Annotated in this window: 108 protein-coding genes and 5 tRNA genes (2 of these 113 running past the window's edge); 52 read left to right on the plus strand and 61 right to left on the minus strand. The window is 36.0% G+C overall.

The features are described from left to right. The 3 genes from lon to SKM54_RS05700 all read right to left on the minus strand — a co-directional run. On the minus strand, positions 1-1453 hold the 5' portion of the coding sequence (lon, locus tag SKM54_RS05690; protein WP_321094652.1) for an endopeptidase La. The gene continues 974 nt to the left of window position 1, outside the view; the window shows 1453 of its 2427 coding nt (coding positions 1-1453); the start codon lies at positions 1451-1453; its stop codon lies off the left edge, out of view. A 145-nt stretch (positions 1454-1598) separates the two neighbouring features. Further along, on the minus strand, positions 1599-2174 hold the full coding sequence (locus tag SKM54_RS05695; protein ID WP_321094654.1) for a 5-formyltetrahydrofolate cyclo-ligase: 576 nt from the start codon (positions 2172-2174) through the stop codon (positions 1599-1601). Between the two features lie 113 nt (positions 2175-2287). Beyond that, entirely contained in the window at positions 2288-2665 is a 378-nt protein-coding gene (locus SKM54_RS05700; RefSeq protein ID WP_321094656.1) for a MerR family transcriptional regulator, read from the minus strand. Between the two features lie 83 nt (positions 2666-2748). Here SKM54_RS05700 and SKM54_RS05705 point away from each other — a divergent pair, with 83 nt between their 5' ends. Further along, positions 2749-5421 carry a heavy metal translocating P-type ATPase gene (locus SKM54_RS05705; RefSeq protein ID WP_321094658.1) on the plus strand — a complete coding sequence of 891 codons (2673 nt, stop codon included), beginning with the start codon at positions 2749-2751 and terminating at the stop codon, positions 5419-5421. Between the two features lie 196 nt (positions 5422-5617). Further along, the gene (locus tag SKM54_RS05710) at positions 5618-5740 is read left to right on the plus strand and encodes a hypothetical protein (protein WP_321094660.1); all 123 of its coding nucleotides are present in this window, start codon (positions 5618-5620) and stop codon (positions 5738-5740) included. A 149-nt stretch (positions 5741-5889) separates the two neighbouring features. Here the strand turns inward: SKM54_RS05710 and SKM54_RS05715 are convergent. Continuing rightward, positions 5890-5975 (minus strand) — tRNA-Leu (locus tag SKM54_RS05715). A gap of 12 nt (positions 5976-5987) precedes the next feature. Next, a tRNA-Cys gene (locus SKM54_RS05720) sits at positions 5988-6061 on the minus strand. A gap of 153 nt (positions 6062-6214) precedes the next feature. Between SKM54_RS05720 and folD the strand changes: the two genes are divergently transcribed. Then, positions 6215-7063 (plus strand): bifunctional methylenetetrahydrofolate dehydrogenase/methenyltetrahydrofolate cyclohydrolase FolD, encoded by an 849-nt coding sequence (gene folD / locus SKM54_RS05725; RefSeq protein ID WP_321094662.1) that lies wholly within the window; start codon positions 6215-6217, stop codon positions 7061-7063. Positions 7064-7174: 111 nt separating this feature from the next. Continuing rightward, a complete protein-coding gene (locus SKM54_RS05730) occupies positions 7175-7843 on the plus strand; it encodes a class I SAM-dependent methyltransferase (RefSeq protein ID WP_321094664.1) in 669 nt (222 codons plus the stop codon). A 60-nt stretch (positions 7844-7903) separates the two neighbouring features. Here the strand turns inward: SKM54_RS05730 and SKM54_RS05735 are convergent, their stop codons facing one another. The 4 genes from SKM54_RS05735 to SKM54_RS05750 all read right to left on the minus strand — a co-directional run bounded on the left by SKM54_RS05735 (position 7904) and on the right by SKM54_RS05750 (position 12583). Next, positions 7904-8329, minus strand: coding sequence for a hypothetical protein (locus SKM54_RS05735; protein ID WP_321087965.1), 426 nt, complete (start codon positions 8327-8329; stop codon positions 7904-7906). Positions 8330-8483: 154 nt separating this feature from the next. Further along, the gene (locus SKM54_RS05740) at positions 8484-9806 is read right to left on the minus strand and encodes an MFS transporter (RefSeq protein ID WP_321094668.1); all 1323 of its coding nucleotides are present in this window, start codon (positions 9804-9806) and stop codon (positions 8484-8486) included. A 420-nt stretch (positions 9807-10226) separates the two neighbouring features. Further along, positions 10227-10655, minus strand: a complete 429-nt coding sequence (locus SKM54_RS05745; protein ID WP_321089143.1) for a hypothetical protein — start codon at positions 10653-10655, stop codon at positions 10227-10229. A gap of 95 nt (positions 10656-10750) precedes the next feature. Then, entirely contained in the window at positions 10751-12583 is a 1833-nt protein-coding gene (locus tag SKM54_RS05750; RefSeq protein ID WP_154773323.1) for a phosphoenolpyruvate carboxykinase (GTP), read from the minus strand. Positions 12584-13476: 893 nt separating this feature from the next. Here SKM54_RS05750 and SKM54_RS05755 point away from each other — a divergent pair. Then, a complete protein-coding gene (locus SKM54_RS05755) occupies positions 13477-13767 on the plus strand; it encodes a co-chaperone GroES (protein WP_154773322.1) in 291 nt (96 codons plus the stop codon). 67 nt (positions 13768-13834) lie between these two features. Continuing rightward, complete coding sequence (groL, locus tag SKM54_RS05760) at positions 13835-15469, plus strand: chaperonin GroEL (protein ID WP_321094671.1); 1635 nt, start codon at positions 13835-13837, stop codon at positions 15467-15469. Between the two features lie 74 nt (positions 15470-15543). Here the strand turns inward: groL and SKM54_RS05765 are convergent, their stop codons facing one another. Then, positions 15544-16686: a glycerophosphodiester phosphodiesterase gene (locus SKM54_RS05765; RefSeq protein WP_321094673.1), complete on the minus strand. Its 1143-nt coding sequence runs from the start codon at positions 16684-16686 to the stop codon at positions 15544-15546. Positions 16687-16815: 129 nt separating this feature from the next. Next, positions 16816-17190, minus strand: a complete 375-nt coding sequence (locus SKM54_RS05770; RefSeq protein ID WP_154773319.1) for a diacylglycerol kinase — start codon at positions 17188-17190, stop codon at positions 16816-16818. Positions 17191-17516: 326 nt separating this feature from the next. Between SKM54_RS05770 and SKM54_RS05775 the strand changes: the two genes are divergently transcribed. The 3 genes from SKM54_RS05775 (at position 17517) to SKM54_RS05785 (ending at position 22907) form a co-directional block, all read left to right on the plus strand. Continuing rightward, positions 17517-20615, plus strand: coding sequence for a multidrug efflux RND transporter permease subunit (locus SKM54_RS05775; protein WP_321094675.1), 3099 nt, complete (start codon positions 17517-17519; stop codon positions 20613-20615). A gap of 293 nt (positions 20616-20908) precedes the next feature. Next, on the plus strand, positions 20909-22246 hold the full coding sequence (gene mgtE, locus SKM54_RS05780) for a magnesium transporter (RefSeq protein WP_321087961.1): 1338 nt from the start codon (positions 20909-20911) through the stop codon (positions 22244-22246). A 79-nt stretch (positions 22247-22325) separates the two neighbouring features. After that, positions 22326-22907, plus strand: coding sequence for a DUF4112 domain-containing protein (locus tag SKM54_RS05785; protein ID WP_321094677.1), 582 nt, complete (start codon positions 22326-22328; stop codon positions 22905-22907). 66 nt (positions 22908-22973) lie between these two features. Here the strand turns inward: SKM54_RS05785 and htpX are convergent, their stop codons facing one another. Both htpX and SKM54_RS05795 read right to left on the minus strand, forming a co-directional pair. Continuing rightward, positions 22974-23879: a protease HtpX gene (htpX, locus tag SKM54_RS05790; protein WP_154773315.1), complete on the minus strand. Its 906-nt coding sequence runs from the start codon at positions 23877-23879 to the stop codon at positions 22974-22976. Between the two features lie 146 nt (positions 23880-24025). After that, a complete protein-coding gene (locus SKM54_RS05795; protein WP_321094811.1) occupies positions 24026-24859 on the minus strand; it encodes a lytic transglycosylase domain-containing protein in 834 nt (277 codons plus the stop codon). Between the two features lie 495 nt (positions 24860-25354). On the opposite strand from SKM54_RS05795, the gene ttcA reads away from it, so the two are divergent. After that, complete coding sequence (ttcA, locus tag SKM54_RS05800) at positions 25355-26278, plus strand: tRNA 2-thiocytidine(32) synthetase TtcA (protein WP_154773314.1); 924 nt, start codon at positions 25355-25357, stop codon at positions 26276-26278. A gap of 217 nt (positions 26279-26495) precedes the next feature. Continuing rightward, positions 26496-26879: an SCP2 sterol-binding domain-containing protein gene (locus SKM54_RS05805; RefSeq protein WP_154773313.1), complete on the plus strand. Its 384-nt coding sequence runs from the start codon at positions 26496-26498 to the stop codon at positions 26877-26879. A 76-nt stretch (positions 26880-26955) separates the two neighbouring features. Here the strand turns inward: SKM54_RS05805 and SKM54_RS05810 are convergent, their stop codons facing one another. The 5 genes from SKM54_RS05810 to SKM54_RS05830 all read right to left on the minus strand — a co-directional run bounded on the left by SKM54_RS05810 (position 26956) and on the right by SKM54_RS05830 (position 32095). Beyond that, positions 26956-28071 (minus strand): MltF family protein, encoded by a 1116-nt coding sequence (locus SKM54_RS05810; RefSeq protein ID WP_154773312.1) that lies wholly within the window; start codon positions 28069-28071, stop codon positions 26956-26958. A gap of 778 nt (positions 28072-28849) precedes the next feature. Next, a complete protein-coding gene (gene greB, locus SKM54_RS05815) occupies positions 28850-29323 on the minus strand; it encodes a transcription elongation factor GreB (protein WP_321094679.1) in 474 nt (157 codons plus the stop codon). Positions 29324-29623: 300 nt separating this feature from the next. After that, positions 29624-30430, minus strand: coding sequence for an indole-3-glycerol phosphate synthase TrpC (trpC, locus tag SKM54_RS05820; protein WP_321094681.1), 807 nt, complete (start codon positions 30428-30430; stop codon positions 29624-29626). 18 nt (positions 30431-30448) lie between these two features. After that, the gene (gene trpD / locus SKM54_RS05825) at positions 30449-31495 is read right to left on the minus strand and encodes an anthranilate phosphoribosyltransferase (protein WP_321094683.1); all 1047 of its coding nucleotides are present in this window, start codon (positions 31493-31495) and stop codon (positions 30449-30451) included. 15 nt (positions 31496-31510) lie between these two features. Beyond that, a complete protein-coding gene (locus SKM54_RS05830) occupies positions 31511-32095 on the minus strand; it encodes an anthranilate synthase component II (RefSeq protein ID WP_154773308.1) in 585 nt (194 codons plus the stop codon). A gap of 808 nt (positions 32096-32903) precedes the next feature. On the opposite strand from SKM54_RS05830, the gene glnA reads away from it, so the two are divergent. From glnA to SKM54_RS05855, 5 genes are all read left to right on the plus strand, one after another. Further along, a complete protein-coding gene (gene glnA / locus SKM54_RS05835) occupies positions 32904-34319 on the plus strand; it encodes a type I glutamate--ammonia ligase (RefSeq protein WP_171501358.1) in 1416 nt (471 codons plus the stop codon). A 97-nt stretch (positions 34320-34416) separates the two neighbouring features. Next, the gene (locus tag SKM54_RS05840) at positions 34417-34695 is read left to right on the plus strand and encodes a hypothetical protein (RefSeq protein WP_321087956.1); all 279 of its coding nucleotides are present in this window, start codon (positions 34417-34419) and stop codon (positions 34693-34695) included. Between the two features lie 77 nt (positions 34696-34772). Next, entirely contained in the window at positions 34773-35264 is a 492-nt protein-coding gene (locus SKM54_RS05845; protein WP_321087955.1) for a chorismate--pyruvate lyase family protein, read from the plus strand. Between the two features lie 9 nt (positions 35265-35273). Further along, positions 35274-36152: a 4-hydroxybenzoate octaprenyltransferase gene (gene ubiA, locus SKM54_RS05850; RefSeq protein ID WP_321087954.1), complete on the plus strand. Its 879-nt coding sequence runs from the start codon at positions 35274-35276 to the stop codon at positions 36150-36152. Between the two features lie 109 nt (positions 36153-36261). Continuing rightward, positions 36262-36489, plus strand: coding sequence for a hypothetical protein (locus SKM54_RS05855; RefSeq protein WP_321087953.1), 228 nt, complete (start codon positions 36262-36264; stop codon positions 36487-36489). A 54-nt stretch (positions 36490-36543) separates the two neighbouring features. Here SKM54_RS05855 and SKM54_RS05860 read toward each other — a convergent pair whose 3' ends face one another. The 8 genes from SKM54_RS05860 to SKM54_RS05895 all read right to left on the minus strand — a co-directional run bounded on the left by SKM54_RS05860 (position 36544) and on the right by SKM54_RS05895 (position 40038). Then, positions 36544-36996: a DUF2726 domain-containing protein gene (locus tag SKM54_RS05860; RefSeq protein WP_321089136.1), complete on the minus strand. Its 453-nt coding sequence runs from the start codon at positions 36994-36996 to the stop codon at positions 36544-36546. 56 nt (positions 36997-37052) lie between these two features. Continuing rightward, a tRNA-Asn gene (locus tag SKM54_RS05865) sits at positions 37053-37128 on the minus strand. Between the two features lie 210 nt (positions 37129-37338). Then, positions 37339-37566, minus strand: coding sequence for a hypothetical protein (locus SKM54_RS05870; protein WP_321094685.1), 228 nt, complete (start codon positions 37564-37566; stop codon positions 37339-37341). A 163-nt stretch (positions 37567-37729) separates the two neighbouring features. Further along, the gene (locus SKM54_RS05875) at positions 37730-37918 is read right to left on the minus strand and encodes a hypothetical protein (RefSeq protein WP_321089135.1); all 189 of its coding nucleotides are present in this window, start codon (positions 37916-37918) and stop codon (positions 37730-37732) included. 259 nt (positions 37919-38177) lie between these two features. Further along, positions 38178-38253, minus strand: a tRNA-Asn gene (locus tag SKM54_RS05880). A 5-nt stretch (positions 38254-38258) separates the two neighbouring features. Then, a tRNA-Asn gene (locus SKM54_RS05885) sits at positions 38259-38334 on the minus strand. A gap of 157 nt (positions 38335-38491) precedes the next feature. Next, positions 38492-39118: a superoxide dismutase gene (locus tag SKM54_RS05890; protein WP_321087949.1), complete on the minus strand. Its 627-nt coding sequence runs from the start codon at positions 39116-39118 to the stop codon at positions 38492-38494. 161 nt (positions 39119-39279) lie between these two features. Next, a complete protein-coding gene (locus SKM54_RS05895; RefSeq protein WP_321094687.1) occupies positions 39280-40038 on the minus strand; it encodes a Nif3-like dinuclear metal center hexameric protein in 759 nt (252 codons plus the stop codon). Positions 40039-40206: 168 nt separating this feature from the next. Here SKM54_RS05895 and SKM54_RS05900 point away from each other — a divergent pair, with 168 nt between their 5' ends. Further along, on the plus strand, positions 40207-41391 hold the full coding sequence (locus SKM54_RS05900; RefSeq protein WP_321094689.1) for a S1C family serine protease: 1185 nt from the start codon (positions 40207-40209) through the stop codon (positions 41389-41391). 94 nt (positions 41392-41485) lie between these two features. Continuing rightward, positions 41486-42181, plus strand: coding sequence for an aspartate/glutamate racemase family protein (locus tag SKM54_RS05905; RefSeq protein WP_321094691.1), 696 nt, complete (start codon positions 41486-41488; stop codon positions 42179-42181). A 47-nt stretch (positions 42182-42228) separates the two neighbouring features. Here the strand turns inward: SKM54_RS05905 and SKM54_RS05910 are convergent, their stop codons facing one another. Together SKM54_RS05910 and radA are read right to left on the minus strand one after the other, a co-directional pair. Then, positions 42229-43239 carry a Tim44 domain-containing protein gene (locus SKM54_RS05910; RefSeq protein WP_321089131.1) on the minus strand — a complete coding sequence of 337 codons (1011 nt, stop codon included), beginning with the start codon at positions 43237-43239 and terminating at the stop codon, positions 42229-42231. Positions 43240-43358: 119 nt separating this feature from the next. Next, a complete protein-coding gene (gene radA, locus SKM54_RS05915) occupies positions 43359-44744 on the minus strand; it encodes a DNA repair protein RadA (protein ID WP_321087944.1) in 1386 nt (461 codons plus the stop codon). A 187-nt stretch (positions 44745-44931) separates the two neighbouring features. Here radA and SKM54_RS05920 point away from each other — a divergent pair, with 187 nt between their 5' ends. Further along, positions 44932-45348: a hypothetical protein gene (locus SKM54_RS05920; protein WP_321087943.1), complete on the plus strand. Its 417-nt coding sequence runs from the start codon at positions 44932-44934 to the stop codon at positions 45346-45348. Between the two features lie 69 nt (positions 45349-45417). Here the strand turns inward: SKM54_RS05920 and SKM54_RS05925 are convergent, their stop codons facing one another. Continuing rightward, entirely contained in the window at positions 45418-46776 is a 1359-nt protein-coding gene (locus tag SKM54_RS05925) for an alanine/glycine:cation symporter family protein (protein WP_321094693.1), read from the minus strand. A 319-nt stretch (positions 46777-47095) separates the two neighbouring features. Here SKM54_RS05925 and SKM54_RS05930 point away from each other — a divergent pair, with 319 nt between their 5' ends. The 6 genes from SKM54_RS05930 (at position 47096) to SKM54_RS05955 (ending at position 52618) form a co-directional block, all read left to right on the plus strand. Next, a complete protein-coding gene (locus tag SKM54_RS05930) occupies positions 47096-48502 on the plus strand; it encodes an amino acid permease (protein ID WP_321087941.1) in 1407 nt (468 codons plus the stop codon). A gap of 131 nt (positions 48503-48633) precedes the next feature. Continuing rightward, positions 48634-48861 (plus strand): LPS translocon maturation chaperone LptM, encoded by a 228-nt coding sequence (lptM, locus tag SKM54_RS05935; RefSeq protein ID WP_321087940.1) that lies wholly within the window; start codon positions 48634-48636, stop codon positions 48859-48861. Between the two features lie 24 nt (positions 48862-48885). Next, positions 48886-50130 carry a diaminopimelate decarboxylase gene (gene lysA, locus SKM54_RS05940; protein WP_321087939.1) on the plus strand — a complete coding sequence of 415 codons (1245 nt, stop codon included), beginning with the start codon at positions 48886-48888 and terminating at the stop codon, positions 50128-50130. 13 nt (positions 50131-50143) lie between these two features. After that, positions 50144-50989: a diaminopimelate epimerase gene (gene dapF / locus SKM54_RS05945; protein ID WP_321087938.1), complete on the plus strand. Its 846-nt coding sequence runs from the start codon at positions 50144-50146 to the stop codon at positions 50987-50989. Between the two features lie 121 nt (positions 50990-51110). Further along, positions 51111-52031, plus strand: a complete 921-nt coding sequence (gene xerA, locus SKM54_RS05950) for a site-specific tyrosine recombinase/integron integrase (RefSeq protein ID WP_321094695.1) — start codon at positions 51111-51113, stop codon at positions 52029-52031. Positions 52032-52246: 215 nt separating this feature from the next. Then, complete coding sequence (locus SKM54_RS05955; RefSeq protein ID WP_321094697.1) at positions 52247-52618, plus strand: hypothetical protein; 372 nt, start codon at positions 52247-52249, stop codon at positions 52616-52618. 69 nt (positions 52619-52687) lie between these two features. Here SKM54_RS05955 and SKM54_RS05960 read toward each other — a convergent pair whose 3' ends face one another. Further along, entirely contained in the window at positions 52688-53182 is a 495-nt protein-coding gene (locus tag SKM54_RS05960; protein WP_154772720.1) for an Lrp/AsnC family transcriptional regulator, read from the minus strand. Positions 53183-53295: 113 nt separating this feature from the next. On the opposite strand from SKM54_RS05960, the gene SKM54_RS05965 reads away from it, so the two are divergent. The 7 genes from SKM54_RS05965 (at position 53296) to SKM54_RS05995 (ending at position 62237) form a co-directional block, all read left to right on the plus strand. After that, positions 53296-53901: a LysE family translocator gene (locus SKM54_RS05965; protein ID WP_321094700.1), complete on the plus strand. Its 606-nt coding sequence runs from the start codon at positions 53296-53298 to the stop codon at positions 53899-53901. 504 nt (positions 53902-54405) lie between these two features. Beyond that, positions 54406-55158, plus strand: coding sequence for an electron transfer flavoprotein subunit beta/FixA family protein (locus SKM54_RS05970; protein WP_154772722.1), 753 nt, complete (start codon positions 54406-54408; stop codon positions 55156-55158). An 18-nt stretch (positions 55159-55176) separates the two neighbouring features. Continuing rightward, positions 55177-56109 carry an FAD-binding protein gene (locus SKM54_RS05975; RefSeq protein WP_321094702.1) on the plus strand — a complete coding sequence of 311 codons (933 nt, stop codon included), beginning with the start codon at positions 55177-55179 and terminating at the stop codon, positions 56107-56109. 527 nt (positions 56110-56636) lie between these two features. After that, positions 56637-57107 carry a hypothetical protein gene (locus SKM54_RS05980; protein WP_321089124.1) on the plus strand — a complete coding sequence of 157 codons (471 nt, stop codon included), beginning with the start codon at positions 56637-56639 and terminating at the stop codon, positions 57105-57107. Positions 57108-57413: 306 nt separating this feature from the next. Then, positions 57414-60380, plus strand: coding sequence for a DNA gyrase subunit A (gene gyrA, locus SKM54_RS05985; protein WP_321089123.1), 2967 nt, complete (start codon positions 57414-57416; stop codon positions 60378-60380). 81 nt (positions 60381-60461) lie between these two features. Further along, complete coding sequence (locus tag SKM54_RS05990) at positions 60462-60902, plus strand: DUF3887 domain-containing protein (protein WP_321089263.1); 441 nt, start codon at positions 60462-60464, stop codon at positions 60900-60902. A gap of 306 nt (positions 60903-61208) precedes the next feature. Then, positions 61209-62237, plus strand: coding sequence for a hypothetical protein (locus SKM54_RS05995; RefSeq protein ID WP_321094704.1), 1029 nt, complete (start codon positions 61209-61211; stop codon positions 62235-62237). A 207-nt stretch (positions 62238-62444) separates the two neighbouring features. On the opposite strand, the gene SKM54_RS06000 is transcribed toward SKM54_RS05995, so the two are convergent. Both SKM54_RS06000 and gltP read right to left on the minus strand, forming a co-directional pair. Beyond that, on the minus strand, positions 62445-62828 hold the full coding sequence (locus SKM54_RS06000; RefSeq protein WP_321089121.1) for a hypothetical protein: 384 nt from the start codon (positions 62826-62828) through the stop codon (positions 62445-62447). Between the two features lie 172 nt (positions 62829-63000). After that, positions 63001-64290 carry a glutamate/aspartate:proton symporter GltP gene (gltP, locus tag SKM54_RS06005; protein WP_154772726.1) on the minus strand — a complete coding sequence of 430 codons (1290 nt, stop codon included), beginning with the start codon at positions 64288-64290 and terminating at the stop codon, positions 63001-63003. Between the two features lie 863 nt (positions 64291-65153). Here gltP and SKM54_RS06010 point away from each other — a divergent pair. Then, positions 65154-66455: a dicarboxylate/amino acid:cation symporter gene (locus SKM54_RS06010; RefSeq protein ID WP_321089120.1), complete on the plus strand. Its 1302-nt coding sequence runs from the start codon at positions 65154-65156 to the stop codon at positions 66453-66455. 142 nt (positions 66456-66597) lie between these two features. Here SKM54_RS06010 and SKM54_RS06015 read toward each other — a convergent pair whose 3' ends face one another. Next, a complete protein-coding gene (locus SKM54_RS06015) occupies positions 66598-67479 on the minus strand; it encodes a LysR substrate-binding domain-containing protein (RefSeq protein ID WP_154772728.1) in 882 nt (293 codons plus the stop codon). Positions 67480-67628: 149 nt separating this feature from the next. On the opposite strand from SKM54_RS06015, the gene SKM54_RS06020 reads away from it, so the two are divergent. Together SKM54_RS06020 and serC are read left to right on the plus strand one after the other, a co-directional pair. Further along, positions 67629-69044: an aspartate ammonia-lyase gene (locus SKM54_RS06020; RefSeq protein WP_321087996.1), complete on the plus strand. Its 1416-nt coding sequence runs from the start codon at positions 67629-67631 to the stop codon at positions 69042-69044. A gap of 193 nt (positions 69045-69237) precedes the next feature. Further along, positions 69238-70317, plus strand: coding sequence for a 3-phosphoserine/phosphohydroxythreonine transaminase (gene serC, locus SKM54_RS06025; RefSeq protein ID WP_321094707.1), 1080 nt, complete (start codon positions 69238-69240; stop codon positions 70315-70317). Between the two features lie 646 nt (positions 70318-70963). Here serC and SKM54_RS06030 read toward each other — a convergent pair. Beyond that, on the minus strand, positions 70964-71893 hold the full coding sequence (locus SKM54_RS06030; protein WP_154772731.1) for a hypothetical protein: 930 nt from the start codon (positions 71891-71893) through the stop codon (positions 70964-70966). Positions 71894-72142: 249 nt separating this feature from the next. Here SKM54_RS06030 and SKM54_RS06035 point away from each other — a divergent pair, with 249 nt between their 5' ends. Both SKM54_RS06035 and SKM54_RS06040 read left to right on the plus strand, forming a co-directional pair. Beyond that, complete coding sequence (locus SKM54_RS06035) at positions 72143-72610, plus strand: YaiI/YqxD family protein (RefSeq protein WP_321087998.1); 468 nt, start codon at positions 72143-72145, stop codon at positions 72608-72610. Between the two features lie 9 nt (positions 72611-72619). After that, positions 72620-73528 carry a DMT family transporter gene (locus SKM54_RS06040; RefSeq protein ID WP_171501274.1) on the plus strand — a complete coding sequence of 303 codons (909 nt, stop codon included), beginning with the start codon at positions 72620-72622 and terminating at the stop codon, positions 73526-73528. A gap of 1 nt (position 73529) precedes the next feature. Here SKM54_RS06040 and SKM54_RS06045 read toward each other — a convergent pair whose 3' ends face one another. Further along, entirely contained in the window at positions 73530-74102 is a 573-nt protein-coding gene (locus SKM54_RS06045) for a PilZ domain-containing protein (RefSeq protein WP_154772733.1), read from the minus strand. Positions 74103-74125: 23 nt separating this feature from the next. Between SKM54_RS06045 and SKM54_RS06050 the strand changes: the two genes are divergently transcribed. The 3 genes from SKM54_RS06050 to SKM54_RS06060 all read left to right on the plus strand — a co-directional run bounded on the left by SKM54_RS06050 (position 74126) and on the right by SKM54_RS06060 (position 78545). Beyond that, complete coding sequence (locus SKM54_RS06050; protein ID WP_154772734.1) at positions 74126-75361, plus strand: lipoprotein-releasing ABC transporter permease subunit; 1236 nt, start codon at positions 74126-74128, stop codon at positions 75359-75361. Next, complete coding sequence (locus SKM54_RS06055) at positions 75354-76037, plus strand: ABC transporter ATP-binding protein (RefSeq protein WP_154772735.1); 684 nt, start codon at positions 75354-75356, stop codon at positions 76035-76037. The genes SKM54_RS06050 and SKM54_RS06055 overlap by 8 nt, the downstream gene beginning before the upstream one ends. 84 nt (positions 76038-76121) lie before the next feature. Next, positions 76122-78545: a DNA internalization-related competence protein ComEC/Rec2 gene (locus SKM54_RS06060; RefSeq protein WP_321094710.1), complete on the plus strand. Its 2424-nt coding sequence runs from the start codon at positions 76122-76124 to the stop codon at positions 78543-78545. On the opposite strand, the gene SKM54_RS06065 is transcribed toward SKM54_RS06060, so the two are convergent. Next, complete coding sequence (locus tag SKM54_RS06065; RefSeq protein ID WP_154772737.1) at positions 78535-79476, minus strand: lysophospholipid acyltransferase family protein; 942 nt, start codon at positions 79474-79476, stop codon at positions 78535-78537. The two genes, SKM54_RS06060 and SKM54_RS06065, sit on opposite strands and share 11 nt — an antisense overlap. A 135-nt stretch (positions 79477-79611) precedes the next feature. Here SKM54_RS06065 and sppA point away from each other — a divergent pair, with 135 nt between their 5' ends. Together sppA and SKM54_RS06075 are read left to right on the plus strand one after the other, a co-directional pair. Next, positions 79612-80625, plus strand: a complete 1014-nt coding sequence (gene sppA, locus SKM54_RS06070) for a signal peptide peptidase SppA (protein ID WP_154772738.1) — start codon at positions 79612-79614, stop codon at positions 80623-80625. After that, positions 80622-81422 (plus strand): alpha/beta fold hydrolase, encoded by an 801-nt coding sequence (locus SKM54_RS06075; RefSeq protein ID WP_321088002.1) that lies wholly within the window; start codon positions 80622-80624, stop codon positions 81420-81422. The genes sppA and SKM54_RS06075 overlap by 4 nt, the downstream gene beginning before the upstream one ends. Positions 81423-81474: 52 nt before the next feature. Here SKM54_RS06075 and purN read toward each other — a convergent pair whose 3' ends face one another. Next, positions 81475-82104, minus strand: coding sequence for a phosphoribosylglycinamide formyltransferase (gene purN, locus SKM54_RS06080; protein WP_154772740.1), 630 nt, complete (start codon positions 82102-82104; stop codon positions 81475-81477). A 10-nt stretch (positions 82105-82114) separates the two neighbouring features. Further along, positions 82115-83185 (minus strand): phosphoribosylformylglycinamidine cyclo-ligase, encoded by a 1071-nt coding sequence (gene purM, locus SKM54_RS06085; RefSeq protein WP_154772741.1) that lies wholly within the window; start codon positions 83183-83185, stop codon positions 82115-82117. A 136-nt stretch (positions 83186-83321) separates the two neighbouring features. Here purM and cxpE point away from each other — a divergent pair, with 136 nt between their 5' ends. Together cxpE and hda are read left to right on the plus strand one after the other, a co-directional pair. Next, complete coding sequence (gene cxpE, locus SKM54_RS06090; protein ID WP_154772742.1) at positions 83322-84542, plus strand: chloramphenicol efflux transporter CxpE; 1221 nt, start codon at positions 83322-83324, stop codon at positions 84540-84542. A gap of 15 nt (positions 84543-84557) precedes the next feature. Further along, positions 84558-85265: a DnaA regulatory inactivator Hda gene (gene hda, locus SKM54_RS06095; protein ID WP_321088005.1), complete on the plus strand. Its 708-nt coding sequence runs from the start codon at positions 84558-84560 to the stop codon at positions 85263-85265. 81 nt (positions 85266-85346) lie between these two features. Here hda and SKM54_RS06100 read toward each other — a convergent pair whose 3' ends face one another. From SKM54_RS06100 to SKM54_RS06120, 5 genes are all read right to left on the minus strand, one after another. Further along, positions 85347-85751: a DUF3106 domain-containing protein gene (locus tag SKM54_RS06100; RefSeq protein WP_321094712.1), complete on the minus strand. Its 405-nt coding sequence runs from the start codon at positions 85749-85751 to the stop codon at positions 85347-85349. Continuing rightward, entirely contained in the window at positions 85741-86061 is a 321-nt protein-coding gene (locus tag SKM54_RS06105; protein WP_321088007.1) for a hypothetical protein, read from the minus strand. The genes SKM54_RS06100 and SKM54_RS06105 overlap by 11 nt, the downstream gene beginning before the upstream one ends. After that, positions 86058-86672: an RNA polymerase sigma factor gene (locus SKM54_RS06110; RefSeq protein WP_321088056.1), complete on the minus strand. Its 615-nt coding sequence runs from the start codon at positions 86670-86672 to the stop codon at positions 86058-86060. The genes SKM54_RS06105 and SKM54_RS06110 overlap by 4 nt, the downstream gene beginning before the upstream one ends. A 163-nt stretch (positions 86673-86835) precedes the next feature. Then, positions 86836-87612 carry a TrmH family RNA methyltransferase gene (locus SKM54_RS06115; protein WP_154772746.1) on the minus strand — a complete coding sequence of 259 codons (777 nt, stop codon included), beginning with the start codon at positions 87610-87612 and terminating at the stop codon, positions 86836-86838. A 61-nt stretch (positions 87613-87673) separates the two neighbouring features. Continuing rightward, the gene (locus SKM54_RS06120; protein WP_154772747.1) at positions 87674-88648 is read right to left on the minus strand and encodes a class 1 fructose-bisphosphatase; all 975 of its coding nucleotides are present in this window, start codon (positions 88646-88648) and stop codon (positions 87674-87676) included. A 181-nt stretch (positions 88649-88829) separates the two neighbouring features. Here SKM54_RS06120 and SKM54_RS06125 point away from each other — a divergent pair, with 181 nt between their 5' ends. Further along, the gene (locus SKM54_RS06125; RefSeq protein ID WP_154772748.1) at positions 88830-89012 is read left to right on the plus strand and encodes an NF038105 family protein; all 183 of its coding nucleotides are present in this window, start codon (positions 88830-88832) and stop codon (positions 89010-89012) included. 86 nt (positions 89013-89098) lie between these two features. Here SKM54_RS06125 and pal read toward each other — a convergent pair whose 3' ends face one another. From pal to SKM54_RS06160, 7 genes are all read right to left on the minus strand, one after another. Continuing rightward, positions 89099-89668: a peptidoglycan-associated lipoprotein Pal gene (gene pal / locus SKM54_RS06130; protein ID WP_154772749.1), complete on the minus strand. Its 570-nt coding sequence runs from the start codon at positions 89666-89668 to the stop codon at positions 89099-89101. A 40-nt stretch (positions 89669-89708) separates the two neighbouring features. Beyond that, positions 89709-90992 carry a Tol-Pal system beta propeller repeat protein TolB gene (gene tolB / locus SKM54_RS06135; RefSeq protein WP_321088057.1) on the minus strand — a complete coding sequence of 428 codons (1284 nt, stop codon included), beginning with the start codon at positions 90990-90992 and terminating at the stop codon, positions 89709-89711. Between the two features lie 200 nt (positions 90993-91192). Then, positions 91193-92317: a cell envelope integrity protein TolA gene (tolA, locus tag SKM54_RS06140; RefSeq protein ID WP_321094714.1), complete on the minus strand. Its 1125-nt coding sequence runs from the start codon at positions 92315-92317 to the stop codon at positions 91193-91195. 3 nt (positions 92318-92320) lie between these two features. Next, complete coding sequence (gene tolR, locus SKM54_RS06145) at positions 92321-92773, minus strand: protein TolR (RefSeq protein WP_154772752.1); 453 nt, start codon at positions 92771-92773, stop codon at positions 92321-92323. Continuing rightward, a complete protein-coding gene (tolQ, locus tag SKM54_RS06150; protein WP_154772753.1) occupies positions 92773-93471 on the minus strand; it encodes a protein TolQ in 699 nt (232 codons plus the stop codon). Before tolQ ends, tolR begins: the two co-directional genes overlap by 1 nt. Before the next feature lie 26 nt (positions 93472-93497). After that, positions 93498-93905 (minus strand): tol-pal system-associated acyl-CoA thioesterase, encoded by a 408-nt coding sequence (ybgC, locus tag SKM54_RS06155; RefSeq protein ID WP_154772754.1) that lies wholly within the window; start codon positions 93903-93905, stop codon positions 93498-93500. Positions 93906-94305: 400 nt separating this feature from the next. Beyond that, positions 94306-94692: a hypothetical protein gene (locus SKM54_RS06160; RefSeq protein ID WP_321094716.1), complete on the minus strand. Its 387-nt coding sequence runs from the start codon at positions 94690-94692 to the stop codon at positions 94306-94308. A 292-nt stretch (positions 94693-94984) separates the two neighbouring features. Between SKM54_RS06160 and SKM54_RS06165 the strand changes: the two genes are divergently transcribed. Next, positions 94985-95617 (plus strand): hypothetical protein, encoded by a 633-nt coding sequence (locus SKM54_RS06165; RefSeq protein ID WP_321094718.1) that lies wholly within the window; start codon positions 94985-94987, stop codon positions 95615-95617. 12 nt (positions 95618-95629) lie between these two features. Here the strand turns inward: SKM54_RS06165 and ruvB are convergent, their stop codons facing one another. The 3 genes from ruvB to SKM54_RS06180 form a co-directional block, all read right to left on the minus strand. Further along, positions 95630-96637: a Holliday junction branch migration DNA helicase RuvB gene (gene ruvB / locus SKM54_RS06170; RefSeq protein WP_321094720.1), complete on the minus strand. Its 1008-nt coding sequence runs from the start codon at positions 96635-96637 to the stop codon at positions 95630-95632. A 28-nt stretch (positions 96638-96665) separates the two neighbouring features. Beyond that, positions 96666-97268, minus strand: coding sequence for a Holliday junction branch migration protein RuvA (gene ruvA, locus SKM54_RS06175; RefSeq protein ID WP_321094722.1), 603 nt, complete (start codon positions 97266-97268; stop codon positions 96666-96668). Positions 97269-97392: 124 nt separating this feature from the next. After that, positions 97393-98733: a deoxyguanosinetriphosphate triphosphohydrolase gene (locus tag SKM54_RS06180; RefSeq protein WP_321094724.1), complete on the minus strand. Its 1341-nt coding sequence runs from the start codon at positions 98731-98733 to the stop codon at positions 97393-97395. Positions 98734-98921: 188 nt separating this feature from the next. Between SKM54_RS06180 and SKM54_RS06185 the strand changes: the two genes are divergently transcribed. From SKM54_RS06185 to SKM54_RS06195, 3 genes are all read left to right on the plus strand, one after another. Next, positions 98922-99944 carry a M20/M25/M40 family metallo-hydrolase gene (locus SKM54_RS06185; protein ID WP_321094726.1) on the plus strand — a complete coding sequence of 341 codons (1023 nt, stop codon included), beginning with the start codon at positions 98922-98924 and terminating at the stop codon, positions 99942-99944. 313 nt (positions 99945-100257) lie between these two features. Further along, positions 100258-104094: a phosphoribosylformylglycinamidine synthase gene (gene purL / locus SKM54_RS06190; RefSeq protein WP_321094728.1), complete on the plus strand. Its 3837-nt coding sequence runs from the start codon at positions 100258-100260 to the stop codon at positions 104092-104094. A 220-nt stretch (positions 104095-104314) separates the two neighbouring features. Beyond that, positions 104315-104443 (plus strand): KGW motif small protein, encoded by a 129-nt coding sequence (locus SKM54_RS06195; RefSeq protein ID WP_266095563.1) that lies wholly within the window; start codon positions 104315-104317, stop codon positions 104441-104443. A 103-nt stretch (positions 104444-104546) separates the two neighbouring features. On the opposite strand, the gene SKM54_RS06200 is transcribed toward SKM54_RS06195, so the two are convergent. Then, entirely contained in the window at positions 104547-106289 is a 1743-nt protein-coding gene (locus SKM54_RS06200) for an FAD-dependent oxidoreductase (RefSeq protein WP_154772761.1), read from the minus strand. A gap of 153 nt (positions 106290-106442) precedes the next feature. Here SKM54_RS06200 and SKM54_RS06205 point away from each other — a divergent pair, with 153 nt between their 5' ends. Next, positions 106443-107321 carry a LysR family transcriptional regulator gene (locus SKM54_RS06205; RefSeq protein ID WP_154772762.1) on the plus strand — a complete coding sequence of 293 codons (879 nt, stop codon included), beginning with the start codon at positions 106443-106445 and terminating at the stop codon, positions 107319-107321. A 20-nt stretch (positions 107322-107341) separates the two neighbouring features. Beyond that, positions 107342-107656: an NGG1p interacting factor NIF3 gene (locus tag SKM54_RS06210; protein WP_321094813.1), complete on the plus strand. Its 315-nt coding sequence runs from the start codon at positions 107342-107344 to the stop codon at positions 107654-107656. Positions 107657-107658: 2 nt separating this feature from the next. On the opposite strand, the gene SKM54_RS06215 is transcribed toward SKM54_RS06210, so the two are convergent. The 6 genes from SKM54_RS06215 to SKM54_RS06240 all read right to left on the minus strand — a co-directional run bounded on the left by SKM54_RS06215 (position 107659) and on the right by SKM54_RS06240 (position 113825). Next, positions 107659-108705, minus strand: coding sequence for an AbrB family transcriptional regulator (locus SKM54_RS06215; protein ID WP_321094730.1), 1047 nt, complete (start codon positions 108703-108705; stop codon positions 107659-107661). A 67-nt stretch (positions 108706-108772) separates the two neighbouring features. Next, positions 108773-110275 (minus strand): tripartite tricarboxylate transporter permease, encoded by a 1503-nt coding sequence (locus tag SKM54_RS06220; protein ID WP_321089104.1) that lies wholly within the window; start codon positions 110273-110275, stop codon positions 108773-108775. A gap of 11 nt (positions 110276-110286) precedes the next feature. After that, positions 110287-110739 (minus strand): tripartite tricarboxylate transporter TctB family protein, encoded by a 453-nt coding sequence (locus SKM54_RS06225; protein WP_154772765.1) that lies wholly within the window; start codon positions 110737-110739, stop codon positions 110287-110289. Between the two features lie 81 nt (positions 110740-110820). Beyond that, the gene (locus SKM54_RS06230; protein ID WP_407060908.1) at positions 110821-111819 is read right to left on the minus strand and encodes a Bug family tripartite tricarboxylate transporter substrate binding protein; all 999 of its coding nucleotides are present in this window, start codon (positions 111817-111819) and stop codon (positions 110821-110823) included. 389 nt (positions 111820-112208) lie between these two features. Next, positions 112209-112961, minus strand: a complete 753-nt coding sequence (locus SKM54_RS06235; protein WP_321094732.1) for a nitroreductase family protein — start codon at positions 112959-112961, stop codon at positions 112209-112211. Between the two features lie 63 nt (positions 112962-113024). Beyond that, positions 113025-113825 (minus strand): enoyl-CoA hydratase, encoded by an 801-nt coding sequence (locus SKM54_RS06240; RefSeq protein WP_321094734.1) that lies wholly within the window; start codon positions 113823-113825, stop codon positions 113025-113027. A gap of 101 nt (positions 113826-113926) precedes the next feature. Between SKM54_RS06240 and SKM54_RS06245 the strand changes: the two genes are divergently transcribed. Continuing rightward, positions 113927-114499: a nicotinate-nicotinamide nucleotide adenylyltransferase gene (locus SKM54_RS06245; protein WP_321094736.1), complete on the plus strand. Its 573-nt coding sequence runs from the start codon at positions 113927-113929 to the stop codon at positions 114497-114499. Positions 114500-114541: 42 nt separating this feature from the next. Here SKM54_RS06245 and SKM54_RS06250 read toward each other — a convergent pair whose 3' ends face one another. Further along, positions 114542-115343, minus strand: the 3' portion of a protein-coding gene (locus tag SKM54_RS06250) for a LysR family transcriptional regulator ArgP (RefSeq protein WP_154773609.1). Its footprint extends 95 nt past the window's final position; only the last 802 of its 897 coding nucleotides appear in the window; the start codon falls outside the window, past its right edge; the stop codon is at positions 114542-114544.

Raw genomic sequence — 115343 nt, forward strand, 5'->3', positions numbered from 1 at the left:
TTGCAGTACAAATGAACATCACTTCAGATAAGTCTAAATCAAGATCTAAATAGTGATCGTTAAACTTAGAGTTTTGTGATGGATCAAGTACTTCAAGCAGAGCAGAAGCAGGGTCGCCACGGTAGTCTTGCGCCATCTTGTCAATTTCATCGAGTAAGAACAATGGGTTCTTCACGCCTACTTTTGTTAAAGACTGCACAATTTTACCCGGCATCGCACCAATATAAGTACGACGGTGACCACGAATTTCAGCTTCGTCACGTACGCCACCAAGCGCCATACGAACAAACTCACGACCTGTTGCTTTTGCTACAGATTCACCAAGCGAAGTTTTACCCACACCCGGAGGACCAACTAAGCAAAGAATAGGACCACGAAGTTTTTTCACGCGTGATTGAACAGCAAGATATTCAACAATACGTTCTTTAACTTCATCTAAACCATAGTGGTCTGTATCTAAAATATCTTGAGCTTTTGCTAAGTTGATGCTGACTTTGCTCGCTTTATTCCAAGGCGTATCTAAAATTGCCTCAATATAGTTACGAACAACTGCCGCTTCACTTGAAGCAGGTTGCATTGCTTTAAGCTTACGGAATTCAGCTTCAGCTTTTTTACGTACATGTTCAGGTAAATCTGCTTCAGCTAAACGACGTTCAATTTCTGCAACATCATCTTCAGCACCGCCATTAATATCGGAAAGTTCACGCTGAATGACCTTCATTTTTTCATTTAAGAAGTATTCGCGTTGATTCTTTTCCATTTGACGTTTTACAGAGTCATGCAATGTTTGCTCAATCTGTTGTTCTTCAGATTGTTGTAGCAAATAAGTCATGAGTTCTTGTAAATGTGCTTCGAATTCATCGTGTTCTAAGAACTTTTGCTTTACATCAATATTCAAAGGAACGCGTGTTGCAACAAAGAAGAGTAACTGAAGTAAATCTTCAATTTTATTTGCTGCCGCAATAAGTTCACGTGCATTACGTAATTTTGCCTCTGCATATTGCGCAAATAAAGCACGTAATTCTTCAACACGATTAGATTGAGTTGCTGCATCCACAGAAACAGTCATATCGCTTAAGCTGTGTTCTGCTGTGAGGTGATCATCGTTGTCGATAATTTTCACGAGTTTAGAACGATGTAAACCTTCAATTAATACTTTTATGCAGTTTTCATCGTTTTCATGATTCACAACTTGGACAATCTTCGCGACAGTACCGTATTGATATAGATTTTCGTGATCAATTTCTTCTGTAAGAGAATCTCTTTGTGCAACAACAAATACTAAGTTGTCATTGTTACGAGCGACATCAACAGCCTTGATCGATTTTTCACGACCTACAAATAAGGCAATTTGCATGTGAGGGTAAACGACCACGTCACGTAACGCTAAAAGCGGTAACACGCTAGGAACCTGAGGTTCTAAGGTTTCTTCATTCATAATATTTTCAGACATGGGCACTCCTAATGAGTAACAACGGTGTTGCCATGTTTTTATAGTGATGGGTATTTAAAAAATTACAAGGGTAATGCTTAATAAAATGTCTAAAAAATGACTAAATATGTGATTTTTAAGTGATAGCTATAGTTTAAATGGTGATTTAGCGTTTAAAACGATGCAATTTACTTGGTGTAAGTAGGGCATCTAAAGGTTGATCCCATGTTTGACGTTCAAGTTGTATATTTAGAAATTGGAAATCATGTGCTAAACCTAAACGATACGGCTTGCGAGGCGAGTTTGCTAAAGTGCGATCATAAAATCCACCTCCCATTCCTATACGCGTTCCAAACTCATCACAAGCCAATAAAGGCATAACGAGTAAGTCTAATTTAGCCACATGAAAACCACGACTTTTTCGAGGTTCTTGCATACCTAAAATATGGTTGGCAAAACGTTTACTTCTATATTGATGTTGTGAAATTTCAACCCAAACGAGTTTTTGACTCATATTGCAAACGACAGGTAAATAAACTTGTTTGCCATGTGTGAATGCCATTTCAATGATTTTTTTTGTTCTTATTTCACCAAATGCATCTAAATAAATACCAATGTGTTGAGCAGTTTGATATTGATCAAGACGACGTAATTGATTCAAAGCGCGAGTTTCAGCTTGTGCTTGTTGATATGAAGAAAGGCTTCTACGTTGCTTACGAATTTGGCGTCTTAATGTCTGCATGATATTGAAAAATTAGAACAACATTTGAATAGGATTGTACTGCTTGAAGGCTAAAATAAACTAGGTTTATTTGTGATGAATCATTTGCCGTTTTAAAATTAATTTTAGATTATTTATTGCTTCAGTTCTTTAAGAATAGGGCAGCAATTTTCATCTGTAGATTTGCATTCATCTACCCAAGAACTCAGGCGTTTTTTTAAGGCTTTTAATTCTTTAATGCGTAAATCAATTTTTTCTAAACGTTGCTCAATCACTTTTCGAACTTGATCTCGATCATCTATCTGTAATTTTAATAATTCGTGAATTTCACTCAGTTGTAATCCTGCATCTTTACCTTTTTGAATAAAGCTTAGGGTTTCAACATCTTGATTAGAATAAAAGCGATAATTTCCTTGCTGTTCGGGAATGCGCATTAAGCCAATACGTTGATAATAACGAATGGTTTCAACAGATGAATTGGTCATTTTAGCGAGTTTGCCAATGGTAAACATATATTGTCTCCTAAAATACTTGACTCTGTACCTAGGTACAGACTTTATCCTAGTATAAACATAAAAATGTAAGAGTGTCTAAGATGGAACAAGCTAAAAAATCTGCATGTTGTTCTCAGTTTAAAGCAAAGCTAGAACTTGTAACGACAGATCCGATTTGCGGTATGACGGTTGCAGAAGATTCTGAGCGATATTTCGATTTTGAAGCGAAACGCTATCTATTTTGCTGTGATGGATGTAAAACAAAATTTGCAGAAAACCCAGAAAAGTATTTGGCTAAAACGGATGTATCACCCGTAAAATCTTCATGCTGTGGTTCTAAAAAAGCAGAAGCTGTTCCTGAAAAAAAATCATGTTGTGGAACTCAACCAAAAACTGAGGTTGTTGAAGAAGTCACCACAAAATGTTGTGGTTCAAAACATAAAGCACCCGTTATTGAAGCTAAAAAATCGAGTTGTTGTGGTGGCTCAAAACCAAGTGCAGATGCAAATACAGAAATAGATTTGGTTTGTGGAATGTCTGTAGATACATCGACAGATTTAAAAACAGATTATCAAAATAAAACGTATTACTTCTGCAACCCATCTTGTGTAGATAAGTTTAAAGCCGATCCTGAATTTTATTTAATTCCTTTTGATGAGCGACCTGTGCCTGAAGGTGCTGCGGACATGGACTTTACTTGCCCAATGGACCCTGAAATTGTGCAAAAAGGTCCGGGAACTTGCCCTATTTGTGGTATGGCTTTAGAACCTATGCAACCCACGTTGGACGATGGTCCAAACCCTGAATTGGTCGATTTTAGTAATCGATTCTGGAAAACCTTACCATTAACTTTATTGGTATTTGTTTTGGCAATGGGTTCGCATGTTCATGCCATGATTCCTCAGCATATTCAGCCGTGGATTGAGCTTGTGCTTTCACTTCCTGTGGTGCTTTGGGCAGGTAAACCAATTTTAGAACGTTGCATTTCATCTTACAAAACACGTAATTTGAATATGTGGAGCTTAATTGGTGTGGGTGTAATTGCTGCCTTTGCATATAGTATTGTTGCAACCATTTTCCCTGCGCTTATACCAATGGAAGCAAAGACAGGTCATGGCGTTGCTGTGTATTTTGAAGCGGCTTGTATGATTGTTTCATTAAGCTTACTTGGTCAAATTATGGAATTAAAAGCACGTGCAAAAACCGCCGATGCTTTAAAATCATTGCTTCGTTTACAAGCCAATACTGCAACATTGGTACAAAATGGCGAACTTATTGAAGTTGATATTTCAATGGTGAAGCAGGGGGGCATTCTACAAATCGCATCGGGTGAGCAAGTGCCACTTGATGGTTTGGTTGTAGATGGAAAAACCTATGTAGATGAGTCGATGATGACCGGTGAGCCTGTTCCTGTGAAAAAGGAATTGGGTGATCAGGTGATTGGTGGAACGGTGAATCAGCAAGGGAGTATTCGTATAGAGGTTGCTGCTGTTGGTGCAAATACAACGCTAGCTAAAATGATTCAAACAGTTGCAGATGCGCAGCGTTCAAAAGCACCTTTACAACGTTTAGCCGATGTTGTTGCAAAATATTTTGTAGTGACTGTATTGGCAATTAGCGTACTTACATTTATTGCATGGATGGTTTTTGGAAAAGCACAATTTGATTTAGCTTTAATGTGTGCCGTAGCTGTTTTAATTATTGCTTGTCCTTGTGCTTTAGGCTTGGCAACACCAATGTCTGTTATGGCAACAACAGGTCGTGCAGCGCAAAAAGGTGTTTTATTTAAAGATGCTGAAGCCATTGAAGCCTTAAGTAAAGTCACAACTTTGGTGATTGATAAAACAGGAACATTGACCGAAGGCAAGCCAAGTCTGAAAGAAATTAAGTTATTGGTACCCGAGTTAGATCAGCAACAAATAGAAACTTGGATTGCTTCAATTGAGCAATTCTCAACGCATCCAATTGCACATACATTATCTAAAATTGTGCCAACATCATCTTATGTCAATGTTCAAAATTATGAAGATGTTGCGGGCTTTGGCGTAAAGGGTGAGATTGATGGTTTTGCAGTTTATATTGGTAGCCAAAAGCTCATTGAGCAACTAGGTTTAAAAATTTCAGCAGACTTGCAAAACGAACTTGATGTTTTACGTGAACAAGGGCAGGTCATTAGTTTCTTAGCAACAGATTCTACTTTGTTGGCGTACATTTCTATTCATGATGCTTTAAAACACAATGCTTATCAGGTGATTCGTCAACTTATTGCCGATGGTGTTGAAGTGGTGATGGCAACAGGTGACCATGAAAAGAATGCGCAGATTGTGGCAAATGAGCTTGGAATTCAGCAAGTTTATGGAAACTGTACGCCGCAAGAGAAACTCGACATTGTGAAGCAATTACAAGCGCAAGGTCGTATTGTGGTAATGGCGGGTGATGGTATTAATGATGCGCCTGCATTGGCTCAAGCGCATATTGGTATTGCAATGGGGAATGGTACAGACATCGCGAAACAAACAGCACAAATTACTTTGGTAAAAGGTGATATTCGTGGTGTTGCAGATGCAATTCACATGGCAAAACTGGGTGTGAAAAATATGAAGCAAAACCTTGCTTTCTCATTCGTATATAACGGATTAGGTGTTCCTGTGGCTGCGGGTGTATTTTTTCCATTAACAGGTTTGCTATTAACACCAATGTTTGCAGCGGTTGCCATGTCTTTAAGTTCATTATCGGTTGTAATTAATGCTTTAAGATTGCAAAAATCTGAATAGGTTGTATCGCAAGAATAAAAAGCCCGAAATCTATTCGGGCTTTTTATTGGTTATTTAATCTAAAAAACAAATCATAATAATGAGAACAATCTGTTTTAACTATTTTATGTTGTTTAGTATATTTATCACACAAATTAAGACCACCTTATATTTTAAGGAGGTGGTTTATCTCCCTAAACTAATTTGGATGAATGTTATGACTAAAGTAATTGCGATTGCTGCTTTTTCGATATTGGTATCTGCGTGTTCGTATAATCCTGTGCAATACGAGCAACAACGTATGTATGACAATGCATTGCATAACAAACAAAATGGTTAATTCCATTTGTTAAATGAAGAAAGCCAAGTGTTTTGCACTTGGCTTATTTTTTGCGTTTAGATATTTTTATTATTTTTATAAATTTCAGGCATAAAAAAACCAGCATATAGCTGGAAATTTTATTGCACCATTTTTCTGTAGTAGAAGAATGGTGCCCGAGGCCAGACTCGAACTGGCACGCTTTGTGGGCGGGGGATTTTAAATCCCCTGTGTCTACCGATTTCACCACTCGGGCATTTTAACAAGATGGAGGCGGAGGTCGGAATCGAACCGGCGTACACGGAGTTGCAGTCCGCTGCATGACCACTCTGCCACCCCGCCATGTCTTGTTGATGCGTATATTAGCAAGCTCTGAAAAAAAAACAATAGCATAGGTGTGCTGTATGTGCAGAAAAACATCATATTGGCAAAAATAATTAAAATAATGATGTAGAATGTGCAAAATTGATTCATATCAACACTTGGAGATGTGCCGTGGCATTAGTTTTAGATGGCCGTGCATTAGCAAAGCAAATTGAAGCTGACTTGTTAACTCGCGTAGAAGCGCTGAAAGAGAAAACAGGTCGTACCCCAATTTTGGCGACTATTTTAGTAGGTGACGATGGTGCATCTGCGACTTATGTTCGTATGAAAGGAAATGCTTGCCGTCGCGTAGGCATGGATTCTTTGAAAGTTGAACTTTCAAAAGAAACTACGACTGAACAATTGCTTGCTGAAATTGAAAAATTAAATGCAAATCCAGATGTTCACGGTATTTTGTTACAACATCCTGTACCTGCTCAAATTGATGAGCGTGCATGTTTTGATGCTATTTCTCTTGCAAAAGACGTAGATGGTGTAACTTGCCTTGGTTATGGCCGTATGGCAATGGGTGAAGCTGCTTATGGTTCTGCTACACCTGCAGGCATCATGACTATTCTTAAAGAAAACAACATTGAAATTGCAGGTAAACATGCGGTTGTTGTTGGTCGTTCTGCTATTTTGGGTAAACCAATGGCTGCAATGTTACTTGAAGCGAATGCGACAGTAACAATTTGTCATTCACGTACTCAAGATTTAGCAAGCTTTGTAAAACAAGCAGACATTATTGTTGGTGCTGTAGGTAAAGCTGAATTGATTCAAAAAGATTGGATTAAGCAAGGTGCAGTTGTTGTTGATGCTGGCTTCCATCCACGTGATGGCGGTGGTGTAGGCGACATCCAATTAGTTGGTATCGAAGAAATTGCTTCTGCTTATACACCTGTTCCAGGTGGTGTTGGTCCAATGACAATTACAACGTTAATTCGTCAAACGGTTGAAGCTGCTGAAAAAGCACTTGGTTAATTAAATCTTCCCTGACCCTCCTTTGAAAAAGGAGGGGATTCTAGGTTCCCCTCTTTTTTAAAGAGGGGTTGGGGGAGATTATTTGAAAATAGACGAATTAAAAGAATTTAAATGAGCGACACTTTTCAACTTACTCAAACTCCTAAACATCTCCTACAAGCCTTACATGATGTGATTCCACATTGTGAACTTCAAGTACAGCAACTTCCTGAAACCCCAATATCTCTTTGGCTCATTCCGCCTGTTTTTCCTACAGATAAGTTAGATGATGAAGTCATTCGTCGCATTTGGAATGACACGCCGTATTGGATTTTTTGTTGGGCATCTGGTTTAGCAATGGCACAATGGTTGTTGGCTGAACCACATCATGTGAAAGATAAAGTGGTTTTAGACTTTGGTGCAGGGTCAGGTGTAGTTGCAATTGCAGCAAAAATGGCAGGTGCAAAACGTGTGATTTGTTGTGATATAGATCAAGTCAGTTTAGATGCTTGTCGTGCCAATGCGGAGTTAAATGGTGTAGAACTTGAATATTTGGAAGACCTATATAAAGCAGAACAAGTCGATATTTTACTTGCTGCAGATGTACTTTATGATCAGTGTAACCGTTTCTTTTTAGATGAATTTTTAAAGTTTTCAGATGAAGTTTGGGTGGCAGATAGTCGTGTAAAAAACTTTAGCCATCCGAAATATAAGAAATTAGATGAGCGAAGTGCTACAACTTGGCCCGATTTAGACGAATCGCCTGAATTTAGAAATGTAAGCTTTTATAAAACTTTGTAATTCATAGTTTTAAGATATAAAAAAAGGACATGTGTAATGTCCTTTTTTTATGTATCAAAATTAAGAACAAGTATAACGAACAACACGAAGTGTAGATGGGCGAGCTTCTAAAGCTTGACGAGTTGCATAGTCTTGGTCGCTATATAAACCTTGAGTGTTAGATAAGCCAACACTTGTACGGCTTTGACCAATTTGACGACCAAATTCAACATCTTGTTGTGGGTTCGCAATTTCATTAACGCTTAAAATGCTAAGTTTATAAGTCTTAGATGTGCCTAAAACTTTTTGGCAAGCACGTTGAAGCTTAGTTTCATCTAATTGTTGGTTTTGGCGACCTGCAAGCGTATAAGCCATTGTTGCAGTATCAGCAGTTTGAGATTCAATTTGATAGCCCACATTGCCATTAAATTGGCGTGGTGTACTTTGACAAGCAGCAAGACCTAAAACAAGAAAACCTAATCCTAAAAGTTTATAAGTGTTATTCATCTTCAAAGTTCCAAACATTTTTATATAATTGAGTATGCCATAAGGAAAGTGATTTCTCGATGAAAGTTTTTATTTTATTTATCTTGTGAATAATGATTAAAAAACAAAGCAAGCCCTAATTAACGGCTTGCTTCATATCAAAGATAACAGGGTTCTAGTTGTCTGTAATCATTGAATGCTTCTTTGTGTCTTTCATGAATATATAGGTAATTAAAGAAAGACCAATCATGAATGTAATGTAGTAGAAGAAATAGTGTTCATAGCCTGCATTTTTAAAGCTAAGAGCGACTAATTCTGCTGTACCACCAAATAATGTATTGGCAATTGCATAAGGCAAAGCAACACCTAATGCACGAATATGAGCAGGGAATAATTCGGCTTTTACAACCGCATTAATCGCTGTGTAGCCAGAAACAATAATCATGCCACTCATACAGAGCATAAATGCAGTCATTGCATTGTTGGTTGCACCAATATGGTTGAAAATAGGAATAGTGAAAACAACACCTAAAACACCAAAGGCAATCATAATTGGTTTACGACCAGTTTTATCTGAAAGTGCGCCAATTGCAGGTTGAATAAGCATAAAAATAAAGATGGCCGCTGTGGTAATTTCTGTAGCGGTTGTCTTTTCAAAACCTGATGTATTTACAAGATATTTTTGCAAATAAGTGGTAAATGTATTGAATGCTAAAGTACCGCCTGCTGTAAGCATAATTACGGTAAATGCAGCTTTTGGATGTTTGGTAAAAAGCTCGATAAATCCTGATTTAGGGCCACCTTCTTTTGCCATTTTTTGAGCTTGTTTAGATGATTCACTTTCAACAAGACCGCGACGAATCCAAAAAACAACAATCGCTAAAATAGCGCCAATAAAGAAAGGAATACGCCATCCCCAGTCGCCAAGTGCTTGTTCGGACATGGTACGTTGTAATACGAGGAGTGTACAAAGTGCTAAAAGTTGACCTGATATAAGCGTTACATATTGGAAACTTGAGAAAAATCCACGATGATTTTTACCTGCCATTTCACTTAAGTATGTTGCGCTTGAGCCATATTCACCACCTACGCTTAAACCTTGTAATAAACGTGCAAATAACAGCATTGCAGGAGCGAACATGCCTATTGTTTCGTAGGTTGGTGTGCAGGCAATAATTAAAGAGCCCACACACATTAATGAAACAGATAAAGATAAACCTGCCTTACGGCCGTGACGATCGGCATAAACTCCCATAATCCAAGCGCCAATTGGGCGCATAAGGAAACCAAGTGCAAAAACTGCAGCAGCTTGGAGAAGTTTTACTGTGCTATCGCCTTCAGGGAAAAATTTGGGTGCAAAATATAAAGTAAATGCGGCATAAACATACCAGTCATACCATTCAACTAAGTTGCCTGCTGAACCACCAATGATAGATTTAACACGTGTTTTACGATCGATTGTAGGCTGTTCTACTTGAACCTGAGCTTCATTGCTCATATTTTTCTCCGTTTAAAATGGAGTCTTTATTTTTGTGCTAAGGGGCGAGTGATGTTTACACTGCCATAGTTTAAATAAATAACTTCAAATATATTGGTAGTATTATTGAAAAAATCATCATGTGATTATTCAAATAAATAGAATAATTTTTAATTATTTAAGTGTAAAGTTGCTGAATATTTAAACATAAGGTTTTGAGAGGTATGTGTTGGTGGTTTTTAGTGCGATTTCAATTAAATAAGTGAGAAAATGGTGCAAAAAATTATAATGTAGATTTATGTTTCTTTATGATGATATGAATCAGTAAGTTAAATTGATTAAAACTCCTTCTTTAAATTTTATAACTGTTATTTATTGGTGCACCATTTATCGGAATTATTTTATAAAAAATAAAAAAGGTCGCTTACGCGACCTTTCTATTTAAATTAATTGACCATTTAGCTTATTGCAATCTACTGGTGAGTTAAATTTAACAGCTGTACCTGTAATTACAGGGCGTACAACGCGCCAAGGCCAGAAACCAAAACGTTGGCTACCGTTGTAATTAATAACAGCATCCGCTTTATAGCGGTGTGCAATTTTTGAAATTGTTGGATAAAGATCGACAACAGATCCGTATGTGCCTTTACCCGCTTTAATACGTCTAATTACTTTGTAATCTGTGCTTTCAGGTGTTCCTTTAATTAAACAAATTTTATTTGATTCAGTTGTGGGAGTTGGAATTTCCGCTGTATTTGTACTTGGGGTAGTGGCTTGAGTTGGTGTAACTGTTGTCGTTAATTCTGCATATGCAGATGTTGCAATAAAAAGGCTAGTGAAACTAGCAATAAGTATTTTTTGTGTATTCATTAGATATTTAACCCCTTTGTAAACATAGTAAAAAATAAAGTGAATATTGGGTTAATAAAAAGGCCGCTTACGCGACCTTTTTATTTAATTTTTTATTAAGCAGATTTCTTAACAGCTTCTAAAAGTTCGTTTTGACGAGCTTTTAATGCAGCCGGAAGACGTTCGCCTAATTTGTCGAACAATTCTGTGTGGCTTTCAAGTTCTTTGATCCATTGATCTTTGTCTTGAGAAGTAACAAGGTCAAACTGTTCTTTAGTGAAGTCTGAACCAGTCCAGTTTAGTTGTTCGTAAGTTGGAACATAACCAATTGGAGTTTCAACTGCAGAAGCACGACCTTCACAACGGTCAATGATCCACTCAAGAACACGCATGTTTTGACCAAAACCAGGCCATACGAAGTTGCCTTCAGCATCACGACGGAACCAGTTTACGTTGTAGATACCAGGAAGTTTGTTACCAGCAGCTTCAGCTTTAGCAGCAACTTGCTCGCCCATTTCTAACCAATGAGAGAAGTAGTCAGCCATGTTGTAACCAGCAAATGGAAGCATCGCAAATGGATCGCGACGAACAACACCTTGTTGACCAACAGCAGCAGCAGTTGTTTCAGAACCCATAGTTGCAGCTTTATAAACGCCATCAACCCAATCAGTTGCTTCAGAAATTAGAGGCACTGTGTCTGCACGACGACCACCAAAGATGAAGGCAGAGATTGGAACACCTGCTGGATTTTCCCAGTCAGCGTCAATAGACGGGCATTGACCAGCAGCAACTGTGAAGCGAGCATTTGGATGCGCAGCTTTTTCTTCGCCAGTGTGTGGTTGACCTTTCCAGTTTGTAAGGTTAGCAGGCGCTTCTTTAGTAAGACCTTCCCACCAAACTTCACCGTTGTCAGTAACAGCAACGTTTGTATAGATAACATCTTTATGAAGAGTAGCCATACAGTTCGGGTTAGTCTTAGTATTTGTACCAGGAGCTACACCGAAGAAACCAGCTTCAGGGTTAATTGCGTATAAGCGACCATCTTCACCTGGTTTGATCCAAGCAATATCGTCACCTACAGTTTCAATTTTCCAACCTTCGTAACCTGCTGGTGGAATTAACATAGCGAAGTTTGTTTTACCACAAGCAGAAGGGAATGCAGCTGCGATGTAGTGTTTTTCGCCTTTAGGGTTTGTCACGCCAAGAATTAGCATGTGTTCAGCTAACCAACCTTGTTGACGACCCATGTAAGATGCAATACGTAAAGCTAGGCATTTTTTACCAAGCAATGCGTTACCGCCGTAACCAGAACCGTAAGACCAGATTTCACGTGTTTCTGGGTAATGAACAATCCATTTTTCAGGGTTGCAAGGCCATGCAACGTCTTTCTCGCCTTCAGCAAGTGGAGCACCTACAGTGTGTACGCAAGGAACGTATTCACCATCAGTACCTAAAACGTCATAAACAGCTTTACCCATACGTGCCATTTTAGACATGCTAACTGCTACATAAGGAGAGTCAGTTAATTCAATACCGATATGAGCAATATGAGAACCTAAAGGACCCATAGAGAAAGGAACAACGTACAATGTACGACCTTTCATAGAACCATCAAATAAACCGTTTAAGCGAGTACGCATTTCAGCAGGCGCTTCCCAGTTATTTGTAGCACCAGCATCTTCTTTGTTTTCTGAACAAATATAAGTACGACCTTCAACACGAGCAACGTCAGAAGGATCTGAATTAGCAAGGTAAGAACCAGGATGTTTTTCTTGGCTAAGCTCTTGCATAGTGCCGTTAGCGATCATCAAGTCGATATAACGTTGATATTCTTCAGGGCTACCGTCACACCATTCAATTTTCGCTGGTTTCGTTAATTTTGCAATTTCTTCTACCCAAGCAATAAGCTTAGGGTGACGAACGAATTCTGGTGCGTTCACTTGGGTCATGATGAGGCCTATCTCAAATGTGTACAAGCTGTACAAGTATAAATCGATGTAATGGGGTACATTACAAAGATGAAGTATAAAAAGTGGCGTTATTAAAGCATAAAATGACAAAAAAAATAAGACTTAAGCATAGGGCGATATTAGAAGGGGTGTTGTGTTGATTTTTAAAATTATCCATAAAAAACAATATGTTAATTTAAGATAAATAAAATTAAAATTTATTTCCCACTTTAATGTGTGGTATTTATTTTAATTATAGTTATTAAAATCAGTTACTTACGTGGGTGATTTTTTGACATTTTGTTATTGATTTAATAAATGGTCGTAATTCCAAATCCGCATAAAGGGTGGGTTGGTTAATATCTAAACTACTAAAATCACAATAAATTATAAAGACATCCAAAATTTATGTTAATCGCTTATAAAAACATAACTATTTTTTATAGATATTTCTACGTAATGTACGTAAATGAAAGGGATTTTAAATATTTTTTCAAGAAATATTAATATGATTTGAGTTGAAAAAAGTTATCCATTAACTGATGTATTATTGAGGGTAAATTATTCTTCAGAATAACCTTTTATTATTTAGGGTTTAACGCTTACATATACTGTTTGATATATAAGTTAAATGTACAAATGGCTCTAATTCTGAATTATCTTCATTAGCTTTTATTTTTGGATTTAACTCAATAAAACGTTAAAAAATTGCTAAAAAATCATTTTGGATAAAAAAAATACAAAAAAACCTATTTTTTTTAGCATTAGCCCTTGAAGCGATTTTTTCCATCCCCACAACAGAGTCATCGAAAATGATTTAATTTGATGGTGACCTAAGGAATAACAAAGTCATCATCTTTTACCAAAAAAGACTAAGTCTGATGGAGTTTACTATGAGCAATATTCGTCCTTTACATGACAACGTTGTTATTCGCCGTGTTGAAAAGGAAACAAAAACTGCTGGTGGTCTTATTTTAAGTACTTCAGCAGCTGAGCAACCAGCACAAGGTGAAATCATTGCAGTTGGCAATGGTAAAGTAACTGATAATGGCGTTCGCGCTTTAGATGTTAAAGTAGGCGACAATGTATTGTTTGGTACTTATGCTGGTACAAAAGTAAAAGTTGACGGTGAAGAGCTTCTTATTATGAAAGAGTCTGACATTTTAGCGGTATTAGAAGGTTAATCCTTTAACCCAGTGTCAAATTTTTTAATCAGATTTTGTAAAAATTTAAAAAAATTAGGAGTTAGTTATGTCAGCTAAAGACGTAAAATTTGGTGATTCAGCTCGTGCAAAAATGATTGCAGGCGTGAACGTTCTTGCAGATGCAGTAAAAGTTACTTTAGGCCCTAAAGGTCGTAACGTTGTTATTGACCGTTCTTTCGGTGCACCGCACATCACTAAAGATGGTGTTACTGTTGCAAAAGAAATTGCGTTAAAAGACAAATTTGAAAACATGGGTGCTCAACTTGTTCGCGAAGTTTCTTCAAAAACAAATGACATCGCTGGTGACGGTACAACAACTGCTACAGTTTTGGCTCAAGCAATTTTAAACGAAGGTATCAAGTCTGTTACTGCGGGTATGAACCCAATGGATTTGAAACGCGGTATCGATCTTGCTGTTAAAGCTGTTGTTGCTGAAATTAAAAACACAGCAAAACCTGCTTCTGACTCTAAAGCAATTGAGCAAGTTGGTTCTATCTCTGCAAACTCGGACACTACTGTTGGTAAACTTATTGCTCAAGCAATGGAAAAAGTAGGTAAAGAAGGCGTTATTACTGTAGAAGAAGGTTCTGGCTTTGAAGACTCTCTAGATGTTGTAGAGGGTATGCAGTTTGACCGTGGTTACATCAGCCCGTACTTTGCAAACAAACAAGAAACTTTAACTGCTGAACTTGAAAATCCATTCATTCTTCTTGTTGATAAAAAAATCAGCAATATTCGTGAATTGATTGCAGTTTTAGAAGCTGTTGCTAAAACAGGTAAACCACTTCTTATTATTGCTGAAGATGTTGAAGGCGAAGCGCTTGCAACTCTTGTTGTAAACAACATGCGTGGCATTATTAAAGTATGTGCGGTTAAAGCGCCTGGCTTTGGTGACCGTCGTAAAGCAATGCTTCAAGATATCGCTATTTTAACTGGCGCTACTGTAGTTTCTGAAGAAATTGGTATGTCTTTAGATCAAACTACGCTTGAACACTTAGGTACTGCGCATAAAGTAACTGTTTCTAAAGAAAACACAGTGATTGTTGATGGTGCTGGTGTTGCAGAACAAATCGCTGAGCGTGTAACTCAAATTCGTGCTCAAATTGAAGAATCTACGTCAGAATATGACAAAGAAAAACTTCAAGAACGTGTTGCTAAATTGGCAGGCGGTGTTGCTGTAATCAAAATTGGTGCTGCAACTGAAGTAGAAATGAAAGAGAAGAAAGACCGTGTAGATGACGCTCTTCACGCAACTCGCGCTGCGGTTGAAGAAGGTGTTGTTGCAGGTGGTGGTGTTGCGTTAGTTCGTGCAGCAGCTTCTCTTGAAGGTGTTACTGGTGCAAATGATGACCAAAATGTTGGTATTAACATTTTACGTCGTGCAATTGAAGCGCCACTTCGTCAAATCGTATCTAACTCAGGTGACGAGCCATCTGTAGTAATTAATGCTGTGAAGAACGGTGAAGGTAACTTCGGTTATAACGCTGCAACTTCTGAATATGGCGATATGTTAGAAATGGGTATTCTTGACCCTGCTAAAGTAACGCGTTCAGCACTTGAACATGCTGCATCTGTTGCAGGCTTAATGTTGACTACAGAATGTATGATTACAGACATTCCAGAAGACAAACCTGCTATGCCTGATATGGGCGGCATGGGTGGTATGGGCGGCATGATGTAATTCATCAACCGATCATAAGATCCAAAAAATCCCTGCTTATAGCAGGGATTTTTTATTGCTTGAAAATAATTTTACTAGCGAGGTTGTTTTAAATATTGAGTTGCAGCTTTACGACCTAAACCAGGATCATCGGTAAATACACCATCTACACCCGCATTAAAGAATATTTGATATTCAGCCATAGCACCTTGAATACATCGTTCATTCGTATTTTTATTGCAATCTAATGTATCAATTAAAAACTTATTTTCAGGTCGTAAACTATAAGGATGAATTTTTAAACCCTGTACATGAACATCTTGAACAAAATGCGTAACTTCACCTGCATTATTTACAATATAGTTTTTACTTGGGCCAATACCTTGGGCATAAGTTGCCACATTTTTTAAACCTTCTGTTGTTGCTAAATCGCCATAGGTTTTGTGAATGCCTTGAGCAATAAAGTCGGCAGGAGATTCGTCAACATCACTATAAAGTTGAATAAGTTGAGCATGCTTTAATACTGGTTTTTGTTGTAACTTATCATGTATATACTTTAGATTGCTTACTTCAAAAGATTGTAAATAAATTGGTGCGATATCACGTGTAAATTCATGCGCAGATAAGATTTTAAGCAAGCGATCTTCTAATGGGAGATTAATATTTTGAAAGTAAGTTGGGTGCTTTGTTTCAATATATAAACCGACTAATTTTCCTGTTTTTTCATAATGCTTTTGCGCTAAAGCAATAATTTCTTCTAGAGTTGGAATTTCGAATTGATCGTTAAATTTAGCATTATCTGGACGTACATCAGGAATTCGTTCGCGTGCTTTTAATTGTTTAAGTTCGCTTAAATTAAAGTCTTCAGTAAACCAACCTGTATGACTTTCTCCATCAATTATCTTCGTTGTTTTACGATCTTTAAACTGTGAAAGTTCACTCACATTGGTGGTGGTTGTAATGTCATTTTCATGGCGAGCAACCAAATAACCATCTTTGGTTGGAACTAAGTCTGGTTCAATAAAATCTGCACCATCATCTATGGCTTTTTGATAAGACGCCAAAGTATGTTCAGGGCGTAATGCACTCGCTCCACGATGTCCGATAATAATTAGTTTGGGTTCTTGATATTCTTGTTGTGATTGAACCAAAGGTTGTGCTTTTTGTTCCGATTTTGGAAGTTGGCTACAAGCGGTGAGTGACGCAAGGCTTAAAAGTGTGATTAATGTTTTTTGCATGATTCGTAGGCATCTTTAATATTACGATGCGCAGAAGTATTATTGTCACAATTGACATCTACATGACAACTTACAAAAACATACGCAAAAGAAAAGGGCAGAATTTTGCCCTTTAATATTTATAGATAATTACTTGAATAAAATAATTGCCCAACTTACAAAAATAATGGCTAAAGAAACAAATTGTGCAGCGCTTCCCATATCTTTTGCATCTTTAGAAAGTTCATGTTTATCTAAAGAAATTCGGTCTACAACAGCTTCAATTGCAGAATTAAATAGCTCTACAATAATTGAAAGTAAACAGACAGTTATCATAATTGCTTGTTCGGCAGCACTAACATTTAAAAAAAATGTGGTTGGTACTAAAATAATATTAATTAAAATAATTTGTCTAAAAGCAGCTTCTTTTTTGAAAGCAGATTTAAAACCATCTACAGAATATTGTGCTGCGTTAAAAACTCGCTTCACACCAGTTTTTCCTTTAAAAGGAGAATTTTGATTCATAATTTAAAAAATCCAATACTTTCAGGCACAATAATACACAAGCCTTAATAAATTATTAATTACTTTATATAAAATGGCGTTTATTTCTAATAAATATTTTTTAGCTTTAACATGAAAAAATATAAGAGTTTATAGATATTTGTAAAAATAAGAGGCAAGGAACAAAAGCTCTACATAGTTTCTACACAATTCAAAAATTAAGATTTTTTTCTGTAATCTATTCTTGTGTTTTATGTGTCATGCGTAGAATATCGCAACCCAAATTTTAACGTTAATGTCACCTATTCGTGGTGAAATTAGCTCCAAATCGGAAGTGTAAAAAGACAATGATGTCTAAGTATTTTATTGAGCGTCCAATTTTTGCTGGTGTCTTGGCTATTTTTGTCATGGCTTTGGGTATTTTTTCAATTTTAAATTTACCCGTAGAAAGATATCCAGATATTGCACCGCCAAAAATTTCAATAAATACAAGTTATTCAGGCGCAGATGCTGAAACTGTAGAAGAAAGTGTTACTCAAATTTTAGAAGAACAAATTAAAGGTTTAGATCATCTTTTATATTTCAGTTCTAATAGTGATTCGACAGGCAGAAGTCGTATTCAAATTAGCTTTGAAAATGGAACAGACCCAGACACAGCGCAAGTTCAAGTTCAAAATGCCATTAATAGTGCTTTAAGCCGTTTACCTGAAGATGTTCAACGACAAGGCGTAAATGTTGTAAAGTCTTTGGGCGATACACATATGGTTATTGGCTTGTATGATGAATCTAAAAAAAGCAGCAACATTGCATTATCTGATTATTTACAAACACATTTAGAGTCTGAAATTGCGCGTGTGGAAGGCGTTGGCGAAGTTGATGTATTCGGCTCCCAATTTGCCATGCGCATTTGGTTAAATCCAAATAAATTAAAAGATTACAAACTTATTCCAAGTGATATTCAAAAAGCTGTTGAAGCACAAAATACACAAGTTGCAGCAGGCGGTGTAGGTGAATTACCTGTAGCGCAAGAGCAATATTTAAATGCAAAAGTCACTTCAGGTACACGTTTAAAAACAGTAGAAGAATTTAACAATATTATTATTAAAGCCACGCAAGATGGCAGTTATGTTTATTTAAAAGATGTTGCACGTGTTGAAATTGGCGCAGAAAATTATCAGTCATATAATACCATTAATGGTTTTCCATCCGCAGGGATGGCGGTTTCATTAGCTTCAGGTGCAAATGCGATTGAAACATCAAAACTGATTGATGAAGCGGTTGCCAATATTTCTAAGAAATTACCTGATGGTTATAAGTTGGTTTATCCAAGAGATAACACGCCTTTTGTTCAAGAATCGATTAAAGAAGTTGTAAAAACACTCTTTGAAGCTATTTTATTGGTTATTGTTGTTATTTTCCTATTTTTGCAAAATTGGCGCGCAACGCTTATTCCAACCATAACTGTTCCTGTTGTTGTATTAGGAACAATGGCGGTTTTATTTGCCGCGGGAATGAGCGTAAATACACTTACTTTATTTGCATTAGTTTTAGCCATTGGCTTACTTGTAGATGATGCAATTGTGGTAGTAGAAAACGTTGAGCGCTTAATGCATGAAAAAGGTTTAAGTGCGAAACAAGCATCAATAGAATCTATGCAAGAAATTAGTGGTGCTTTAGTGGGTATTACACTGGTTTTAACTGCTGTCTTTATTCCAATGGCATTTTTTGGTGGCTCAACAGGCGTTATTTATCGTCAGTTTTCTATTACGCTTGTAACAGCAATGGCAATTTCTTTAGCTGTTGCATTGGTGCTTACACCTGCATTATGCGCACTTATTTTGAAGCCGAATCATCAACCGTATAAGTGGGCAAATCGCTTCAATAATTTTCTTGAAAAGCTTAAAACAAAGTACATTTCTCTATCATTTAAAACCTTAGAAAATCGTTTAATTACGCTTGTTGTCGCTTTTGCTTTAGTCCTTGCTTTTGCATTATTTTATCGTGTATTGCCTACGAGTTTCTTACCCAATGAAGATCAGGGTGCACTTATGTTACAAGTGGCACTACAAGATAATGCGCCAATGTCGAAAACCATTGAAATGGGTGAAAATGTACGTCGCTACTTTTTAGAACATGAAACAGCCAATGTAGATTTAGTGATGCTACGTTATGGTAGAAGCCGTGGTGGAACGGGGCAGAACTTAGCGCAAGGTTTTGTAAAATTAAAACATTGGGATGAGCGAAGCGGTCAAGTAAATAGCGCAAATGCGGTAAAAGATCGTGCAATGAAATATTTTAAAGACAATAAAAATGCCACAGTTATGGTGATGATGCCGCCTGTTGTAAACGGTTTGGGTGATACCAATGGCGTTAATCTTTGGCTTCGAGATATTGAAGGTGAAGGACGTACAGCTTTACATGAAAAGTTTAAGCAAATGAAAGAAGAGGCAAAAGCCTATACAACATTTGAAAATTTAGAGCAAAAAGCGGTACCCGATCGAGCAAAACTTGTTGTTCAAATTAATCAAAAAGCAGCAATGGCAGCAGGATTATCTCCAGCAGATATTAACAGTACTTTATCTGCAGCTTTGGGTGGGAAGTATATTAATGACTTTATTGATCGTGGACGTATTAAAAAAGTCATGATGCAAAGTGATTCATTATATAGATCTAAACCTGATGATTTACAATTTTGGTCGGTACGAAATAACCAAAATGAAATGGTGCCATTTACAAGCTTCTCAGAAGTAAGTTGGTCGGGTGGCCCTGAAATTGTGAACCGTTTTAATGGTTACTCTGCACTTGAGCTAGAAGCAGACAAAGCTGCAAGTGTTAGTTCTGGTCAAGCCATGCAAGATTTACAAAAACTTGTAGATAAACAGTCTGGTGTAGATTTGGCTTGGAGTGGTATGTCTTATGAAGAGAAAAAATCGAGCAATCAAGCCTTATTACTTTATTTAGTTTCAATTGGCTTTATCTTCTTATGTTTAGCTGCTTTATATGAAAGCTGGTCTATTCCTGCTGCCGTAATGACAGCCATTCCATTAGGTATTGGCGGTAATATTTTATTTAGTTATTTTGCTGGCTTTCCAAACGATATTTATTTCCAAATTGCCTTATTAACCACCATTGGTTTGTCCTGTAAAAATGCCATTTTGATTGTCGAGTTTGCATCAATGGCACAACAACAAGGTAAATCTGCTGTTGATGCTGCATTGAGTGCAGCAGGTTTACGTTTACGTCCAATTCTTATGACATCTTTAGCATTTGGTGCAGGGATTTTGCCATTGGTTTTTGCATTTGGCGCAGGTGCTGCAAGTCGTCAGGAAATTGGTATAAGTGTTTTAGGTGGCGTTATATTTGGTACAGTACTTGTACTTATATTTATTCCATTTATGTACGTATTCATACGAAGTATTTTTATGAAAAAGCAAGAACAGAACTGAAGTAAAAACTTAACTCAAATTTAGATGTCTAGCTTTGGGCATCTAAATTTCAATTACTTGAATTGTAGACTTTTTGTTGCAAAAGTTGAGTAATACATCACTTATTTGTAGTATTTGCACGCCGTATAAACGGTATATAGAGGATTACGTTCTTAAATGGACAGGCATTGTTGTCACTTAACTTATTTTTCAACACATTATATTCATCTCATACAGGATGAAGGTTTTCGGTTGGCAATGAATTAATTTGCCATGTTGCCTTTGTTGCTGCGTGAGAGCAATGAGGGGCTTACATGAGCTATAACAACTTTTTGTATCTAATTAATGATGCACTTAAAAACAATCATATTGAACTTGCACTTGAGTCATTAAAAACATTCCGCGCTGCCGATCTTGCAGACATTATTGCTCAACTTCCTATCGAAACTCGTCAGACTTTAGTTCTGAACTTGCCAGATCGCTCATACGTATTTTCTTATTTATCTCCTGAAATTCAAGTTGAACTTGCTAAGGTTTTACCACGTCAAGTTTTAGCAGATATTATTGGAGAAATGTCTTCAGATAAGCGTGCAGATGTATTTAAACGTTTAGATGAACATCAGCAAAATGCATTGCTTCCTGCTTTAGCTCAAGCAGAACGAGAAGATATTCGTTTGCTTTCTTCTTATATGGAAGGTACGGCAGGCGCAATTATGAGCTCTGAATATGCAACCTTACTTCCAAATATGAGCGTTGCAGATGCAATTAAAATGTTACGTTCAGAAGCTCCTGACACAGAAACGATTTATTTTGCTTATGTTTTAGATGAAGCACGTAAATTGCTTGGGGTAATTTCATTAAAGCAACTTATTTTGGCGCAAGAAGATCAAAATATTAATGAGTTGATGGTTACCAATGTTCTATCTGCAAAAGTAGATGCAGACCAAGATGATGTTGCTAAAACCATTGCACGTTATGATTTATTAGCACTGCCAATTGTAGATGAACAAGGCATTATGGTGGGTATTGTTACTCATGATGATGCGATGGATGTTGCACGTGAAGAAGCAACTGAAGATTTCTTAAAAGTTGGTGCGGTAAATGCAACATCTAAGTTAAGTTTGAAATCTACACCTATTTTACATCTTTATAAAAACCGTGTTTTTTGGCTTGTCTTTTTAGTATTTGGAAGCTTACTTTCAGGTATTGGAATTGCACATTTTGAAGATATTATTGCGCAAAATATTGTGTTGGTATTCTTCTTACCATTACTAGTGGGCAGTGGCGGTAACGCAGGCTCACAATCATCTACTTTAATGGTTCGAGCTTTGGCAACTGGCGATGTTCAGTTTAAAGATTGGTTTTCTTTATTGGGTCGTGAAAGTTTGGTTGCACTGTGTTTGGGTATAACAATGGCAGTAGCTGTTTCATTTTTAGGTTTTTACCGTGGAGATGAATATGTTGCTTTAGTGCTTGCTATTAGTATGATTGGTATTGTTTTACTAGGTTGCTTAATTGGTATGAGCTTGCCATTTATATTAAATAAATTTGGTTTTGATCCAGCTAGTGCATCTGCGCCATTAGTCACTTCTATTTGTGATGCGACAGGCGTGCTTGTGTATTTATCTATTGCATCGGTTATTTTGTTTTAAGTTACTGTAATATTGCTACAAAATTTAGATGAATATCGTATATGCTCAAGTGTGTACATTGCTTCAATACAAGGTTGATATGCAAAAACAAAAAAAATTAAGTCAGCAAGAAGTTATTCAGCTTGAACGTGATTTGGCTAAATATGCAAATATGATGGATTCGGTTGTGCGTATTCCATTTACAAAGCAGGGTATAGGTGCAGATGCTGCCTTAGGCACAATTCCAATTGCAGGTGATGCAGCAGGTTTTGTGCTGACCTGTTATGCTATTTATAAGGCAAAGCAAATTGGTGTGCCTCAGCACAAATTAACGCCTGTGATGAAAATTGCAGTAATGGATGCTGTTGTAGGTTTAATTCCAATCGCAGGTACAATTTTCGATATTTTTATTCGTCCTAGCAGAAAGGCTTTAGATGTTGTTCATGAGCATATTCGTGTCGAATATCAGGTCGAATCGGATCATCATGTTGTTCATCCTTTTTTACATGAAAATTTAGAAAAGAAACAACGCAATTCTGCATTTTGGCGAAATCCTATTGTTGCGTGGTTATGGCTGCATATTCCAGATATTTTAGGCTTATTGTTTCTTGCTGTATTTTTCTATGCATTATGGATAGGTGGTAGCTTGGCTATTCAATGGCTACAGAATTTATCTACATAAGTTATTCGAAGCATTAAAAAAGCCTCCAATTGGAGGCTTTTTTAATGCTTAATTTAATTGTTTAAATTAAGGCACATTTAATTGTTGTAAAGCAGCAACACGCTGTTCAATAGATGGGTGAGTTTGGAAGAGGGCAGCTAAGCTGAAACCTTCTTCTTTACCTGCCGAAATAGCGAAAGCTTTCATTTCTTTTGGCATAGCATCTGGCATTTCAGATTCTGCTTGTAAACGTAATAAAGCAGAAATCATTGCTTGTTTACCTGCAAGGCGAGCACCAGCTTCATCTGCACGGTATTCACGTTGACGAGAGAACCACATAACAATAGAAGACGCTAAAATACCAAATACAATATCAAGTACGATGGTAATTGCAAAATAGCCTAAGCCTGGAGCTTCACCATCTTGACGACCGAAAACATTACGGTCAATAAAATCACCAACTACACGCGCAAAGAACATAACAAATGCGTTCACTACACCTTGAATAAGAGCAAGTGTCACCATGTCACCATTGGCAACGTGACCAATTTCGTGAGCAAGTACAGCACGTAGTTCATCTTTGTTCATGCGCTCAAGTAAACCTGTAGAAACAGCAACAAGAGAATCGTTTTTGTTCCAACCAGTTGCGAAGGCATTCGATTGATAAGATGGGAAAATACCAACTTCAGGCATGTTAATACCAGCACGTTGCGACAATTGAGCAACTTCTTGTAATAACCATGCTTCTGCTTGGTTGCGAGGGGCATTAGGATCAATTAGCTCGGTACCCGTGGTTTTTTTCGCCATCCATTTAGACATGAACAATGAAATTAAAGAACCAACCATACCAAAGACAAAACAGATCACTAAAAGGTTGCCTAGATTTAAGCCACCCGCGCCATGGTAACTACCGACACCGAAGAGTGACAAAATAATGCCAGCTACAACCAGTACCGCGAGGTTGGTAAGCAAGAACAAACCAATCCGCATCATTGAGAGAATCCTCTTAAAAATAAATTAGGTAAGATTTAGAACAGAAAATCTATTCTTAAATATGCGGTGTCTATAGCAAAAATTCAAGAATAAAATATAAATATATTAAAAATAATAGCTTATTCAGTTAAGACTGAATTACAAGATTAATGTGCTACGGCATTGGCGTAGGTAAATGTTCCATCGCTTAATTGAATGATTTGTCTTTGTTGTTTAGCAGATGCTTGTGACAAACCTAAATTAGAAGATGATTGAGAACTACTTTGACCTGATTGTGCTGAAATTTCAGCAGATGGATGTATAGATGCAGATGAACCTGCAGAAAGTGCCACGCCATTTGAATATAAATTTTGATAGCGACTATTTACGCGACGAACATAATCCTGAGTTTCGCGAAAAGGTGGAATACCACCATATTTACTTACGTTACCTTCACCTGCGTTGTAGCCTGCAAGTGCTAAAGATTGATCACCATTAAATCTTTTTAACAACCAAGCTAAATATTTTGCACCAGCCATAATATTTTGCTGAGGATCATAGGCATTTGAAACATTAAAGCGTCGCGCTGTTGCAGGCATAAGCTGCATAAGACCTTGTGCGCCAACAGGGGAACGAGCATTTACATTAAAGCCAGACTCTGTGTGCATCACTGCTTTAATTAAACCTTCAGATACACCGTGTGTAGATGAAGCTTGTTTAATGATATGGTCAAAAGCATCTTTATTCTTATTAAAACTTGGTCTTACAGATGCTTCGGTAGCACCCCAATTGGAATAACGATGAATATTGCTATCTGGGTAATAGGTGATTTTGACACGCTGCAAAGATCTATCTGAACTTTTTTTATTGGTAAGAAGAGTACTACCTTGGCTATCTTTATACATATAGACTTGACCGGCATGCGTAGACAATGCCATTAAAGAAATAGCAGTAGTAGACCCCATTAGAAAAAGTGAAACAAATCTTAAATTTTTAATCATTAGCAGTATGAACATTTTTATACAGCAACATTAATGCAATCAAGTTTAACAAATAAAAATATAAATAGAAGCACTAAAGTCGTTTTTTTGGATTACTTATTTGCAAAAATCAAGTCACTTTGTTGATTCAGTAATCAAAAAAAATATTTATTTTTTTTTAATGAGCATTGCTTGACACGTTTAAGTCATTGATATTTAATATTATTTAAATTGATCAAAAAACAACCAATTTAAATAAAAGCCTTAACTTCAGGGTGCATAACCTTGTCAAGTAGTTTTAAATCCACAAAGTTATCCACAGCTTTTGTGGACAACTGTGGAAAAGTCCAAAACATAAGCATCTTGCATAAAAAGTGAACGCTAACGTTCAAAGTTACAAATTTTTGAAGACATTTTTATGACAAAAGCAATAATTTTTTTATTACATTCTTTTGGTGCGATTTGGCACTATTTCCGCTAAAATTGCGCAGTATTTTTATTATGGTTAATCTGTCTATGTTCTCACCAGTTGAGTCCGAACAAGGATTTAATTTCAAACCTGAATTGCCAACAAGTTCGGCATATTATCGTTTGTTGAAAAAACTTCGCCGTCAAGTCGGTCATGCTATTCGTGATTTTAAAATGATCGAAGAAGGTGACAAAGTCATGGTGTGTATTTCTGGTGGTAAAGACAGTTATACCTTGTTAGATATATTGTTGCAGTTTAAACGTATTGCACCAATTAATTTTGATGTGGTTGCTGTAAACCTAGATCAAAAACAGCCAGGCTTTCCTGAAGATGTTTTGCCACGTTATTTAGAAGAAAATAATATTCCTTATTATATTCTTGAAAAAGACACGTACAGCATTACGAAACGTTTAACACCTGAAGGTAAAACGTATTGTGCTGTGTGCTCTCGTTTACGTCGTGGTTCGCTTTATGGATTTGCACAAGAGATTGGTGCAACTAAAGTGGCGTTGGGTCACCACCGCGATGATATTCTGGCGACATTCTTCTTAAACTTATTCCATGGTGGTAGCTTAAAAGCGATGCCGCCAAAACTGTTGTCATCGGACAAAAAGAATATTTTGATTCGTCCTTTGGCTTATGTTGAAGAAAAAGACATTATCAAATATGCAGAAATGCGTAAGTTCCCAATTATTCCGTGTAACTTATGTGGTTCTCAAGAAAACTTACAACGCGCAATTTTAAATGACATGTTACGCACTTGGGATAAAGAATATCCAAAACGTTTGCATAGTATTTTTGGTGCATTGCAAAACGTATCTCCTTCACAACTTGCTGACCGTGATTTGTTTGACTTTGAGAAGCTAGATTCAGAACGTGAATTTGACTTCAAAGAAAGCTGTTCTACTGAAGGTGAAGAAGAAGGCAGTAAGCGTATTAATATGGTGAACTTAGGTTTTGCCGCAGAGTAATCGCTATTTAGACACTATTTCTACGGAAATAGTGTCTATTCCCAAATATAGATTTATAAATAATAAGAACTAAAACATCAAAAATTGAACGCTTCGTGCATATTTTCTTATACTTATTTCAAAATTACATGCTATAACAAGCGACAAGCAAAAAATTGCTTCACAACTATGTTGTCTGGATAGACAACAAGATGAATAAATAAATTGAGGAAAGATCATGCCTGCTTTTTTAACTGATGATTGGTTTTCAACTGTAGAAACGCTTACTGCACAAGCTGGTAATTTAAATTTGCCACCTGCACTTGCAAATCTTGCAATTAATTTAGTGGTTGCTGATGCTTCAGGTAATACTGAATTGTCTTTGGATGGTGGGGCAATTAAAAAAGGTCTATCTTCAAATGCGAAAACAACATTGAATATGGATGGTGAAACTTTACGTAAAGTTTTTCTAGAATTTGATATGGCTGCTGCTATGCAAGCATTCATGACAGGTAAAATAAAAGTTCAAGGCGATATGTCACAATTGATGGCATTACAAACTGCAAGACCTAGCCAAGAACAAAAAGACTTATTCAAGAAAGTTTTAGAACAAACTTCTTAATAATGCTTTGCATAAAAAAAAGCTTACCCATTGGTAAGCTTTTTTTATTTTCAAAATACGGATATCTAAACTAAGTTTAGATATTTACAAGTTGAGGCGTTGTTTTAATATGCTCAAGATAAGCTCGAATACGTGTTACATATTGCACCGCTTGTCTATATTGACCATTACTTGCTTTGTTACGGTCTAAGTAAGCATAGAAATTCACCCAGTTATTTGGGTTTTTCCCTTGAGCTTTAATACGTTTTTGAATCTGGTTAACAGTACCAGGTCCCATATTGTAAGCTGCTAATGCATACCAGTTGCGATCTGGGAAAGGTATGTCATCATAACGGCTTAACATTAAGTCGTAGTACTTCGCACCACCTTGAATACTTTGAGTGGCATTACTACGGTCATTTACACCCATAGCTTTTGCAGTGCTGTTGGTTAGCATCATTAAACCACGAACACCTGTGGGAGAAACAGAGGTTGGTTTTAAATAAGATTCTTGATAACCAATAGCAGCAAGTAAATGCCAGTCTAAATCGTATTGCTGAGCAGTCTTTTTGAAACTAGCCTTATATATAGGCATACGTTTACTAAGATCGCTCTGGATATCATCCCAAAATTCTTCTTTAACGACATTGCGGTTATAAAAAGAAGCAAGTTGGTTTAAAGAGCCATTTTGTTTGCTTTTACAAATAAAGCCACTTGCTGCTTGAGTAAGTGGATCATCTGCGTGTTTAAACACCCAATTTAATTCAGTGTTTAAACCATTTTTTTCTAAACTGTTCAAATCGCCACATGTTGCGGGAAGTGAAGTCAGTTTTTTAGTTTCAATGGTTTGAGTGTTTGCTGTGGTCATTGCAAAATTTGCTTTACCAGTGGCAACCATTTTTAAAGCAGTAGCATTGTCGTCTACTGTTTTAAACTCTAATTGTACGTTTAGGTTATTTGCATAGTTACGGACTAAATCGTAGCCGAAACCGTGAAAATAATCGCCATCTTCAAATACTGCAGATGGATTAGCAACAGAAACAACAGTTAATTTATTTTGATTAACAACGTTGTCAAATTGATATGTTGCTTTACTTGCATTAATTGCGTGAAATGGAAAAATAAGGCTAGTTAATGCAAGTGCTTTTAAAGAGAGAGAGAGTTTATTAGAGTTAAGGCAAAGCCTCGACCCAGGTGTTGAACTACTGTGCATGTTGTCTCCGCTACAAGTAATTTATGCCCAAAAAGTAAAGCTAAAAAAAGCTTCCATCTTTTTAAAGTTTGATAAATTCAATAAGGGGTTGGGCAGTCATGACGTCATTCAAAATGACATGGGATTAATGGATAAAATGTAGAAAAACTACATTGTTTAAAAAGCGAGCTAATGTAAAAGTTGATCGAATAATAAAGATGTAAAATTAATATGTCAAATTTTGTGCATAAATATTTTTTTAAAGTGGTTGTAATGTATTGAAATTAATAGATATATTTTTTAGTAATTTTGCATTTTATGAATTTCATTATAAAAACTGTATATTTAATGCTATAAAAGTGTAATAACTTTACGAGGAAATCATGAAATCAAACTTAATGAGCTTTATAGGGAAACGGTTCGCATACTGCTAAATTAAAGGGTTCATCAGATAAAGTTAAGTTTTAAATTTCCTAAAAACGTAATGGAATATTGGGTTTGCATATTCATAATTTTTAGCCAAATTTTAAGCAATTGAGTAAAATATAGTGGATAAATGATGTCCAATTCTGTTGATTTAGGAAATGAAAAAATAATTCAATTTAGTGAGCAAATGGTCAAAGATTTGATATAAATTTTAAGATAAAAATGTAGACCTATGTAATGCTTTGGAATTGATGAAAATGATGAATTTTACGATATAGATGAAGCATAATAGTTCATGTTTTTCTAAGGAAGAGAAACAATAAAATGAATGCTTTCATATCTTATGATTTTTTCTTATGTGTTTTTCATCAAATTAAATACAATATGTAATATCAGTTATATACCAAATATTTTCACCTTTAGGTGTATGTATTTTAATTTCATCATCTACAGACTTACCTAAACAGGCTTTTGCGATTGGTGATTGCAGAGAAATATAATCTTTACGACCATAGATTTCTTCGTCTCCTACGATTCGAAACTTGATGGTTTCGCTATCATCATTCTCTAATTCAACCCATGCTCCAAAATATGCTTTTCCATCTTGTTCAGGGCTATATTCTACTTTATGTGCAACTTCAAAAAGTTTAGTTAAGTATCTAATTCTGCGGTCAATTTCGCGTAGCTTTCTTTTATTATAGTGGTAGTCAGCGTTTTCAGATCTATCGCCGAGACTGGCTGCCCATGACACAATTTTAGTAATTTCTGGGCGCTCTTTACGTACTAAATCATTCAATTCATCTTGTAAGCGTTGGTAGCCTTCAGCAGTTAGCAATTTACGATTCAAGAGAAATACTCCAAAGAATTCTGCAATAAATTTGATGTTAAAATTTAAAAGTGAAATTATAAATTAGGTTATTTATTCACTAAAATGATTGTGTTTTATAACATATTCATGACTATTCAAATAACGATTTATACTAATAGTGCAATTTCATGACATATATATTAGGTAATAGATAAGCGACTTTTGACGATAGTAACTCTACTAATTTTGATTATATTTATAAAAGTTAATAATTTTTCTATGCATTGTGATTTTGTATTTGAGAACTCAGGATGCGAGCACCCTGAGTTTTTTTATGACTTATATAGTTGTTGGAACGCCAAATAGTTCTTTAAATGCATGATCAGGACGAGGTTGCTTCATGAAGCTTTCACCAACTAAAAATGCATGAATGTCATTCTCTTGCATCATGGCAACATCAGCAGGCGTTGCAATACCACTTTCAGTAACCAATAAACGAGATGGTTCAAGTAATGCTTTTAAGCGTAAAGATGTATTTAAATCGACATCAAAAGTTTTAAGGTTACGGTTATTCACACCTAATAAACAACGATCTGAAAGGCGTAAAGCACGTTCTAGCTCTTTTTCATCATGTACTTCTACAAGCACATCTAAATTATGCTCAAATGCAGTTTTAGACATTTCCTCAAGTTGCTGATCAGACAAACAAGCAACAATAAGTAAAATACAATCTGCATGTAATGCACGTGCTTCAATGACACCGTAAGGATCTATTAAAAAGTCTTTACGGAGTGCAGGAAGGGCACAATTGTTACGTGCAATTAGAATGTTTTCATCTGCACCTTGGAAAAAATCGACATCAGTTAAAACAGATAAACATGCAGCGCCTGCATCTTCATATTGTTGTGCAATTTCCGCAGGATTAAAGTTTTCACGAATAATCCCTTTAGATGGTGATGCTTTTTTAATTTCAGCAATGACAGCTGGGCGTTTGCCTAATAAAGATTGCGCAAAACCACGAACAGGTGATGCACCTGAAGCGAGTTCTTCGACATCTTTATAGCTACGTTGTTTTAAACGAATAGCAAATTCTTCTTTTTTACGATCGACAATTTTACCTAAGATCGTATTTGCAATATCAACCATGACAATATTCCTTAAATCTTAAGCTTCGTACTGTTTTAATGTTTTTGTGAATTCAGAAAGCACATCCATTTTTTCTAAAGCTTGTCCGCCATAAATAATGTCATGGGCAAGGGCAACACCTTGCTTATATGTACTTGTTAAACCAGAAACATAAATACCTGCACCTGCATTAAGTGCAATCATGTTGGCAGCTTTGTCACCAATGTCAGATTTCTTTTTACCTAATGCATTTTTAATAAGCGCTAAGCTTTCAGCAGGACTATCAATGGTTAAGCCAACCAATGTTTGAGATTCGATATCGACATCTTCAGGTTGAATCATCCATTCATTAATTTCGCCATTTTTTAACTCTGCAACATAAGTTGCTGAAGCTAAACTAATTTCGTCTAAACCATCTTTAGAGTGAACAACCATCACGTGTTCAGCACCAAGTTGTTTTAAAACTTCAGCCATTGGGCGACATAATTCATTTGAAAAAACGCCAATCACAAAGCGTTTTACACCAGCCGGATTCGTAAGCGGGCCAAGTAAATTAAATAAGGTACGAATGCCTAATTCTTTACGTGGCGCAGCAGCATATTTCATGGCTTTGTGATGATTTGGAGCAAATAAGAAACCTACGCCAATATCACGAATGCAACGTTCAGTTTGTTGCATATTCAGTTCTAAGCTAATACCTGCTTGTTCTAACAAGTCTGAAGAACCAGATTTTCCTGAAACACCACGACCACCATGTTTTGCAATTGTTGCGCCAGCGGCAGCAATAACAAATGCGGATGCTGTAGATACGTTAAAGATGTTTTGACCATCTCCACCTGTACCTACAATGTCTACTAAATAAGGTGTATCACTTACATCAATTTTTGTTGCAAATTCACGCATAACACGTGCAGCTGCCGTCATTTCATCAATGCTTTCGCCCTTTAAGCGTAAGCCCATCATGAGTGCGCCAATTTGTGCGTCTGTTGCTTCACCCGACATAATGCTACGCATTACATCTTCCATTTGTTCTTGAGTTAAGTGAATGTTTTTCGTGATGTTGTTTAAAGCTTGTTGAATATTCATATTTCTAAATACGCTCTATGCATAAATTTCTAAGAAGTTTTTAAAGATTTGGTGACCATGCTCACTCAAAATAGATTCGGGGTGGAACTGCACGCCTTCTACAGGCAATGTCTTATGTTTAACACCCATGATTTCTTCCATTGAGCCATCTGTTTCATTGGTCCAGCAGGTTACTTCTAAGCATTCAGGCAAAGTCGCTTGATCAATGACCAAAGAGTGATAGCGAGTTGCTGAAAATGGAGAAGGCAAGTTGCTGAAAATGCCTTTGTCGCTGTGGTACATGTCAGATAAACGACCATGCATAACACGTTTTGCACGAACGACATCTCCACCAAAAGCTTGCCCAATACTTTGATGTCCTAAACACACACCAAGAATAGGAATTTTTCCTGCAAAATGTTGAATTGCGGGAATAGAAATACCTGCTTCAGATGGTGAGCAAGGACCAGGACCAATCACTAAATACTTTGGTTGCCATCGCTCAATATCTTCCAATGTCACGGCATCATTACGTACTACTTTCACTTCTTGATTTAACTCGCCAAAGTATTGGACGATGTTATAAGTAAAAGAGTCATAGTTGTCGATCATTAAAAGCATGAGCTAACCTATTGAAATATATGCAAGTATTGCATTTTAATTGTTTGGATTGATATTCATTTTTCAACATGAAAAGTCATTAATATTTTCACATGTTGTTGATATTCATCGGTTCAAAATGAATTGCGAATCATCATAACAAAAAATATTCATTTTCGGCTCAACTATTTATATGATAATGATTGTTATGACTTATGAGTTGTACTGCATAAGCACTTTATCTTCATAAAAATATTGTGAAATATAATGTGCTATTTAAGTGTGAAATGATCAACTTATATGTTGATTATTTTGTCGAATGAAATCTATTTCTTACTGTGTTTATTCGCTTTTAATGTATATGCATATTTTTAATTTTTCTCGCTAGAAACATTCTATATTATTAAAAACATGTATGAAAACTAAGATTTAAAAACGATGAACCAAAATGATGCATCTACATATTTAACCAAATGTTTAATCTTAGTAAATGATTAATAAGATTTTAAAATATACCTGAATAATTTTTATGATAAATATCTTTAAAATTGGAAAATAATCGTCATTTATTATTAAATTAAATCAATCGGTGCACTAAATTAGTGCTATCGGAAAATCTTTTTCAACAAATGTGATGAAGAGTGTTTGAATATGGTGCATTTCCTTTTTCAAACAGTATAATAGCGTCTAAGCCAAGCCCATATTGCATGTTTTCTGATAAGGAATTCGGTATTCTGGTATTGGTTTTAAAAGTTGGTATGGTACTTGCTTAATACTAACCAACTACTAACACGCACTTCACAAGTGCAACAAAAAACATCGGAGCAAAATGAGCATGGCGAACAAGGTCCTTCAACTCATCCAAGAAAGTGGCGCAAAATGGGTCGATTTTCGCTTTACTGATACTAAGGGTAAAGAGCAACACGTAACTTACCCAGCAGATACAATTGACGAAGATACATTTGAAGACGGTAAAATGTTTGACGGCTCTTCAATTGCTGGTTGGAAAGGTATCGAAGCTTCAGACATGATTTTACGCCCAGACGCGGAAACATGTTTCTTAGACCCATTCTTCGCAGAACCAACTGTCGTTGTAACTTGTGACGTAATTGAGCCTTCAACAGGTCAAGGTTATGACCGTGACCCACGTTCGATTGCTCGCCGTGCAGAAGAATACTTAAAGTCTACTGGTATTGGTGATACAGCATTCTTTGGTCCAGAACCAGAATTCTTCGTATTTGACGAAGTTAAATGGGATATCGATATGTCTGGCGCTCGCCATACATTAATCGCTGAAGAAGCTGCTTGGTCTACAAACAAAGACTACGAAGGCGGTAACTCTGGTCACCGTCCACGTGTTAAAGGCGGTTACTTCCCAGTTCCTCCTGTAGATTCTTCACATGACATGCGTGCTGACATGTGTCAAAAAATTGAAGACATCATGGGTCCTGGTCGTGTAGAAGTACATCACCACGAAGTTGCATCTTGCCAATTAGAAATTGGTGTGAGCTTCAACACTATGGTTCGTAAAGCAGACGAAGTACAACAGTTTAAATATGCTGTTTGGAACGTTGCTCATCAATATGCTAAAACAGCTACGTTTATGCCTAAACCAATGGTTGGTGATAACGGTTCTGGTATGCACGTTCACATGTCTATCTCTAAAGATGGCAAGAACTTGTTTGCTGGTGATGAATATGCAGGCCTTTCTGAAATGGCGTTGTACTTCATTGGCGGTATTATCAAACATGCTCGTTCATTGAATGCATTAACTAACCCTTCTACAAACTCGTACAAGCGTTTAGTTCCGCATTTCGAAGCACCAATTATGCTTGCTTACTCAGCACGTAACCGTTCTGCTTCTATTCGTATTCCTTACGTTTCTAGCCCTAAAGGCAAACGTATTGAAGCGCGTTTCCCAGATCCAATGATGAACCCGTACTTAGGTTTCGCTGCATTGTTAATGGCTGGCCTTGACGGTATTCAAAACAAGATTCACCCAGGTGAAGCTGCTGACAAAAACTTGTACGATCTTCCTCCTGAAGAAGAAGCGAAAATCCCTACAGTTGCTCACAGCTTAGATATGGCTCTTGAAGCTCTTGAAGCGGATCATGATTACCTACTTAAAGGTGGCGTATTCTCTAAAGAAATGCTAGATGCTTATATCGAGCTTAAAACTGAAGAAGTTCGTCGTTTGAACACGACAACTCACCCAGTTGAATTTGATATGTACTACAGCTTGTAATTCTTTTTAGAATTTCACTGTAAAAAACCCGCACGAGTTGCGGGTTTTTTTGTATCTTGGGTTAATATAATGAAAAGATTATTGAACTAAAGTCATTATGGCGAAACCACGTAAAAAGCATACGAGTTTTTTTCCTTGGATAGATCCGCAAGATCAGGAAAAAGGTTTTAAGCTAAATTTTTCAGAAGTTACTTATTTGGAAATCGGACGAACGATTGAAGGATATAAACACGCGCAGTTTATTGCGCTTCGTCATCCTGAATTGGCTTTAGAATTTGATTATCCTGAAGAGTTTTATTTAAGTGCAGAAGGCTTGATTTTAATTAAAAATGCACAAGGTAAATTTCAGGTTATTGCTAAAACAGAAGCAAGCTAAATACATTATTTAAGATAAAAATATCTTGAAATGTGTTGTATTGGATTAAATAGAATATTTTGAAGAGCTGCGAATATATGCGTAATAAGCGAGAACTTGAACTTAAAGATAAAAGAATTTCGCCTGAATTACGTCATTGGTTATATGCATCAGGTTCACTGACTCAACAGCTTACAGAGTTGGGGAAAGGACAATTTAAAGTACAACCAACGAAAGAGTATTTTCAGCGATTAAAACGTGAAGATGCGATGTGGATGAAATCTCCAATACATCATACGTCTTGGGTTCGTGAAACTTTATTATATGGTTCTGAAGCTGAAGCTTGGGTAAAAGCAAAAAGCATATTTCCGATTCTAAGTTTGCAGGGTAAAGCACGATTATTTCAACATATTGGAACAAAACCAATTGGTAAGTTTTTATTTGATCGAACCAACCCTAGCTGTGAAAGACGTGTAATTTTATTAGATGAAGGATGGACACGCCAAAGTTGCTATACTTGGCATGGTTGTAAATTTATAGTTCAAGAAACGTTTTTACCTGCCTTTGAGCAGTTTATTCAGCAAGGTTAAAGGATATATATGTCTGTTGCACAGCAGATCACATGGCGTGAGCGTTTAGAAGCTTATTATTATTTGTGCCGTTTTGATAAGCCAATTGGTACAGAGTTGGTGTTTTGGCCAACCATGTGGGCGCTTTGGATTGCAAATAAAGGTATGCCTGAAATTGGAATTTTAATTCCAATGATTTTAGGGACTATTTTTATGCGTGCAGCAGGTTGTGCAATTAATGACTTTGCAGACCGAAAGGTAGATGGTGCGGTAGAACGCACGAAAAATCGACCACTTGCAACAGGAGTTATTAGCGCAAAAGAAGCTATTTATGTGTTTCTATTTCTAGTTGCTGCAAGTGCATGTATGTTGTTCTTTTTACCAATAGAAACGTTCTACTGTTCATTTGGTGCATTGTTTTTAGCGTTTATTTATCCATTTATGAAGCGCTATACACATTTACCACAAGTATTTTTAGGTGCTGCTTTTTCATGGTCTATTCCTATGGCATATACCGCTGTAGGGGCTGAATTAGGTTTAACTTGTTGGTTACTTTATTTTGGTAATTTGGCTTGGACAGTGGCTTATGACACGCAGTACGCCATTACAGACCGTGAATACGATTTAAAAATTGGTGTGAAATCTACCGCAATTTTATTTGGTAAGTACGACATTGAAATTATTTCACTGCTACAGTTACTCAGTATTGTTTTAATTGGTACAGCGTTATATATCGAAAACTTACTTATTCCATTTGGTGTAATCGCATTATTATGCGTTGCTGCCGATTTTATTTATCAATGGACGAAAACGAAAGATAGAGATCCACAATTGTGTTTTTGGGCATTTAGACACAATAGATGGGTAGGGTTAATCATTTTTATTGGTATTGTTTTCGCTTTACAATAAGCAGCGCATTTTTAAATAAAAGCATTCTAAAAAGGATGCTTTTTTATTGAATGATATTTTGTTTCAAGTATATTGAATAACCTTTTGTTCCTTGCATACTGGATTTTAAATGACGCAATCTACAAAGAAGCCACTTTCTAAAAAGACAATATTTTTAGCAAGCTTAGGATTAATTATTCCTTTGTTTTTGGTGGGTATGGCATTTCTTGCGGTAAATGGTGATGCAAAGAATCAGGAAAAGTATAAACAGCAACGTGAAGAAATTATGCAAAAAGTGAAAGAAAGAGAAGCGCGAGAGCGTGCTGCTTCTGAAGCTTTAGCAAAGGCTGATCAATAGTTTTATGAAATTTTAAAAGCGACTTAAAGGTCGCTTTTTTGTATCTATAAAAGATTAAGAGTGATTTAAGATATCGCGTCTTAAGCTTTGTGGGCTTGGAATATTGGTATAGCGATAAACTTGATAACCTGCTTGTAAAAGCATAGCGTCACGTTCAGCATCTTCTTGTTCTTTGCCTATATGTGTTGGATCATCCAGTTCAATAATTGCAATGACTTGCAACTTCTTATCTAAAATAACAAAGTCGGTGACTTTACGATTGAACTTAGCGCGAACTTTCATATCGTTATGCGTAATTAAAGCACTAAATGCAACTTGTGCAAGTATGTGATACTCAGGAAAGCTTTGGTTAAGACGAGTAAACATCTTACTTTCAAAACTTGTAATTACAGGACGGGGGTAATATTTTTGAGTTGGTCGCACATAGCGCTGAACAACAAGGATGAATAAAGCCAAAGAGGCAATACATCCTATAAGAAAGAAAGTAAATTGAATTGATTCAAACACGGCAGGATCTTTAAGCAATAAAAAACCCACTTCGTAATGAGTGGGTTTTTAGAATTTGGCTCTCCAACCTGGGCTCGAACCAGGGACCTGCGGATTAACAGTCCGTCGCTCTACCGACTGAGCTATTGGAGAATCTGAAACGAATTCTATGTGGCAAATGCTATAAGGTCAAGCAAGAATTAGAAAAAACATGCTGTTTTTCAATTGAATGTTTTAAAAATAGGCACATTATGGAGATATGTGTGACTTCTTATTTGAGTAGGCGCTAAATACGACGAATAATTCGTACTTTTGTTTGGGTAATTAGAGAGGCATCTAATCGCTGATATGTTAAATTGGTTTCTATGATCCCCATCTTTTAAACTCATTAGCTATAAAATCATAAGCATCACTTTCTTGTTTTGAAGAAAATATTAGTTCTGGTTTATCCCTTTCGGTGTAATAAACACACCAATCAGTTTTTTGTTTTAAAATACTAAAACATTCTGATTTCTTAATTTCATCAAAAGAGTAACAGCTATGATGAATTCCTAGATGTTCTAGTAATTTAATAAGTTCATTTCTAGTCATTAGAATACGCTGAATTATTTAATTTGCCTAAAATTAACATAATACATGTTAGACGAAATGCTTTTTTATTTTTGTATAAATCATGACTTTATTGTGTATTAAAAATCAAAGCATTTCTGATAGGACTTTCTTTATTGTCCATGTTTCATATATCTGAAAAATTTTAGCTCGATTTAATAGCTTGAATATAATATTCACGTGGTTTGGATGGATTTACTTTTCTACATTCATTAATGAGTTTTACCATGTCTTGCTGGTTTAAATTGGCTGTTAGTTTTTTCTGAATAGAAGTTAGTAGCGTTTTATGTTCCGTTTTTAAATCGCGAGTACATTGGTACAGACGTTCATACATGAGGGCAGAGGCCTGCTTATTATTTTCAGTTCTCTGCGAGCATTGAAAAACTGCAAAAATAACCGTAATTACAATAGCCCAAAAAATAAGAGACTTTAACCAAGGTGTGTCCATAATTTTTAATCATTCATTTTATTGATTATTTTTAAGATAGCGAAAAAGCAAGAAATGAACAATATATAGAACTGTTATTAGAAAAGTACCTAAATATATAGATATAAAAAAGCCCAAGTCATAATGCTTGGGCTTTTTAGAATCTTGGCTCTTCCACCTGGGCTCGAACCAGGGACCTGCGGATTAACAGTCCGTCGCTCTACCGACTGAGCTATGGAAGAATAGATGGCTCTCCAACCTGGGCTCGAACCAGGGACCTGCGGATTAACAGTCCGTCGCTCTACCGACTGAGCTATTGGAGAATCTGATGCGCATTTTAGGGATGAAAAGAGTAGTCGTCAATAAAATTATTTAAAGAAAGCGTGTGTTTGCTTTATAAGTATTCGTTTATTGCTTAAAAAATAAAAAATCACCCGAAAAGGGTGATTTTTTAGACTAAAAATAAGAAATCTTTAAATCTTATTTTTCAACGCCAGCAGCAAGACCTGCATATTTAGCGTTTGCATAATCCCAGTTTACAAGGCTTTCTAAGAAAGTTTTGATGTAAACAGGACGTGCGTTACGGAAATCGATGTAGTAAGCATGTTCCCAAACGTCAATTGTTAATACAGCAACTTTACCATGAGCCATTGGTGTATCAGCATTTGAAGTTTTAAGAATAGAAAGCTTGCCGTTTACTTCGTCAGCAACTAACCAAGCCCAACCTGAACCGAATTGAGTTGTTGCAGCAGCAGCAAATTCTTCAGCAAATTTTTCGTAAGAACCGAAAGCTTCGTCAATTTTAGCAGCTAAAGCGCCAGTTGCAGCACCACCGCCATTTTTAGCCATACAGTTCCAGTAGAACGTGTGGTTCCAAACTTGTGCAGCATTGTTGAAAATACCTGCTTTAGAAGCATCGCCAGCAGAAGCAGTGATGATTTCTTCTAAAGATTTACCTTCAAGGTCAGTACCTTTAATTAAGTTGTTTAAGTTAACAACATAAGTATTGTGGTGTTTGTCATGATGGAATTCTAAAGTTTCTTTGCTGATATGAGGAGCAAGATCTTCGTAACCATATGGTAATGCTGGTAAAGTAATCGTAGTCATTTTTCAATTCCTTGCATTTTGCTGGGTTTTGACAGTTAGTGGTCTTATTGTAATAGATTCTTAGCTAAAATTGCGCATTGAGTGCTAATAACAATAGAGAATAAAGCATAAATATATTCGAATAAGGGTAGCTTATTGTAAAAATATTTGATGCTTTTTTATCAAATAGGATTATTCAGTTCGAAATAACTGTATTCGATATTAAATTGATTTGAAATTGCTTTTCCTAAGCGCTGAACACCGTATCTTTCTGTAGCGTGATGTCCACAAGCATAGTAATGAACATTCAATTCTTTAGCTTCATAGAAAGTACGTTCGCTTACTTCGCCAGAAATAAAAGCATCACAGCCTTGTTCATATGCTTTCGTAATATAGTCTTGCGCTGCACCTGTACAAAAACCAACTTTTTGGATGGTGTTTTTCTCAGCATTTAGATGAATTGTGTCAAACCCTAAACGCTCAGTTAAATATTTTTTAAAGCCTTCAGGTGTCATAGCTTGTTTTAAATAGCCAATATTTCCAATGGGATGGCGCTCACTTTCATCTAAAGCTTCAATGTTTTCTAGTTCAAGAATTTCTGCAATAGCAGCATTATTTCCTAAAGTGGGATGTGAGTCTAAAGGCAGGTGATAGCCAACTAAAGAAATATCATTTTTAATTAAACTGCGAATACGTTTACCGCGCATTCCTGTAATTGGGTAGGCTTCGCCTTTCCAAAAATAGCCATGATGCACTAAAAGTAAATCTGCATTTTGTGCAATAGCTGCATCAATAGCATCTTGCGAAGCGGTTACTGCACATAAAATTTTAGTCACTTCTTGAGTGCCTTCAATTTGAAGACCATTTGGCGCGTAATCTTTAAATTCCGAAGATTTTAATGTGCTATTACACCAATCAATAATGTCATTCAGCTTTGCCATAAATTTATAAAGCCTTAAAAAATATAACGATCAACATACAGTTTAAATTGTAACTAAAGCAAGACAAAACTATTGGGCTTTTTTATGTATCTAATTGTGTTTCGCTTTACAATAGTGCATAAATTACTTTAGTCATCAACGAATTAAAATATTTAAGAGGACAAAATCGTGCGCCGTACATTGACTTGGTTACCGTGGGTGTTACTTATTATTGTCATTTTTGGCTTTTTAGGCTGGCAGTTCATGCAGAAGCCAAAAGCACCTATCGCTTCAGATGGGGTAAAAATGCCAGCAGAAAAAGTAGAACCACTGATTAACACAACACGTACTGGTGGTGTGGTTTCATATAGTGAGGCAGTGAAAGTTGCTGCACCTGCGGTTGTTAATATTTTTACAACGCAAAAAGTGAAGCAAATGAATCATCCTTTACTAGATGATCCTGCATTTCGCGAATTTTTTGGCAATGAATTACCCGATCAGCTTAAACAAGGTCCAAACGAAAATAGTTTAGGTTCTGGCGTTATTGTTCGTAAAGATGGATATATTTTAACGAACAATCATGTGATTTCTCAGGCAGATCAAATTGTTGTTGCATTGCATGATGGTCGTCGCGCTGTTGCAGAAGTAATAGGTACAGATCCAGATACAGATTTAGCAGTCATTAAAATTGCATTAGATGATTTACCTGTATTGCCATTCAAATTAAGTGGTAATGAAGTAGGCGATGTTGTTCTAGCTATTGGTAATCCATTTGGTGTTGGACAAACAGTCACTCAAGGGATTGTGTCTGCAACAGGTCGTTCAGATTTAGGTATTAATACCTATGAAGATTTTATTCAAACCGATGCTGCAATTAACCCAGGTAATTCGGGTGGTGCTTTAATTGATGTTGCAGGTAATTTAATTGGTGTAAATACTGCAATTTTCTCGCAATCTGGTGGTTCTATGGGAATTGGTTTTGCCATTCCTGCCAAAATTTGTCAGCAAGTTTTAAATTCAATTTTAAAAGATGGTCGTGTTGTTCGTGGATGGTTGGGTATTAGTTTATTACCGTCTAAGCAAGATGATATTTTAGTCCCTGAACAAAATGGTGTTGTGGTTGCCGATGTTTTAAGAGGTGGACCAGCAGAAAAAGCAGGATTGAAACGTGGTGATATTATTATGAGTGTAAATGGTGAGGCTATTTCTACACCAGCACAGTTAATTAATTATGTTGCACTTCAAGCACCATCAAGCATGGTTTCTGTGGTTGTTAACCGTGGCGATGAGAGCCTAACTTTATCTGTTGTTATTGGTGAGCGTAAATCTCAAAGTACTAAAGATAAACAGTTTATACCACTGCCTAAACAGTAAATATCATGTAAATTAAATCTTATAAAATTTAAAAAGCTCCTAAAAAGGGGCTTTTTTATTACAAATATATTTATTAAGTAGAGGGTGAAAAAGAATGAAAAAAATTGGATTGATTGGTGGGATGAGTTGGGAATCATCAGATTTGTATTATCAAAAAATTAATAAATTGGTCAATGAAAAAATGGGTGGTTTAAATTCGGCACATCTCATTTTGTATAGTGTAAATTTTCAAGAAATAGAGCACATGCAATCACAAGGTCGTTGGAATGACGCAGCTATTTATTTAAAAGAAATTGCTCAAAAGCTTGAGTTAATAGGTGTTGATGCGATTGCTTTATGTACCAATACAATGCATTTAGTTGCCCCTGAAATATCAAATCATATTTCTATTCCATTTTTTCACATAGCTGATGCTGTTGCAGATGAAATAAATCTAGCGAATAAAAAGAAAGTTTTGTTGTTAGGTACAAAATTTACAATGCAAAAAGACTTCTATAAAAATAAGTTAAATTTGAAAGGTATTGAGGTTGTTGTTCCGAATATGAATCAACAAGAAATAGTGCATTCTATTATTTATAATGAGTTATGTTTAGGTAAAATATTAGAAAAGTCTAAACAAGACTACATTTCAATTATTAATGATGCCATTGCAGATGGCGTGCAGGGTGTTGTTTTAGGATGTACGGAAATAGGCATGCTATTGTCTAATGAGGATGTTTCTATCCAAATTTTTGATTCAACTGAAATTCATGTGAATAAATTGGTTGATTTTATTGTGAATGATGAATAAAAAAGCGAGCTCTAGGCTCGCTTTTTTTGATCTATTTATAAATAGACTTAGCTTTCTTGTTGAATACCAGCAACTAACCATTCTTGGCTTGAACCAGCAGGTTTAACAAAGTGCCAAACTTCAGCAAATGGTTGTGGCAAGCTGTTTAAGTCTTCGCTTACAGTACCTGTAAAACGAACGCTTACAACATATTGACCATTTTCTGTTGCTGAATCTGCAACCATTGCATTTAAGTTAGAAAACTCAGCAACATCTTGATCTTGGTTCGCCATAATATCGTTATACATAGACTGGTAAAGATCAGGCGTTAAGTAACGCTGAATTTCTGCAATATTACTAGCCGTATTCATAGATTGAATATGATTAAAACGCTGACGAGCAACACGTAAGAACGTTGCAGGTTCAGAACCATCAGGTAATTGGTTGCCACTATTTGTATACGCAGCACCAAAAGGAGCATTGTTTACAGGAGCAGAACCAAATGGTGCATTATTTGTTGGCGCAGAACCACCTACATTTTGACCAAAAATATTGCTGTTGTCGTTTGATGGACGACCTGCAGTTGGTGCTTGACCAAACGGTGCATTATTTGCACCGCTATTTGGCGCATACGGGTTGTTAGCTGCTAATTTTTTTTTTGCGCCCATCTTACGGAAAACGAAGAAGGCAGCAGCTGCAGCAAGTAAGATCCAAATCCAACTTGGAATACCACCTTTTTCCTCTTCTTGTTGAGGAGCTACTTGAGCTTCTGACGCGGCAGGTGCTTTATCATCTGCTAAAGCATTTGCAGCAACTGCGCCAATAGCAGCACCAGCAACACCAGCCGCAACCATGCCACCAACACCTGGGCCTGATTTAGCAGGAGCAGTCGCTGGAGCAGCAGGCTGTTGAGCAGGAGTCGCTTGACGAGGTTGTTGGTAAGACTGAGAAGGAGCTGCTTGACGACTCATGCCATGACTTTTACCGCCACCTGCACGTTTTGCTTCTGCTGCTAAAGGTGCTACCAATAATGCTGCTGTTAAAAAACCAGCAATCAAACCACGCTGTCGAACTTCCATTAAAGTTTCCTAATAAAATAATAAGTAATACGTTTGTATTTATGCAGTCATTTTAGAAGTTTTTCAACAACTAATAATGAATATTTTTTAGATTGATTGTAATTTAATCAATATGGGTTTTACTCATCGTTTAAATTAATGGCTTCAGTGAGTGCTTCATGTAAACGTGCAACTGCAATAATTTGAACACCTGGAATTGGTTTCTGTGGTGCATTGCCTCTTGGTAAAATAATATATTTGAAACCATGTTTTACCGCTTCTTTTAAGCGTTCTTGACCGTTTGGAACAGGGCGAATTTCTCCAGATAATCCAACCTCACCAAATACAGCAAGCTGTTGTGGTAAGGCTTTGCCGCGTAAACTTGAAGCACATGCTAAAAGAACAGCTAAGTCAGAACCAGTTTCGGTAATTTTTAAACCACCTACAACGTTTACATAAACATCTTGTCCTGATGTTTGTACACCGCCATGTCTATGCATAACGGCAAGTAGCATATTTAAACGGTTTTGTTCTAAACCAAGTGCAACACGTCTTGGCTGACCGTGAGCATCATCAACTAAAGCTTGTACTTCAACTAAAAGTGGACGAGTTCCTTCACGGCTAATCATGACAATAGAGCCGGGAATTGCTTCATCATAACGACTTAAGAAAATTGCAGATGGATTCGCAACTTCTTTTAAGCCTTTATCTGTCATGCCAAAAACGCCAAGTTCATTGACTGCACCAAAACGGTTTTTTACGGCACGAATCATACGGTAGCGGGAGTCTGACTGACCTTCAAAATATAAAACACAATCGACCATGTGTTCTAAAACACGAGGGCCGGCAAGAGAACCTTCTTTGGTTACATGACCGACAATAAATAATGCTGTTCCGCTATTTTTAGCAAAGCGCGTTAAAATTGCCGCAGATTCGCGAATTTGCGATACGCCACCGGGAGCAGATTGCAAAGTTTCTGTATATAAAGTTTGAATAGAATCTAGAATGGCAACAGAAGGGCGTTCATGTGCTAGAACATCACAAATACGTTCAACACAAGTTTCAGCCATCACACGAAGTTTATCTGTAGGTAGGTCTAAACGATTTGCACGTAAAGCTACTTGAGATAATGATTCTTCACCTGTTACATAAAGCGCAGAATTTTTTGCCGCAGCCATATGAGTTGCGGTTTGTAAAAGAATGGTCGATTTACCAATACCAGGGTCACCACCAATTAAAACAACAGAACCTGTAACTAAGCCACCACCCAACACACGGTCAAACTCGCCAATACCGGTCGCTAAACGTGATTCATGTGAAACTGTAATTTGATTTAATGTTGTAACATTTGCGGCTTGTCCTGCATAACCGCCACCCATTTTAGATTGAGCACGGTGAGTAACAGCGGGTGCAATACTGACTTCAGTTAAGCAATTCCATTCGCCGCAATCTGAACATTGACCTGCCCATTTTGGATGGTCTGTACCACATTGCTCACAACGATAAACACTTTTTGCTTTTGCCATAATGATGATGAAATTATTGTTCGAAATTATTGAACAGCATAGCGGTGAACGTAGATTAAAACCAAGTCTTTCGTATGAAAAAATATCGATTTGCGGCAAGCTTTGGCGTTTAAACAAAATTGATCTGACATTAAGTGCTCACCACGTTCTATAATATGTGCCTCATTATTTTGAAATGGAATACATCATGCCGCAATTGTTGCAACATATTGATGCGATCGCACGCGAAAAGAACCGTGATGTACTTTTTGTACATTTTGAAGATTATGAAGAGAATGAACAAAACCCAGATTCAAATCGTCAAGATGTATTGAGCTGGTTAGAGCAAAATAACATTCCTTATGAAAAATGTATGGGACTTGAAGAAGAAGGCTCAATCGATAGCTATTGGGGCGATATTTATATTGATGTGCCATTTGATTTAGAGAATGAGCAATATCAAATTCTGAGCGATTACTTGGAAGATGAAGAAGGCGTAATGAAAATTGAAGGTGTCTATTTCTTTGTTTTATATTTAGAAACAGCCATTGAACTTCAAGCTGAACGTGTCATGAATACAGATACAGATTTTGAAGATGATACTTGGAATGGTACGCCATCTTAAAATAGAAGTTGATATAAAAGAAAAGCCACCCGAAGGTGGCTTTTTTAATATTTAGATTCGCTTTTAAACTTAATACAATTCGCCTGATTTGCGTTTTGCAATAAAGTCTTTCGATTCTTTGGCAATAATGCCTGAAAGTAGTAATAATGCGATACAGTTTGGTGCAGCCATTAAGCCGTTGAATGTATCTGCAAATAGCCATACAAGGTCAAGCGTTGCTACACATCCTACAAATACAGAAGCAATGTAGATAAGACGGTAAATTAATACATACTTTTCACCTAATAGGTAAGTACAGCATTTTTCGCCGTAGTAGCTCCAGCCTAAAATAGTTGAGTATGCGAAGAAAATAATACCGAAAGTCACAACCCAACCACCAACACCAGGAAGTAGTTGATCGAATGCTTTAATGGTAAGTACAGCACCTGTTTCACCACCAAATGAATTTCCAGCCATGATATAGCCCATTACAAGCACGATACCTGTAATAGAACATACGATAATTGTATCGATGAAAGTACCTGTCATAGACACTAAGCCTTGACGAGCAGCGTGGTCAGTTTTTGCAGCAGCAGCGGCAATAGGTGCAGAACCCATACCTGCTTCATTTGAGAATACACCACGTGCAACACCGTAACGAATTGCAGCACCAATCGCACCACCAACGGCAGCTTCACCTGTAAATGCATATGTGAAAATCATTTTAAGTGCAGGCGCAACTAACTCTAGATTATTGAAAATAATAACCAAACCACCAGCTACATAACCAATTGCCATAACAGGAACAATGACAGAAGATGCTTTAGAAATGGTTTTAATACCACCTAAAATAACCAAGGCAGAGAAAGCAGTAATTACGACACCTGTTATCCAAGTTTCAATACCCATACTGTTTTCAACAGCAAGTGCTACAGTGTTTGATTGAACAGAGCTACCAATACCAAATGAAGCTAAGGTACCAAATAAGGCAAATAAAACAGCAAGCCATTTCCACTTTGAACCAAGGCCACGCTCGATGTAATACATCGGACCACCGTTCATTTCGCCTTTTTCATTTTTATGACGATATTTAACAGCGAGAACACCTTCGCCGTATTTTGTTGCCATACCAAATAATGCAGTCATCCACATCCAGAAAACAGCACCAGGACCACCTAAAACACAAGCTGTTGCTACACCTGCAATATTACCTGTACCAATGGTTGCAGATAGCGCAGTCATGAGTGATGCAAATTGTGAAATATCACCTGAATCTTTTTTATCTGGATGTTTCCCAAAAACTTGTTTAAATGCTAAAGGCAACATTCTAAATTGCCAAAAAAGTAGTCGGAAGGTTAAAAATATACCAGTACCTACAATGAGTACCAACATATATGGTCCCCAGACTAGACCACTTAGTGTTTCCATAAACGATTGTAAATTTTGCATATATATTATTCTCATCCTGATTATTCGTTATTTAATTAAAGCAATCACTATGCCAATTTATTATTTATTTAATGCACATATAAAGTAGCTTGAATAACTTTATATATGTTTAGTTTTTACATAGATATACGAATATTACAAGAGGGCGTGCACTTTAAAAAATAAAATATAGTTGTACTAATCACAAAAAAATTCAGATAAGTAAAATAAATCAATAAAGACTATAAATAGGGAAAAACAGATCATAAGTTAATTTCTTTTGCTTTATTCAAAATTTAAGTTAATTTAATCTTGCTATACATTGAAGGTGAATTAAAAAATGACAGAGCAAAAAATAAATTCGCCTGCCGTAGGAGACGGCGATTTAAAAAGAAGTTTATCTAATCGACATTTACAGTTGATTGCGATTGGTGGAGCCATAGGAACAGGGCTTTTCATGGGCTCAGGGAAAACAATAAGTTTAGCTGGACCATCTATTTTATTTATTTATATGATTATTGGTTTCATGGTTTTTCTTGTAATGCGTGCATTAGGAGAATTGCTACTTTCAAACCTTAATTACAAATCATTTATCGACTTTTCAACTGATTTAATTGGCCCTTGGGCTGGTTATTTTGTAGGTTGGACGTATTGGTTATGCTGGATCACGATTGGTATCGCAGATTTGTCAGCCATTATTTATTATTTACAATTCTTTAATGGGGGCGTCTCATTCTCACCTTTAGAAGGTGTGTTAATTAGCGTCGCTTCGATTTTATTTATTACTTGTCTGAATTTAGCAACAGTAAAACTATTTGGTGAAATGGAGTTCTGGTTTGCAATGGTGAAAATCGTTGCGATTATTGTCCTTATTGCTGTTGGTGGATGGATGATCTTCACAGGATTTACATCTACAGCAGGTGAGGTTGCTTCATTTGGACACTTGTGGAGTCATGGCGGGATGTTCCCAACAGGCTTTACTGGATTCTTAGCAGGCTTCCAAATTGCCATATTTGCCTTTGTGGGTGTAGAGCTTGTAGGTACAACAGCTGCTGAAACTAAAGACCCTGAAAAGAATTTACCAAAAGCAGTTAATTCTATTCCAATCCGTATCATTATTTTCTATGTTTTGGCATTGGTTATTGTAATGTCTGTAACGCCGTGGAATAAAATTGATCCGTCAATTAGTCCATTTGTAAACTTATTCAGCCAAGCAGGTATTGCTGCTGCTGCCATTATTATGAATTTTGTTGTTCTTTCATCAGTAATGTCATCTATGAACAGTGGTGTTTTCTCTACAAGCCGTATGTTGTTTGGTTTGTCTCGTGAAAATCAGGCACCAGATGCATTGGGTAAATTGAATAAACGTGCTGTTCCTGCAAATGCTTTATATTTCTCTACAGTATGTTTGTTATTGGGTGCAGCGCTTCAATACTTTGTTCCTAATACAGTTTTGGCATTTACCTTAGCAACCACATTATCAACAATTCTATTTATTTGTGTATGGTTGATGATTATTTGGAGCTATGTGGTTTATTACAGAACACGTCCTGAACTTCATGCAAAATCGACATTTAAATTGCCTGGTGGCTTGTTCACTTGTGCGGTAGTTGTGGTGTTCTTTATTGGTACGATAGGAATACTTGCACTTGAAGAAGATACGCGTAAAGCATTAATGGTGAGTCCAATTTGGTTCATTATTTTAATTATTGGATATTTCGGTTTCTATAAACCTCGAAATAAATAAAATTAAATGTTCAAAAACGTCAGCACTTCGCTGGCGTTTTTTTATTTCTAAAGATAATCTCTTACGTTTAATGCTTTGGTCATCGACATGATCACGGTATACTTTATCAAAATTAATGGATAGGTGGTCAGATGCGTTTAGTCATTTGCGGCATCGGTGTTTTAGTGACAAGTTTCGTGCTAACAGGTTGTGGTCAATCGGGCCCATTACAGTTAGCCAAAGATCAAAATTATGATAAACGTGCAAAATATTTAATTTATTCAGATTCTGAATTGAAAGAACAGAAAAAAGAACAAGTTGAAGTACCTGTACAGCAACAGTTTGCTGCACCATCAAATTCTGATACACAAACACCTTAACTCAACCAACGCAAGGATACATTCATGAGTTTCACCCGCATTAATGGGGTATTGCACGCAGAGCAATGTTCATTACAATCGTTAGCGCAGCAATTTGGTACACCGCTCTATGTTTATTCAAAAGCAACTTTTGAAAAACATTTTTTAGACATGGATCGTGCGTTTAGTTTTATTGATCATCAAATCTGCTTTGCAGTTAAATCAAACTCAAATATTGCGGTATTGAATGTATTAGCCAAGCTTGGTGCAGGTTTCGATATTGTGACTGGTGGCGAGCTTGCGCGTGTTTTAAAAGCGGGTGGTGATGCATCTAAAATTGTATTTTCTGGTTTAGGTAAATCGGAAGCAGACATTAAAAAAGCACTAGAAGTTGGTATTGCTTGTTTTAATGTGGAATCTTATGCAGAACTTGATCGCATTCAAAAGGTTGCTGCTGAATTAGGTAAAAAAGCACCGATTTCATTACGTGTGAATCCAGACGTAGATGCAAAAACACATCCTTATATTTCTACAGGATTAAAAGAAAATAAATTTGGTATTCCATCTGATACAGTATTTGAAACATACAAATATGCAGCATCTTTAGCTAACTTAGATGTTGTTGGTATCGACTGCCATATTGGTTCTCAATTGACTGAAACTCAACCCTTTGTAGATGCTTTAGATCGTGTAATTGTAATGATCGATAAGCTTAAAGAAATGGGAATTGAGCTTAAACACATCGATATTGGTGGTGGTTTAGGTGTGACGTATAAAGATGAAACTCCGCCAACAGTTCAAGAATATGCCAACGCACTTAAACCAGCTTTAGAAAAGTTAGGCTTAAAAGTATATATGGAACCTGGTCGTAGTATTTCTGCAAATGCAGGTGTGCTACTAACTAAAGTGGATTTATTGAAGCCAACGAATCATCGTAACTTTGCCATTATTGATGCTGCAATGAATGACTTAATTCGTCCTGCTTTGTATGAAGCTTGGATGGATATTCAAGAAGTTACACCACGTACAGACGTTGAAGCCAAAGAGTGGGATGTTGTAGGTGCAATTTGTGAAACTGGCGATTTCTTAGGTAAAGAGCGTAAGCTTGCACTGCAAGAAAATGATGTTCTTGCAGTTTTAGGTGCAGGCGCATACGGTTTTGTAATGAGTTCGAACTATAACAGTCGTGGACGTGCAGCAGAAATTATGGTGAGTGGTGATCAAGCTTACGTAATTCGTGAACGTGAAACAATTGAATCATTATGGGAAAATGAACGTTTATTGCCTTAAGGAGTAATTCTAAATGTTATTAGAATTCACTAAAATGCATGGCTTAGGCAATGATTTTATGGTGATTGACCTCATTAGCCAAAAAGCATTTTTAGATACGGTGACTATTCAGCGTTTAGCAGATCGTCATTTTGGTATTGGTTTCGATCAACTATTAATTGTTGAACCACCAGATGTACCAAATGCAGATTTTAAATATCGTATTTTTAATGCAGATGGTTCTGAAGTTGAGCAATGTGGTAATGGTGTACGTTGTTTTGCTCGTTTTGTGCATGAGCGAAAATTAACAACAAAAACCAAAATCAAAGTTCAAACGAAAGCAGGCATTGTTGAGCCTGAACTTGGTCTAAATGGCTGGGTTCGTGTGAACATGGGTTACCCAAAATTCTTACCGCAAGAAATTCCATTTTTTGCAGATGAACCTGAAAATCTTTATGACATAGATTTGCTCAATAATGAAAAATTGACCATTGATGTTGTAAATATGGGAAATCCACATGCGGTAACAGTTGTTCCGAATGTGTTAACTGCTGATGTAGCTAATATTGGACCACAAGTTGAATCTCATGAGCGTTTTCCACAGCGTGTAAATGCGGGTTTCATGCAAATCATTGATGAAAAACATGCACGTTTACGTGTGTTTGAACGTGGTGTAGGTGAAACACTTGCTTGTGGTACAGGTGCATGTGCTGCTGCTGTTTCAGGCATGCGCCGTGGTCTGTTAGCAAGTTCAGTTGAAATTGAATTAGCAGGTGGTAAGCTCTTAATTGAATGGAAAGAAGGCGATGTTGTTTGGATGACAGGTCCAACAGCAACTGTTTTTGAAGGGCGTATAGATTTACGTTATTTCCAACCTTAATTAAAAGTATTAAAAAGCCCTGATTTTTCGGGGCTTTTTTATATGAAATAAAAATGAACTGGATATAAATTTGTTACACTCACTTTTTATATTAAATTAGTTTGAAATGGAGGATGTTTAGATGCAACAACAAGCTATGCAACTACTCTCCATGTGGTTAAAAGAACGAGAAATTCAAAATCAATCTAAACATACATTGCAAGCATATTTTCGAGATGTATCTGACTTTTTAAATTATTGTGAAAATCAAAAATTAGAATTAAATAATATAGAAACAACAGATTTACGTAGTTACTTGGCAAATAAAGTTGAACGACATCAATTAAGTTCAAGTAGTTTGCAACGCATGCTTTCATCTATTCGACAATTTATGAAATGGGCAGAGCAAGGGCAATATTTAGCTTTTAATGTAACGGATGATTTTCAGCTCAAGCGTCAGCCAAGACCTTTGCCAGGTATGATTGATATTGAAACGATTAATCAAATTTTAGATCAGCCAGAACCTGAGTCTGAAGTTCAAAAGCAATTATGGATTCGAGATAAAGCGATTTTAGAGTTGTTGTATTCGAGCGGTTTGCGCTTGGCGGAAGTTCAGGGTTTAACTATTCGAGATGTCGATTTTAATCGTCAATTGCTTAGAATTACAGGTAAAGGTAATAAAACTCGCGTTGTTCCATTTGGTGAAAAAGCGAAAAATGCAGTAATGCAATGGTTGCAATTGTATCCATCTTGGCATGGGGATTTTGTACCTGAAGCCAATATATTTATTACGCAAAAGGGACATCCTTTAGGTGCAAGACAAATTGAAAATCGTGTGAAATTCCAAGCGCAAAGGGCGGGTGTAAATGTAGATTTGCATCCGCATTTATTAAGACATTGTTTTGCAAGTCATATGTTGTCAAATAGTGGGGATTTACGTGCTGTACAAGAAATGCTTGGACATAGTAATTTAACCACAACACAAATTTATACGCATGTCGATTTTGACCATTTGGCGCATGTTTACGATCAAGCACATCCTAGAGCACAAGCTAAAAAATAGTAACAAATAAACAGATTTTGTCGGTGCTATTTAAATAAAAGTAATGTTATTGTAAAAGTCAGAAAAGATGGCTTTTTGAACTAACGTAGAATAAAAAGAAGTCAATTTTTAAGGTATAAAGGTATTAGTGAAAGTGGTTGCATAAAACATGACTATAGTTTTTTCGTTCCACTGGATGTATTGATAAATAATTGTTTTTAAAACAAGGTATAAAAATGATTTCAGACGTTCAAGAAAAGTATGATCAATTATCACCAGCGCAAAAAGAAATTTTTGCTGGTTATGGCTTACGTCAAGTGAAGCATTTTGTTGAAATTAGCTTGCCTAAAATTGAGGCTGCATTACCTGAGGGCGCACAGGTTCAAGGAATTAATGCTGAAGGAAAAGTCCAAGCAATTAATCCAGTTACAAAGCAAACATATTTGTGGATTTCAGACCTAAATTGGCAAGAACGTCCCATTGCAACAGAAAACATTGATTTAAAAGAAGATGCGATTGCAGTTTGGGAAATTTTTGGTTTAGAACAATATGAACTTATCGATTTAAGTCATGTGCATCGTGATTTTTTAGAGTCGGTTACAGCGTAATTCAATCTATTTAATAAAAAAGCATAGTTCAAACTATGCTTTTTTTGTTTTGATGATCATTCATTTTCTTTAAAGGTCATTAAGTGGTAGCTCTGTACTTTGTTTAATAATTTGACTTGGTAAATCAGTTTTTACACTAGTGATGCCATTCTTTTTGGTTAAATGCGTCGATTGAAATTTGCGGTAACTTTCTAAGTCGGGAACAATGACTTTTAGCATTGCATCGCACTCACCTAAAATAATATAGCATTCCATCACCTGAGGAAGTTCTTTCATTGCCTCAATAAAGGTATCAATGGTTTCAGCATCTTGTGCAACCAACCAAATGCGAGAAAATAAAATGAGTTTAAAACCAATTTTATGTTGATCGACAATTGTGGTGTAACCCTGAATTACGCCTGCTTCCTCTAATAACTTTACTCTGCGCAAACATGAAGATGGTGATAAACCAATTTCACGAGATAAATCATTATTTTGGATACGACCATTTTTTTGTAGTTCAGAGATGATACTTTTATCGATTCGATCAAGCTTTACTGAAATAGACTTAGATATAATCTTCATAAATTAGAATATAATTCGAAAAATAATATTAATTATAGAATATTTGAAATCCTATTTTAAAGCTTTTCACAGATACTATTTCAACTTTCAGACGCTTGATAAAGGGAAAGGATATGTCTGTATTTGCATTGTTTGCCTTAACGGTAATTCCACTTATTTTCACACCAGGACCAGATATGCTTTTTATCCTGTCACAAGTGATGGGTAAGAATGCAAAAGCGGGCATGATGGCAACTGTAGGTGTATGTTCAGGTTATTTGGTACACTCGATTTTAGTTGCTTTAGGTATTGCAGCCATCATTGTTTCATTTCCTATTTTGTTCGAAACGATTCGTTGGTTAGGTATCGCTTATCTTCTTTATTTATCTGCGAATTTACTTAAATCTGTATTTAGCACCAAGAAACTAAAAATTGAGCAAAAAAGTACATCGACCCCAATTAAGAAAGGTTTTTTCACTGCGCTTTTAAACCCCAAAGGCATGCTTATTTATTTTGCAATTTTACCGCAATTTATAGATAAGTCCGGGAATACAGTGAGCCAAGGTTTAATTTTATCTTTAATTTTTATTACGTTGATATTTGTTGTGTATTGCGCTTTAAGTGTTATTTTCGCCAAAATTACGCAAAAAACTCAAATAGATGAACGTAAACAAAAAATAATTGATGGAACTTCTGGTGGATTATTGGCAGCCGCGGCAACATGGCTCATTATTAATTAAGCCGAAGAAACAGAAATAGTATAAAAGCACATCAATCATGATGTGCTTTTTTTGTTTGGTCGCAGAATAATGAAGTTATGCAAGCGAACAAAACTGGAAGATATTCTTTTTAGTTAGAAAAATAGGATGCTCAATATAAATAAATGAGTCTAAAAATGTTGATTTGCTTTTTCTGCCAAAGCTTTAGTTTTAAAAGATATTAAATGAGATGTATTTTGTGGCTTAAATGAATCAATAGTTTTGATGATGTAAATCAGATAAAAAAATAATATAAATCAATGGTTAAAAAATAACTAAATTTATTATTTTTCATTTAAAAATATCATCAAAATAAAAGTGTGAACGCATCGTTCAAGGATTTTTACGCATTTTTACAGGTCTTTATTGAATTGTGACTTGACCGAAATGCCATACGCATTGCAAGATAGGACACCTAAAAAATTTAAGTGAAGAGTTGTAAAATTCTTCTCAACATTTACATTTGCTAAAACAGCCGAGGATTACATGAAGGCTCTTGTTGCTGTAAAACGTGTGGTTGATGCCAACGTTAAAGTTCGCGTTAAACCAGATAATAGTGGGGTTGACCTTACTAACGTTAAAATGTCAATTAACCCATTCTGTGAAATCGCAGTGGAAGAAGCGGTTCGTTTAAAAGAAAAAGGAACTGTTTCAGAAATCGTTGTTGTTTCTATTGGTCCTAAAGAAGCTCAAGAACAAATCCGTTCGGCAATGGCACTTGGTGCTGACCGCGGTATCTTAGTTGAAGCTGATGACAGTCAACTCGGTGCTCTTGAAGTTGCTAAAATTCTTAAAGGCGTTGTAGACGCTGAACAACCTCAATTGGTTCTTCTTGGTAAGCAAGCAATTGATGATGACTCTAACCAAGTAGGTCAAATGCTTGGTGCACTTCTTGGTGCAGGTCAAGGTACATTCGCTTCAGAAGTTAAAGTTGAAGGCGACAAAGTACAAGTTACTCGTGAAATTGACGGTGGTTTACAAACTGTTGAACTTGCGCTTCCAGCAATTATCACAACTGACTTACGTTTGAATGAGCCACGTTATGCAGCTCTTCCAAACATTATGAAAGCGCGTAAAAAACCGCTTGAAACTAAGTCACCTGCTGATTTTGGCGTTACAGCTACAACTAAACTTAAAACAGTTAAAGTTGAAGCTCCTGCTGAACGTAAAGCTGGCGTACAAGTGAAATCTGTAGATGAGCTTGTTGAAAAACTTAAAAACGAAGCGAAAGTGATCTAATACAGAAGGATAAAAATCATGAGTATTTTAGTTATCGCTGAGCACGACAACAAAGCACTTAATGGTGCAACTTTAAACGTTGTTGCTGCTGCGCAAAAAATTGGTGGTGATATCACTGTATTAGTTGCTGGTTCTGGCGCTCAAGCAGTTGCTGAACAAGCAGCGAAAGTTGCTGGTGTAAGCAAAGTTTTACTTGCTGATGATGCTGCTTATGCAAACCAATTGGCCGAAAACGTAGCTAAATTAGTAGCTGAATTAGGCAAAGGTTATACACATATCCTTGCTGCCTCTACAACAACAGGCAAAAACGTACTTCCACGTGCGGCTGCGCTTCTTGATGTAAGCATGATTACTGATGTAATTGCTGTTGATGGTGCTAAAACTTTTAAACGCCCAATTTATGCAGGTAACGCAATTGCAACTGTAGAATCTGGTGAAGAAATTGTGGTTGCAACTGTTCGCGGTACCGCATTCGATCCTGTTGCTACTGAAGGTGGTGCAGCTAGCGTTGAAGCGGCTACTTCACAAGGCGACGCAGGTATTTCTAAGTTCATTAACGAAGAAATTGTTAAATCAGAACGTCCTGAATTAACAGCTGCTCGTATTGTTGTGTCTGGTGGTCGTGGTGTAGGTTCAGGTGAGAACTATCACGCTGTACTTGATCCATTAGCAGATAAGCTTGGTGCTGCTCAAGGCGCTTCACGTGCTGCGGTAGATGCAGGCTTTGTACCAAACGATATGCAAGTTGGTCAAACAGGTAAAATCGTTGCTCCTGACTTGTACATCGCTGTTGGTATTTCAGGTGCAATTCAGCACTTGGCAGGTATGAAAGAGTCTAAAGTAATCGTTGCGATTAACAAAGACGAAGAAGCGCCAATTAACTCAGTAGCTGATTACTGGTTAGTAGGCGACTTGAATACTGTTGTTCCTGAATTGGTTTCTAAAATCTAATTCTTGAATAATGTATAAAAAAGCACTCATTTTTGAGTGCTTTTTTTGTTGTGAAAATAAAATTGCGACATAAATTTTTATCGTATTTATTGGGGGGAAACGAATAAATAAATACATCTCATAATTTAAATTTTCTTATTATTCTTTAATTTAAATAAATAGTTAAGTCGATTTATTTGTTGAGTCACTAGAATCTAATTCTAATTGGTTTTTATTTCCTTAGGGTTATTTTTTATTTAAATTATTGATTTTAAAAGAGTAATACTTTTAACTCTTATTGATTTTAAAACAAACAATACAAATATGTTACAATTACTTAAATTCTTTTATATCACTTATTACAAATGTCTGTAAATTTACTCCGCGTTATTGGTATCTCTTTATTATTAATATTTATATATATAGGTATTTCTCTCCATACTGCTTTTACGGCGCCTTTGGTTGTTACAGAATATCTATTTAGTGAACAAGGGGCGTATGAAGTATTTAGCCCTTTATTGTGGTTTGTATTGGCGTTTCTTTGTCTTGTGAAGCTTAAGTTGCAATTTAGTACGCGGATATTGACAGCACTTGCTGCGCTTATGCTTGGTTTGCGCGAAATGGATTTGCATAAAAGCTTGTTTGAAATGAGCTTCATTAAAACCAACTTCTATAAAAGCCCTGATATTGCATTAACAGATAAATTACTAGGTTTTACACTGTTAATGGTGATGATTTATGTTCTTGTGGCTTTAGCGAAACGTTTTTATAAGGTTTTACGTAACATTAAACAAGATTTAGATATTTCATATGTTTACGTTGTATTTACGATAGGTATTGCGGCTTTAAGTAAGGTATTAGACCGTATGACATCTCAGTTAAACGAATTGTTTGATATTCAGTTAATTCGTTCTACACAGGTTGCCATTATGACTGCGGAAGAGTCTTTTGAGATGTTATTGCCAGTTTTACTTATTGTGGCTGTATTGAGTTATAGAAACTTTAAATTCGAAAAATAATTAAAAAATGTGATAAAAACATGCGCAAATTTGGCGCATGTTTTTTTATCTAGATTACAAATTTTTGAACTTACTCACGGAAAAAAATAACTAAGTGAAAAATACAAAATATTGTATAAAAAACATCTAAATATTTAAGAAAATTGATAAGATAAATTGGTGTCAGAACACACAAAAAAAGAGTGTCTATGCTATAATATATAGCTATGTTTTTATTTTTTAGTTGGTCTGTTTTAGGCTAACTTTTTACTGATTTGACGATATATAAATGCGGGCAGAATTCTGCTTGTATAACAAGGAGTATGCATGAGCGTATCGGAAATTAGACCGATTGCCATTGAGGATGAACTTAAAAGCTCATATCTCGATTATGCAATGAGCGTGATTGTTTCACGTGCTTTGCCTGATGTACGAGATGGTTTAAAACCAGTTCATCGTCGTGTGCTTTTCGCAATGCACGAATTGGGCAACGACTACAACAAAGCGTACAAAAAGTCTGCTCGTGTGGTGGGTGACGTAATCGGTAAATATCACCCGCATGGTGATTCTGCTGTATACGAAACAATTGTTCGTATGGCACAAGATTTTAGTTTACGTTATCAATTGGTTGATGGTCAGGGTAACTTCGGTTCTGTCGATGGTGACAGTGCAGCAGCAATGCGTTATACCGAAGTTCGTATGCGTAAACTTACCCATGAACTTTTAGCAGATCTTGAAAAAGATACTGTTGAATGGGAAGACAACTACGACGGTTCTGAGCGTATTCCTCAAGTAATGCCAACACGTGTACCTAACTTACTCATCAATGGGGTAACAGGTATTGCAGTTGGTATGGCAACGAATATGGCACCGCATAACATGACTGAAGTTGTGAATGCGTGTTTAGCTTATGCCAATAATCCAAATATTAGCATTGAAGGATTGATGGAACACATTTCTGGTCCAGATTTCCCTACAGGCGGCATTATTTATGGTAAATCGGGCATTATAGATGCTTACCGTACAGGTAAAGGTCGTCTACATATCCGTGGCAAATACCATTTTGAAGAAGATCAAAAAACAGGTCGTACCACGATTGTGTTTACTGAAATCCCTTATCAAGTAAACAAAGCAAAAACCATTGAGCGTATTGCTGAATTGGTTAAAGAGAAAAAACTTGAAGGTATTTCAGAGCTTCGTGATGAGTCAGATAAAGATGGTATGCGAATTGCCATTGACTTAAAACGTGGCGAAAATGCTGAAGTGATTGTGAACAACTTGTTCCAAAACACTCAGTTAGAAAATTCATTCAGCATTAACATGGTTTGCCTAGATAATGGTCAACCTAAGTTGATGAATCTGAAAGATATCATTGCTGCTTTTATTCGTCATCGTCAAGAAGTGGTAACACGTCGTACGATGTTTGAATTACGTAAAGCACGTGAGCGTGGTCATATCTTAGAAGGTTTGACTGTTGCTTTAGCAAATATTGATGAAATTATTGAAACCATCAAAACATCTGCAAACCCTCAAGAAGCGCGTGAGCGTTTACAAGCGGGTGAGTGGGCTGGTGGTGGTGTTGTTGCGCTACTTGAAAAAGCAGGCTCAATTTCAATTCGTCCTGACGAAATTGAAGGTGAAGATCCGAGTCGTCCATTTGGTTTAGCGGGCAATGTATACCGTTTATCACCAGCGCAAGTTAATGCGATTATGGAACTTCGTTTGCATCGTTTAACAGGTCTTGAACAAGACAAGTTACATGCAGAATATAGCGAAATTCTTGCAACAATTGCTGAATTAACTGCAATTTTGAATGACTTCAATTTATTGATGGATGTTATTCGTGAAGAATTAGCACTTATTCTTCAGCAATATGGTGATGCACGTAAGACAGCAATTGTAGAATCACGTATCGACTTCTCTCGTGAAGATTTGATTCCTGAAGAGCAAATGGTGCTTACAGTTTCTAAGACGGGTTATGCAAAAACTCAACCATTGTCTGACTATGCCGCACAGCGTCGTGGTGGTCGTGGTAAGTCTGCAACGTCAATGAAAGAAGATGATTACATTCAACATCTGATTGTGACATCTAACCATGCAACGGTTCTTTGCTTTACCAACGTAGGTAAAGTGTACCGTCTGAAAGTGTATGATGTGCCGCAAGCATCTCGTGGTTCAAAAGGTCGCCCAATGGTGAACTTATTACCACTGGATGAAAATGAGACAATTACAGCAATTTTACCTGTAGTTGATGCACCGAAAAAATTCAAAGAACGTTTGGCAGATTTCAAAGCATTTGTGAAAGCGAATGCTGCAACGCTACAAACAAATGAAGTGATTAATAGTCATTATACAGAGCTTGAAGCAGCCTTAACTGAGTCTGAAGATGGTGCTGATGATATTTCTGATGCATTACGCATTCAGTTGAAACAGCTTGGTTTGGAGTTATCTACAACCGATCTTGACGATGAAATTGTTAATGACTTTGCTCAGCAAGCTGAAGCTGTACGTAAAAACTTCTATGTATTTATGGCAACAGCATCGGGCACAATTAAACGTGTTGAATTAGAACAATTTAGTAATGTTCGTTCTAATGGTTTACGTGCAATTGAGCTGAAAGAAGAAGATACCTTAATTGGTGTTGCAATTACCGATGGCGAACAGCAAATTATGTTGTTCTCGAACGAAGGTAAAGCAATTCGCTTTGCTGAAACAGATGTACGTTCTATGGGACGTTCTGCAAAAGGTGTACGTGGTATGCGCGTAACATTTGCAGCATCTGTTGTAGAAGATGATGTTGAAACAGATGTAGATTCAGATGATGAAGATACAGATTCAGCATTCATTAGCCGTATTGTTTCATTGGTTGTTGTTCCAGAAACTGGTGAAGTACTTTGTGCTTGTGCAAATGGTTATGGTAAACGTACGCCAGTAGGCGACTTCCCAACCAAAAAACGTGGCGGTAAAGGTGTTATTGCAATTAAGACATCTGAACGTAATGGTGAATTGGTTGGTGCAGTTTCAATTGATGAAAGCAAAGAGTTAATGCTTATTTCAGATGGTGGTACATTAGTACGTACACGTGCATCTGAAGTTGCAACAACGGGTCGTAATGCTCAAGGTGTTCGCTTAATTCGTCTTGGAAATGAAGAAATTCTTGTTGGTGTGGTTTCTGTAGAAGCTGTAGAAGAAGATGACTTTATTGAAGATGTTGAAGGCGAAACTTCAGAAGTTGAAACAACAAATGTAAATGAAGCTGAAATCGAAACTGATGTAAATCCATCAGAAGATTAAGTTTTATTGTGTAAAAAAGGACGCTTAGGCGTCCTTTTTTTATATACTTAGCAATAGTAAATTCAATGAAAAGTGTAAATGATGAAAGTAAAAATATTGCTTTTGAGTAGTCTGTTTGCTTTAGCAGGTTGTGACAAGCTTGGTCAAAAGGCAATGGATGCTATTCCTAACCCGAGTCCTGCACAGGAACAGGTTGCAGTAGATGCTTATAATGATTTACGAGATAAAAAATTTGATGAGTTTCTGACGTATTTGGAACCTGAATTACAAGCAGAGTTTAATAAAGATACGAAAACTTTACGTAAATTTTCTTATGTTTTGCCAAAGTCTGAGCTTAAGCATAAGAAAATTGTGTCTAAGAAAATTGAAAAATCTACAGATAAGCCAAGTTTATATACGGTCACTTATGAATATAGTTATGATAAAAACTTGGTTCAGTATGATGTAAGTTTTGATAAGCCAAATGGCAGTACGAAAATTCGTAAATTGAACGTTGCTGTATTTGGTGAATCTACCAACTAATAATGAAATATGGTTTGTAAAAAAGGACGCTGAAGCGTCCTTTTTTGTTATTCATACTTGGCATGATGCTCTGATGGTTTTTTAAGGATTTATAAATAATTTTGAGAAATATTAATTGCTTGATGACCGTGAAATGTGAAAAATCATTAAAAAATCTAGAAATAAAGTATCTAGATTTTTTGTACGCAATAACATTTTAATTTGAAAGGAAAAATTAATAGAATTTCGTATAACGTGTATTATGTTAATTTTAGAAACAATTAACAGTTTAATTGAGCCAAACCACTTTCATCTAAGGTTTTTTTAATGAATGATTCCTATGAGATTCCTGCTGAAGAAATTCCTCTAGCAGAATCCTTATTTATTACAAGTCATCTAAGTCCTTATCATTATAGATGGTGGAAAGGTCTCACTAAAAATGGTTTCAAAAAAGTTATTAAAAATGAGAGTAGAGAGGCTTTTAAAGTAAATGTAAAAGCTCATCACACTTCATTTGCAGGGAAGCCACTCTCTCAACGATCGTCTGAGTTATTTGATGATATCGTTGATAATCCAGAAAAGTTAAAAATAGATTCTCAATTTCTTCAAGCACTTAAATCACTAAAACTATACCCAAATGATATTTTTCCTGAATGGAATCAGCATGTTGAGATATATAATGTTTTAGAAAAAAATAATTTCCCTCGAAGTAATGCAATTGAAATGTACCTTTTTCTAAAAGATAGTTTTTTTATTGGAGATTATAAAAACTTAATGAGCTTAGATTTACTGATGCACAGAGACTTCAATATATTTCTAATTTTATTTCACCTTGATTCTTTAATCTTTAATGACAATTTTTTCAGTGTATCCCTTTATAAATACTTACTTCTTGGAAAAATAAAAGGGAAAAGGAAATCATCTAGTCATCTATTTTGGAATTTAGTAAAGGTGATCGCATGTATGGAATCGAATAAACAGAAACTTACATCTTTTGATCTGTCTAAAAAAGTTCCAAAAGATGAAGATAGCTTTGCTTTGATAGATGAACCACAGGTTGAGCGTATCAAATATGAAGTAAGACAACTAAAAGAACAGAAAAGGTTTGTTTTCTTATTAAGCGATTTTTATCAAATGGTAGGTGTAGAAAATCTGCATGAAGACACTAATTGTTTTAATGGTTTTTCATTAACAGGTTTATGGCTTATCTATTTATACGTTCCTATTTTGATAAGACCTGGTTCCAACATATTGAAACTTTCAGAAAATGAGATAAATATGATATTTTCTGCTTTTAATAATAAAAATAAATCAGAAAGCACTAATTTTTGGCCTTCTGATTTATTCCATCATTAATGACTATTATTTGCTACGAGGTGGATTGTTTCCACGACCACCACCTGAAGGATTACCCGTAGTACTTGGAGCATTTGTTGGCTTTGACATAGCAATTTCCTTTTTTGACTGTGTTTAGGTAGCACTATTATTGAAGAAGATTGTTATAAGATATATGCGAAAAAACCAAAATCTGTATATATTTTAACCTTATTAACATAATGGCGATTATACGAAATTCTTAAGCTGCTGATATTGTAATAAGTCAATTGGCAGTGCCATTGTATGTACAGTTAAAGTGTCATCTAGCTCCTTCCATTTTTCCAAAAAGTAGCATCCATCTAGTACATACACTGTAGAAGATGACACAAAAAATTCTTCGATTTTCAGACTCTCAGTATTTTCAATTGTTTTAATTGAATAGATATCGAATTGATTTTTATTATTTAAAATAAAGGTAAATAAATTATTATTAATTTCGATAGTTTTTTCAATTTCCTCAAATCCAGATTCTAGATAAACGCTGAGATAAAAATTATTAGAATATTGAATGATTCTAAAATTTGTCTGAAGATTCGACAGATGAAAAATCTCTAGGTAATTTTGTTCCAAGTAAAACCTTCCTAAATTAGTTCTATCATATTAAATCTTCTAGTCATTATTTAACATAAAATCTCTTATACGAATTATTTTTTCGTAACAATCAAACTTAATATGTGACAATCAATTTAAGAAAATAATAAAAAAAGGATGCCTAAACATCCTTTTTTTATTACACAAAGAATTATTTGCTGTTTAACTCAAGCTCATATTCTTTACGTTTATCTTGGTCAAATACGCCTTCCCATTTACTAATTACAAGTACTGCCAAAGCATTACCAATAACGTTCAACGCAGTACGCGCCATATCTAAAATACGGTCAATACCAGCAATGAAAGCAAGACCTTCAAGTGGAATACCTACGCTACCTAAAGTTGCCAATAACACAACAAAAGAAACACCAGGAACACCTGCAATACCCTTAGAAGTAATCATTAAAGTTAAAACAAGGGTAATTTCTTGAGTTAATGTTAAATCAATACCATAGAGCTGAGCAATAAAGATTGCCGCAATACTTTGATATAAAGTTGAACCATCGAGGTTAAATGAATAACCAAGCGGAATTACGAAACTTGTAACTGGTTTTGGCGCACCATAAGCTTCCATTTTTTCCATAATACGTGGTAAAACGGTTTCAGAGCTTGCAGTTGAATAAGCAAGAATCAATTCATCTTTAAGAATTCTGATAATCGTCCAAATGCTGAAGCCACAAATTTTAGCCACAACACCTAAAACAGCAAAAATAAAGAAGAAGATTGCGCCATAAACAAGCAGTGCAAGTTTTAACAATGGAAGTAATGATGAGAAACCAAAGTTAGCAACAGTTGCAGCAATTAGACCAAATACACCAATAGGTGCAAACTTCATGATCATGTGAACAACTTTAAACATTGTTTCAGAAACAGCGTTTAATACATTAAGTAATGGTTGTTTAACTTCTCGATCAAGTGCACCTAAACCAATACCAAACATTACCGAGAAGAAAATAATCGGAAGCATTTGACCGCTAGTTAAAGCAGCAAAGAAGTTTGATGGAATCACTGAAAGAATGGTTTGAATTAAACCATGATGTGCTTCGCTAACTTGATGTGTTGTTTCTGCATATTTAGAAATGTCGACCTGTGTTAGTGAAGACATATCAATACCAGCACCAGGCTGGAATACGTTTGCAGCAACAAGACCAACAACAATTGCAATTGTTGTAATAATTTCAAAATATAAAATTGTTTTGAAACCAAGCTTACCAAGACTCTGACCGTGACTATTTGCAATACCTAGAATTAACATAGATACAACAAGTGGAACAACGATCATTTTAATGAGCGTAATGAAAATTGAACCCAAAGGATTCAAGAAATTCGTTACTAAATCATCGCGATATTCAGGAGAATAATGTAGGAAAGAGCCTACCAATACACCAACAATAAGGGCAATTACGATTTGCCAAGCAAGGCTAATCTTAATTCTTTTCATACTCAGCTCTGAAAATATAGATTAGGTAAAAGAATTCCGTAGCAAATTCACATCATGATTTCTTATAAAATAAGAAGATATTATGTGAAATATGTAAGCGAATTCGGATGGGGTGTATTTTTGCAGTTAATCTAACAAATAGGCTGTTGTTTTTAGTAAACCGCTGATCGTTTGGTTAATTATTTAACAGTTTAAGTTGATAATTCGATTATTCTTTTAATCTTAATAAGTTTATTAAATTAATTTTCGTATGAATCAGCAACTATTGATTACAAACGGATATGCTTTTCAGGCGATTTATTTGAAATAGAAATTTTGAAAGGCGAAGTTAATTTATTTAGAAGCGCACATATAATACGAGTAAAGCTCGGTAAATGGTTTGTATTTTTATTTGATTTATAGCGGTAAATATCAAAAAAATTTAAATGTAATAAATTACGTTTTTGTAAATTGATGAAAATCGTATTTTGGTTGATGCTGTAAATATGCAAAAGGGAAGTTGTAAAAAGTTTCACTGGTAAAACAATATAAGGTATTGAATATTTAAATTATTTTATAAATTTAATAAGAAGAATGTATGAGATAGATTAGTAAAAATTAATAAAATGAGGAGTAAATTGGTTATTCAATTCATAAGAATAATACTAAAAACATGCATTTTTTGCATGGTGCAATAAAATTTTGCATTATCCTTTCCTTCAAAAAAAAGTGAAACTTGCCACAGTTAATTACTGGATCAATAAATTTTCACCTAGCTTCATAGAATGAAGCTTACTTAAATTGATCAACATGGAAAGTCATCAATGCCTTGTTATTAAGGCTATCAACTTAATACAAAAAAGATTGAAGAAGGAACTATTTTAATGAACCAAAAAAAATTGCTCAAATATATCTTGATCGCAATGATTTCAGGAATTCTGATTGGTTGGATCTTTCACAGTATTTTGTCACCTGAGCAAATATCAAAAATTGCAGGCTACTTAAAAATTATTACAGATGTATTTTTAAGATTAATTAAAATGATTATTGCTCCGTTGGTATTTGCAACAATTGTTTCTGGCTTAATATCAATGGGTAAATCATCTTCTTTAGGATCGATTACACTAAAGGCGATGAGTTGGTTTATTGGAGCATCATTTATTTCACTACTGCTTGGAATGGGGTTAGCAAATTATTTCCAACCAGGTACAGGTATGAATTTAAGTATTCCGCAAGAAGCTGTAAATGTTGGAGTAAGTGCAAGTAGCCTAAGCTTAGAAACTTTCATTACGCATATTTTCCCGCGTAGTTTTGCAGAAGCGATGGCAAATAATGAAATATTACAAATTCTAGTATTTTCAATTTTCTTTGGTTCAGCATTAGCATTTGTTCAACACAGCAGTGGTTCTACAGTAATTGGTCGAATTATTGATGAGCTTTGTAAAGTTATGTTCCGTATTACTGATTATGTAATGGCTTTAGCACCTATTGCTGTATTTGCAGCAATTGCTTCAGCTATTACTGTTCAAGGACCTAAACTCATCCTCGATTACAGTATTTTTATCGGACAATTCTATGTTGGCTTACTAATTCTTTGGACAATTTTAATCACTATTGGTTATGTATTTTTGAAAAAAGATGTTTTTAGATTGATGGGCGTGGTAAAAGAGCCAACAATGCTGGCATTTGCAACAGCAAGTAGTGAATCTGCATATCCAAAAACAATGGAAGCTTTAGATAAGTTTGGCGTGCCAAAGCGTATTACTAGTTTTGTTCTTCCTTTAGGGTATTCATTCAATCTTGATGGTTCGATGATGTATATGGCATTTGCTGTATTATTTATTGCACAAGCCTATAATATTGATTTGAGTTTTGCTCAACAAACATTGATATTGTTGACATTAATGATTACGAGTAAAGGAATTGCTGGTGTTTCTCGTGCATCTATTGTGGTGATTGCCTCAACGCTTGCGATGTTTAAACTTCCAGAAGCGGGTATTTTATTACTTCTTGCTGTAGACCAATTCTTAGATATGGGAAGAACTGCAACAAATGTGATTGGAAATAGTATCGCTACTGCTGTTATTGCGCGTACAGAAGGTAATAAACATGATCTTCCAGAGGAAGAGGTTATTGCTGTAGAAGATAAACTCATACCTATCAATCGATTGGCAGATAATAATTAAATTTTAAGCGTTTAAAATAAAGATTAATGGTATAGCTCATTCTATGGGTTATGCCATTATTATCTTATGCTGTGTTATTTTTATAATGAATTCTAATTTAATAATTAATTGTATGATTTTATTTAAATTGATATTTGCTATTTTATTTTGTTAGTTCATTCCAAATGTAATTAATCTTGTTTGTAAATATCATTTTTCGTCTAATAATGTATACATCTTGAAATATATTATATTTTTCACAATCAACTATTTTTAATTTATTTTCAATAATCTCTTTTTCGACCAAAAGTTTAGGTAGCCATGAAATCCCTAAACCTTGCAAAACTAATTCTTTTAAATCACTCGCATTATCTGTTTCATATAAAACTCTATAATCTAAAACATTTTCAATGACTTCATCTACACAACTTCTTAAATATGCTTGTTTACTGTAAGCTAATAATGGAAATGATTTTTCAAGTGAGTATTTAGGCGTACCATCATCGTTTAATGCAGTTATTGGTAATATTTCCATTTCAAAAATCTTCTGGAATAAGAATAAAGAAGGATCAAGTAGTTGTAGGTTTTTCTGACTAGAGTAGCCAATTAAAAAATCGCATGAGCCATCATTCAGTAAGCGCATACCTTGCTTAAGATTTACTGCAATAATTTCTAGTTTTAGATCTTCCATGTTGGTGGAGAGTTCATGGATAAACCGAGGAAAAAATTGCGTAATTAATGAATGAGATACACAAAATTTTACCGTTAGCTCATTGTTTTTTACACTTTTTTCCAAATAATTTATTGTTGTATTTAGTTGATTTTTAATATTTTTTGATGATGCGAGCAAAACTTGACCAGCTTCAGTAAAGTCAATGTTTTTACTATGACGTTTTAGAATTTGAAAACCAAGTGTACTTTCAATATTTTGAATTCTACGTGTAAATGCAGATTGGGTAACGTGGCGTATTGCTGCTGCTTGAGAAATAGATTTTTCTTGTTCAAGAGCAAGTAAATCTTCGATCCATCGAATTTCTAGTGTCATAAAAAACCCTTAATACATACTTTTAAGCATATACATTTTCAAATTATAATCCTATTATGCAAAAAATGCATACATGAATATTTTTTTACATTAGAGAAAATGAATAATACATTTTAATATAAGTTTAATATAAATTAGAGTTTATTTAAATGAATATTAAGATTAATACACGTACAGAAAAAGATTTATTAGGTAATAAAGAAATTCCAGATAATTTTTATTATGGTATTCAAACGTTTCGAGCTGTAGAAAACTTTAATCTTAGTAATAATAAATTAAATCAATTTCCTATTTTTATTAATGCACTTGCAATGGTTAAATCAGCATGCGCGCAAGCTAATTTTAAACTTAATCATCTTGATGAAAATAAAAATAATGCAATTCAATATGCTTGTCAGCAAATTCTTGATTATAAATATCATGATCAGTTTCCGATAGATATGATTCAGGGCGGGGCTGGAACATCAACAAATATGAATATTAATGAAGTTCTAGCTAATATTGGTTTAGAGCATTTAGGATATGCAAAAGGAGATTATCAATATTTACATCCAAATAATGATGTAAATATGTCTCAATCTACAAATGATGTTTATCCTACTGCTATTAAAATTGGTTTAATTACAGCAATTGATCAATTAAATACGCCATTTGAAAATTTGATTCAGAGTTTTAAACGCAAATCTGAAGAGTTTTCTAATATTCTAAAAATGGGGCGTACCCAATTGCAAGATGCCGTACCAATGACTTTGGGGCAAGAGTTTGGTGCTTTTGCAACAACATTACAAAATGATTTGAATAAGCTTAATCAAATTATGCCAGATGCTTTAAGTGTGGTGAATTTGGGTGGAACAGCAATTGGAACTGGTATTAATACAGAAGTTAAATATCGTGAGCTTGCAATTGCATCATTATCTGAAATTATGCAACGAAATATTAGTAGCGCACCCGACTTAATTGAAGCTACTTCAGATATGGGTGATTTCGTTTTATTGTCTAGTTTGTTAAAACGTACCGCGACTAAATTATCAAAAATTGCCAATGACTTACGTTTACTTTCTAGTGGACCGCGTACAGGTATAAATGAAATTTATTTAGAACCACGTCAACCAGGTAGCTCAATTATGCCTGGTAAAGTGAATCCTGTGATTCCTGAAGCTATGAATCTTGCATGTTATCAAATTATTGCGAATGATTTAGCCATAACATTAGCAGCAGAAGCAGGGCAGTTACAGTTAAATGCGATGGAGCCTTTAATTGCTTTTAAATTGTATGAATCAATTGATTTACTTGGTAAAGCGATGAAAATGTTCCAACATAAGTGTATCGAAACTATACGTGCAAATGCTGAACATTGTCAGGAAAATGTTGATAATTCGATTGGGATTATTACAGCACTCAATCCATATTTGGGTTACGAAACGACAACACGCATTGCCAAACTGGCAAATGAAACAGGTCAAAGTGTTTTAGCTTTGATCAAAGCTGAAAATCTATTGTCAGATCAAATATTAGCGGATGTTATGGCTGTAAATAATATGGTTAAACCGAAACAATCTGTTTAATTATTTATCTTTACTACCGTAAGTTGCTTTTATGTTTTATAAACACAATAAAGTGATCAAAGCATTTTGATTGAAATTTCGATTGTAAATATCCGGTAGGATTGAAATTTCTTCAGCTTTAACTACTGCACATATAGTCTAGATGTGGTTAAATGCCATCATTTTATTGTGTTTCACTCTGAAAGGAAAAATCATGCGCGCGTACAACTTCTGTGCTGGTCCTGCTGCATTACCTACTGCTGTTCTAGAAAAAGCTCAAGCGGAAATGCTTGATTGGCAAGGTAAAGGTCTTTCGATCATGGAAATGAGCCATCGTAGTAAAGACTATGTTGCGGTTGCTGAAAAAGCAGAAGCAGATCTACGTAAACTCATGAATATTCCTGAGAACTATAAAGTATTGTTCTTACAAGGTGGTGCATCGCTACAGTTTTCTGCAATTCCATTAAATCTTTTAGGGAAAAATAATAAAGCAGATTACATTCATACAGGTATTTGGTCTGAAAAGGCATTGAAAGAAGCGCAGCGTTATGGCGATATCAATGTTATTGAAGCAGGCACAACAATTGACGGTAAACTTGCAATTACAGATCAAAGCACGTGGAACTTATCTGTAGATGCAGCTTATGTTCATTATGCTGAGAATGAAACAATTGGTGGTATCCAATTTGCAAATATTCCTGAAACAGATAAGCCTTTAGTTGCAGATTTATCTTCAAGTATTTTGTCTGCACCAATTGATGTAACAAAGTTTGGTTTAATTTATGCGGGTGCTCAAAAAAATATTGGGCCAGCAGGTTTAACACTTGTTATTGTTCGTGAAGATTTACTTGATCAAGCAAAACCTGAAATTCCAAGTATTTTGAAATATAGCGATCAAGCAAAAAATGATTCAATGGTGAATACACCATCTACTTATGCATGGTATTTATCTGGCTTAGTATTTGAATGGTTGTTAGAGCAGGGCGGTGTGGAAGCAATTCATAAAGCGAATATGGCGAAAGCTGAATTGCTTTATGGTTACATTGATGCAAGCGATTTCTATGCGAACCCAATTGCTAAAGCAAACCGTTCAATTATGAATGTTCCATTTACTTTGGCTAAACCAGAATTGGAAAAACAATTCTTGCAAGAAGCTGAAGAAAATAATCTTCTTAACTTAGCGGGTCACCGCTCTGTTGGTGGTATGCGTGCAAGTATCTATAACGCTGTACCATTAGAAGGCGTACAAGCGCTTGTAAACTTCATGGATGACTTTGCGAAACGCAATGCTTAATCAAATGAACTAGAATTGCAAAAAGCCCATCAAATGATGGGCTTTTTTATATCTGGTCGAATCTAGACGAGAAAAATAACGTCTTAGAAAACGAAGGTGTGTAATAAATAAGCAGAAACAAACATCCCCAATACAAAAAATAGGCATGACATAAGATCTAACTGGTAACGATTTCCAATTCGATGTTCTACTTGCTGTAAATTTTCTTCTTGCACGATTCTCATAGATATTATTTCCGATGATCTATTTATCGTTGATTCCATTGGTTTGTCATATTTTTAACATAAAATATTGATTAAATAAAGTACTATTTCAAATTAACTTAATAAAGTTATTATTTTATAGATTTAATTTCAAATTATTATAAAAAACCAAGTAAATTCAGGCTTTCAGATTATCTTTATAAAAATAAATTAGAATAAAAATTATCCACAATTATTTGAATTTAAAAACAAGAAATTGAATTTAAACCTGTGGATAAGCTATTATTTTTTGAATTTAAAATGATTAAAAAATAATCCAAAGTTGTGGATAAAATAATCAAATAAACAATATTTAATTTATTCACTCATATTAAGTAATAAAAAAATCTCGGTATTTATTTATGCAAAAGCAAAACAAAACCGAGATTTTTTATTTATATAAATTATTGTTTTTTATTAAAAATATTGACTTGAAGCCAAATATTTCCACGAATGTATTGTCCTATTTCAAAGTTGCGATAGTCTTGGTTTTTTGTAGCAATACGCGCAAGAACAGCAGGTTGATTTTCTTCTAAGAAAAGTGTGACATCGTACAGCGTATATTCATTATCCATGAAATTCATAGATGTTTTGCCAACAATCTTACTTTGGAACCAAGCTTCATCTTCTTGTCCCATTGTTTCACCATAAAGATAAGCAACCATTTTTGAAAAATCGACAGTTACAGGTTCTTTGTCATCGTCATTTTTCGGTTCCCATGCATCTAATAACTCCTGTAAGTTTTCAGGAGCAACGCCACCATTTTCCGCCAAAATATCATTTAGTGCACGGTGGTGTTTAATAGATGCAGGATCATCAACAACAATTTGTTCATGATCAGATACCGCTTCTAATTCATATGCCCAACCATTAAATTGCACGTTATAGGTTTGTTCTTTGTCGTACTGTAAGTGGTTTACGCTATATAAATTGTCAAATGCATAAGCAACGCCTGCGCCTACATTGAGTTGTAAAACGGCTTGCGTATTCGATTTTCCACAGATAATGCGTTCAATTTTCGCATCTACCTTGTACGGGCTTTCAAATGTTGGGAATGCCGTTTTAACTGCTTTGGGTTTATTATTTTCAACGTCAATAACTTGGTTAAGTAAAATGGCTGCTTTGCTTGGACCTTGAATTAGCCAAGATTGCGCATCCATTTCACATTCTTCTTTACACAAACCCATGGGCATAATTGGAGCATCAAGTGCCAAACCAAGCCATTTAGGTACATCTGTGGCAGGTTGGTCTGTTAGTAAATTCCAATGCTCTACATGACTACCGAAGCTTTGATCTTCAATGGTGATCCGTTCAGGACTATTTTGATTTTTCATATGCACAATTGATTTCGGGTTGTATTTATCTATTAGATCGAGGGTTATTCGGAATTTTCAAGTCAAAGACTTGAAGAAACTGAATTTATCTTTTTTAAGTAACAAAAGATTCACATTAAAACTAATGAAAATTTGATTTGATGGCAAGTGCATATACAAATCTACATATAAGGTTTTGAAAGAGATTATCAATGATGTGCGTTGAACAAATTTGATAAACTGACCATTCGTAATATTTAGGAATCACTTGTGCTGCCATTTAAACTTTGGGTTGATGCTGATGCTCTGCCACGTATTTTAAGAGATGTAATTATTCGTGCATCGGATCGTTATCAAATGGAAGTTACATTTGTTGCAAATCAAAGTGTCGGCATTACACCATCTGTTCGTATTAACTCAATTCAAGTCATGAGTGGTGCAGATGTGGCGGATCAAGAAATTGTTGATCGAATGAAAGAGCACGACATTGTCATTACACAAGATATTCCTTTAGCAGCGCAGGTCATTGAAAAAGGTGGTGTGGCAATTAACCCGCGTGGTGAGGTGTACACAATATCTAATATTAAAGCACGTCTGCATTTGCGTGATTTTATGGATACTTTACGTGGTGCAGGTGTACAAACAGGTGGTCCACCACCGCTTGCTGAGCGAGACAAGCGTGAGTTTTCAAGTTCGTTAGATCAAACCATTCAAAAACAAAAACGTAAAACAGCCTAATTATTTATGATTCCGTCTAAAGCGAACTTAATGTCGACTTATGTGTTACTTATATTCATATGGTCGACAACACCTCTTGCCATAGTTTGGAGTGTTTCAGACATTCACAACTTATGGGCTTTAGCTTTGCGTTTTTTTATTGCATTGCCTTTGTCTTTGGGTTTGCTCTTATTGTTAAAAGTAAATTTAAAATTCAATGCAATTTCTATTCATAGCTATATTGCAGGTGCTTTTAGTTTTATTGGTTCGCAAATTTTTACTTATTTGGCAACAGATTATTTAAGTTCGGGCATTATTGCGCTGATGTTTGGTTTAGCACCAATTATGGCAGGGCTTATTGGGCGCTTCGTATTTAATATTCGTTTACACCGTATGCAATGGATAGGTATGTGCATTGCAGTGCTGGGTTTAAGCATTATTTGTATGGGGGGGAGCGATCATCATATACAGCCTATAGGCATTGTTTTAATGCTGATCAGTGTTTTTGTTTATTGCATGTCTATTTTTTGGATTAAAAAAATTAATGCACCGCTTGAACCTATGGCTCAGGCTTCAGGTTCTATTATAGTTTCAAGTATTTTTGCTTTGTTTTTGTTGCCGTTTATTTGGCAGTACGCACCCACACATATTCCAAGTACAAAATCTTTAGTTGGTTTGTTTTATGCGGTCATTATGGCTTCGTTACTTGCAATGTTTTGTTATTTTAAATTGGTACAGAATATTAAAGCGACAACATTGTCATTAACCACAGTAATGACGCCATTACTCGCATTGATGTTTGGCGCTTTATTGAATAATGAAAAACTCACAGGCATGATTTTTTTAGGAACAATCGTTTTACTCACAGGTTTATCAGTCTATTTCTATAAAGATTTTATGCAAAGCCGTACGAATAAAAAAGCTGAATCTAGAGACTAGTTCAGCTTTGTTGTGCGTGCATAATCTCTAAAGCTTCACTTAATTTGCTTCGATCTTGAGGCAATAAAGTAATAAAATAAGCACCAGTTTTATATTTTCCGTTATCTTCTTCGCGGCAATGAATTACTTGCGCAATTGCTGCAATATGGAAGAAGTTATCTGGATGACTTAAGGTAATATGAATATAAGTATTCTCTGCAATTAAATGATCTGAATAGAAGCTAAGACCACCTTCAGATATATTCACATTTGCAGGCACTGGTAACAAGGATTGTACAATTGCATCGTATAAAGTACCTGTGATGAGGTTTAACTTTTGATTAAATAAAGATAATATGCGTGCAATCTGTTGATCTTTTTCAGATATTTGTTCTATTTCGTGGTCTAAAGCAAGATCAAACTGATCTAATTCTGCAAGTAGAAGAAAATAACGTGGCAACACAAAATTAGGATCATAAGGGTCGTTTAGCGCAACATGTTCAGAAATGACCTGATAGTTGACCCTCAAGGCAGCATCGATACGCGACATTACACGACGGTCATTTTGACCTGGTTGATGCTGAAATTTTTCCATAATCTTACCTCGGACTTGATGGTATGTTTAAACCAATCTCGCTATATATAGGGTTGAGATATACTCGCGCACGGCGCAGTAACCATTTTATTTCTTTTATTGCTTTGGTCTCAATGATTGGCCTTACCTTAGGTGTTGCCGTACTCATTACAGTTCTTTCTGTAATGAATGGTTTTGATCGGGAACTAAAAGATCGTATTTTGGGTATGGTACCGCAAGCTACTGTTTCTTCAACCCAAATATTAACAGATTGGCCTGAACTTGCAAAAAAAATTGAGCAACATCCACATGTGACAGGTGCAGCACCTTTCACGCAATTACAGGGGATGTTAACAGCACAAGGGCAAGTGTCTGGCATTATGGTTACAGGCATAGAACCTGAGTATGAAAAGAAGGTTTCTATCATACAAAACCATATGGTAGATGGCAGTATCGATAGCCTAAAAAAGGGTGAATTTGGTATTGTTTTAGGTAAGCAATTAACAGATTCATTAGGCTTAGGTCTAAATGATAACGTGACCCTGGTTTTACCAGAAGCTACGCCATCTCCAGCAGGTGTGGTGCCACGTTTCAAACGCTTTAAAATTGTGGGTATTTTCAGTATTGGCGCAGAAGTTGACTCAATGATGGGCTACATCGCACTCAATGATGCTTCAACACTTTTACGCCTTCCAGATGGCGCTCAAGGCGTACGCATGAAGCTAGATGATATTTTCCAAGCACCGATTGTTTCAAATGAAATAGTGCGTGATTTGCCATCTAATTTTTATGCTTCAGATTGGACATTTACACACGGTAATTTGTTTAGTGCAATTCAAATGGAAAAGGCAATGGTAAGCTTGCTTTTATTCCTTATTGTATTGGTTGCAGCATTTAATATTGTGTCTTCATTGGTGATGGTTGTTACCGATAAAAAATCTGATATTGCTATTTTAAGAACTTTAGGTGCTTCACCTGCCACAATTACTAAAATCTTTATGGTTCAAGGAACAGTTATTGGTGTTATTGGTACTGTTTCTGGTGCAATTCTAGGGATTATTTTAGCAACAAGTATTAGTAGTATTGTGGGATGGATTAGTAGCGTATTTGGCTTAAATCTATTTGATGCATATTTCATTAACTATTTGCCATCTTATTTAAAATTACAAGATGTTGTGGTTATTGTGAGCTTATCTTTAATTTTAAGCTTCTTAGCAACCATTTACCCAGCTTTACGTGCTGCAAAAATTCAACCCGCAGAGGCATTACGTTATGAATAAAGTAGTCCTTGAAGCGAAGAATGTATCGAAGCACTTTACTGATGGTAAAACCACAGTTGAAGTGATCCGTGGTTTAGATTTAAAAGTTGAAGAAGGTCAATTCGTTTCTATTGTTGGTTCAAGTGGTTCAGGTAAAAGTACTTTATTGCATGTGTTAGGAGGCTTAGAGTGCCCAACAGAAGGTATGGTATTTTTAAATGGACAGCGTTTTGATAATTTAGGCGAATCTGAACGTGGTTTTCAGCGAAACTTACATTTAGGTTTTGTTTATCAATTCCATCATTTATTACCTGAATTTACCGCTTTAGAAAATGTTGCAATGCCTTTAATGCTGCGTGATGGTACAAGCTATAAAAAAGTAAAAGAGCAGGCAGAATATTTGTTAGATCGAGTGGGGTTGTCTCATCGTTTAACACATAAGCCGGGTGAACTTTCGGGTGGTGAACGTCAGCGTGTTGCTATGGCGCGTGCATTGGTTGCTAAGCCTGCGGTAATGCTTGCAGATGAACCAACAGGTAACTTAGATCGTAAAACAGCGGTTAAGATTTTCGAATTATTAAGCGATTTACGTAATGAGTTTAATATGGCAATGCTGATTGTGACGCATGATGAAGCACTTGCTCAATCTGCCGATAAAATTTTGCATATGCAAGATGGTGTTTGGGTAAACGAATAATTGTAGAAATACGACAAGTAACCTTGAAGCCCACTTAGGTGGGCTTTATTATTGCGCATAATAATTAAAATACAGCTAATAATAATGATTCAAATGATTTGTGCAGGATGGATATTCGGCATTAGTTTTTTAGGCAAAAATATTGAAAATTACTTACAACTTTCCTCAATCAGTTTTTATCTTTTAATTGCACTTCTTATTTTTTTGTTTGTAGTCCATCTACGAATAAAAGCTATTGTTTTACGTTTATTAAATGCTGTTTTTGCATTTTTTATTGCATGCATTATTGGTCTGAATTATTCGAATGATCAATTAATGGAACGTTTGAAATATCGCGTACAACAAAGCAATGAAGTTGAAATTATTGTTGCTGTTAATTCAATTAACCAGTTAAAGCCAGAAACGATTCAGCAGCAATTGGTTGTACTCAATCAATTTGAAAAAACAGTTCTTTGGAACAGTTCACTTAAAATTGAACAGCATGAACCACTTAAAATAGGACAATATTATCGGCTACAAGGCAAAGCATCGCCTATTCATAGTTATGCAACAGCAGGTGTTTTTGATATTGAGCAATGGTATATCCAGCAAAATTGGATGGGAAATTTTCAGATTAAGCATGTTGAGCTTATATCTGAAGATGAAGTAAAGGCGTTAGGGTATGCATCTTATATAAAGAAAAATAATAGTTTTACAGCAAAATTTAAAAGATGGGTGGAGCTTCAACGTTTAGATATTCGATATTTTATTCAGAAACAACCAATACAACATAAGGGCTTAACGCTTGCACTTTTAACAGGCGATGAAAGCTTTTTGAATAAGCAAATAGAAGAACAATTTCAGCGTTTTGGAATGAGCCATTTACTTGCAATATCTGGCCCGCATGTACTTATTTTTGCTTGTATGATGTGTTGGTTAATGCATCGAATAATTCGTAAATATTGTCCTAAAATTTATTTGAAAATTCCGAAGCAATATTTACTGATTTTTCCATTTTTAAGTTGTGTATTTTTATATTGTGCATATGTAGGATTTGAAATTCCCGCATTAAGGACTTTGCTTGTTACTTTACTTGCGAGTGTGTGGATTTTATTTAAATATCCAATTAAAGCTTTAAGTTTATTGCTTTTAAGTGCTTCGTTATTATTAGTATTCGATCCTTTTAGTATTTTGTCAGCCGCATTTTGGTTGTCCTATGGCGCATGCTTTGTGCTTTTAAGAATCTATCAAACAATACAAGAACAGAACTTCGAACAGCAATCGTTACTACAAAAGAGCATAAGTGCACTTAAAATTTTAGTCGAATCTCAGTGGAAAATATTTATCGCATTATTTCCACTCATGATTATTTTCTTTAAACAAATCGCTTGGATTACACCATTAAGTAACCTTTTTGCAATTCCATTTATTGGTTTGGTTATTGTGCCTTTAGATGTTTTAGCGGGGATGAGTTACTTTTTATTCGAACCATTAAGTCAGCTTTTTTTTCAAATAAATAATCTTTGTATTGGTTTGCTGCTGTTTATGATGGAAAGTATTGATCAAATTTTTCATCCACAATTAATACCTGTTGCTATGAATTTTTGGAGCATGATTTGTATTATTTTATCGCTGATTATTCTATTTTCACCACAGGGGCTTATGCCAAAAGCATGGGCAGGAATTTGTTTATTTCCACTGCTTTGGAGTGACAATAAAAATTATCTATTTGAGCTTTCAGTATTAGATGTAGGGCAAGGGCAATCTATTTTTATTCGTAGTGAAAACAAAACTTTAATGGTAGATACAGGTGGATATTATGATGAAACTAAATTTAGCGTAGGTCAGCAGATTATTCAGCCATTTTTATCTGTAAATGGGGTGAGAACAATAGATTATTTGTTTTTAACACACTTGGATCAAGATCATAGTGGTGCATTTGATTATTTGAAAAACAAGGTGAAATTTGAGCAAGTTTATTCAAATGAGAAAGTAGAAGTATTGCCAAATTCAAAATTTGAATATTGTAAGAAAGGTCAAAACTTTAATATTAATCATCATGTAAAAATTGAAGTTCTTTCGCCTAAAGAAGAACAATTAGATTTGGCAAAATACAATAAAAATGAAAATTCCTGTGTGTTATATGTTCAAGTTTTGAATGCAAAAAAATATCAAAACTATTTACTAATGGGCGATGCAGGCTGGGAAACAGAATATGCAATTTTACAGGATTATCCACATTTAAAAGTAGATGTTCTTGTGCTTGGGCATCACGGTAGTCAACATAGTTCTTCTTATGCTTTTTTAGAAAAACTACAGCCGGAAATTGCGATTGTTTCAGCAGGTTTTAATAACCGTTATGGTCACCCAAGTGAAATTGTAAAAGCACGCTTGAGAGAATTAAATATACCTGTATTAAGTACAATTAATGATGGAACCATCCAGTTTTTACAGCATCAAAATAACGATGTAGAAATTAATAAACAGCGAGATATAAGACTGTGGCTAAAAAGAGATTTTAGTGATTAATCTCGTTATTTCGTACTTTTTCTACCAATGCCAAAGCTTCATCTGTTGAAATGTTATAAACCTTTCTTAATGCAGGGTTTGCACTAAACCGTTTATAGCTCCAATGATAGTTTTCTGGGTTTTTAGTAATTAAGGATTCAATAGCTTTATGAATAATTTCAGTACCTTGTTCTGCATTAAGTGAATAGATTGCAGAATCAATTTCCTCTATAAAAATATCAAATGAACTATTTTCATTTCGAAGTGCGTACATAAATAATGTTGCAGCTTTAGTTTTTTGAATGAGTTTTGCACTTAAATTACTTGAAAACAAAGGGATGCCAAAGTAAGGAACAAGTTCACCTGTATGATCAGGAGAGTGATCGGGTAAAATAACCGTTGTACCACCTTGTTTCAGCGCTCTAAAAATTTGACGTACACCAGACTCATCTGTTGGTACTAATACAGATTGATCTCGACTACGTGCACTACGAACAAAATCATCTGCAGATTTATTTTTAATAGGTTTATACATAATGGTCATTTGGGTGTGTTGAGCAAGCCACGCATTCATGATTTCCCATGTGCCAAAATGCGGCATAACTAAAACTAAACCTTTATTTTCAGCAAGTGCATTATGAAATAAATGTTCATTATGAACTTGGTTAATACGTTTTATATTCTTTTGATTCTCTGCGCCCCAAATATGAAAAAACTCAAAATATGAAATCATTTCATTTTGAATCGCATTTTGACCAATTTTATTTCTTTCAATTTGGCTCAGATGCGGCAATGCAATTGCTAAATTCAAGCGAATAATATGCGCAGTTTTGGTTAACTTAAAAGTGTTTACCAATAAAGCTAAAATTTTTGCTGTAAAACGAGCAACGCTCAAAGGTTGGCGGCTTACAAAATTAATTAAACGTGAAAAATTTGAATTTTTATGAGCCATGGTCTTAGATTTTGTAGAACGCATCAAAGCATGAAAAGATTTCAATTATTATAAGGGAATTTGTGATGTATAAATATAGAACGCGCCATCATTGTATATAATGTTGGCAATATTAATAAATTTTGGAATGTTTTTATGTCGGATTGGCCACCAAAACCACAGGAAGAGAATCAGAAAATTCAGCAACAACCTACGGGTGAGGAATGGAAGTTACTCGAAAAGGTAATTTTGGTGTCTGTTGATGAACAACGCAAAGCACGTCGTTGGGGAATTTTCTTTAAATTTCTAACCTTTGGTTATATTTTTTTACTGTTGGTGATTATGGGGAAAAGCTGTAGTACAAATACTGCGTCTGCGCCAACATCAAAACCACATATTGCAGTTGTTAATATTGTTGGAACAATTGCGGCAGATAAACAAAGTGTGAATAGTAACGATACAATTAAATCATTACGAAAAGCATTTGAAAATACAAATAGTAAAGCGGTTGTTTTGAATATCAACTCGCCCGGTGGTTCTCCTGTTCAGTCAGATGAAATTTGGCAAGAAGTTCAATATCTGAAAAAACAATATAAAGATAAAAAGATCTATGCAGTAATTGGCGATACAGGTGCTTCAGGTGCTTATTATATTGCTTCTGCAGCAGATGAGATTATTGTAAATCCATCAAGTCTTGTGGGTTCAATTGGTGTAATTATGCCAAATTATGGTGTAAATCAATTACTACAAAAACTTGGTGTTGAAGATAGAACCATGACATCTGGTGAGAACAAAGCATTATTGTCGATGACACAACCTGTAGATGCAGCACAAAAAGCGCATGTTCAAGGTGTACTAGATAATGTTCATAATCACTTTATTAATGCTGTAAAAGAAGGTCGTGGTGCGAAATTAAAATCGCAAGATCCTGCAATTTTCTCAGGCTTATTCTGGACAGGTGAGCAGGCAATTCAATTGGGTCTTGCAGATAAAGCAGGTAGTTTGAATACACTAAAACGTGATTTAAAAATTGATACAGCTCTAGACTACACCATTGAGCATAGTCCATTCGATTCCATTTTAGATCGTATGGGAGCTTCTATTGGTGAGGGATTTGCAACTTCTTTGTCTAAGCAAATTCAAACTGAGCAAAGTGCGAAAATTCAATGAAGCCATTAATTCATTTTGCGCACGCGAATGGCGTGCCATCTAAGGTGTATCAAAAAATGTTTGATGCACTGAAAGATGATTACGACATTATTTATGTGCCATTACTTGGGCCAGATAAGCGTTATCCAATTGATAATCACTGGAAAAGTTTAACTCAACAAGTTATTGATAGCATTATTCGTCAAGCAAATGGTCGTAAAGTGATTGGCTTAGGACATTCATTGGGCTCGGTTCTTACTTTTCAGGCAACATTACAACGTCCTGAATTATTTGAACAAGTGATTATGTTGGATCCGCCATTAATTGTCGGTAAAGATGGTTTTGCTTTTCATATTGCAAAGCTACTTAAACTAAAAGCTTTAGATAAAATGTCTCCAGCGGGGCTCTCTAAGCGTCGTCGTGATCATTGGGATTCGCGTGAGCAAGCTGCTGAGTTATTACGTCCGAAAGGTTTTTATCAACATTTCGATGCAGATTGTTTTAATGCCTATATTCAATATGCTTTGAAAGATGATGTGCTTCGTGGTGGTGTTGAACTGACAATTTCACGTGAAGATGAAGTGGAAATATTTCGTACCAATCCATCTTTATGGTGGTTGCCACAAGCAAAACCAAAAGTTCCAGTGCAATTAGTAATTGCGGAAGATGGACCATTCTTAGCACGTAAATTCCCACAAATTACTCAGAAGAAATTTGGTATTCCTTTTAGGATCGAAAAAGGGGGGCATATGTTCCCACTTGAGCGACCTATTGAAGTTGCGCAAATGTTGAAAGATCTCATTAAACAAAATACTTAATTCTTAAAATAAAAAACGCATCCGAGGATGCGTTTTTTTATGATTTTAATTTTTAGAACTTACAAAATTGAACAGGCTCTTTCATTGGATGATTTCTATAAATCACACCATTGGAAGTATGTTCTAACGCTCCTGTGCAAATCCATTCAACAACTTGAGGATAAATAATATGCTCAAGTTCATGTACACGATTTGCAAGCGTAATTTCTGTATCGCTATGCGCTACTTTTACAACGCCTTGAGCCAGTGCTTGACCTGCATCAAGTTCAGCAGTTACATAATGAACTGTACATCCATGAAATACATCACCTGTATTTAATACACGTTTATGCGTATGCATGCCTTTATAATTTGGCAATAAAGAAGGGTGGATGTTGACCATTTTCCCTTCCCAAGACTGCACAAATTTGGCACTTAAAATTCGCATGAAACCAGCAAGAATCACTAAATCAACATTCCAATCTAGAAGTTGTTGATGCATTAGGGCATCAAAAGCTTCACGAGTAGGATACTGTTTATGTTCAATAACTGCTGTTTGAATACCAACTTTTTTTGCTCGTTCTAAAGCATATGCATCAGGCTTGTTAGAAATAACACCAACAATTTGCCCTGATAGATTTGCATCAATCAAGGCTTGAAGGTTGCTACCACTACCTGAAACAAGTACAGCAATTTTAATCATGAGATATCTATTAAGCGAAAATCACACGGATTTTTTCGTCAGCGCCTGCAACTGATTCAGCATTTTCTGCAATGTGACCCATTGCCCATGCTTTTTCACCAAGACTGTTAAGTAATTCAACAGTTTTGTCAGCTTCATTTGCATCTACAACAAGAACCATCCCTACGCCACAGTTAAATGTGCGGTACATTTCGAATTGTTCAACACGACCTTCTTTTTGAAGAAGTTTGAATAATTCTGGCCATTCCCAAGATGACTCATTCACAATTGCTTGTGCGCCATTTGGTAATACGCGTGGAAGGTTACCAGGTAAACCGCCACCAGTAATATGCGCCATTGCGTGAACATCTACGTGTTTAAGAAGTTCAAGAATAGATTTAACGTAAATACGTGTTGGTTCCATTGCAACATCTGCAAGAGGGCGACCATCTACATTTTGAGTAAGGTCTACGTTTTTAACGTCTAAAATTTTACGAAGCAGTGAGTAACCGTTTGAGTGAGCACCAGATGATGCAACACCAACTAAAACGTCGCCCGCTTTAACTTTTGAGCCATCAATAATTTTGCTTTGCTCAACTACACCTACGCAGAAACCTGCAAGATCGTAATCTTCGCCTTCATACATGCCTGGCATTTCAGCAGTTTCACCGCCAACCAATGCACAGCCTGCAAGTTCACAACCAGCACCAATACCAGTTACCACATTTGCAGCAACATCAACATTTAAGTGACCAGTTGCATAGTAGTCAAGGAAGAATAATGGTTCTGCACCACACACGAGAAGATCGTTTACGCACATTGCAACCAAGTCTTGACCAATTGTGTCATGACGGTTCAAATTCAATGCTAAACGTAATTTAGTACCAACACCATCTGTGCCAGATACAAGAACAGGTTCTTCATAACCTTTAGGAATTTTACAAAGTGCGCCAAAGCCACCTAGACCGCCCATTACTTCAGGACGTGCAGTGCGCTTAGCGACAGATTTGATACGATCGACTAAAGCGTCGCCCGCCTCAATGTCGACACCTGCATCTTTGTAGCTTAAACCAGTGTTTGGGGTAGAAGTTGAGTTGCTCATATTGAAGTCTCCGCATTCGCGCGGGGATTATAACCTGAATATACGAAACTCTTATGTTATTTATTCCTTAAAATGTTATCTTTATCGAAATATTTTACTTTTCTATAATGAATATACTGAAAAAAGGCGAGTTCCTATGGTAGATCGCACCTTACGTCGTATTTTTATCCTTGTTGGCATTGCATTACTTCTTTGGGTTCTATATTTATTAAAGCCCGTGCTCATTCCATTTATTGGTGCATTTTTAATTGCATATTTATTTAGCCCATTGGTAGATAAGCTTCATAAAGTTGGCTTACCACGTTGGGCAGCAATTAGTGTGGTGTTTATAGGAATAGGACTCGTTGTGACTTGGGCAATGTGGTACTTAGCTCCGCTGGTTTGGCAACAGTTAATGTATGCAAAATCGAGTATTCCTGCCGGAATTCACTGGGTTAATTATACATTTTTGCCTTGGTCATCAGAAACATTCGATTTGGTGCCAATGGAATTAGATGTAGATCAAATTTCTGCTGCTGTCATGGAATATATCCAAACAAACTATAGTGCAGATAGTCTTCAAAGTGTTATTGCTCGATTAGCCCAGTCTGGATTGAGTTTTATTCAAGTGGGAGGGACGGTTGTTTTAATTCCAATTATCACATTCTATTTCCTATTAGAATGGGACAAAATGCTTGAAAATTTACGCCGTTTAATTCCTCGTCCTTATGAAAAATCGACACTTAAAATAGTAGGTGAATGCCATAATATTTTGGGTGCCTTTGTGAAAGGACAGTTCCTTGTTATGTTCCTTTTAGGCGTGATTTATGCTGTAGGTTTGCAGTTAATTGGCTTGGAAGTTGGTCTGATTATTGGAATGGTTGCAGGACTTGCAAGTATTATTCCTTATTTAGGTTTTGCTGTTGGAATTATTGCCGCAGCAGTTGCAACATTCTTCCAATTTGGTATGGATTGGATGCAGCTCTTACTCGTTGCTATTGTCTTTATGATTGGTCAAGCTGTAGAAGGATATATTCTTCAACCATTTTTATTGGGCGATAAAATTGGTTTATCTCCAGTTGCTGTTGTTTTTGCCGTATTGGCAGGTGCACAGCTCGCAGGTTTCTTAGGGATGCTACTTGCATTACCTGTTGCTGCGGTAATTGTTGTCTTGTTAAAGCATCTTCGAGATTACTACGAACACAGCCAAATGTATCAGCCATTAGTTGCTGTTTCACAAGATGCGCAGACAGATTCTATTCATATAGAAACACAAGAAATTGATGTAGATATAGAACTGAAAAAGCCTCAAGTAAAAGCACTGCATGAGAGTGAAAAATCGGGTAATATTGAAGCTTCAGATAATAAAGATTCTTAAGGATATAATATATTTATGCGTCAATTGCAGCTAGACATTGAACCACAACTTGATGCCCGAATTAGTGATTTTTCGGGTCCGGGTTGGGGGCATGTTGTAGATGCTGTAAGACAATTGCATGCAGGTCTTTTGAATCGATTCTATGTATATGGCGGGGCTGGTACAGGGAAAAGTCACTTGCTTTCTGCCATATGCGACTCTTATTTAGAAATTGGTAAAACTGCAATTCATGTTTCATTGCTTGAACTGTTAGATGCGCCAACAGAAGCAATTACCTCGCTTGATCAATATGACTTAGTTGCTTTAGATGATATTGAAGCCATTAGTGGCGTACCGCATTGGCAACGTGCGGTATTTCATTTAATTAACTATAGTGATGAAATGGGTGGTCAGCTTGTTTTCTCCTCAAGATTTGCCCCAATTGAACTGAAATTAGAACTTCCAGATTTGCAATCACGCTTAACTCAGGCTGTGAGTGTGAAAGTTCCTAGTGGAAGTTTATTTGCAGATCGACTTGCTTTAGTAAATTCAATTTTAGAACGCCGTGGTGTGCATATGGATCAGCAGATAGTTGATCATTTATTGGCACATGGTCCGCATCAAACTTCGGTTTTATTGCAATTGATAGATAAATTAATTCAGCTATTAAAAGGCGAAAAAACTAAATTGAGTGGTTCTAATATTCGTCAAATTTATGCACTCATTGATGAATATGATTCATAGTTCAATTTAGTATTAAAAAATTTAATATTAAAAAAGGTCTCAATTGAGACCTTTTTATTTGCAGCATTTTTAGCAAAACTTTTAATTATTATAAATTGTCTTATATTTTTGAATATATTCGTCACGAATAAGCGCACGATTTTCAGGTTCAGCTTTTTGTAAACGTTGGCTTAATTCTTTACGCTCTTGCGTGCTCATTTTTTGCCAAGCTTCACGCATTTGCTGTTTCTCTGCATCGGGAAGTTGACTAAACCAATCCATGCGTTGTTGTAATGAATTACGGGCAGATTCAGGTAGTTCTTTATTTAAAGATTGGTAGCGCTTAATCAGTGCTTGTTGTTCTTCATCACTCATACTGTCCCAAGTTTCACCAATTTGAGTATCTGCATCTTTAGACAAAATCCAAAAACGATCAAAACCAGCAAAGCTTGTTTGTAAAAAGCCAAGTATGCAAAAGGTAAGAACTAATCTTTTTTTAGCTACCATGTGGAACTTTATCCTCGCCCATCACCATTAACATTTCCAAATCTTCAACCATTTGTGGAGAGAGTTTTGGCGTCACAATTGCCTGACTTTCAGGTTGATTTGAAATGTCTAAAGCATTAGGAATAACAACAAATCCTGTAATTGCTGCTGCTAGGGCATATCCAGACATTTTGAAAAAGCCGTATCTAGATAATTTTTTATCTTGGATTTTTTCCAAAACATGATTCATCACAGCAGGTTTATTTTGATGATGCTGTGCGAGTCCATCAAGTTTAGAAGAAACTTGTTTTAAGAAATCATCTTGTTTCATTCCGATGATCCTCCTTTATATGGATTCATATGTGACAAACTTAAGCGTAAAGCTTGAATTGCACGGTGATAGTGAGTTTTCACACTACCTTCTGTACAACTCATAATTTGTGCAGTGGTTTTAGTATCAAAACCTTCCCATGCTCGAAGCATAAAAGCTTGCTGCTGGCGTGTTGGTAGCTGAGCAATGGCTTCTTGTATTTCTTCGGCGCTAAGTGCTTGATCTAAAAAATCAAAAGGATTGGGCGTACTTTCATCAACAATATCGAGTTGTTCGATATCATCATCGTCTAAGCTAACTTTCTTAAAAAAAGAAAAGGGTTGTGCTCGACGTGCTTCTTTACGGCGCCAATCTTGTAATTTGTTATTTAAAATGGTGTAAAAAAGGGGATACCATTCATCTGTAGTTTTGTCTGAATAGGACTTATGTAAAGAGATAAATGCCTCTTGTACCAAATCCATTGCAATTCCATGATGCCCCTGAGTTGCACTTTCCATCATGACTAAAGCACGTCCTGTAACTTCATTCATGAAGTTTTTTAGACGCAGTTCGGCCGTGCTTTTTAAAGCACTTGGTGTTTCTGTCCGAGACTGTTTGGGTGCTGAGTCCATAGAGATGGAAAATCCTGTCATTGGATCCCCACCATTATTAACAAGTTCATACTCTATATAACGTTGAAAATAATGGTTGGGTTGACATTACAAGTTATTATTTTTCTAGTGTAATCTATTTTTAAACAAGGGCTAGCTTATTTAAAATAAAATAACGATGTTTTTAAAGACGTTGACGAACCATTTCAAAGAAGCAAATAGAACCTGCAATTGCAACGTTTAAAGATTCTTGACCACCTGGTTGTGGAATAGCAACGGCTTCAGCTTTTTCTAAAGCATATTTAGATGCGCCTTGACCTTCATTGCCTAAAATCCACACACATTGTTTTCTTAAGTTTTTGCTATATAAACTTTCAGATTGATGTGAGCTTGTTACATAAACAGGAATGGTGAATTTACTTAAAATATCTTCAAGTTCAACATTTTCATAAGTATTTAATGAAAAATGTGCACCCATACCTGCACGTAAAACACGTGGCGACCAAATAGAAGCAGAACCTTTAGTACAAACAACTTGTTCAATACCTGCCGCTGCAGCAGAACGTAATAATGTGCCTACATTACCTGGGTCTTGAATGTTGTCTAAAATAAGCGTGTCTTCTGCAAAGTTAAGCGCTTCGCGAGATGTAGGTAAATCTACAATTGCAAGACAAGCTAAAGATGTACCTAAAGTGCTTAAATCTTTATATAAAGATTCGCTAAGAACGAAAACATTGCCATCATACAAAGAAACAATTTTTTCCAAATCTGGGTGGCTATACGCAGCTTCAGTTGTAAAAATTGAAGTAATAGAACGCTTTTGCTCTAACCAAGCAAGACTTAAATGTGTGCCTTCAAGTACAGTTTGGCGGTTTTTTTTACGATAAGCGTTTTGTTCAATTAAAGCACGCAAGTGTTTAATTTTTGGATTGTCTTTAGAGTCTAGAAAAAAAGCTGGCATGGGAGATTTTATCCATGAAAGTAAGCATGCGGTTTGCATTACTTACTTTCATTTTTTGAAATTAGTTGTGGTATTGAGTTACAAGATCAACTTCGTTTTTAGAACCAATAATCACTGGAACACGTTGATGAAGATCAGTTGGTTGAATATCTAAAATACGTAAACGACCAGTTGTTGAAGCACCACCAGCTTGTTCCATAAGCATACTCATAGGGTTTGCTTCATACATTAAGCGTAAACGACCTGCTTTTTGAGGATCTTTCGTATCGTATGGATACATAAAAATACCTGTACGGCAAAGAATGCGGTGAATATCACCCACCATACACGCAACCCAACGCATGTTGAAATCTTTTTCGCGAGGACCTGTTTTACCTGCAAGCAATTCGTCGATATAACGTTTTACTGGTGCTTCCCAATGACGTTGGTTTGATGCATTAATTGCATATTCTTTAGTGTCTGCAGCAACTTGAATGTTATCTGAAGTAAGTAGGAATTCTTTAGATTCAGGGTCGAAAGTAAAGAATACTGTACCTGCACCAACAGTTAACGCCATCATTGTAGATGGACCATAAAGTACATAACCTGCAGAAACTTGGTTTACACCTGCTTGCATGAAGTCTTCAGCTTTTGTTACTGCATTTTTAGCAGGCAAAATCGAGAAAATTGTACCTACACACATGTTGATATCAATATTGCTTGAACCATCCAATGGATCGAATAAAACAAGATATTCACCATTTTCTTGAGCAGGAGTGAATTCGTCTAATTCTTCAGAAGCTAAGCCACCAACATGAGGATGTACTTTAAGTGCATCAATTAAATAATCATTCGAAATAACGTCTAATTTCTTTTGTTCTTCGCCTTGCACGTTTTCATTTTGTGCACTACCAAGTACGCCAGCTAAAGCACCCTTTTGTAAAAGCTGATCAATATCTTTACAAGTATTGGCAATTGTTTCAATGACTTGGGAAAGTTCAGGTGTTAAATTACCACTTTGTTTTTGTAAGAATTGGGCTAGGGTGAGGTATGACATTATGGGGAAACTCCGAAAATAGGATTGATAAGATTTATCAAAAACAACATTGCTGGCTATTTTAGAGCAGAACGAGCTAAAAGAAAAATTAAACTACACTATTTGACGTGATTTTGCCCTTGCAACTCTTTTAGAAACTGCTATGTTGTTATAAATGGTTGATAAATATCGGAGAGTTAAAATGACAACTTTAAAATTTGATAAGACTCCAACGCCAAATGAGGCGATTAAGCTTGATGATATTTCAGTAGATAGCGTAAAAGCTGCGTGGAAAGACTATGAAGCGAAACCTGAGTACAAAAAAGTAAATAAACACGATTTAATTGAAGCCATGCAAAGCTCTGAAAAAGATTCGCAACCTTGAATTTATCGTAAATTTGAAGATATAAAAAAGCACCTCAAAAATGAAGTGCTTTTTTATTTTGAAATTTTAATTAAAAAATCAAAAAATTATTTTAAAAGTGGTGGAACAGCTTCGTAGTTAATTTCTACACGACGGTTTTCCTTCCACGCATTTTCATCATGACCTGCATTTACAGGCATTTCTTTACCGTAGCTAACAGCTTCAAGTTGAGTTGGGCTAACACCTGTTGTTACAAGGAAGCTTTCAACCGCTTTTGCACGACGCTCACCAAGTGCCATATTGTATTCACGTGTACCACGTTCATCTGTATGACCTGTAAGTGCAACACGTGAGTTTGCATTTGCCATTAAGAATTGTGCATGTGCTTGAAGTGTTTGATAATCTTGGTTTGTTAATTCGCTGCTGTCATAGTCAAAGTGAACAACACGTTTTGCTAAAAATGCTTTATTTTCAGCAGTTACACCTTTAGATGAAGCACCTGCTAAGTTTTGTGCATTTAATGCTGAATCTTCACTTAAACCTTGAGTGTTAACCGTGCCTGCACCACTTGGGAATTGTGTTGCATCTGTTGTATTTGCAGGTTTACGACTTGCACAGCCTGTCATAACTAAAGCTGTTGCTAATAATGGTAACGCTAAAAATTTAACTGTTTTCATATTATTCATCTCTATAAAAGTAGGTTAGAAATTTTAAAAATTACTTAGGTGCCCAAGCAGGTTCACGAACTTCACCTGTTTCACTTGGTAAATTCATACGGAAACGACCATCTAAAGACATAATAGCGAGCAAGCCACGAGCTCCTTCGCGTGTTGCATAGACCACCATTTGCCCATTAGGCGAGAAGCTTGGAGATTCATCTAAACTTGTAGGCGTTAAGATATTGGTAATGCTAGAGTTCAGGTCTTGAATTGCAACTTTGTAGTTACTTCCGCTAGGACGATGAACCAATGCAAGTTTTTTACCATCGGCACTTAAAGTTCCACGCGCATTAAATGCACCACGGAAGGTAAGACGTTTGGTTGAGCCTGTATCTAAATTGTAGGTATAAATTTGTGCAGATCCACCACGGTCAGAAGTGAAAATAAATGATTTACCATCTGGTGCGTAGCGTGCTTCAGTATCAATTGCGCTGTCATTTGTCATGCGCTTGAGTTCGCGAGTTTGCAAATTCATTTGATAAATTTCAGGGTTGCCGTGCATAGATGCAGTAAACAACATGCTTTGACCATCTGGAGAGAAGCTTGGTGCGCCATTTAAACCACGGAAGCTTGCTAATTTTTCACGCTGACCTGTTGCTAAGTCTTGAACATAAATTGCAGGTCGCTTGGTTTCAAAAGACACATAAGCAATTTTTTTCGCATCGGGTGTCCAAGCAGGCGACAAAATAGGGTCACGAGAGGTGAGGATGGTACGTGGTTGAGCACCATCTGTATCTGCAATTTGCAATGTATAGCGTTCATTTGGTGTAGCAGGGTTACGTAGCACATAAGCAATACGTCCACTAAAGTCACCTTTAATGCCCGTTAATGCTTCATAAATGGTGTCACTAATCATATGTCCTGCTGCACGTAGGCGTGAAGCTGGTACTGTGAGTAACTCATTTAATAGGTACTGTTGCTTTTGAACATCATATAGTTGGTAATGAATTTCATAAGCGCCTTCAGCATTTTGCTTGGTTGTTCCTGTTACAACATAAGGAACTCCAGCACTTTGCCAAGCAGTAGCATTAGGATTATTCATGCTTGCTGTCGCGGGCAAATTTTGAGAAGCACTTGAAAATTTACCAGAACGGTTTAAGTCATTTTCAATAATTGGATAAAGACTAGAATCATTCATGAAAGGAATAATTGCAATTTTGGGAGCTTCTTCTGCTGCTTTTACAATTTCTAAATGCAATTGAGCTTGTGCAGGAATAGAAATTGTTGCGCTTAAAGATGTAAGAATAGCTAGGCAGAGTAGATGTTTACGAGTTTTTTCCATCATTCGTTATTAACTCAAATCAAATGGTTTATTTTGTTTGTTCTACATAATGGCACGATTTCATTTTATTTAAAGTACATGATTATTAAGAACTGTTAAAAGTGTATGAAAACGTCTGAAAAATTAGCAAAAAATAATAAATATTTATGTAATAAAGCCATAGTTCAACTCTATGGCTTTATTTAATGTGAATTAAGACACTATTTAGATGTAAAATTTGAGGTAAATGATCTTGCCTCACGTCGTGCATCTGGGTCTGAAGGCATTGGATATGGCGCAGCAGAACGCACCGCAGCTTCAATACTCGCTTTCATGTCTGGGTCAGACGCATTTACAACAACCGATAGTACCGCACCGCCATTACTTAACGTGACACGTGCAGATGCTTTTTCACCAGCAGAATTTGAAGGTCTTATCCAAGCTCGTGTAATTCTATCGGTAAATTCTTTTATCGCAGATGATGCAATACGTTTTGCTTCAGCCTTTTTAGTTGCTGCTTCTTCAGCGGCTTTTTTTGCAGCTGACGCTTTGGCATCTGCGTCGACTTTGGCTTTCGCATCAGCAGCAGCTTTCGCCTTAGCATCAGCGTCGGCTTTGGCTTTTGCATCGGCAGCAGCTTTCGCCTTAGCATCATTTGCAGCTTTGGCTTTTGCATCGGCAGCCGCTTTCGCCTTAGCATCATTCGCAGCTTTGGCTTTTGCATCCGCAGCGGCTTTAGCTTTAGCGTCATTTGCTGCTTTAGCTTTAGCATCGGCAGCCGCTTTCGCCTTAGCATCATTTGCAGCTTTGGCTTTTGCATCGGCAGCCGCTTTCGCCTTAGCATCATTTGCAGCTTTGGCTTTTGCATCGGCAGCCGCTTTCGCCTTAGCATCATTCGCAGCTTTGGCTTTTGCATCGGCAGCAGCTTTAGCTTTAGCATCATTTTCTGCTTTGGCTTTTGCATCCGCAGCGGCTTTAGCTTTAGCGTCATTTGCAGCTTTAAGTTTTGCATCGGCAGCCGCTTTTTCTTCAGCTTTTTGTAATTCTTGTTTGGCTTTTTGAGTATCTACTGGTGGTGCAGTTGGTATAACAGGAGCATTAACACTTGGTTCAGCTGTCTGGGTAATTTCTTCTTTTAGATTGGTATGCGCAGTTTCTTCAAACTCGGTTACTTCACGAGTTAAATCTTCAGGCTTTATTAAAACAGTTTTGATTTGCTTTGGTGGTTCAGGTGCTTTGCTCATGCCCAAATAAAGCAAGCCTACAATTGCAATAACATGCACACCTAGTGTGAAGCCTATTGCAATTGAATTCTGTTTGAAAGGAGGCTTGTTGAAATCTTTCATAAATTATTTTAAAGGCTCTGTAAGTAAACCTACCTGAGTAAGACCTGCTTCTTGAAGACTGTTCATCAGTGACATTACTTCACCGTATGAACGTGTTTTTTCACCTTCAATCACCACATTAAGTTCTTTATTTTCAGTTTTTGCTGTTTGTTGTGCATCACTTAAAATAGCGGTAAGTTCTGCTAGTGCTAATGGTTGATCTGCTTTTTGATCTTTATATTGTAAGAAATATTGACCATCTTTATCTAAGCTGACAATAGCAGGCGCATCTTTAGATTCCATGGGCGTGCTATTTGCCTCTGGTAAATCGACTTTAATACCGCTTGTGATCATTGGTGCTGTCACCATAAAAATAACTAAAAGTACCAGCATAACGTCAATATATGGCACGACGTTCATGTCACTTTTTAGTGGTTTTTTGATACGCTCGAAACGTCCTGAACGTTGAATCGCCATTATTTTTGATCCTGATTTGAATCTAAAGATTGACGTTGTAATAGAGCAATCATTTCTTCAGCAAATAAAGCACGATCTGAATAAATAGATTCGCCTTTTGCTGTGAAATGGTTAAATGCTAGTACAGCAGGAATTGCGGCAAAAAGACCAATTGCTGTTGCAATAAGAGCTTCTGCAATACCAGGAGCTACAGTCGCAAGTGTCACTTGATCTACATCTGCAAGACCAATAAAGGCATTCATAATGCCCCAAACTGTACCAAATAAACCAATATAAGGTGCAACAGAGCCAATACTCGCAAGCGTACCAATACCTTGTTCTAAATGACCTTGGTCACGGCTTAAGCCTACACGTAAAATACGTTCTGTGCCTTCAATGGTTTGGTTTTGAGATGCATTGCGTTTTTTAAGTTTAAGGAACTCACCTAAACCTTGATAAAAGATATCTTCTAAGCCAACACGTTTAGAGTTGAGCTGAGCATTGTTATAAAGCGTATTTAACTCTGCACCAGACCAAAAGATTTTTTGAAAATGATCATCTTCAGCTTGGGCTTTTTTATAGCTCATATGTAATTTGGCAATTAAGTACCAGCTAAATAAAGATGCTAAAAGAAGCATAAGCATAATTATTTGTACAACTGGACTTGCTTGGAGAATTAAATCAGAAACGTGCAGGGTAGATTCTATTTGTGTTGCCATAATTACATTGAGCCAATTAATTTTTTTTAGTCTTGTTCCAATTCTTTTAGAATTAGTTCACGAATTTCTTCTGGTAGGCGAGTTGGTCGCATATCTGCATTAATACATGCCAATTCTACCTCACCAGATGCAAGCATAATTTCACCACGATAAATATTCTGTTGCAACACAAAAGATGAAGCTTTACAAGAAACAACACTTGCAGTGACTGTAATTAAATCATCCATAAGAATTGGGCGTGAATATTTTAAGCTAATTTTGTGCACAACAAAGTTGTAATCTTTTTGGTGCCAATAATGATCTACACCAGAAGCACGAAGCCATTCTGTACGAGTACGTTCCATAAAGCGAATATGATTTGCGTGGTAAACAATGCCACCAGCATCAGTATCTTCAATATACACACGAATGTTGAATTCGAATTTATTCGCCATTTTGGTATTCCACTTATTTATTTCAAATTGTATAGAGGGGCTTTTACTTCAAATTTTAACTTAATCTATTACGAAAATATTTGATAAAAGCCGTGTTTTGCAGGCTGAGAATTTTATCATAATGGCTTTTTTGTCCTATGGCACAAGGTTTCAAACTTGCACTATTCCTTAAAGGACTATTTCAGTTGAGTTAGACATATTTAAAAGATTCAAAATTTTATGATTTTAATTTTTATTATGATGATGTTTCACGTTCAATTTTTTATTCTAAAGTATACATAGACATTTAAATGGATAAAAAATCCATTAAATAGGAGAGTAATTCACCTTAGGTATTCAAATTTTATTCATAGAAGCTATGTGAAAACCTATTTTACTAAAAAAGGAATCAGTGTCTAATTTATACAAGTTGGCACTGAAGTGGATGCGCTTGGTTTTCACCTTGAAGATATAAGCTATTAGTGTTGTGGTTTACGCCCAATGTATATTCTGCGTTTGGATTGTTTTGAGTTGTCCAACCAAACTGTTTAATTGTATATAAAGCTTTGTGAGATTTTTTTTGAGAAACAGCGTGACCATTCCAGCATTTATTTTGAGTGCATACTTTTACTTTTGAATGGTCTTGAATAGAAACTTTGAAAGAAGAATCTAAAACAGCGCCTGAATGACAAGTTTTATTTTTGCATTTAACTTCATTAATGGTGTTTTTACATTGCCAAGATGATGTATTCGCCCAAAGTAATGTGGGGAAAATACTGACACAAATTACAGTAATTATATTTTTCATAACCGTATCCTATTTTTATTTGAATGCAGTAAGTCATTCATTTTTACTTATTGTTTACTTTGTTCGTTTATTTGTATTTTAGTTTTACTTGCTTTGTGTTTATGATTTTAAGTGTGATTTGAAGCACACTATAGAGAATACCTTTAGATTAAAAAATGATCAAATTGTTTTTTGTAACAAGTCTGAATTATTTTAGGTTTTTGGAAGAATACAGATTTAGTTGTTGTAGGTGATTGATTTTGTTTGTTTGGTTTTGTAGTTTGGCTGTGGGGAAAATAATTTAGAGATAAAAGTGACACAACAAAATACGCAAGCGGTGATTTTACAACAGCCGAATGATCAAAAATTAGTGGTTAAAATCGAACAAGATCCTGATTGGATTTCGATAGGAGCATTGTTTGTTTCATTCCTGGCATTTGTAGTAACTATTTATGTTGTAAAAAAATCTAGTGAAAGTCAGATTAAAAGTAATATTGAGCTTATAAAGAGTCAGGAAAAACTTAGAACATTAGAATTATTTGTTTTACAAAATAAAGTATGGATTGATGAAGTAATTAAAATTAAAGATGAGTTAGATTATTTGATAAATACTTGGAGTGCTACTCTAGTTTTATTAAATTGTAGAGTTAAAAAACATGGAGAAGTTGTTTCTAAAGATATCTTTAAGGAATCAAATGATCAAATTGAAATTATTTTAAAATCTTTAATTAAAATTGAGTCATTAATAATTTATCTAGATATACATGATGATGAATACAGTGAGCTATTTAAAGATTTAAAAGAAAAGATCTTATCTATTATAAATGCATTTAATGAACAGACAGACTGTGAATCGTTAGGGCGTGATTTTTTTAAATTAAATATGAGTTTAATGAATAAGCTTAATCAGGATTTAAAGAAAGTTTTTATTAAGAAAGCAGCCTAAGCTGCTTTTTTATTATTTCTCTTTCGGTTCTGGTGGTGTTAAACCAAACTGTAAATACGCCATATTTGTTGCAATACGACCACGTGCAGTACGCATGACATAACCTTGCTGAATTAAATAAGGCTCAATCACATCTTCAAGCGTACCTGAATCTTCCGCCATAGCTGCAGCTAAAGCTTCAACACCCGCAGGGCCACCATCAAAACGCTCTAGCAACATACTTAAATAACGACGGTCTAAAGTATCTAAACCATCTTTATCTACTTTTAGCATATCTAAAGCAAGTTGCGCCATTTCTTGCGTTACTTCGCCTGTACCTTTTACTTGTGCGTAATCACGAACACGACGTAATAAACGGTTTGCAATACGAGGTGTACCACGCGCACGACGGGCAATTTCTTTTGCACCATCGTCAGTCATTGGCACATCCATCAAGTTTGCAGAACGAGAAACAATGTGTGTTAAATCTTCAACTGAATAAAACTCTAAACGCTGAACAATACCAAAACGGTCACGAAGCGGAGAGGTGAGTAAGCCTGCTCGCGTGGTTGCAGCTACTAAAGTAAATGGCGGTAAATCTAATTTAATAGAACGTGCAGCAGGACCTTCACCAATCATAATGTCGAGTTGGTAATCTTCCATTGCAGGGTAAAGAATTTCTTCAATTACAGGCGAAAGACGGTGAATTTCATCAATAAATAAAACATCACCTTCTTCTAAGTTGGTCAGCATGGCTGCCAAATCGCCTGCACGTTCAAGAACAGGGCCAGAAGTAGACTTTAAGTTACCCCCCATTTCACGGGCAATAATATTGGCAAGAGTGGTTTTACCTAAACCCGGTGGACCAAAAATAAGCGTGTGATCGAGTGCCTCACCACGTCCACGTGCTGCGCCAATGAAAATTTCCATTTGTTCGCGCACAACGGGTTGACCAATATAGTCATCGAGTGAGGTTGGTCGAATGGCACGATCAAAATGATCTTCAGGTTTTTCAGAGCCACTAATAATACGGTCTTGCATATATTCTGAATCTTCTCTAATCGGCTAATTATCTATTCATTGATTTTAATGCAGCACGGATAATTTCGCCTGCTTCTGTGTAATCACCTTTAACAGCATTAATCAGCTTTTGTGCTTCAAGTGGTTTATAACCTAAAGATTGTAATGCGGCTTCAGCTTCTGCAACAGCAGAATTACCTGTAAATTGAATTTGTTCTACGGTTGAGTTAGTTGGCTGATTATTTGTAGACATCGCTTTAAAGCGGTCACGTAATTCAATCATTAAACGTTCAGCGGTTTTTTTACCTACACCCGGAACTTTCACAAGTGTGTTTATATCTTCATGTTCAACCGTGTGAATGAGCATTTCTACACTTAAAGTAGATAAAATTGCGAGTGCCATTTTAGGACCAACGCCATTTACTTTAAGTAATGTACGGAAAATGGTTTTTTCACGTGCATCTAAAAAGCCATAAAGAAGTTGAGCATCTTCACGAACAGTTAAATGCGTCCAAATTGTAGCTTTTTGACCTTTCTGTAATTGGCAAAATGTAGAAAGTGGTGTGTCAATTTCATAACCAATTCCATTTACATTCAGTACAACTGTTGGTGCTTCTAATGCTAAAACTTCACCAATTAAACATCCGATCATCTTTGTTTTCACTTATTTGTAGATTGCTCAATAGTAGAGGTGATTGCTTTTAAAGGCAAAAGTTCCTACTTGTTATTTGCAGATATTCTATCCAAACACGGTTAGGTTTAGAGAATTTCTGTTTTTACATTAAACCTACTTTATTACCTTGTAGCTCTTGGGCTAGGTTATAAGCTTGATGATCTGAAAATTTCGAAATTAAATCGAGCACTTGCATAATATTGTCATAGTGATCATCTGAAAAATGAGTGCCTGCACGCGCCAATATAGTAAACAACCTTTGTTCTTTAAAACTGAGTGTTTTATTTGGCGTAGTTAGAGGAATAAATGCATCTAAAATATGTTGCAAACTTTGGTGTGCAATAATTTCTAAACCTGCTTTTTGTGGATGTTCAAAAATTTTATTTCGCGCCAAGTCTTTTGCTCGATTAATTCCATCTTCAATATCTGGTGAACAATATTGCAATAAACTTCCTGTAAGCTGACCAGCTAAAATTTCACCATGTTTTCGTGCAAAAGCGGTACTTACTTCTTCTACAAGACGCTTCATTACACGACCACGTAAAGCCGCAATTTTTTGTTGCCATGTAGTAGTGCTCATTGCAAGTTCTTCAGGTGTTCCATATTCACCAATTAAGTCTAGGAAAATAGGTTCAACTTCTTCATAAGTCAGCATATTTAAAATAATGCCGTCTTCTAGGTCAATTAAGGCATAGCAAATATCATCTGCAGCTTCTAATAAATAGGTGAGTGGATGACGGCAATAGTGATATTCACCCAATTGAATTAAGCCAAGCTGTTCTGCAATTTGTGCCAATATTTCTTTTTCAGATTGATAGCAACCAAATTTGGCGCGTTTACTTGCAGGAATATTTCCTTGAGATGTAATGGTTTTAGACAGCCATGGATATTTTAAATAAGCACCTAGAGTTGCGTAGGTTAAACGCATGCCACCATCATTGGGGTGATAGTCAATTTTAGTGAGTAGGCGTAAACCTTGTGCATTGCCTTCAAATTGACGAACATCGGCTTCTTGTTCGGGGCTTAAATCTTTTAAGAAATCTGTATGAGATGCATCATCAAACCATTCACGAATGGCATATTCACCTGCATGTCCAAAAGGTGGGTTGCCAATATCATGTGCTAAACAGGCTGCTTGAATAATTGCACCTACATCGGCAGGGCTAATCCAAGGTGGAAGTTCATCTTTTATTTTTTCTGCTGCAAGCATACCCAATGAGCGCCCAATACAAGACACTTCTAAAGAATGCGTTAAGCGTGTGTGAATACCATCGTGCTGAGTGAGTGGGTGTACTTGAGTTTTTCTATTGAGTTGTCTAAAACTTTGCGAAAATATAATGCGGTCATAGTCTTTATGAAAAGGGCTTCGTGCTTGTTCTGTACTTTGTTTTTTGCTACCTAAACGAACTGTTGAAAGTAGGTCTAACCATCTCATTTGAGTCATTGATCGTTATTCGCTCTTGTCTTGCTGATCATCATGCCAAAAAACATACTAAAGCTCTAGAGGTAAACGACATAGCTTGTCTTATTTATTTAAAATTTAGAGCTTGGGATAATTACAAAACTGAACAGCTACAGTGGCTGAATAAAACTAAGATAAACTAAAGATAAATAACCTAAAGAGCCTATTTCATGTTTGTGCCTAAAATTCTAACTGCATGTGTTTTATCTTCAATGTTTGTACTCGGGGGATGTCAATCTATTCAATTGAATCAAGCTAAAACACCAATTGTTGAATCTGCTTCTGTTCAATTAAGTGCTGCCAATATGATGCAGCATTTACAAGCTTTTGAAAAAATTGCAAAAGACAATGGTGGGAACCGTGCTGTAGGTACAAAAGGTGGTTTGGCTTCTGCAAAATATATTATAGATGAAGCTAAAAAAGCAGGTTTACAGGCGCAAATGCTGCCATTTGAAAACCGCGAAAAAGTTGTAGGTCAAAATATTTTTGTAGAAATTGCAGGTCAAACCAATGAGTCAGTGGTATTAATTGGTGCACATTATGATTCTGTAAAAGTGGGACCTGGTATTAACGATAATGCTTCGGGTGTTGCTTTACTTTTAGATTTAATGCATCAGCTAAAAGCAGAAAAAACCAAGCCTAAACATACTATTGTCTTGGCATTTTGGGACTCTGAAGAAACAGGTATTGCAGGTTCACAAGATTACGTGAAAAAGTTGAGCCCAGAACAACTTAAAGGCATTAAGGCGTATATTAATGTAGATATGGTAGGCACAAAAAATCCTGATGTCATGATTGCAGATGCAACTAAGTCTTCTGTAGATGATATGGAAAAAATGCTGAAAGAACGAGGTATGGCAGAAAGTGATTACAAACCACTTTTAGATGGTATGCGCAGTGTTCCAACACATGCAGGTGATATTGCTCTAGAAAATATGTTATCGGCATTTTTTAAAGATAAAGAAGTAACATTGAAAAAAGATGTATCTACTTTAACAGCAAGTGATACTGCACCATTTTTAGGTAAAGTACCTGTTACCTCTATTATTATGTTCAATGAAAAAATGAATGGTGACGAATTAGAATTTGCGCCGTGTTATCACAAAGCATGTGACACAATTGAACAGGTCGATCCAAAATCTTTACAGCTTGCAGGTGATGCAGTTGTGTATTTATTAAAAAATATTCAATAAATCATCTATTTTAAAGAAAGTTTTACGCACTGTTTTCGCTTTGAAGAGAAATCAAAATTCTTACGAAGAATTAAATAATGTGTAGAACTTCCTTTAGAATTATTTAGATACAAGCTTTTTGTTGAGTAAAATCAAAGGACATTCAAAAATTTTATTTGAAAACTAAGAAATTCTTTGAATTTGTTGCAAAATTTCACCTGATAAATATCTATTAGCATCTAGCCGATTTAGCCAATACACAGTAGAATATGCGCTCTCTTCAAGTCACATTGTGGCAAGGTTCAAAAGACCTGCCCGTGGAGCCAAAATCAGCATGTTTATCGTGGCCGGTGCATCAGCACACTCTTCTTTTAAGAAAACGCAACTATTAACACGTCTATCTTCAATTAGTTCTGTTCAATCTATAGAAAGCCAATGGGTTTATCTATTTGACCAAGCGCTGAATGAGCAACAACAGCAATCTGCTTTACAGCTACTAAACGATGGTCAATCTTTTGAACTACGCCAAGCTGCAAGTGATGAAGTTCAAATATTAGTTACACCGCGCGTGGGTACAATTTCTCCGTGGTCTTCTAAAGCGACTGATATTTTTGCCAACTGTAATACGCCAATACACCGCCTTGAACGCGGTGTTTTGTTTACTTTGAAAGGTCTAAAAGACGTTTCTAAAGACGTAATTTTGGCATTACATGATCGCATGACAGAAAGTGTATTCAATAAAATTGAAGATGCTGCTGCATTATTCTCTGAAACTGAACCAAAACCTTTAAACTCAATTGATATTTTGGGTGAAGGTAAAGCAGCTTTAGTTAAAGCAAACTCTGAGTTTGGTTTTGCACTTTCAGATGAAGAAATTGATTATTTAACTGACGCTTTCATTAAAATGGGTCGTAACCCGCATGACATCGAATTGATGATGTTTGCGCAGGCGAACTCTGAGCATTGCCGTCACAAAATCTTTGGTTCTGAATGGACAATTGATGGTGAAAAACAGCCATTATCATTGTTCCAGATGATTAAGAACACTTATAAAGAATCTCCAACAGATGTATTGTCGGCATATAAAGACAACGCTTCTGTAATTGTGGGCTTCGATACTCAGCGTTTCTATCCAAAATTAGATGCTGAATCTGGTCAACATGTTTATAAGTATAAGAGCCAAGCTGCTCATATTCTTATGAAAGTAGAAACACATAACCATCCTACTGCAATTGCACCATTTGCTGGTGCTGCGACAGGTTCGGGCGGTGAAATCCGTGATGAAGGCGCAACAGGTCGTGGTGGTAAGCCAAAAGCTGGTTTAACAGGCTTTACGGTTTCTAACTTAAATATTCCTGGTTTTGAACAACCATGGGAAGAAAACTACGGCAAACCATCTCGTATGGCTTCTCCACTTCAGATCATGATTGATGGTCCTTTAGGTGGTGCAGCATTTAACAACGAATTTGGTCGTCCTGCGTTAAATGGTTACTTCCGTACATTCGAACAAAATGTAAATGGCGATGTAAAAGGCTTCCATAAGCCAATTATGATTGCTGGTGGTTACGGTAACATCCGTCCTGATCATGTAGAAAAAGATGCAATTCAACCAGGCGATTTGTTAATCGTTCTTGGTGGTCCTGCAATGCTGATCGGTTTAGGCGGTGGTGCAGCTTCTTCTGTAGATAGCGGTAAATTGGGTGAAAACCTAGACTTCGCTTCTGTACAACGTGAAAACCCAGAAATGGAACGTCGTTGTCAAGAAGTGATTGATACTTGCTGGCGCATGGAAGATTACAACCCAATCGTGTCTGTGCATGATGTAGGTGCGGGCGGTGTATCAAATGCAATGCCTGAACTTGTAAATGACCATGAATTAGGTGCTGTACTTGATCTTCGTAAGATTCCATCTTTAGAACCTGGCATGTCTCCAATGGAGATTTGGTCAAACGAAGCACAAGAACGTTATGTACTTGCAATTCGTCCATCATCACTTGAATTGTTTGAATCTATTTGTGAACGTGAGCGTTGCCCGTTTGCAGTATTGGGTGAAGCAACAGAAGCACGTCACTTAACAGTTGAAGATCCATTATTTGGTAATAAAGCTGTAGATATGCCTATGCAAGTTATGCTTGGTGGTACACCTCGCATGAGCCGTTCATACGAAACAATTGAACGTAAAGGCGATGACTTTGATGCTGCTAAAGTTACTGATCTTAAAGATGCGATTTACCGCGTTATCAAGAACCCAACAGTTGCATCTAAATCGTTCTTAATCACCATTGGTGACCGTTCTATTACAGGTATGGTTGCACGTGATCAGTTTGTTGGTAAGTGGCAAGTTCCTGTAGCAGACGCTGCTGTTACAACAACAAGCTTAGTGGGTTACACAGGTGAAGCAATGGCAATGGGCGAACGTCCACCAGTTGCATTGTTAAATCCTGCTGCATCTGCTCGTTTATCTGTGGCTGAATCAATCTCTAACATTATGTGTTCTAAGATTGACCAAATTAGCGACATTAAATTGTCTGCGAACTGGATGGCTGCAGCAGGTCAACCGGGTGAAGACCAAGCATTATTCGAAGGCGTAAAAGCCATTGGTATGGAAATGTGTCCTGCTTTGGGTATCGCAATTCCTGTAGGTAAAGATTCTTTATCTATGCGTACCACTTGGAATGATGAAGGCGAAGATAAATCTGTAACATCTCCTATGACAGGTGTAATTACATCATTTGCACCTGTAACAGATGTTCGTAAAACATTAACACCTGAACTTAAAGATATTGAATCTGTACTTGTACGTATCGATTTATCTAAAGGTCAGTTCCGTTTAGGCGGTTCGATTTTAGCTCAAGTTTATAAAGCAATTGGTTCTGTAACTCCAGACGTAGATAGCTTTGACGATTTCAAAGCATTCTTTGCATTGGTGCAAGACTGGAACAACCGTGGTTTGATTAAGGCTTACCATGACATTGGTGATGGTGGTTTAGTTGCGACTGTTGCAGAAATGATGTTTGCTTCACGCTTAGGTGTAGCGCTTGAAGATCAATCAGTTGCATCATTATTTGCAGAAGAAATTGGTGCGGTATTACAAATTTCTAAAGCAGATTGGGCAGCATTAGAAGCAGAAGTTGCAGCCTCTACATTGAAAGATGCCATTGCAGTTGTAGGTACTGTAAACAATACAGATACGTTAACTGTGAATGGTTTAAGCCTTGACCGTGCAGATTTACAAGTTGCTTGGACTGAAGTGTCTTACCAAATCCAACGTTTACGTGACAACGTAAAAACTGCGGAAGAAGAATTTGCTTTAATTACAGATAAATCTCACGCAGGTTTAATTGCAAAACCTACATTTGATTTGAACGAAGAAATTGAAGCACCGTATATCAATTCACGCCGTCCAAACATGATGATTTTACGTGAACAAGGCGTAAACGGTCATGTAGAAATGGCTGCTGCATTCGATAAAGTGGGCTTCAGCACTGTTGACGTTCACATGAGCGACTTACTTGCAGGTCGTATTAGCCTAGATGATTTCGAAGGATTAGTAGCTTGTGGTGGTTTCTCTTACGGTGACGTATTGGGTGCAGGCGGTGGTTGGGCTAAATCTGTATTGTTCAACCCTAAACTTCGTGATCAATTCGAGAATTTCTTCAACCGTGACGAAACGTTCTCTTTAGGTATTTGTAACGGCTGTCAAATGTTGTCACAACTTGCACCACTCATTCCGGGTGCAGATAACTGGCCACGTTTCCACCGCAACGAATCTGAAATGTTTGAAGCTCGTGCTGTAAACGTTCGCGTTGAAAAATCGAATTCAGTATTGTTACAAGGTATGGAAGGTTCGATTTTACCAATCGCTGTTGCACATGGTGAAGGTCGTGTGGTTGCACCTGAATCTAGCATTGCTGCATTAAATGCTGGTAATCAAGTGATCTTGCGTTATGTAGATAGCCAAGGTAACCCAACTCAACATTACCCAATGAACCCGAACGGTTCTCCTGAAGCGATTTCAGGTGTGACATCTACAGATGGTCGTGCAACGATTATGATGCCTCATCCAGAACGTAACTTCCGTGCAGTTCAGCACTCTTGGAAACCTGAAGATTGGGATCAAGATGGTGCTTGGTTACGTATGTTCCGTAATGCACGTAAGTTTATTGGCTAATTTTAATTAAGTTTTTAAAAAGCCACCTTCGGGTGGCTTTTTTTATTTTGTTTCAATTTAAATTTCTTTTTTAATTCTCCCACTGGACTTGGTTTAGATTTTGCTTTTATATGATAGTGAATAAGTATTTGTGTAATTTATGCACATTTTAGTCGCAACATAAAAGAAAGATGGATAATTAAACAATTTCAGTATCAACACTCAGGTATGAGGTGATGTCATGACGAAAACTTTTAAAATTATGGATAATAAGGCTGAGTTTAAGCAAAAAGGTTGGAAATTATTCGGAGCTGTTATTGTTATTCAGACCGTATTACTAAGTGCAAGTTATATATTGAATAGTTTCTAAACTTGGTTGTTAGTTATTATTGAGCAATCATTTTCTTGTTATAGATAGTCTATTTTATTTTTGTAAAACTCAAGACCACCTTTAGGTGGTCTTGAGTTTTTATTTAAATTTCAAGTTGAATTTGTTTCAAAATAGCTTTTAAGGTATTTTCATAATCAAAAGCATTGTTGGTACTATCTTGATAACGCCAAGCGACATAACCATCTGGACGTACTAATACAGCACCCGATTCATGAACTTCAGATTTTGTATTCCAAGTACCATATACATCACGGTAATTTCGTGAACCAATTTGAATGACATCTAAATATGGTAAATTCAATGCTTCAACTGCTTGTTTCCAACCTTTGCCTGAAAGGCCAGTCAGTAAAGTAAAACGTCCATGACCTGTAATATCTAAAGTCGATAGTTTATTTCCATTGGAATCAATTAACCATGTATGAGGTACTTTGGCACCCGGACGTGTTGTTGCTTGTAAGTATAATTGTTCATCTTTTTCAAAGATTTCAGGTTGTGATTCATTAATGATGGCACTTGAACTATAACGTTGGTTTAGTTCAACACCTTGAGCATTAAACTCAAAGTTTTTAATTTCTAGAGCTTTATACAGTTTTTGACGAATTTCTGCACCTTGTTCATTTTCAGCAAAAATACGTTCCATCATCTGTGCTTGGGTGGTAACGCCTTGATCAAAGCCAAAAACTTCTTTTAAATGCTTATAATCAAAACGTGACTGGTTAGCACGCGCTACAATTTGTTTACCTACAGGTGCACGCTCATCCGTATAAGAATCTAATAATGATGTTTGAGCCCACCCTTTAAGAGCATAAGCCAATTTCCAACCTAAGTTAAATGCATCTTGCATACAGGTATTTGAACCTAAACCACTTGATGGTGGATGACGGTGTACGGCATCACCACCACAAAATACTCGACCTTTTGAGTACTCTGTCGCCCAAGTTTGGTTTACATACCAATAAGATAACTTTTGTATTTCTACATCTTGTATTTCTGCACCAACAAAAGCATTAAGACGTGCACGAACTTGTTCCTCTGTAACTTGTGGTTCACCTTTTGAAATATCGAAACCCCAACCCATAATCCATTCATTCCAAGGGGTGATAGCACGTAGTAAGCCCATGCCAAGATCACCAAAGCTCGCTTCAGGATTGACTATCCATTGCAAAATGGCAGGTCGATTTTTTACATACTGCGACAAATCAGCTTTAAACGTCACATATACTGTACCTGCACGTGCCATCACACCTTCAAGCGGGAGTTCAAGCTGTTCAAGCACTTTAGAGCGCGCACCATCCATCCCCACTAAATATTTTGCACGTAAATGAAATTCAGTGTTGGTAATGTGATTTAAAAATGTGGCTGTAACCCCATGTTCATCTTGCTCATGGGATAGATATTCAGTATTAAAGTTAAAAATTGCACCACGTTCACCTGCATTTTTAACCAATAATGCTTCCATTTTAGGTTGTATCAAATCCACTAATGGACAAGGACTTCCTTTAATATAATCGCCGTGACGCTCATCACCTGTGCCCCAAGCACTCATACGTGCAATTTCTTCACCAACTAAACTTGTGGTGATTAAGCTTTCACCCATTTGATCCCAAGGAGTGGCAATTTCTTTGACTTGTTCTTCAATACCTAAATCTCGTAAAACTTCCATCGCACGTTGATTGGTAATATGTGCGCGTGGACTATTAGCTAGCCAACTAAATTGGGTAAATAATTGAACTTTAATGCCATAATTGGCTAAGGCTAAACCTAAGGTTGCACCTGCAGGACCTGTACCAATAATTAGTACATCTGTGTCGTAATGTTGGGGCATCCTAAACTCCTCATTTATAGTAAAAGCACATTTGAAATTGTGCTCAGTTTAGGGAAATGTACTTTAGAGTTGTATGTGTATTGATTTAAACTATACATGCATTGGTATTTTGACTGCATGTTTAAATCATATAGTTATTTGGGAGAGTTAGGCATGGAGTTGCGACATTTACGCTATTTTATGATGGTGGCTCAAGAGCAGAGCTTTACCAAAGCAGCAGCAAAATTATTTACCGCTCAACCTTCGTTAAGTCAGCAAATTAAAGATTTAGAACAAGAAGTAGGTGTTCAATTATTTGAACGTTCAGCACGAAATGTTTTGCTGACCGATGAGGGACATGCATTTTTAACCTATGCTGAAGCAGCTTTAGAAAATGCAAAACAAGCAGTTGCTGCGGCTAGACAAGTTGCACAGGCAAAAAACAATCAAATTCATATTGGGTTTTTAAATGTGGCTGAATTAAAGGTAATGCCAAGTATTTTGCAGCAACTTAAACTGAATATGCCGAATTTAAAAATACATTTACATAGTTTGACTTGTACAGAGCAAATTCAAAAGCTGAAAAATGCAGAATTGGATGTAAGCTTTACACGATACGAATTAAAGCATGAAAATTTTGAAAATATTCAGGTGCTTAAAGAGCAAATTTATTTAGTAGGTGCATCGAGTCTGCATCCGTCTGATCGTGAGTTAAAATTACAAGAATTGAAAAATCATACCATTATTATGTGTGAACAAAATTCCTCTCCAGTTTTTTATGATGCATTGAATGCATTGATTGTTTTTGATCAGCTACGACACGATCAAATACTTTGGGTAACAAATGTGATGCAGCATTTAAACCTCATTAATATGGGAATGGGATTGAGTTTTGTTCCCGAATATTTATTGAAATTTTTAAATGATACTGTGAAAATTATTCCAACTGATATTTCTTTACCCCAATTGGGTTTATATGCTAGTTATTCACGGTCATCAAATAATGTTGCATTAAATATGCTTCATCGTGCCTTAACAAAAGTCGAAGAGTAAAAGGTGGTAAAGAAAATATGATGTTCAAACTGATTTATTTTGTTCCAGAATCTCACCTTGAATCTACCAAACTTGCTATTTTCGAAGCAGGGGCAGGTGGTTTAGGTAACTACGAACATTGTGCTTGGCAAGTGCTAGGAGCAGGGCAATTTAAACCCGTAAAATGTGCAAATCCGTTTATTGGTGAACTTAATAAGTTGGAACAATTACTTGAATGGCGAGTAGAAACCATTGTGCCTGAAGAAAAAGCATCTGCGGTAGCTAAGGCCCTAAAAGCAAGCCATCCCTACGAAGAGCCTGCCTTTGAATTTTTACAAATTATAGAAATAAATTAGTTTTATTCAGTATCTATTTTTAGCTTAAATTTCTTTTGAATGTAGTTGTATAAAGGTCCGACTGTACTCATTACACCAATCATTCTAACCACATGAAATGCAGTTACCATTGGTACGCCTAAATGTAAAATTTTGGCAGTAAGTGTCATTTCTGCAACACCGCCTGGCGCTAAACCTAAAATTAAAGTAGGTAATGGAATATCTACAAAAAACAATAAAACATAGGCGCATATAAAGGCGAATAAAATACTTAATACATTGGCAAAAGCGACAACAGACATATAACGTGGTGCAGTTCTGAAAAAACTCTGACTAAATTTATTGCCCAATGACCATCCTAAAAATACCTGACCTAAATGCAAAATTGATGGTGGAATAGAAGATAATTGAATGCTATTGGCAGTTAAAAGAACAGCAACAAGTAAGGGGCCAAAAGTCCAAGGGTTTGGAAGTTTAAACTTTTTGAAAATAAAACAGCCCAATAAACATAAGGCAAATAGAATAAGAAAATTGAACCAATTTACAGGAATGCTTGAAATAGCAGATGTATTTGTACCGTGCCATCCCATAAATTTATAAAAAAATGGAATAAACACAACAACGAGCATTACACGTAAAGCATGTGCAGAAGCAACTTTATCTACACGTGCGGAATATTGCTCTGCTAAGTTAGACATTTCATTTGCACCACCCACAGCAGATGCAAACCAAGCTGTTTTAAAGTCTATATTTCCCCATTTATAAATAATACATGCGCTAAGTGCACCTAAAAACAAGGCAAAAACTAAACCCGAAATAAGTACTGCCCAGTGGCTTAAAACCACATGAATCATTTCTGGTGTGAAGTATAAACCTAAAGATAAACCAATAATGAGTAAACCAATTTGACGTGCAGATTTATGACACTCGATAGGTGCATTATTGATTTTTAAAAGTGCAGTTACAAATAAAGGGCCAAGGAGCCAAGGAATAGGCAAGTTGAGTTGTTGTGCTATAAATGCACCACAAAGGGCAAAACAAAAACTATAGAAATATTTGAAATAAAGCATGTAGTTTTTATACGCAGTTTAAAGAGGAGTATCAACATACAGTCTGTATATTGATACTCATTTTTAATTAAGCTGAAGTCGCGTTACGACGGTTACGGAAATAGCGGAATAATGGTAATACAATCATTAAACCCGCAAGAATCCAAAGTACTTTTGTAATAGATCCGTTGAATAAAATAGACAGATCACCATGAGAAATAGAAAGTGCACGTCTTAAGCTAGATTCCATGAGTTCGCCAAGTACGAAACCTAGAATTAAAGCAGAAAGTGGGAAGTTCATTTTTCTTAAGAAGTAACCGAAAATACCTAATACCACCATTAATACAAGGTCGAATACTGTGCTGTGAATGGCGTAAACACCAACAAAGCTAACCGTTGCAATAGCAGGAATTAAAATATAATTTGGAATAGTAAGAAGTTTTGCAAAGAAGCCAACCAATGGAATGTTCATAACTAAAAGAATGACGTTACCAATAAATAGCGATGCAATTAAGCCCCACACAATAGTAGGCTGTTCTGTGAAAAGTTGAGGGCCCGGTGTAATGTTATAGAGCGTTAAAGCACCTAACATAACGGCAGTTGTACCAGAACCCGGAACACCTAAAGTTAACATTGGAACAAATGAACCACATGCAGATGCATTGTTTGCCGCTTCTGGTGCAGCAATACCACGTAAGTCACCTTCACCAAATTTATTGTCTTTTCCTGCAAGTTTACGTTCGCTTGTATATGCCATAGCACTTGCAATAGTTGCACCTGCGCCCGGTAAAATACCAACAATAAAACCTAAGAATGAAGAGCGAATAACAGAGCCTAAAGAGAACATGAATTCTTTAAAGTTGAATAGTGTACGCTTACCTTGGCTTAATGCTTTTTGTCCCATTGTGGTTTGTTCAAGCATAATGAGTATTTCACTAATACTGAAGAAACCAATCACAATGGTGGTAAATTGAATACCATCACTTAGGTTTACAGAGTCGAATGTAAAACGATAAACACCTGTTACCGCATCTACGCCAACAGTTGCCAAACCAAGTCCAATAAGTGCAGATACACCTGTTTTTACAGGTTGGTCGCTAATAAGACCACTTAAGCACGTTAATGCAAATACCATAAGCACAAAGTATTCGGCAGGGCCAAAGACAATTGCCCATTTTGCTAAAAGCGGTGCAAATAAAACAATACCAATAGTTGCAACCATACTTCCAATAAATGAACTTGCAGCAGATAAAGAAAGTGCAATTCCTGCTTTGCCTTGTTTGGCAAGTGGGTATCCATCTAAGGTGGACATAATGGCGGCAGCATCACCAGGGACATTAATAAGAATGGCGGAAATACGGCCACCATATTCACAGCCCAAGTAAACAGCAGCAAGTAAAATTAAAGCACTTTCAGGCGGTAAACCTAATGCAAAAGCAAAAGGTAAAAGCAGTGCAACACCGTTAATAGGACCTAAACCAGGAAGTAGACCTACAATTGTGCCAATGAAAGCACCAATTAAAGCAATGAGTAAGTTTTGTGGTTGTAAGGCAATTTCAAATCCGTGTGCAAGGTACGCTAAAGTATCCATTTATTATTATCTCACTTGCTGAAAAAGAAGCCTAAAGGCAAAGGAACATCTAAACCATAATCGAACATGAGGTAGCAAAAAACACTCATTGAAATTGCACTAATGAGAGATGCTTTAATATTTCCGCCAAATAACACACCAATTGCAAAGCACATGATGGTTGTCGCTAAAATGAAACCTAAAAATTCGAAGGTAAATGCATAAATAAAAAAGAATAAAAGTGTGAGGCAAACTTTTTTTAAAACCAATGGATTTAAGAAGCCTGTATCGACTTTATCTGAAAAACGTTTTGGTCTAAAAACTAAATAAACACAGCTAATCAAAAGAAGTGAAAGTAAAAGTACAGGGTAGGGTCTTGGACCAAGTGGATCGTATGCAATTGGGGCAACATGTCCCCAAGCAACAAATATCAATATGAAAGATGCAATACCGATACTGCTTATAAAAATTCTCTCAAAAAGCATAATGATATTTCCTTATGAAAGAGAGTAAGTTTGTCCATTTTTAATTTTCACTTACTCTCAAGGTTTTTTATTGTTAGTTACTTACTTACCAATCAGTTCGTATTCTTTTGAAAGCTCACGTAATTGATTTGTTTGGTTATAAACATATTGAGTTAACTCATCACCAGTTAACGTTAATGGTAATAAATCATATTGTTGACGAATTGCTTCAAACTTTCCATCTTTCGCCATTGCATCAAATGAAGCTTTCCACCAATTGAATGCTTCATCACTTACTTTTGGTCCCATGTAATAACCACGAATAACAGGCCATTCAATATCAAAACCTTGTTCTTTAGCGGTTGGAATAGATGATAAATTACCTGGTAGACGATCTTTAGAGAAGACTGCTAATACACGCATTTTGCCTGCTTTCATGTGTGGAACAATTTCTGCAACACCTGCACTAACAACTTGAATATGGTCACCAAGTACAGCAGTTACAGCTTCGCCACCACCTTCAAGTGCAATATAGGTCATATTTTTAGGGTCAATTCCTGCAACTTTTGCAAGCATCGCCGTTTGCATCCAGTCTTGACCACCCACACTACCACCTGCACCAAAACTTACAGCTTGAGGATTCTTTTTCAAAGCATCAACAAGGTCATTCAGGTTTTTATAAGGAGAGTCTTCTTTTACAGCAACCATGCCGTAATCTGTACCAACAACAGAGAGCCAACGAACATCTTTTTCTGTGTATTTACCAAATTTACCTTGCGCAATATTTAGTAAAGAACCAGTAGAGAAAGCAACAATTGCATTATCGTTAGCAGGATCATTTGCAACAATTTTGTTATATGCAACAGCACCTACGCCACCAGGCATATAAGTAACACGCATGGGTGCTTTTAATAAATCTGTATTTTTTAATCCATTTTGAGCGAGTTTACAGGTTAAATCGAAACCACCACCTGGTTTAGCAGGTGCAATACATTCGGGGCGATTAGGTTCTCCTGATGCAACTTTATCTTTATTACAACCAACGAGTGTTAGTCCAATTGTTAGAACTGAACCCGTGATGAATAGTGACTTTTTAATCATTTTTGTGATACTCCATTTTTTATAATATTCCATGAATTGCCGAATTGACCTGCTAAATATTCAGGAGGAAATTCTTATAGCAGATTTATGATTACATGAAGTGTTTGGAATTTGCACATATATATTTATTATAAATTGTTAATATCCTTGAATATCTTTAGTAAATTTACATAGGGTTACATAAGCGGCGCGGGTTGTAGGACAAAAAATAAGTGAAAAATAAACTTTATATTTGTTTTAATTTTAATCAGAAGTGGTTTTGACTTGAGTGAATAAATTTAATCTAGAAAACCCCATTATTTTCTAGAAAAATGAAAAATCATTTAAAATAGTTAAGTTAAATTGAGCATAAAAAAAGACCCATATTTTTTTAATATAGGTCTTTAAATTTAGACTTTTTGAATAAACAGACTTCTGTCAAAACGATATTGCGGGAAGAAGACGCCATCCTCCGCACGTTCACCAGCGCCAATAACCATAATAGGATATTGCTGATGGTTTAGTTTTAGTATTTTAGCAACTAAAGGCTCATCGAAGCCTTCCATCATACAACTGTCAAAACCATAAGCACGTAAAGCAAGAACTAAGTTTTCACAAGCTAAAGCGGTTGTTTTAGTTGCCCAAAGTTTTGCATCATCTGTACTAAATGCTGTAACAGGTAATTGTTTGTCTAAGGTACGTACTAATTTGAAAGCCACTTTCTTAAAGTTACCTAGTGAGTTAAAGTAACCAGTCTTATAGTTGTAGGGAATAAACGTGTAATATTTTTTCACCATTGCAGGAACTTCAGGCAATGGGAACTCGTTAATATTACGTTTTGCCATTTCATCTATACGGTCTGTACGTGCAACACAAACAATAAGTTCAGATGCAGTTTTTGCAGCAAGTTGCCCCAAACATGCTTTAACAATTTGCTTTTTCTTTGCTGCGTCTTGAACAACGTAAAATGTCCAAGGTTGTAAGTTCGATGAGTTTGGTGCAAGTAAAGCTAAATCTAAACATGCATTTAATACATCTTCAGGAATTGGCTTGTCTGTAAATTTACGCACAGAACGTCGACTTTCTACAACTTTACGGAAGTTATCAACATCAATATCTTGTGGGGCAGCTTCGTAATAGCGTTTCTTTTCAGTATTAGACATAAGTTTTAAACATCACTAAACAAAAAATGCACCTCAAGCATAAACCTTTGGTGCATGAAAAAATTAATTAAATTGCGAAAAATCTGGTTTGCGCTTTTGCATAAATGCAGCAACAGCCTCTTTCATTTCAGGTGATGAAACACGTTGCATGAAAATTTCAGCTTCATGGTCAATACAATCTACAATTTCTTCTAAATTATGTTTCATAAGAGCTTTTGTTTGACGCAAAGAAGCTAATGGTAATGCTGCTAATGTTTGCGCTTGCTTTTGAGCTGTTGCATAAACATCTTCTTCAATACTATTCACAATGCCTGCATTTACTGCTTTTTCGCTATTAAATTTTTGCGCTGTAAACAATAATTCGGCAGCTTTATGATAGCCCGCTTGTTGAATCAGTAATTTACTTGAAGCGCCTTCAGGCGATAAACCTAAGCTTACAAAAGGAATTTGGAATAGGGCAGTATTATCGCTATAAACAAGGTCTGCATGTAAAAGGATAGTCACACCAATACCAATAGCTACACCACGAACAGCAGCAATTAAAGGTTTAGAAAAACGAGCAGCAGATTTTAATACTACAAAAGGAGGAGCATCGCCTGCTTTACCTTGTAGTGGAGATTGAATAAATCTCATAAAATCTTGCATGTCGTTGCCAGCGCTAAAGTCGGCATCTTGACCACGTAAAACAACAACACGAACAGCATTATCTAAATCTGCTTGATCTAAAGCTTCGGCAATTTTTAAATATAATTCGCCGTAAACAGCATTCTTTGCTTCTGGGCGGTTAATGGCTAAAGTCAGTACACCATTTTCTAAAGTGGCATTTAAATGTTGATGAGGCTGTTGAATACAACTGAGTGTCATCGTACTATCCTTGCTTTAAACTCAATTTAATTTTATCGCTCATTATGTCGCATATTTTAAATATGGACACAACTCATGAGTCATAAAAAGTCAGATCTGCTATGAATTATAAATTTGATTATCTCGTTTTTATTGGTCGATTTCAGCCTTTTCATTTGGCGCACATGGAAACCATTAAAATTGCATTAGAACACAGTCAAAACGTGGTTTTGGCGTTGGGTTCGGCACAAAATGAACGAAATATTAAAAACCCTTTTTTAGCAACTGAACGTGAAAAAATGATTTTGTCTAACTTTTCGGAGGTAGATCAAAAGCGCATTAAATTTGTTCATGTTATTGATGTTTATAATGATGAAAAGTGGCAGAAATTAGTTAAATCTTTAGTTGCAGATGTGATTGGCGAACATTCAAAAGTTGGACTCATTGGGCACTTTAAAGATGATTCATCTTATTACTTAAAGTTTTTCCCTGAATGGGAGATGGTTGAGCTTGAAAGTTTAGAAGGTTCAATGTCTGCAACACCTGTACGAGAAGCGTATTATCGTGGGGAAATTCAACAAGATGCATTTCCTGAAGGCACAATTCAATTTTTAGAACAATTTCAAAAAACTAAAATTTATGAAAAATTAGCACAGAAATTTGGCACACAAGATAAATCGAATATTACCGAATAACTTTTAAATACCCTTTAAAAGTTATCTGAATTGATGGCTTTTTTAGTTTTGAATCATAATATTTTGCGCTTGTTGTACCAAAACATGAGTTAAAATTTTTAATGGTTCAGACTGTTGTTTCCAATGGTGCCAATACAAATTAACATCCGTTTCTGCACTTGGAATAAGGTTAATGAGTTTACCTTGCTTTAATTCATTTTGTATTTGTATTTCGGGCACCATTCCAAAGCCTAAACCCAAAGAAATTGCTTCTGAAAATGCAGCAGCAGAAGGAATAAAATGATAAGGATAACTTTGCATATTTAAGCCAAATAATTTCACAATAACATCTGAATGTAATTGGTCTTTATCATTAAAAATAACAGCAGGTGCATGTCTTAAACTTTCACGAGTTACACCATTTTTAAACCATATGCGTTGAAATTCTGGCGTTGCGACCATTAAATATCGCATTGCACCAAGCTTATGCGTAATACAACCCTTCATATTACTTGCTTCAGAACTAATACATGCATTCACAACGCCTGTTTCCATCAGTTGATGTGTTTGTGATTGATCATCAATCATAAGGTTGATGGTAATTTTTTCTTGTATTAAGGTGGGTTGAATAGTAGCTAATAGCCATGTTTCAAGTGAATCTGCATTGGTTGCAATATTCAGTTTATAAAAGGATGAATCTTCAGATTTGCCCTTGAGTTGTTGTAATAAATTTTGCTCCATGAGGCGTTGATGTTGTAAATGCTCAAGCAAAGTTTGACCCATTGCGGTTACTCGACAAGGGCGCTCTCTTAAAATAAGTGTATGACCCAGTTGTTTTTCTAAGCTTTGAACACGTAGCGTGACA

Source organism: Acinetobacter faecalis (assembly GCF_034187745.1).
GTDB lineage: Bacteria > Pseudomonadota > Gammaproteobacteria > Pseudomonadales > Moraxellaceae > Acinetobacter > Acinetobacter faecalis.

Coding starts and splice junctions, on each gene's coding strand:
- SKM54_RS05695 (WP_321094654.1), bottom strand. CDS start 2,174: ATGCAGACATTAAGACGCCAAATTCGTAAGCAACGTAGAAGCCTTTCT.
- SKM54_RS05700 (WP_321094656.1), bottom strand. CDS start 2,665: ATGTTTACCATTGGCAAACTCGCTAAAATGACCAATTCATCTGTTGAA.
- SKM54_RS05705 (WP_321094658.1), top strand. CDS start 2,749: ATGGAACAAGCTAAAAAATCTGCATGTTGTTCTCAGTTTAAAGCAAAG.
- SKM54_RS05710 (WP_321094660.1), top strand. CDS start 5,618: ATGACTAAAGTAATTGCGATTGCTGCTTTTTCGATATTGGTATCTGCG.
- SKM54_RS05730 (WP_321094664.1), top strand. CDS start 7,175: ATGAGCGACACTTTTCAACTTACTCAAACTCCTAAACATCTCCTACAA.
- SKM54_RS05735 (WP_321087965.1), bottom strand. CDS start 8,329: ATGAATAACACTTATAAACTTTTAGGATTAGGTTTTCTTGTTTTAGGT.
- SKM54_RS05740 (WP_321094668.1), bottom strand. CDS start 9,806: ATGAGCAATGAAGCTCAGGTTCAAGTAGAACAGCCTACAATCGATCGT.
- SKM54_RS05745 (WP_321089143.1), bottom strand. CDS start 10,655: ATGAATACACAAAAAATACTTATTGCTAGTTTCACTAGCCTTTTTATT.
- SKM54_RS05750 (WP_154773323.1), bottom strand. CDS start 12,583: ATGACCCAAGTGAACGCACCAGAATTCGTTCGTCACCCTAAGCTTATT.
- SKM54_RS05755 (WP_154773322.1), top strand. CDS start 13,477: ATGAGCAATATTCGTCCTTTACATGACAACGTTGTTATTCGCCGTGTT.
- groL (WP_321094671.1), top strand. CDS start 13,835: ATGTCAGCTAAAGACGTAAAATTTGGTGATTCAGCTCGTGCAAAAATG.
- SKM54_RS05765 (WP_321094673.1), bottom strand. CDS start 16,686: ATGCAAAAAACATTAATCACACTTTTAAGCCTTGCGTCACTCACCGCT.
- SKM54_RS05770 (WP_154773319.1), bottom strand. CDS start 17,190: ATGAATCAAAATTCTCCTTTTAAAGGAAAAACTGGTGTGAAGCGAGTT.
- SKM54_RS05775 (WP_321094675.1), top strand. CDS start 17,517: ATGATGTCTAAGTATTTTATTGAGCGTCCAATTTTTGCTGGTGTCTTG.
- mgtE (WP_321087961.1), top strand. CDS start 20,909: ATGAGCTATAACAACTTTTTGTATCTAATTAATGATGCACTTAAAAAC.
- SKM54_RS05785 (WP_321094677.1), top strand. CDS start 22,326: ATGCAAAAACAAAAAAAATTAAGTCAGCAAGAAGTTATTCAGCTTGAA.
- htpX (WP_154773315.1), bottom strand. CDS start 23,879: ATGATGCGGATTGGTTTGTTCTTGCTTACCAACCTCGCGGTACTGGTT.
- SKM54_RS05795 (WP_321094811.1), bottom strand. CDS start 24,859: ATGATTAAAAATTTAAGATTTGTTTCACTTTTTCTAATGGGGTCTACT.
- ttcA (WP_154773314.1), top strand. CDS start 25,355: ATGTTCTCACCAGTTGAGTCCGAACAAGGATTTAATTTCAAACCTGAA.
- SKM54_RS05805 (WP_154773313.1), top strand. CDS start 26,496: ATGCCTGCTTTTTTAACTGATGATTGGTTTTCAACTGTAGAAACGCTT.
- SKM54_RS05810 (WP_154773312.1), bottom strand. CDS start 28,071: ATGCACAGTAGTTCAACACCTGGGTCGAGGCTTTGCCTTAACTCTAAT.
- trpC (WP_321094681.1), bottom strand. CDS start 30,430: ATGGTTGATATTGCAAATACGATCTTAGGTAAAATTGTCGATCGTAAA.
- trpD (WP_321094683.1), bottom strand. CDS start 31,495: ATGAATATTCAACAAGCTTTAAACAACATCACGAAAAACATTCACTTA.
- SKM54_RS05830 (WP_154773308.1), bottom strand. CDS start 32,095: ATGCTTTTAATGATCGACAACTATGACTCTTTTACTTATAACATCGTC.
- glnA (WP_171501358.1), top strand. CDS start 32,904: ATGAGCATGGCGAACAAGGTCCTTCAACTCATCCAAGAAAGTGGCGCA.
- SKM54_RS05840 (WP_321087956.1), top strand. CDS start 34,417: ATGGCGAAACCACGTAAAAAGCATACGAGTTTTTTTCCTTGGATAGAT.
- SKM54_RS05845 (WP_321087955.1), top strand. CDS start 34,773: ATGCGTAATAAGCGAGAACTTGAACTTAAAGATAAAAGAATTTCGCCT.
- ubiA (WP_321087954.1), top strand. CDS start 35,274: ATGTCTGTTGCACAGCAGATCACATGGCGTGAGCGTTTAGAAGCTTAT.
- SKM54_RS05855 (WP_321087953.1), top strand. CDS start 36,262: ATGACGCAATCTACAAAGAAGCCACTTTCTAAAAAGACAATATTTTTA.
- SKM54_RS05870 (WP_321094685.1), bottom strand. CDS start 37,566: ATGACTAGAAATGAACTTATTAAATTACTAGAACATCTAGGAATTCAT.
- SKM54_RS05875 (WP_321089135.1), bottom strand. CDS start 37,918: ATGTATGAACGTCTGTACCAATGTACTCGCGATTTAAAAACGGAACAT.
- SKM54_RS05890 (WP_321087949.1), bottom strand. CDS start 39,118: ATGACTACGATTACTTTACCAGCATTACCATATGGTTACGAAGATCTT.
- SKM54_RS05895 (WP_321094687.1), bottom strand. CDS start 40,038: ATGGCAAAGCTGAATGACATTATTGATTGGTGTAATAGCACATTAAAA.
- SKM54_RS05905 (WP_321094691.1), top strand. CDS start 41,486: ATGAAAAAAATTGGATTGATTGGTGGGATGAGTTGGGAATCATCAGAT.
- SKM54_RS05910 (WP_321089131.1), bottom strand. CDS start 43,239: ATGGAAGTTCGACAGCGTGGTTTGATTGCTGGTTTTTTAACAGCAGCA.
- radA (WP_321087944.1), bottom strand. CDS start 44,744: ATGGCAAAAGCAAAAAGTGTTTATCGTTGTGAGCAATGTGGTACAGAC.
- SKM54_RS05920 (WP_321087943.1), top strand. CDS start 44,932: ATGCCGCAATTGTTGCAACATATTGATGCGATCGCACGCGAAAAGAAC.
- SKM54_RS05925 (WP_321094693.1), bottom strand. CDS start 46,776: ATGCAAAATTTACAATCGTTTATGGAAACACTAAGTGGTCTAGTCTGG.
- SKM54_RS05930 (WP_321087941.1), top strand. CDS start 47,096: ATGACAGAGCAAAAAATAAATTCGCCTGCCGTAGGAGACGGCGATTTA.
- lptM (WP_321087940.1), top strand. CDS start 48,634: ATGCGTTTAGTCATTTGCGGCATCGGTGTTTTAGTGACAAGTTTCGTG.
- lysA (WP_321087939.1), top strand. CDS start 48,886: ATGAGTTTCACCCGCATTAATGGGGTATTGCACGCAGAGCAATGTTCA.
- dapF (WP_321087938.1), top strand. CDS start 50,144: ATGTTATTAGAATTCACTAAAATGCATGGCTTAGGCAATGATTTTATG.
- xerA (WP_321094695.1), top strand. CDS start 51,111: ATGCAACAACAAGCTATGCAACTACTCTCCATGTGGTTAAAAGAACGA.
- SKM54_RS05955 (WP_321094697.1), top strand. CDS start 52,247: ATGATTTCAGACGTTCAAGAAAAGTATGATCAATTATCACCAGCGCAA.
- SKM54_RS05960 (WP_154772720.1), bottom strand. CDS start 53,182: ATGAAGATTATATCTAAGTCTATTTCAGTAAAGCTTGATCGAATCGAT.
- SKM54_RS05965 (WP_321094700.1), top strand. CDS start 53,296: ATGTCTGTATTTGCATTGTTTGCCTTAACGGTAATTCCACTTATTTTC.
- SKM54_RS05970 (WP_154772722.1), top strand. CDS start 54,406: ATGAAGGCTCTTGTTGCTGTAAAACGTGTGGTTGATGCCAACGTTAAA.
- SKM54_RS05975 (WP_321094702.1), top strand. CDS start 55,177: ATGAGTATTTTAGTTATCGCTGAGCACGACAACAAAGCACTTAATGGT.
- gyrA (WP_321089123.1), top strand. CDS start 57,414: ATGAGCGTATCGGAAATTAGACCGATTGCCATTGAGGATGAACTTAAA.
- SKM54_RS05990 (WP_321089263.1), top strand. CDS start 60,462: ATGAAAGTAAAAATATTGCTTTTGAGTAGTCTGTTTGCTTTAGCAGGT.
- SKM54_RS05995 (WP_321094704.1), top strand. CDS start 61,209: ATGAATGATTCCTATGAGATTCCTGCTGAAGAAATTCCTCTAGCAGAA.
- gltP (WP_154772726.1), bottom strand. CDS start 64,290: ATGAAAAGAATTAAGATTAGCCTTGCTTGGCAAATCGTAATTGCCCTT.
- SKM54_RS06010 (WP_321089120.1), top strand. CDS start 65,154: ATGAACCAAAAAAAATTGCTCAAATATATCTTGATCGCAATGATTTCA.
- SKM54_RS06015 (WP_154772728.1), bottom strand. CDS start 67,479: ATGACACTAGAAATTCGATGGATCGAAGATTTACTTGCTCTTGAACAA.
- SKM54_RS06020 (WP_321087996.1), top strand. CDS start 67,629: ATGAATATTAAGATTAATACACGTACAGAAAAAGATTTATTAGGTAAT.
- serC (WP_321094707.1), top strand. CDS start 69,238: ATGCGCGCGTACAACTTCTGTGCTGGTCCTGCTGCATTACCTACTGCT.
- SKM54_RS06030 (WP_154772731.1), bottom strand. CDS start 71,893: ATGAAAAATCAAAATAGTCCTGAACGGATCACCATTGAAGATCAAAGC.
- SKM54_RS06045 (WP_154772733.1), bottom strand. CDS start 74,102: ATGGAAAAATTTCAGCATCAACCAGGTCAAAATGACCGTCGTGTAATG.
- SKM54_RS06050 (WP_154772734.1), top strand. CDS start 74,126: ATGTTTAAACCAATCTCGCTATATATAGGGTTGAGATATACTCGCGCA.
- SKM54_RS06055 (WP_154772735.1), top strand. CDS start 75,354: ATGAATAAAGTAGTCCTTGAAGCGAAGAATGTATCGAAGCACTTTACT.
- SKM54_RS06060 (WP_321094710.1), top strand. CDS start 76,122: ATGATTCAAATGATTTGTGCAGGATGGATATTCGGCATTAGTTTTTTA.
- SKM54_RS06065 (WP_154772737.1), bottom strand. CDS start 79,476: ATGGCTCATAAAAATTCAAATTTTTCACGTTTAATTAATTTTGTAAGC.
- sppA (WP_154772738.1), top strand. CDS start 79,612: ATGTCGGATTGGCCACCAAAACCACAGGAAGAGAATCAGAAAATTCAG.
- SKM54_RS06075 (WP_321088002.1), top strand. CDS start 80,622: ATGAAGCCATTAATTCATTTTGCGCACGCGAATGGCGTGCCATCTAAG.
- purN (WP_154772740.1), bottom strand. CDS start 82,104: ATGATTAAAATTGCTGTACTTGTTTCAGGTAGTGGTAGCAACCTTCAA.
- purM (WP_154772741.1), bottom strand. CDS start 83,185: ATGAGCAACTCAACTTCTACCCCAAACACTGGTTTAAGCTACAAAGAT.
- cxpE (WP_154772742.1), top strand. CDS start 83,322: ATGGTAGATCGCACCTTACGTCGTATTTTTATCCTTGTTGGCATTGCA.
- hda (WP_321088005.1), top strand. CDS start 84,558: ATGCGTCAATTGCAGCTAGACATTGAACCACAACTTGATGCCCGAATT.
- SKM54_RS06100 (WP_321094712.1), bottom strand. CDS start 85,751: ATGGTAGCTAAAAAAAGATTAGTTCTTACCTTTTGCATACTTGGCTTT.
- SKM54_RS06105 (WP_321088007.1), bottom strand. CDS start 86,061: ATGAAACAAGATGATTTCTTAAAACAAGTTTCTTCTAAACTTGATGGA.
- SKM54_RS06110 (WP_321088056.1), bottom strand. CDS start 86,672: ATGGACTCAGCACCCAAACAGTCTCGGACAGAAACACCAAGTGCTTTA.
- SKM54_RS06115 (WP_154772746.1), bottom strand. CDS start 87,612: ATGCCAGCTTTTTTTCTAGACTCTAAAGACAATCCAAAAATTAAACAC.
- SKM54_RS06120 (WP_154772747.1), bottom strand. CDS start 88,648: ATGTCATACCTCACCCTAGCCCAATTCTTACAAAAACAAAGTGGTAAT.
- SKM54_RS06125 (WP_154772748.1), top strand. CDS start 88,830: ATGACAACTTTAAAATTTGATAAGACTCCAACGCCAAATGAGGCGATT.
- pal (WP_154772749.1), bottom strand. CDS start 89,668: ATGAAAACAGTTAAATTTTTAGCGTTACCATTATTAGCAACAGCTTTA.
- tolB (WP_321088057.1), bottom strand. CDS start 90,992: ATGGAAAAAACTCGTAAACATCTACTCTGCCTAGCTATTCTTACATCT.
- tolA (WP_321094714.1), bottom strand. CDS start 92,317: ATGAAAGATTTCAACAAGCCTCCTTTCAAACAGAATTCAATTGCAATA.
- tolR (WP_154772752.1), bottom strand. CDS start 92,773: ATGGCGATTCAACGTTCAGGACGTTTCGAGCGTATCAAAAAACCACTA.
- tolQ (WP_154772753.1), bottom strand. CDS start 93,471: ATGGCAACACAAATAGAATCTACCCTGCACGTTTCTGATTTAATTCTC.
- ybgC (WP_154772754.1), bottom strand. CDS start 93,905: ATGGCGAATAAATTCGAATTCAACATTCGTGTGTATATTGAAGATACT.
- SKM54_RS06160 (WP_321094716.1), bottom strand. CDS start 94,692: ATGAAAAATATAATTACTGTAATTTGTGTCAGTATTTTCCCCACATTA.
- ruvB (WP_321094720.1), bottom strand. CDS start 96,637: ATGCAAGACCGTATTATTAGTGGCTCTGAAAAACCTGAAGATCATTTT.
- ruvA (WP_321094722.1), bottom strand. CDS start 97,268: ATGATCGGATGTTTAATTGGTGAAGTTTTAGCATTAGAAGCACCAACA.
- SKM54_RS06180 (WP_321094724.1), bottom strand. CDS start 98,733: ATGACTCAAATGAGATGGTTAGACCTACTTTCAACAGTTCGTTTAGGT.
- SKM54_RS06185 (WP_321094726.1), top strand. CDS start 98,922: ATGTTTGTGCCTAAAATTCTAACTGCATGTGTTTTATCTTCAATGTTT.
- purL (WP_321094728.1), top strand. CDS start 100,258: ATGTTTATCGTGGCCGGTGCATCAGCACACTCTTCTTTTAAGAAAACG.
- SKM54_RS06195 (WP_266095563.1), top strand. CDS start 104,315: ATGACGAAAACTTTTAAAATTATGGATAATAAGGCTGAGTTTAAGCAA.
- SKM54_RS06200 (WP_154772761.1), bottom strand. CDS start 106,289: ATGCCCCAACATTACGACACAGATGTACTAATTATTGGTACAGGTCCT.
- SKM54_RS06205 (WP_154772762.1), top strand. CDS start 106,443: ATGGAGTTGCGACATTTACGCTATTTTATGATGGTGGCTCAAGAGCAG.
- SKM54_RS06210 (WP_321094813.1), top strand. CDS start 107,342: ATGTTCAAACTGATTTATTTTGTTCCAGAATCTCACCTTGAATCTACC.
- SKM54_RS06215 (WP_321094730.1), bottom strand. CDS start 108,705: ATGCTTTATTTCAAATATTTCTATAGTTTTTGTTTTGCCCTTTGTGGT.
- SKM54_RS06220 (WP_321089104.1), bottom strand. CDS start 110,275: ATGGATACTTTAGCGTACCTTGCACACGGATTTGAAATTGCCTTACAA.
- SKM54_RS06225 (WP_154772765.1), bottom strand. CDS start 110,739: ATGCTTTTTGAGAGAATTTTTATAAGCAGTATCGGTATTGCATCTTTC.
- SKM54_RS06230 (WP_407060908.1), bottom strand. CDS start 111,819: ATGATTAAAAAGTCACTATTCATCACGGGTTCAGTTCTAACAATTGGA.
- SKM54_RS06235 (WP_321094732.1), bottom strand. CDS start 112,961: ATGTCTAATACTGAAAAGAAACGCTATTACGAAGCTGCCCCACAAGAT.
- SKM54_RS06240 (WP_321094734.1), bottom strand. CDS start 113,825: ATGACACTCAGTTGTATTCAACAGCCTCATCAACATTTAAATGCCACT.
- SKM54_RS06245 (WP_321094736.1), top strand. CDS start 113,927: ATGAATTATAAATTTGATTATCTCGTTTTTATTGGTCGATTTCAGCCT.